The sequence below is a fragment of the Brevibacillus reuszeri genome (assembly GCF_002897295.1).
GTDB lineage: Bacteria > Bacillota > Bacilli > Brevibacillales > Brevibacillaceae > Brevibacillus > Brevibacillus reuszeri_A.
On sequence record NZ_BEXF01000005.1, the window covers coordinates 230,687 to 346,029 of the forward strand.

At 46.4% G+C, this 115,343-nt stretch carries 114 protein-coding genes and 2 tRNA genes (2 of these 116 running past the window's edge); 95 read left to right on the forward strand and 21 right to left on the reverse strand.

Annotation, left to right across the window (positions count from 1 at the left end):
- Nucleotides 1-1,009 carry the 3' end of a HelD family protein gene (locus tag C3B52_RS10760; RefSeq protein ID WP_103106079.1) on the forward strand. Its footprint begins 1,235 nt before the window's first position, so the window shows 1,009 of its 2,244 coding nt (coding positions 1,236-2,244); its start codon lies off the left edge, out of view; the stop codon is at nucleotides 1,007-1,009.
- A gap of 52 nt (nucleotides 1,010-1,061) precedes the next feature.
- On the opposite strand, the gene C3B52_RS10765 is transcribed toward C3B52_RS10760, so the two are convergent.
- Complete coding sequence (locus C3B52_RS10765) at nucleotides 1,062-1,364, reverse strand: HesB/IscA family protein (protein ID WP_103106080.1); 303 nt, start codon at nucleotides 1,362-1,364, stop codon at nucleotides 1,062-1,064.
- Nucleotides 1,365-1,479: 115 nt separating this feature from the next.
- Between C3B52_RS10765 and ltaE the strand changes: the two genes are divergently transcribed.
- Entirely contained in the window at nucleotides 1,480-2,517 is a 1,038-nt protein-coding gene (gene ltaE / locus C3B52_RS10770; protein ID WP_103106193.1) for a low-specificity L-threonine aldolase, read from the forward strand.
- A gap of 171 nt (nucleotides 2,518-2,688) precedes the next feature.
- Nucleotides 2,689-2,883, forward strand: a complete 195-nt coding sequence (locus C3B52_RS10775; protein ID WP_103106081.1) for a hypothetical protein — start codon at nucleotides 2,689-2,691, stop codon at nucleotides 2,881-2,883.
- A 21-nt stretch (nucleotides 2,884-2,904) separates the two neighbouring features.
- Here C3B52_RS10775 and C3B52_RS10780 read toward each other — a convergent pair whose 3' ends face one another.
- Entirely contained in the window at nucleotides 2,905-3,636 is a 732-nt protein-coding gene (locus tag C3B52_RS10780) for an alpha/beta hydrolase (RefSeq protein WP_103106082.1), read from the reverse strand.
- A 321-nt stretch (nucleotides 3,637-3,957) separates the two neighbouring features.
- On the opposite strand from C3B52_RS10780, the gene pdhA reads away from it, so the two are divergent.
- The 5 genes from pdhA to C3B52_RS10805 all read left to right on the forward strand — a co-directional run bounded on the left by pdhA (nucleotide 3,958) and on the right by C3B52_RS10805 (nucleotide 9,259).
- Complete coding sequence (gene pdhA / locus C3B52_RS10785; RefSeq protein ID WP_103106083.1) at nucleotides 3,958-5,043, forward strand: pyruvate dehydrogenase (acetyl-transferring) E1 component subunit alpha; 1,086 nt, start codon at nucleotides 3,958-3,960, stop codon at nucleotides 5,041-5,043.
- A 3-nt stretch (nucleotides 5,044-5,046) separates the two neighbouring features.
- Nucleotides 5,047-6,027 carry an alpha-ketoacid dehydrogenase subunit beta gene (locus C3B52_RS10790; protein WP_103106084.1) on the forward strand — a complete coding sequence of 327 codons (981 nt, stop codon included), beginning with the start codon at nucleotides 5,047-5,049 and terminating at the stop codon, nucleotides 6,025-6,027.
- Between the two features lie 109 nt (nucleotides 6,028-6,136).
- A complete protein-coding gene (locus C3B52_RS10795) occupies nucleotides 6,137-7,546 on the forward strand; it encodes a dihydrolipoamide acetyltransferase family protein (protein WP_103106085.1) in 1,410 nt (469 codons plus the stop codon).
- 6 nt (nucleotides 7,547-7,552) lie between these two features.
- A complete protein-coding gene (gene lpdA, locus C3B52_RS10800; RefSeq protein ID WP_103106086.1) occupies nucleotides 7,553-8,962 on the forward strand; it encodes a dihydrolipoyl dehydrogenase in 1,410 nt (469 codons plus the stop codon).
- A 135-nt stretch (nucleotides 8,963-9,097) separates the two neighbouring features.
- Complete coding sequence (locus C3B52_RS10805) at nucleotides 9,098-9,259, forward strand: aspartyl-phosphate phosphatase Spo0E family protein (protein ID WP_103106087.1); 162 nt, start codon at nucleotides 9,098-9,100, stop codon at nucleotides 9,257-9,259.
- A 65-nt stretch (nucleotides 9,260-9,324) separates the two neighbouring features.
- Here C3B52_RS10805 and C3B52_RS10810 read toward each other — a convergent pair whose 3' ends face one another.
- Nucleotides 9,325-10,050 carry a hypothetical protein gene (locus C3B52_RS10810; RefSeq protein ID WP_103106088.1) on the reverse strand — a complete coding sequence of 242 codons (726 nt, stop codon included), beginning with the start codon at nucleotides 10,048-10,050 and terminating at the stop codon, nucleotides 9,325-9,327.
- A gap of 137 nt (nucleotides 10,051-10,187) precedes the next feature.
- Nucleotides 10,188-10,337, reverse strand: a complete 150-nt coding sequence (locus C3B52_RS10815; RefSeq protein WP_103106089.1) for a small acid-soluble spore protein P — start codon at nucleotides 10,335-10,337, stop codon at nucleotides 10,188-10,190.
- A gap of 213 nt (nucleotides 10,338-10,550) precedes the next feature.
- Between C3B52_RS10815 and C3B52_RS10820 the strand changes: the two genes are divergently transcribed.
- Nucleotides 10,551-11,408, forward strand: coding sequence for a HEPN domain-containing protein (locus C3B52_RS10820; protein ID WP_103106090.1), 858 nt, complete (start codon nucleotides 10,551-10,553; stop codon nucleotides 11,406-11,408).
- Between the two features lie 33 nt (nucleotides 11,409-11,441).
- Complete coding sequence (locus tag C3B52_RS10825) at nucleotides 11,442-13,013, forward strand: ABC-F family ATP-binding cassette domain-containing protein (protein WP_103106091.1); 1,572 nt, start codon at nucleotides 11,442-11,444, stop codon at nucleotides 13,011-13,013.
- Between the two features lie 58 nt (nucleotides 13,014-13,071).
- Here C3B52_RS10825 and C3B52_RS10830 read toward each other — a convergent pair whose 3' ends face one another.
- Nucleotides 13,072-13,593 carry a DUF6886 family protein gene (locus tag C3B52_RS10830; protein ID WP_235615663.1) on the reverse strand — a complete coding sequence of 174 codons (522 nt, stop codon included), beginning with the start codon at nucleotides 13,591-13,593 and terminating at the stop codon, nucleotides 13,072-13,074.
- Nucleotides 13,594-13,616: 23 nt separating this feature from the next.
- Entirely contained in the window at nucleotides 13,617-14,672 is a 1,056-nt protein-coding gene (locus C3B52_RS10835; protein ID WP_103106092.1) for a phosphodiester glycosidase family protein, read from the reverse strand.
- A gap of 133 nt (nucleotides 14,673-14,805) precedes the next feature.
- Between C3B52_RS10835 and C3B52_RS36385 the strand changes: the two genes are divergently transcribed.
- From C3B52_RS36385 to C3B52_RS36390, 3 genes are all read left to right on the forward strand, one after another.
- The gene (locus C3B52_RS36385) at nucleotides 14,806-14,949 is read left to right on the forward strand and encodes a hypothetical protein (protein WP_162839533.1); all 144 of its coding nucleotides are present in this window, start codon (nucleotides 14,806-14,808) and stop codon (nucleotides 14,947-14,949) included.
- A 159-nt stretch (nucleotides 14,950-15,108) separates the two neighbouring features.
- Nucleotides 15,109-16,392 carry a DEAD/DEAH box helicase gene (locus tag C3B52_RS10840; protein ID WP_103106093.1) on the forward strand — a complete coding sequence of 428 codons (1,284 nt, stop codon included), beginning with the start codon at nucleotides 15,109-15,111 and terminating at the stop codon, nucleotides 16,390-16,392.
- A 38-nt stretch (nucleotides 16,393-16,430) separates the two neighbouring features.
- On the forward strand, nucleotides 16,431-16,586 hold the full coding sequence (locus C3B52_RS36390) for a hypothetical protein (RefSeq protein ID WP_164684745.1): 156 nt from the start codon (nucleotides 16,431-16,433) through the stop codon (nucleotides 16,584-16,586).
- Nucleotides 16,587-16,633: 47 nt separating this feature from the next.
- Here the strand turns inward: C3B52_RS36390 and C3B52_RS10845 are convergent, their stop codons facing one another.
- Nucleotides 16,634-17,491 carry a serine/threonine protein kinase gene (locus C3B52_RS10845; RefSeq protein WP_103106094.1) on the reverse strand — a complete coding sequence of 286 codons (858 nt, stop codon included), beginning with the start codon at nucleotides 17,489-17,491 and terminating at the stop codon, nucleotides 16,634-16,636.
- A 111-nt stretch (nucleotides 17,492-17,602) separates the two neighbouring features.
- Here C3B52_RS10845 and C3B52_RS10850 point away from each other — a divergent pair, with 111 nt between their 5' ends.
- The 13 genes from C3B52_RS10850 (at nucleotide 17,603) to C3B52_RS10910 (ending at nucleotide 30,301) form a co-directional block, all read left to right on the forward strand.
- Nucleotides 17,603-18,724, forward strand: a complete 1,122-nt coding sequence (locus tag C3B52_RS10850) for a DUF3900 domain-containing protein (protein WP_103106095.1) — start codon at nucleotides 17,603-17,605, stop codon at nucleotides 18,722-18,724.
- Between the two features lie 20 nt (nucleotides 18,725-18,744).
- A complete protein-coding gene (locus C3B52_RS10855; protein WP_103106096.1) occupies nucleotides 18,745-19,380 on the forward strand; it encodes a DUF1444 family protein in 636 nt (211 codons plus the stop codon).
- Between the two features lie 114 nt (nucleotides 19,381-19,494).
- Nucleotides 19,495-20,394 carry a hypothetical protein gene (locus C3B52_RS10860; protein WP_103106097.1) on the forward strand — a complete coding sequence of 300 codons (900 nt, stop codon included), beginning with the start codon at nucleotides 19,495-19,497 and terminating at the stop codon, nucleotides 20,392-20,394.
- Between the two features lie 197 nt (nucleotides 20,395-20,591).
- Nucleotides 20,592-21,143, forward strand: coding sequence for a GNAT family N-acetyltransferase (locus C3B52_RS10865; RefSeq protein WP_103106098.1), 552 nt, complete (start codon nucleotides 20,592-20,594; stop codon nucleotides 21,141-21,143).
- A gap of 221 nt (nucleotides 21,144-21,364) precedes the next feature.
- Entirely contained in the window at nucleotides 21,365-22,195 is an 831-nt protein-coding gene (locus C3B52_RS10870) for a transporter substrate-binding domain-containing protein (protein ID WP_103106099.1), read from the forward strand.
- Between the two features lie 31 nt (nucleotides 22,196-22,226).
- On the forward strand, nucleotides 22,227-23,015 hold the full coding sequence (locus C3B52_RS10875; RefSeq protein WP_103106100.1) for an amino acid ABC transporter permease: 789 nt from the start codon (nucleotides 22,227-22,229) through the stop codon (nucleotides 23,013-23,015).
- Entirely contained in the window at nucleotides 23,012-23,722 is a 711-nt protein-coding gene (locus C3B52_RS10880; protein ID WP_103106101.1) for an amino acid ABC transporter permease, read from the forward strand. The genes C3B52_RS10875 and C3B52_RS10880 overlap by 4 nt, the downstream gene beginning before the upstream one ends.
- Nucleotides 23,719-24,471: an amino acid ABC transporter ATP-binding protein gene (locus tag C3B52_RS10885; protein WP_103106102.1), complete on the forward strand. Its 753-nt coding sequence runs from the start codon at nucleotides 23,719-23,721 to the stop codon at nucleotides 24,469-24,471. The genes C3B52_RS10880 and C3B52_RS10885 overlap by 4 nt, the downstream gene beginning before the upstream one ends.
- Nucleotides 24,472-24,502: 31 nt before the next feature.
- The gene (locus C3B52_RS10890) at nucleotides 24,503-25,549 is read left to right on the forward strand and encodes an LLM class flavin-dependent oxidoreductase (protein WP_103106103.1); all 1,047 of its coding nucleotides are present in this window, start codon (nucleotides 24,503-24,505) and stop codon (nucleotides 25,547-25,549) included.
- Nucleotides 25,546-26,712 carry an amidohydrolase gene (locus C3B52_RS10895; RefSeq protein WP_103106195.1) on the forward strand — a complete coding sequence of 389 codons (1,167 nt, stop codon included), beginning with the start codon at nucleotides 25,546-25,548 and terminating at the stop codon, nucleotides 26,710-26,712. Before C3B52_RS10890 ends, C3B52_RS10895 begins: the two co-directional genes overlap by 4 nt.
- Before the next feature lie 22 nt (nucleotides 26,713-26,734).
- Nucleotides 26,735-27,877, forward strand: a complete 1,143-nt coding sequence (gene solA / locus C3B52_RS10900) for an N-methyl-L-tryptophan oxidase (protein ID WP_103106104.1) — start codon at nucleotides 26,735-26,737, stop codon at nucleotides 27,875-27,877.
- Between the two features lie 55 nt (nucleotides 27,878-27,932).
- The gene (locus C3B52_RS10905) at nucleotides 27,933-29,279 is read left to right on the forward strand and encodes an LLM class flavin-dependent oxidoreductase (protein WP_103106105.1); all 1,347 of its coding nucleotides are present in this window, start codon (nucleotides 27,933-27,935) and stop codon (nucleotides 29,277-29,279) included.
- 122 nt (nucleotides 29,280-29,401) lie between these two features.
- On the forward strand, nucleotides 29,402-30,301 hold the full coding sequence (locus tag C3B52_RS10910; protein WP_103106106.1) for an SDR family oxidoreductase: 900 nt from the start codon (nucleotides 29,402-29,404) through the stop codon (nucleotides 30,299-30,301).
- A 10-nt stretch (nucleotides 30,302-30,311) separates the two neighbouring features.
- Here C3B52_RS10910 and C3B52_RS10915 read toward each other — a convergent pair whose 3' ends face one another.
- The 3 genes from C3B52_RS10915 to C3B52_RS36395 all read right to left on the reverse strand — a co-directional run bounded on the left by C3B52_RS10915 (nucleotide 30,312) and on the right by C3B52_RS36395 (nucleotide 32,585).
- Nucleotides 30,312-31,286: a hypothetical protein gene (locus C3B52_RS10915; protein WP_103106107.1), complete on the reverse strand. Its 975-nt coding sequence runs from the start codon at nucleotides 31,284-31,286 to the stop codon at nucleotides 30,312-30,314.
- A 19-nt stretch (nucleotides 31,287-31,305) separates the two neighbouring features.
- Nucleotides 31,306-32,361 carry a DUF2515 family protein gene (locus C3B52_RS10920; protein ID WP_103106108.1) on the reverse strand — a complete coding sequence of 352 codons (1,056 nt, stop codon included), beginning with the start codon at nucleotides 32,359-32,361 and terminating at the stop codon, nucleotides 31,306-31,308.
- Between the two features lie 83 nt (nucleotides 32,362-32,444).
- A complete protein-coding gene (locus C3B52_RS36395) occupies nucleotides 32,445-32,585 on the reverse strand; it encodes a hypothetical protein (protein WP_162839535.1) in 141 nt (46 codons plus the stop codon).
- A 101-nt stretch (nucleotides 32,586-32,686) separates the two neighbouring features.
- Here C3B52_RS36395 and C3B52_RS10925 point away from each other — a divergent pair, with 101 nt between their 5' ends.
- Nucleotides 32,687-33,013 carry an iron-sulfur cluster biosynthesis family protein gene (locus C3B52_RS10925; RefSeq protein ID WP_103106109.1) on the forward strand — a complete coding sequence of 109 codons (327 nt, stop codon included), beginning with the start codon at nucleotides 32,687-32,689 and terminating at the stop codon, nucleotides 33,011-33,013.
- A 59-nt stretch (nucleotides 33,014-33,072) separates the two neighbouring features.
- Here the strand turns inward: C3B52_RS10925 and C3B52_RS10930 are convergent, their stop codons facing one another.
- A complete protein-coding gene (locus C3B52_RS10930; protein ID WP_103106110.1) occupies nucleotides 33,073-33,381 on the reverse strand; it encodes a YfhH family protein in 309 nt (102 codons plus the stop codon).
- Nucleotides 33,382-33,481: 100 nt separating this feature from the next.
- On the opposite strand from C3B52_RS10930, the gene C3B52_RS10935 reads away from it, so the two are divergent.
- Complete coding sequence (locus C3B52_RS10935) at nucleotides 33,482-34,246, forward strand: SDR family NAD(P)-dependent oxidoreductase (protein WP_103106111.1); 765 nt, start codon at nucleotides 33,482-33,484, stop codon at nucleotides 34,244-34,246.
- A gap of 288 nt (nucleotides 34,247-34,534) precedes the next feature.
- Here C3B52_RS10935 and C3B52_RS10940 read toward each other — a convergent pair whose 3' ends face one another.
- Both C3B52_RS10940 and C3B52_RS10945 read right to left on the reverse strand, forming a co-directional pair.
- Nucleotides 34,535-35,158: a cell wall hydrolase gene (locus tag C3B52_RS10940; RefSeq protein ID WP_103106112.1), complete on the reverse strand. Its 624-nt coding sequence runs from the start codon at nucleotides 35,156-35,158 to the stop codon at nucleotides 34,535-34,537.
- A 237-nt stretch (nucleotides 35,159-35,395) separates the two neighbouring features.
- A complete protein-coding gene (locus tag C3B52_RS10945; protein WP_103106113.1) occupies nucleotides 35,396-36,100 on the reverse strand; it encodes a peptidylprolyl isomerase in 705 nt (234 codons plus the stop codon).
- A gap of 334 nt (nucleotides 36,101-36,434) precedes the next feature.
- On the opposite strand from C3B52_RS10945, the gene C3B52_RS10950 reads away from it, so the two are divergent.
- The 9 genes from C3B52_RS10950 (at nucleotide 36,435) to C3B52_RS10985 (ending at nucleotide 45,618) form a co-directional block, all read left to right on the forward strand.
- Nucleotides 36,435-37,583 (forward strand): trans-sulfuration enzyme family protein, encoded by a 1,149-nt coding sequence (locus C3B52_RS10950; RefSeq protein ID WP_103106114.1) that lies wholly within the window; start codon nucleotides 36,435-36,437, stop codon nucleotides 37,581-37,583.
- A 150-nt stretch (nucleotides 37,584-37,733) separates the two neighbouring features.
- Nucleotides 37,734-38,297: an RNA polymerase sigma factor gene (locus tag C3B52_RS10955; protein WP_103106115.1), complete on the forward strand. Its 564-nt coding sequence runs from the start codon at nucleotides 37,734-37,736 to the stop codon at nucleotides 38,295-38,297.
- Entirely contained in the window at nucleotides 38,294-39,367 is a 1,074-nt protein-coding gene (locus C3B52_RS10960) for a PD40 domain-containing protein (RefSeq protein WP_103106116.1), read from the forward strand. The genes C3B52_RS10955 and C3B52_RS10960 overlap by 4 nt, the downstream gene beginning before the upstream one ends.
- A gap of 17 nt (nucleotides 39,368-39,384) precedes the next feature.
- Nucleotides 39,385-41,619, forward strand: coding sequence for a hypothetical protein (locus tag C3B52_RS10965; RefSeq protein WP_103106117.1), 2,235 nt, complete (start codon nucleotides 39,385-39,387; stop codon nucleotides 41,617-41,619).
- Nucleotides 41,613-42,542, forward strand: coding sequence for an ABC transporter ATP-binding protein (locus C3B52_RS10970; RefSeq protein WP_103106118.1), 930 nt, complete (start codon nucleotides 41,613-41,615; stop codon nucleotides 42,540-42,542). The genes C3B52_RS10965 and C3B52_RS10970 overlap by 7 nt, the downstream gene beginning before the upstream one ends.
- Nucleotides 42,542-43,408 carry an ABC transporter permease gene (locus tag C3B52_RS10975; RefSeq protein ID WP_103106119.1) on the forward strand — a complete coding sequence of 289 codons (867 nt, stop codon included), beginning with the start codon at nucleotides 42,542-42,544 and terminating at the stop codon, nucleotides 43,406-43,408. The genes C3B52_RS10970 and C3B52_RS10975 overlap by 1 nt, the downstream gene beginning before the upstream one ends.
- Before the next feature lie 30 nt (nucleotides 43,409-43,438).
- Nucleotides 43,439-43,609 (forward strand): hypothetical protein, encoded by a 171-nt coding sequence (locus tag C3B52_RS36400; RefSeq protein ID WP_164684734.1) that lies wholly within the window; start codon nucleotides 43,439-43,441, stop codon nucleotides 43,607-43,609.
- A 246-nt stretch (nucleotides 43,610-43,855) separates the two neighbouring features.
- A complete protein-coding gene (locus C3B52_RS10980) occupies nucleotides 43,856-45,229 on the forward strand; it encodes a PAS domain S-box protein (protein ID WP_235615664.1) in 1,374 nt (457 codons plus the stop codon).
- An 83-nt stretch (nucleotides 45,230-45,312) separates the two neighbouring features.
- On the forward strand, nucleotides 45,313-45,618 hold the full coding sequence (locus C3B52_RS10985) for a DUF1292 domain-containing protein (protein ID WP_103106120.1): 306 nt from the start codon (nucleotides 45,313-45,315) through the stop codon (nucleotides 45,616-45,618).
- 71 nt (nucleotides 45,619-45,689) lie between these two features.
- Here the strand turns inward: C3B52_RS10985 and C3B52_RS10990 are convergent, their stop codons facing one another.
- Nucleotides 45,690-46,067: a general stress protein gene (locus C3B52_RS10990; protein ID WP_049739216.1), complete on the reverse strand. Its 378-nt coding sequence runs from the start codon at nucleotides 46,065-46,067 to the stop codon at nucleotides 45,690-45,692.
- A gap of 506 nt (nucleotides 46,068-46,573) precedes the next feature.
- On the opposite strand from C3B52_RS10990, the gene C3B52_RS10995 reads away from it, so the two are divergent.
- The 10 genes from C3B52_RS10995 (at nucleotide 46,574) to C3B52_RS11040 (ending at nucleotide 59,934) form a co-directional block, all read left to right on the forward strand.
- Nucleotides 46,574-48,544, forward strand: coding sequence for a DNA gyrase/topoisomerase IV subunit B (locus C3B52_RS10995; protein ID WP_103106197.1), 1,971 nt, complete (start codon nucleotides 46,574-46,576; stop codon nucleotides 48,542-48,544).
- A gap of 2 nt (nucleotides 48,545-48,546) precedes the next feature.
- A complete protein-coding gene (gene parC / locus C3B52_RS11000; RefSeq protein ID WP_103106121.1) occupies nucleotides 48,547-51,081 on the forward strand; it encodes a DNA topoisomerase IV subunit A in 2,535 nt (844 codons plus the stop codon).
- 26 nt (nucleotides 51,082-51,107) lie between these two features.
- Nucleotides 51,108-51,434, forward strand: a complete 327-nt coding sequence (locus C3B52_RS11005; protein ID WP_103106122.1) for a hypothetical protein — start codon at nucleotides 51,108-51,110, stop codon at nucleotides 51,432-51,434.
- A 180-nt stretch (nucleotides 51,435-51,614) separates the two neighbouring features.
- Entirely contained in the window at nucleotides 51,615-52,277 is a 663-nt protein-coding gene (locus C3B52_RS11010; RefSeq protein WP_103106123.1) for a nitroreductase family protein, read from the forward strand.
- 58 nt (nucleotides 52,278-52,335) lie between these two features.
- Nucleotides 52,336-53,016: a metallophosphoesterase family protein gene (locus C3B52_RS11015; protein WP_103106124.1), complete on the forward strand. Its 681-nt coding sequence runs from the start codon at nucleotides 52,336-52,338 to the stop codon at nucleotides 53,014-53,016.
- A 59-nt stretch (nucleotides 53,017-53,075) separates the two neighbouring features.
- Nucleotides 53,076-53,279 (forward strand): hypothetical protein, encoded by a 204-nt coding sequence (locus C3B52_RS11020; protein WP_235615666.1) that lies wholly within the window; start codon nucleotides 53,076-53,078, stop codon nucleotides 53,277-53,279.
- Nucleotides 53,280-53,431: 152 nt separating this feature from the next.
- Nucleotides 53,432-53,884, forward strand: coding sequence for a MarR family transcriptional regulator (locus C3B52_RS11025; protein WP_235615667.1), 453 nt, complete (start codon nucleotides 53,432-53,434; stop codon nucleotides 53,882-53,884).
- Between the two features lie 79 nt (nucleotides 53,885-53,963).
- Entirely contained in the window at nucleotides 53,964-55,136 is a 1,173-nt protein-coding gene (locus C3B52_RS11030; protein ID WP_103106126.1) for an MFS transporter, read from the forward strand.
- A 91-nt stretch (nucleotides 55,137-55,227) separates the two neighbouring features.
- Nucleotides 55,228-57,606 carry an AAA family ATPase gene (locus tag C3B52_RS11035; protein WP_103106127.1) on the forward strand — a complete coding sequence of 793 codons (2,379 nt, stop codon included), beginning with the start codon at nucleotides 55,228-55,230 and terminating at the stop codon, nucleotides 57,604-57,606.
- Nucleotides 57,607-57,711: 105 nt separating this feature from the next.
- A complete protein-coding gene (locus tag C3B52_RS11040) occupies nucleotides 57,712-59,934 on the forward strand; it encodes a S8 family serine peptidase (RefSeq protein WP_235615668.1) in 2,223 nt (740 codons plus the stop codon).
- A gap of 46 nt (nucleotides 59,935-59,980) precedes the next feature.
- On the opposite strand, the gene C3B52_RS11045 is transcribed toward C3B52_RS11040, so the two are convergent.
- Nucleotides 59,981-61,633 (reverse strand): PucR family transcriptional regulator, encoded by a 1,653-nt coding sequence (locus C3B52_RS11045; RefSeq protein ID WP_103106129.1) that lies wholly within the window; start codon nucleotides 61,631-61,633, stop codon nucleotides 59,981-59,983.
- 173 nt (nucleotides 61,634-61,806) lie between these two features.
- Here C3B52_RS11045 and C3B52_RS11050 point away from each other — a divergent pair, with 173 nt between their 5' ends.
- From C3B52_RS11050 to C3B52_RS36405, 6 genes are all read left to right on the forward strand, one after another.
- Nucleotides 61,807-63,315 (forward strand): CoA-acylating methylmalonate-semialdehyde dehydrogenase, encoded by a 1,509-nt coding sequence (locus C3B52_RS11050; RefSeq protein ID WP_103106130.1) that lies wholly within the window; start codon nucleotides 61,807-61,809, stop codon nucleotides 63,313-63,315.
- Nucleotides 63,316-63,328: 13 nt separating this feature from the next.
- Nucleotides 63,329-64,693, forward strand: a complete 1,365-nt coding sequence (locus C3B52_RS11055; protein WP_103106131.1) for an aspartate aminotransferase family protein — start codon at nucleotides 63,329-63,331, stop codon at nucleotides 64,691-64,693.
- A gap of 241 nt (nucleotides 64,694-64,934) precedes the next feature.
- Entirely contained in the window at nucleotides 64,935-65,516 is a 582-nt protein-coding gene (locus C3B52_RS11060; RefSeq protein ID WP_103106132.1) for a TIGR00730 family Rossman fold protein, read from the forward strand.
- 177 nt (nucleotides 65,517-65,693) lie between these two features.
- The gene (locus C3B52_RS11065; RefSeq protein WP_103106133.1) at nucleotides 65,694-67,010 is read left to right on the forward strand and encodes a hypothetical protein; all 1,317 of its coding nucleotides are present in this window, start codon (nucleotides 65,694-65,696) and stop codon (nucleotides 67,008-67,010) included.
- Between the two features lie 253 nt (nucleotides 67,011-67,263).
- A complete protein-coding gene (locus tag C3B52_RS11070; protein WP_103106134.1) occupies nucleotides 67,264-68,520 on the forward strand; it encodes a hypothetical protein in 1,257 nt (418 codons plus the stop codon).
- A 25-nt stretch (nucleotides 68,521-68,545) separates the two neighbouring features.
- On the forward strand, nucleotides 68,546-68,719 hold the full coding sequence (locus C3B52_RS36405; RefSeq protein ID WP_164684746.1) for a hypothetical protein: 174 nt from the start codon (nucleotides 68,546-68,548) through the stop codon (nucleotides 68,717-68,719).
- 21 nt (nucleotides 68,720-68,740) lie between these two features.
- Here the strand turns inward: C3B52_RS36405 and C3B52_RS11075 are convergent, their stop codons facing one another.
- Both C3B52_RS11075 and C3B52_RS11080 read right to left on the reverse strand, forming a co-directional pair.
- A complete protein-coding gene (locus C3B52_RS11075; protein WP_103106135.1) occupies nucleotides 68,741-69,178 on the reverse strand; it encodes a hypothetical protein in 438 nt (145 codons plus the stop codon).
- A gap of 9 nt (nucleotides 69,179-69,187) precedes the next feature.
- A complete protein-coding gene (locus C3B52_RS11080) occupies nucleotides 69,188-69,700 on the reverse strand; it encodes a hypothetical protein (protein ID WP_103106136.1) in 513 nt (170 codons plus the stop codon).
- Nucleotides 69,701-69,888: 188 nt separating this feature from the next.
- On the opposite strand from C3B52_RS11080, the gene C3B52_RS11085 reads away from it, so the two are divergent.
- From C3B52_RS11085 to C3B52_RS11110, 6 genes are all read left to right on the forward strand, one after another.
- Nucleotides 69,889-71,235, forward strand: a complete 1,347-nt coding sequence (locus C3B52_RS11085; protein ID WP_103106137.1) for an NAD(P)-dependent oxidoreductase — start codon at nucleotides 69,889-69,891, stop codon at nucleotides 71,233-71,235.
- Between the two features lie 87 nt (nucleotides 71,236-71,322).
- Complete coding sequence (gene preA / locus C3B52_RS11090) at nucleotides 71,323-72,600, forward strand: NAD-dependent dihydropyrimidine dehydrogenase subunit PreA (protein WP_103106138.1); 1,278 nt, start codon at nucleotides 71,323-71,325, stop codon at nucleotides 72,598-72,600.
- 97 nt (nucleotides 72,601-72,697) lie between these two features.
- Nucleotides 72,698-74,083 carry a dihydropyrimidinase gene (gene hydA, locus C3B52_RS11095; protein WP_103106139.1) on the forward strand — a complete coding sequence of 462 codons (1,386 nt, stop codon included), beginning with the start codon at nucleotides 72,698-72,700 and terminating at the stop codon, nucleotides 74,081-74,083.
- Between the two features lie 36 nt (nucleotides 74,084-74,119).
- Nucleotides 74,120-75,010, forward strand: coding sequence for a nitrilase-related carbon-nitrogen hydrolase (locus C3B52_RS11100; protein ID WP_103106140.1), 891 nt, complete (start codon nucleotides 74,120-74,122; stop codon nucleotides 75,008-75,010).
- A 94-nt stretch (nucleotides 75,011-75,104) separates the two neighbouring features.
- Complete coding sequence (locus tag C3B52_RS11105) at nucleotides 75,105-75,629, forward strand: hypothetical protein (protein WP_103106141.1); 525 nt, start codon at nucleotides 75,105-75,107, stop codon at nucleotides 75,627-75,629.
- A gap of 104 nt (nucleotides 75,630-75,733) precedes the next feature.
- A complete protein-coding gene (locus C3B52_RS11110; RefSeq protein ID WP_103106142.1) occupies nucleotides 75,734-77,446 on the forward strand; it encodes a methyl-accepting chemotaxis protein in 1,713 nt (570 codons plus the stop codon).
- 64 nt (nucleotides 77,447-77,510) lie between these two features.
- Here the strand turns inward: C3B52_RS11110 and C3B52_RS11115 are convergent, their stop codons facing one another.
- Nucleotides 77,511-79,001, reverse strand: a complete 1,491-nt coding sequence (locus C3B52_RS11115; protein ID WP_103106143.1) for an NCS1 family nucleobase:cation symporter-1 — start codon at nucleotides 78,999-79,001, stop codon at nucleotides 77,511-77,513.
- 249 nt (nucleotides 79,002-79,250) lie between these two features.
- On the opposite strand from C3B52_RS11115, the gene C3B52_RS11120 reads away from it, so the two are divergent.
- The 10 genes from C3B52_RS11120 to C3B52_RS11160 all read left to right on the forward strand — a co-directional run bounded on the left by C3B52_RS11120 (nucleotide 79,251) and on the right by C3B52_RS11160 (nucleotide 86,249).
- Entirely contained in the window at nucleotides 79,251-79,841 is a 591-nt protein-coding gene (locus C3B52_RS11120; RefSeq protein WP_103106144.1) for a GNAT family N-acetyltransferase, read from the forward strand.
- A 96-nt stretch (nucleotides 79,842-79,937) separates the two neighbouring features.
- Nucleotides 79,938-80,351, forward strand: coding sequence for a DUF3054 domain-containing protein (locus C3B52_RS11125; RefSeq protein ID WP_103106145.1), 414 nt, complete (start codon nucleotides 79,938-79,940; stop codon nucleotides 80,349-80,351).
- A 65-nt stretch (nucleotides 80,352-80,416) separates the two neighbouring features.
- Nucleotides 80,417-80,548 (forward strand): hypothetical protein, encoded by a 132-nt coding sequence (locus C3B52_RS37765; RefSeq protein ID WP_268811882.1) that lies wholly within the window; start codon nucleotides 80,417-80,419, stop codon nucleotides 80,546-80,548.
- Between the two features lie 115 nt (nucleotides 80,549-80,663).
- Nucleotides 80,664-81,026, forward strand: coding sequence for a hypothetical protein (locus C3B52_RS11130; RefSeq protein ID WP_103106146.1), 363 nt, complete (start codon nucleotides 80,664-80,666; stop codon nucleotides 81,024-81,026).
- The gene (locus tag C3B52_RS11135) at nucleotides 81,010-81,639 is read left to right on the forward strand and encodes a thiamine phosphate synthase (RefSeq protein ID WP_103106147.1); all 630 of its coding nucleotides are present in this window, start codon (nucleotides 81,010-81,012) and stop codon (nucleotides 81,637-81,639) included. Before C3B52_RS11130 ends, C3B52_RS11135 begins: the two co-directional genes overlap by 17 nt.
- Nucleotides 81,636-82,298: a thiamine phosphate synthase gene (gene thiE, locus C3B52_RS11140; protein ID WP_103106148.1), complete on the forward strand. Its 663-nt coding sequence runs from the start codon at nucleotides 81,636-81,638 to the stop codon at nucleotides 82,296-82,298. Before C3B52_RS11135 ends, thiE begins: the two co-directional genes overlap by 4 nt.
- Before the next feature lie 81 nt (nucleotides 82,299-82,379).
- Nucleotides 82,380-83,288, forward strand: a complete 909-nt coding sequence (locus C3B52_RS11145) for a hypothetical protein (RefSeq protein ID WP_103106149.1) — start codon at nucleotides 82,380-82,382, stop codon at nucleotides 83,286-83,288.
- Nucleotides 83,289-83,364: 76 nt separating this feature from the next.
- Nucleotides 83,365-83,655, forward strand: coding sequence for an antibiotic biosynthesis monooxygenase family protein (locus tag C3B52_RS11150; protein ID WP_103106150.1), 291 nt, complete (start codon nucleotides 83,365-83,367; stop codon nucleotides 83,653-83,655).
- 699 nt (nucleotides 83,656-84,354) lie between these two features.
- A complete protein-coding gene (locus tag C3B52_RS11155) occupies nucleotides 84,355-85,554 on the forward strand; it encodes a two-component system sensor histidine kinase NtrB (protein WP_235615670.1) in 1,200 nt (399 codons plus the stop codon).
- A gap of 194 nt (nucleotides 85,555-85,748) precedes the next feature.
- Nucleotides 85,749-86,249 (forward strand): hypothetical protein, encoded by a 501-nt coding sequence (locus C3B52_RS11160; protein WP_201264868.1) that lies wholly within the window; start codon nucleotides 85,749-85,751, stop codon nucleotides 86,247-86,249.
- Nucleotides 86,250-86,279: 30 nt separating this feature from the next.
- On the opposite strand, the gene C3B52_RS11165 is transcribed toward C3B52_RS11160, so the two are convergent.
- Both C3B52_RS11165 and C3B52_RS11170 read right to left on the reverse strand, forming a co-directional pair.
- Nucleotides 86,280-86,966: a response regulator gene (locus C3B52_RS11165; protein WP_103106152.1), complete on the reverse strand. Its 687-nt coding sequence runs from the start codon at nucleotides 86,964-86,966 to the stop codon at nucleotides 86,280-86,282.
- Nucleotides 86,967-86,989: 23 nt separating this feature from the next.
- The gene (locus C3B52_RS11170) at nucleotides 86,990-88,159 is read right to left on the reverse strand and encodes a sensor histidine kinase (protein ID WP_103106199.1); all 1,170 of its coding nucleotides are present in this window, start codon (nucleotides 88,157-88,159) and stop codon (nucleotides 86,990-86,992) included.
- Nucleotides 88,160-88,373: 214 nt separating this feature from the next.
- On the opposite strand from C3B52_RS11170, the gene C3B52_RS11175 reads away from it, so the two are divergent.
- From C3B52_RS11175 to C3B52_RS11240, 14 genes are all read left to right on the forward strand, one after another.
- Nucleotides 88,374-88,760, forward strand: coding sequence for a MarR family winged helix-turn-helix transcriptional regulator (locus tag C3B52_RS11175; protein ID WP_103106153.1), 387 nt, complete (start codon nucleotides 88,374-88,376; stop codon nucleotides 88,758-88,760).
- Between the two features lie 188 nt (nucleotides 88,761-88,948).
- Nucleotides 88,949-92,086 (forward strand): efflux RND transporter permease subunit, encoded by a 3,138-nt coding sequence (locus tag C3B52_RS11180; protein WP_103106200.1) that lies wholly within the window; start codon nucleotides 88,949-88,951, stop codon nucleotides 92,084-92,086.
- A 30-nt stretch (nucleotides 92,087-92,116) separates the two neighbouring features.
- Nucleotides 92,117-93,346, forward strand: a complete 1,230-nt coding sequence (locus C3B52_RS11185) for an efflux RND transporter periplasmic adaptor subunit (protein ID WP_103106154.1) — start codon at nucleotides 92,117-92,119, stop codon at nucleotides 93,344-93,346.
- A 275-nt stretch (nucleotides 93,347-93,621) separates the two neighbouring features.
- Nucleotides 93,622-94,332 (forward strand): cytochrome c biogenesis CcdA family protein, encoded by a 711-nt coding sequence (locus tag C3B52_RS11190; protein WP_049739254.1) that lies wholly within the window; start codon nucleotides 93,622-93,624, stop codon nucleotides 94,330-94,332.
- Between the two features lie 23 nt (nucleotides 94,333-94,355).
- Entirely contained in the window at nucleotides 94,356-94,895 is a 540-nt protein-coding gene (locus C3B52_RS11195; RefSeq protein WP_103106155.1) for a TlpA family protein disulfide reductase, read from the forward strand.
- 166 nt (nucleotides 94,896-95,061) lie between these two features.
- Nucleotides 95,062-95,259 (forward strand): hypothetical protein, encoded by a 198-nt coding sequence (locus C3B52_RS11200; RefSeq protein ID WP_103106156.1) that lies wholly within the window; start codon nucleotides 95,062-95,064, stop codon nucleotides 95,257-95,259.
- Between the two features lie 169 nt (nucleotides 95,260-95,428).
- Nucleotides 95,429-96,472, forward strand: coding sequence for a phosphotransferase enzyme family protein (locus tag C3B52_RS11205; RefSeq protein ID WP_164684747.1), 1,044 nt, complete (start codon nucleotides 95,429-95,431; stop codon nucleotides 96,470-96,472).
- Nucleotides 96,473-96,551: 79 nt separating this feature from the next.
- Complete coding sequence (locus tag C3B52_RS11210; protein ID WP_103106158.1) at nucleotides 96,552-96,725, forward strand: YycC family protein; 174 nt, start codon at nucleotides 96,552-96,554, stop codon at nucleotides 96,723-96,725.
- A gap of 48 nt (nucleotides 96,726-96,773) precedes the next feature.
- Entirely contained in the window at nucleotides 96,774-97,340 is a 567-nt protein-coding gene (locus C3B52_RS11215) for a thioredoxin family protein (RefSeq protein WP_103106159.1), read from the forward strand.
- 81 nt (nucleotides 97,341-97,421) lie between these two features.
- A complete protein-coding gene (locus C3B52_RS11220; protein ID WP_103106160.1) occupies nucleotides 97,422-97,730 on the forward strand; it encodes a hypothetical protein in 309 nt (102 codons plus the stop codon).
- An 80-nt stretch (nucleotides 97,731-97,810) separates the two neighbouring features.
- A tRNA-Tyr gene (locus C3B52_RS11225) sits at nucleotides 97,811-97,895 on the forward strand.
- Between the two features lie 42 nt (nucleotides 97,896-97,937).
- A tRNA-Leu gene (locus C3B52_RS11230) sits at nucleotides 97,938-98,019 on the forward strand.
- Nucleotides 98,020-98,258: 239 nt separating this feature from the next.
- Nucleotides 98,259-99,221 carry an ABC transporter substrate-binding protein gene (locus C3B52_RS11235; protein ID WP_103106161.1) on the forward strand — a complete coding sequence of 321 codons (963 nt, stop codon included), beginning with the start codon at nucleotides 98,259-98,261 and terminating at the stop codon, nucleotides 99,219-99,221.
- 151 nt (nucleotides 99,222-99,372) lie between these two features.
- On the forward strand, nucleotides 99,373-101,037 hold the full coding sequence (locus C3B52_RS11240; RefSeq protein WP_103106162.1) for an AraC family transcriptional regulator: 1,665 nt from the start codon (nucleotides 99,373-99,375) through the stop codon (nucleotides 101,035-101,037).
- 165 nt (nucleotides 101,038-101,202) lie between these two features.
- On the opposite strand, the gene C3B52_RS11245 is transcribed toward C3B52_RS11240, so the two are convergent.
- On the reverse strand, nucleotides 101,203-101,841 hold the full coding sequence (locus C3B52_RS11245; RefSeq protein WP_103106163.1) for a Crp/Fnr family transcriptional regulator: 639 nt from the start codon (nucleotides 101,839-101,841) through the stop codon (nucleotides 101,203-101,205).
- A gap of 93 nt (nucleotides 101,842-101,934) precedes the next feature.
- Here C3B52_RS11245 and C3B52_RS11250 point away from each other — a divergent pair, with 93 nt between their 5' ends.
- The 12 genes from C3B52_RS11250 to C3B52_RS11305 all read left to right on the forward strand — a co-directional run.
- The gene (locus tag C3B52_RS11250) at nucleotides 101,935-102,888 is read left to right on the forward strand and encodes a nucleoside hydrolase (RefSeq protein ID WP_164684748.1); all 954 of its coding nucleotides are present in this window, start codon (nucleotides 101,935-101,937) and stop codon (nucleotides 102,886-102,888) included.
- Nucleotides 102,889-102,906: 18 nt separating this feature from the next.
- Complete coding sequence (locus C3B52_RS11255) at nucleotides 102,907-103,188, forward strand: PfkB family carbohydrate kinase (RefSeq protein ID WP_235615671.1); 282 nt, start codon at nucleotides 102,907-102,909, stop codon at nucleotides 103,186-103,188.
- Nucleotides 103,189-103,510: 322 nt separating this feature from the next.
- Nucleotides 103,511-104,080 (forward strand): hypothetical protein, encoded by a 570-nt coding sequence (locus C3B52_RS11260; protein WP_235615672.1) that lies wholly within the window; start codon nucleotides 103,511-103,513, stop codon nucleotides 104,078-104,080.
- Nucleotides 104,081-104,543: 463 nt separating this feature from the next.
- On the forward strand, nucleotides 104,544-105,104 hold the full coding sequence (locus C3B52_RS11270) for a hypothetical protein (protein WP_103106165.1): 561 nt from the start codon (nucleotides 104,544-104,546) through the stop codon (nucleotides 105,102-105,104).
- A 630-nt stretch (nucleotides 105,105-105,734) separates the two neighbouring features.
- Nucleotides 105,735-106,751, forward strand: coding sequence for an NAD-dependent epimerase/dehydratase family protein (locus C3B52_RS11275; RefSeq protein WP_103106166.1), 1,017 nt, complete (start codon nucleotides 105,735-105,737; stop codon nucleotides 106,749-106,751).
- A 1-nt stretch (nucleotide 106,752) separates the two neighbouring features.
- Nucleotides 106,753-107,832: a dihydrodipicolinate synthase family protein gene (locus tag C3B52_RS11280; protein WP_103106202.1), complete on the forward strand. Its 1,080-nt coding sequence runs from the start codon at nucleotides 106,753-106,755 to the stop codon at nucleotides 107,830-107,832.
- A 17-nt stretch (nucleotides 107,833-107,849) separates the two neighbouring features.
- Complete coding sequence (locus tag C3B52_RS11285; protein WP_164684750.1) at nucleotides 107,850-109,082, forward strand: Nramp family divalent metal transporter; 1,233 nt, start codon at nucleotides 107,850-107,852, stop codon at nucleotides 109,080-109,082.
- A 36-nt stretch (nucleotides 109,083-109,118) separates the two neighbouring features.
- Complete coding sequence (locus C3B52_RS11290; RefSeq protein WP_103106168.1) at nucleotides 109,119-110,432, forward strand: hypothetical protein; 1,314 nt, start codon at nucleotides 109,119-109,121, stop codon at nucleotides 110,430-110,432.
- Nucleotides 110,433-110,588 (forward strand): hypothetical protein, encoded by a 156-nt coding sequence (locus tag C3B52_RS36415; protein WP_164684735.1) that lies wholly within the window; start codon nucleotides 110,433-110,435, stop codon nucleotides 110,586-110,588.
- Between the two features lie 107 nt (nucleotides 110,589-110,695).
- Nucleotides 110,696-111,601: a Gfo/Idh/MocA family protein gene (locus C3B52_RS11295; protein WP_103106169.1), complete on the forward strand. Its 906-nt coding sequence runs from the start codon at nucleotides 110,696-110,698 to the stop codon at nucleotides 111,599-111,601.
- Between the two features lie 1,274 nt (nucleotides 111,602-112,875).
- On the forward strand, nucleotides 112,876-114,756 hold the full coding sequence (locus tag C3B52_RS11300; protein WP_164684751.1) for a serine hydrolase domain-containing protein: 1,881 nt from the start codon (nucleotides 112,876-112,878) through the stop codon (nucleotides 114,754-114,756).
- 310 nt (nucleotides 114,757-115,066) lie between these two features.
- A protein-coding gene (locus C3B52_RS11305; protein WP_164684752.1) for a TetR/AcrR family transcriptional regulator crosses the window boundary here: on the forward strand, nucleotides 115,067-115,343 show its 5' end (the start). It continues 317 nt past the right edge of the window; only the first 277 of its 594 coding nucleotides appear in the window; its start codon is at nucleotides 115,067-115,069; its stop codon lies beyond the right edge, outside the window.

Here is a 115,343-nt window from a genome sequence, read left to right on the forward strand (position 1 = left end):
GACTGGCCTGGCGAAATTCGAAAAAATGCTGGAGCAAATTTTAGATACATATTTGACTTCCTTTCCGCGTTTGGAGACCTTCGAAGCGTATCGGGAAATGATCAGTAATGAAGAATTGCTTCGCAAGCTGGTGCCGACAGAGATTAGTGATAACATCATACATGATATTGTGGAATCCTCAGAGGCTTTATTCTTCGAGGAGCGTATTGAAGCGGAGGACATCGCACCACTGCTCTACTTGCATCATTTGATCGAAGGAATGAACAAAGCAGAGCATTTTGATCATACAGTGGTAGACGAAGCCCAAGATTTGAGTGCGTTGGAGGTTGCCGTTATTGCACTCGCAACCAAACGACATTCGTTGACTATTGTGGGTGATATTGCTCAGGGAATTCATAGCTATCGCGGAATCCACGCTTGGGAAGAATTGACCCAAGGAATTTTCACGGAGCTAAAGCCTTCCTATTACACACTTTCCCAAAGCTACCGCTCGACGATTGAAATCATGAAGTGTGCCAATGAGGTATTGCGTCAAATTGAATTGCCAGAAACTGTTCTCGCAAAGCCAGTTCTGCGGCATGGAGAATTGCCGATCATGTTCACCCCTGCATCTCGGAGCGAGCTTCATAAAAATATCGCAAGTAGAGTAGAAGGATTTTCAACTGAGGGCTTCAAAACGATTGCAATCGTGACAAAAACGATTGGTGCTAGTAAGAAATTGTTTAAAAGCTTACAGGAAGCGATTCCGGAACTGACCTTGCTCAGTAGCAAAGACAATCAGTTTCCGGGCGGAGTCACTGTGATGCCGGCGTATTTGACCAAAGGCTTGCAGTTTGATGTCGTTTTTATTGTGGACGTGGATTTGTATCTGGATAACGAATGGGATGCGAAGCTGCTCTATGTAGCAATGACTCGTCCAGTCCACCGCTTGGTCATGAGCCATATGCAAGGTAACGAGCTGCCTTTGTTGCGAGAGTTGCCAAGCGAACTATATAAAAAAGAAGCATGACAGAAAACCCCCCCTGCTGATACAAGTCGCAGGGGGGGTCGCATTACACTTTTTAGTGATCACCAGTGTTTCCTTTGGAAGGGTTGGTGATTACGAAGCCTTCTTGTGGCAGAAACAGGTAATCGAGGATAATGCCATCGAGGAGAGGCTCATCCTTTTTCACGATTACATCGATGTCTTTGTCAGTGGAGATTACTTCGTCCTCATCAGTTGGCTTGTCCAAAGCCAGTCCATAATGAGCGTGATCGCCATGCGCATGTGTAATGTAAACGCGCAGTTTCAAATCTTTGTCTTCTTCTTGTTCCATAATGGTTGTTAATTGTTTCGCTGCATTGCGCGTAATTTTAACTTTCATGGGGCAAGTCTCCTAACGTATGTATGTGTCTCTCTCTCATATTAGCAAAGAGGGAAATACAGATGCAATGTTGAAAGTGTTTGATATCTGTATAGAAAAGGGGAGAAAGACGATCATGAAGATAGATTTACGCAGCGATACGGTGACCAAGCCTACCGAAGCGATGATAAGGGTGATGGCAGAAGCAGAAGTAGGCGACGATGTTTATCGAGAGGATCCAACCGTCAATCGCTTAGAGAATATAGCTGCAGAGCGTCTTGGCAAAGAGGCCGCCCTTTTCGTTACAAGCGGTACGCAAGGAAACCAGGTAGCTGTTCTCACGCATTGTGTGAATGGGGATGAAGTCATTCTGGAGGCAGACTCTCATCTTTTTTATTATGAAGGGGGAGCTATGTCAGCGCTCGCTGGGGTGCAGACACGAACCATTCCTGGTGTGCGCGGGACAATGCGTGCAAAAGACGTGGAGAAAGCGATTCGCGGCAAAAACATTCACTTCCCGCGAACGAAGCTGATTTGTTTGGAAAATACGCACAATCGCGCTGGCGGTGCTGTAAGTACTGTCGAGCAAATGAAAAGTATTTATGATGTAGCGCAAAAATACCAAATTCCGGTTCATCTGGATGGAGCAAGACTCTTTAATGCCGCTGTCGCACTCGGTGTAGATGTGACAGCGCTATGTAGCTATACAGACACTGTTCAGATTTGTCTGTCAAAAGGCTTGAGTGCTCCTGTTGGCTCTATCATTGCTGGAGACCGTGATTTTATTGAGGAAGCCAGATGGTGGAGGAAAAAACTCGGTGGCGGGCTGCGCCAAGTAGGCTATATTGCAGCTCCGGGTATTCTCGCTTTGACACAGATGACGGAGAGACTCGCTGAGGACCATGAAAGAGCGAGGCAACTTGCAGAAGGCCTTCGTAAGCTGTCACTACAAGTGGAGCCTGTCGAAACGAACATCGTTTTGGTACATACCGAGTCGATTCGCGAGTCGGCTGTCGACTTCCTGAAGCGTCTGGAGGGCAAAGGGGTACTAGCTGTTGACTTTGATGAATATGTGATTCGCTTTACAACACACCGGCATATTACGGAAGAGAACATCACGCGTGTGCTTGAAATCATGGAGGACCTTCTTGAAGCAGTTGCATCCCCTCGATGAGGGGTTTTAAGCGGAAAAGACTTTACATATACAACGATTGAACGTTTGACAAAATGCTGCCCCTGCCTCGCATTTTCATGAGGGAGGGGCTTTTGTGTGCAGTAGCGTGTGTAAATGCGAGCCTTCAAAGAGATACTATAGCTATCCAACCGAGGGGAAAAGAGGGATTAGATGATATCAGCAAAAGATCGCGAGCGAATTCAGAGCCAAATGAAGCGAGATGAGAGCAGAATCGTCAATATCGTATTGAATGATACACAGCAAGTAGCAGGTGAAATTGACAAAGCCACCCACCAAGGTATTTACATGGTGGATGGCCGTTACTATGGGTACGAAGACATAAAAGAAATCAACGGCTTGTATTAGCGCAAGTTACTGTATCTTCCCTTATAGGTAAGTAGGGAAAAAGTGTCGCAGCGCATCGGGTAATTCCTTTTGCCACAGTCCCCAGACGTGATTGCCCGGTTTTTCGGAGTACGACAAAACAACCTGCTTTGTGTGCAAGGCTTCTTTTGCTGTTCGATTCCAGTGAACGAAATCAAAGGTGCCCATGTGAGTTTCCACAGCTGTTTCATCGAGTCCGACAACCATCCACAGATGCAGCCAGTCCAATGTGGAGTGTCGCTCGATTTCATCCAGAGTGGTTTGAAAAAAGGCTCCTGATAATGCCAGTACGTTGGTAAATAACTCGGGGTTGTCCAAAGCAAGATGGAGAGCAACTGTACCGCCAAGAGAATCTCCAGCGAGAACGCGTGAAGCTGGATCGCGCCGGACAGGATAGCGCTCCTCTATAAAAGGGATGAGCTCTTGCGTGAAAAAGCGTTTGTATGCCGCATTTCTTGAGCCGGCAGGAGAGTATTCACTCGTACGTTTGCTTCTGTCAACAGATACCCCCACAATGATAAATGGTTCCATTCCTTCTTCCAAAATGAGTTGGTTTGCAATGGTCGCAATGCGGCCCATGGTGAAGAAGTCATTTCCGTCCTGACAGTAGACAACAGGATAGGAGAGGAGCTCGTTATAACCAGGTGGCAGGTATACTTTGACGGAGCGGGGAGTGTCCAGATGAATACTCGGTACTTCTTCTTTCATGATTGTCCTTTTTACATAATCAGACATCGGTTCCCGCCTCCTGATTTATTAAAAAACAAAACTAACCCTTGAAAAAAACTGATACAGCTTATATAGTAAATGATAACAGAGAGGAAATAAACCCTGTAATATCAATACTATAACACATTGAACAGACGTATGTCTGCAGTATAACAGGGTGGTGCAAGCGGCGCTGTAAGCCCTTTCTTGCACGATATAAATTTTCTTCTTCTAACCGGGTTCCTTCCGACACCTTTCGCGAATGCTGTTCACCCGAGCACCTGCTCAGTTGGACGATTAGCAAAGGCGGCTAAGGAAGCCCCTTATTCCAGTGACGAGGTGAATGTGATGAGCGTAACCACTGCTGTTGAACAAACAGAGAACAACACCCCGCTGCAAATTCTTGCACCGGATGGAACTGTTGTTCGTCCTGACTTGATGCCTAAGCTCTCCGATGATGAATTGCGCGATTTGATGCGTAAAATGGTATTTACCCGTGTTTGGGACCAACGTGCGATCAGCTTGAACCGCCAAGGTCGTTTGGGCTTCTACGCGCCAGTAGCTGGTCAAGAAGCAAGCATGATCGGTTCTGAAGCAGCTTTGTCCAAAGAAGATTTCATCCTGCCTAGCTACCGTGATATTCCACAAATGGTATGGCATGGATTCCCAATGCATAAAGCATTCTTGTACTCCCGTGGCCACATCGAGGGTGGAAAAATCCCTGAAGGTGTTAATGTTCTGATGCCACAAATCATCATTGCAGCACAATGTACACAAGCAACTGGTGTTGCAATGGGTTACAAGCTGCGTGGTGAAAAGCGCGTTGCGATCAACTACTTTGGTGACGGTGCGACCTCCCAAGGTGATTTCTACGAGGGTATGAACTTCGCAGGAGTTTACAAGCTCCCGGTTATCTTCTTCTCTCAAAACAACGGTTATGCGATTTCCTTGCCTTTCGAAAAGCAAACTGCTTCCGAAAACATCGCGATCAAAGCAACTGCAGCAGGTATTGCTAGCGAGCGCATTGATGGTATGGATATTATGGCTGTTTACTACGCTGTTCAAAAAGCAAAAGAACGCGGTGTGAACGGTGAAGGCGCAACCCTGATCGAAGCACTTACTTACCGTTATGGTCCTCATACAATGGCTGGTGACGATCCAACCCGTTACCGTACAGGTGAAGAGCAAAGCGAGTGGGAACTGCGCGATCCGTTGATCCGCTTCCGCAAGTTCCTCGAATCCAAAGGACTTTGGAACGAAAAAGACGAAGAAGCAGTTATTGAAGAAGCAAAAGCAGCTGTAGCAGACGCGATCAAAAAAGCGGATGAAACGCCGAAAATGAAAGTATCTGAGCTGATTGATGTAATGTTTGAGACACTGCCGCCTGCACTCGAAGAGCAAAAGGCAGAATTCCTGGCGAAGGAGTCGAAATAAGCCATGGCACAAATGACAATGGTTCAAGCCATTACGGATGCAATGCGCGTTGAACTCAAACGCGATGAAACCGTACTTGTCTTCGGTGAAGACGTAGGAAAAAACGGCGGTGTATTCCGTGCAACAGAAGGTCTGCAATCTGAGTTTGGCGAGCAACGCGTATTTGACACACCACTCGCTGAGTCTGGAATCGGCGGGTTGGCAGTAGGTCTTTCCGTAAATGGCTTCCGTCCGGTAGCAGAAATTCAGTTCTTTGGATTCGTATTCGAAACGTTCGATGCGATTGCATCCCAAGCTACTCGCATGCGTTACCGTTCCGGCGGCCGGTTCAGCAGCCCTGTTACTTTCCGCTCTCCATTCGGTGGCGGTGTGAAAACGCCTGAGCTGCATGCTGACTCCCTGGAAGGCTTGATGATGCAAACACCAGGTCTGAAAGTTGTTATTCCTTCCAACCCATATGATGCAAAAGGACTTCTGATTGCTGCGATCCGCGATAATGATCCAGTTGTTTTCCTGGAGCATATGAAGCTGTACCGCTCTTTCCGTCAAGAGGTTCCAGAGGGCGAGTACACCATCGAGCTGGGTAAAGCAAACGTAGTGAAAGAGGGTACAGATGCTACCATCATCACCTATGGTGCCATGGTTCATACCAGCCTGAAAGCTGCAGAAGAAATCGAGAAAGCTCGTGGAGCAAAGGTAGAAGTTATCGACCTGCGCACCATCAGCCCACTCGATATCGACACGATCGTTGCATCTGTGAAGAAAACAAACCGCGCAATTGTGGTTCAAGAAGCGCAAAGAACATCTGGTGTCGCTGCAGAAATCATTGCTCAAATCAACGAGCGTGCGATTCTTCACCTGGAAGCGCCAGTACTGCGTATCACAGCGCCAGACACCGTATATCCGTTTGCACAAGCAGAGGATGTTTGGCTGCCAGACGTGAAGCGCGTAATCGATGGTTTGACTCAGGTGCTGGATTTCTAATCAGAATTGGACATAATGGCGGAAAAGTTGAGAGCTTTCCGCCTTCTTTTGGGCAATTAGGAAAAATCAGGTTGAAAATACGGCGAAGTGTGTATAAGGAGGAGATACTGTGAGTCGTTTTACATTCAGACTCCCGGAGCTCGGTGAGGGTATCCATGAAGGCGAAATCGTCAAATGGCACGTAGCGCCAGGGGATTCCGTAGAAGAAGACCAAGTCATTATGGAAGTACAAAATGACAAAGCGGTAGTAGAAGTTCCATCGCCAGTAAAAGGGAAGGTTCTCGAACTGAAAGTTACCGAAGGAACTGTTTCCGTAGTAGGCGATCCTTTGATCGACTTTGATGTGGAAGGCGAAATTCCTAACCTGCCAGATCATGGACATGGCGATTCCCACGCGACAGAAGCGGCTCCTGCACCTGCAGTAGCTGACAAGATGGAACCAGGCTGCGATATTGGCTCCCAAGTGAGTGCAAACGCGAACCAAGCCTTGGAAACGCCAATGGCACAAGCGACTGCAACAGCTGTAGCGGCACCGATTGACCGCAAGCATGTACTCGCTACGCCTTCTGTTCGTAAATATGCACGTGAAAAAGGCGTTCAGCTGGCATCTGTACCAGGTACTGGCAAGTTGGGTCGCATCACACGTGAAGACGTAGATCGTTTTGTATCCGGTGGCGCAGTAGCAGTGTCGGCACCTGCAGCGGCTGCAGGAGCACCAGCAGAAGCAGCGGCTCCGGTAGTAGCGGAAGCATCTGCAACAACTGGTGTAGCGCAAGCGGCAGCAGCACCAACCGTTCACTACACTACACAAGCGGGCGAACTCGAAGAACGAGTTCCACTCAAAGGCATTCGCAAAGCAATCGCTAAAGCAATGGTGAAATCCGCTTACACAGCTCCACATGTAACTATCTTTGATGAAGTGGATGTAACTGCTCTTGTGGCTATGCGTAAAGAAGCTAAACCTCTGGCTGAAGAGCGCGGAGTGAAGCTGACTTACTTGCCAATGATCGTAAAAGCAGTTGTGGCAGGTCTGAAGAAGTTCCCTGAGCTGAACGCTTCCATCGATGATGAAAAACAAGAAATCATCTATAAAAAGTACTACAACATCGGTATCGCAGCTTCGACAGATGAAGGCTTGCTTGTACCAGTAGTAAAAGCAGCTGACAGCAAGTCGATCTTCCAAATCGCTGGTGAAATCAGCGAGCTGGCGAAGAAAGCACGCGACCGCAAAGCTAGCGCGGACGAGCTGAAAGGCTCTACCTTCAGCATTACAAACATCGGTTCTGCTGGCGGTATGTTCTTCACTCCAATCATTAACTATCCAGAGGTAGCTATTCTGGGTGTGGGTCGTATCAGCGAGAAACCAGTTGTGAAAAATGGAGAAATTGTGGTTGGCCAAATGCTGCATCTCTCTTTGAGCTTTGACCACCGTTTGGTTGATGGCGAACCAGCACAGCGTTTCGTCAACTACGTGAAGCAGCTTTTGGAAAACCCAACGCTGCTCGTCATGGAGGGGTAATCAGCTATGGTAGTAGGTGAATTTACTACAGAAGTAGATGTTCTCGTAATCGGTGCAGGTCCTGGTGGCTATGTAGCTGCTATTCGTGCCGCCCAAATGGGAAAAACCGTTGCTGTTGTAGAAAAAGCGGATATCGGCGGCGTATGCTTGAACGTAGGCTGCATCCCATCCAAAGCAATGATCCACGCTGCTCACACATACGAGCACACACAGCATACAGAGTCCATGGGTATCACAATGGAAAATGTAAAAGTGGATTTTGCCAAAGTACAAGAGTGGAAAAGCGGCATCGTGAAGCAATTGACCGGTGGCGTAGGCTCTCTGTTCAAAGGGCACAAAATCCAAGTCATCCCTGGTGAAGCACTGTTCGTTAGCGAAAACGAAGTTCGTGTATTCCACGGCTACGACGTTAACCGCTACCGTTTTGAGCATTGCATCATCGCGACAGGTTCCCGTCCAATTGAATTGCCTGCGTTCCCATTTGGCAAGCGCGTACTGTCCTCGACAGAAGCTCTGTCTTTGACTGAGCTGCCAAAAAGCCTCGTAGTAATCGGTGGCGGCTATATTGGGATCGAGCTGGGTACAGTGTTCGCCAAGTTTGGAACCAAGGTAACGATTTTGGAAGGCTCCGATCAAATCCTGCCTGGCTTTGAGCCTGATATGCCACGTCTGGTTGAGCGCAAGCTGAAAAAGCTGGGCGTTACCATCAATACGAAGGCACTTGCTCAAGGAATGGAAGAAACCGAAAATGGCGTAATCGTAAAAGCGGAGGTAAAAGGAGAGCAGCAGCAAATCGAGGCTGAATATGTACTCGTAACTGTTGGTCGCCGTCCTAATACCGATGAGCTCGGCGTGCGCGATATCGGCATGAACCTGACTGATCGCGGTCTGATTGTCGTTGATAAACAAGGCCGTACGAATATCCCGAACGTGTATGCGATTGGTGATATCGTAGCAGGTCCAGCACTTGCTCACAAAGCTTCCTACGAAGGTAAGGTAGCAGCGGAAGCAATTGCTGGTCACCCGGCAGAAGTTGACTATAAAGCAATTCCGGCGGTTGTCTTCTGCGATCCGGAAATTGCGAGCGTAGGTATCAACGAAAAAGAAGCAAAAGAAAAAGGCATTGACTATGTAGTAGGTCGCTTCCCATTTGCTGCAAATGGCCGCGCACTGTCCGTCAATGCTGGCGAAGGCTATGTGAAGCTGATCGCGGAAAAAGAAACGAATCTCGTATTGGGCGCACAAATCGTTGGTCCTGAAGCATCCAATATCATTGCAGAAATTGGTTTGGCGATCGAAATGGGTGCAACTCTTGAAGACATCGAGCTGACCATTCATGCGCATCCTACTTTGGGTGAGGTAACGATGGAGGCAGCTGAGCTTGCATTGGGTCGTCCGATCCATGTAATGAAGTAAAGGCTTGCAATCGCTCGGAAAAAACCTTGTACCTTTGACGGTGCAAGGTTTTTTTCTTCCACATCTTACCCTTTCCACCTGTTCTTATATAATGTAAAATAGTGGGAGACAAAAGTTGGGTGGGGGCCTGGCAGCATGGAAAATACGAGTAAGATGATTGATGACTTGCGCCAAAAGCTAGAGCGAGCAGCTAAAGATGCTGGTTACAATTTTCTTGACCCAGAAATTGTTCGAATCAGTCAACAATTGGATAAGTTAATCGTTGCACATATGATGCATGAAAAACGCCCTTCATAGGGCGTTTTATATTGGAGCTTTCGATATATAAGAATGGTTAAGACGACGTGATATTCGTCGGTCCTTTATGTAGAAAAACAGTACAGCAGATGTGCGCTTTTTCCTCTTTTGGTTAGGAGGGGCTCATGAGCAAAGTAATGGCTTGGATAGAGAACAAGCTGCTGGACCTCAACGCTTGCCCCCTTGGTCGGACAGAGGAGACGTTGAGCTTCTGTGTCATAGGTGATTTCGGGTGAGATCTTATTTAAAAATGGTAAGCATGCGGATAGATCTTCTAGCATCATGTGAATTTGTTCTGCTTCACGAACAAAAGAGGGGGCAATCGCCTCCCAGTTTGCCTCAAAAAATAGTTGCCAATACGAAGAAATAAATAGACTGAACCGCCCCTTCACATAATCAGCGTCCTCCTCTATATCAAAAACCACGTTGGGAATATCATGATGCTGATTCCACTCATGTAATAAAGGCTGCAAGCTGCGTATGAATTCATCCGTTGGAAGAGTAACGAAATATTCGTACTGATCGTCTACAGACATAACCCCTTTTGTAAAGACGGGATCAAAGGAATCAGGAATTCCAAAGCGGAAAATGGGAAGAAAGTATTCCCAATCGCTATTGAGCCTCGCTTCTTTGAACTGAACACGGATTTCCTGTGTCCAATCGACGAAGCGCGCAGGGGGAGCTGGCTGTGCGAGTGTATGTAGGCTGGCTGCCAACTCAAATAAAGGAGAAACACTGTAGCTAATCGTTTGGGAAAGAGGGCTGTTGCTTGGGAGTGGAATGCTGATCATTATCACTTAACCTCCATCAAGAATACTAAATTTATCATAGTTCATCCTTGTGGGACAATTCAATCTTTTGTTGTAAAAAAAAGGAAATACAAAAACCCGACTCCATTTAAAAGTCGGGTAATCCAATTTTTGATTCGTTAACCTTCTCTTGTTTTAATTGCGCGAGAGTGATTTTTTTGTTTCACTTTTTTAGAGCCAGGCTGAGGCTCGCCTGTTTGTTCAAGAGATTGTGCTTCATTATTGTAGATTTGATGAGGGTTTACATCCCGAATTTGATCTCTTTCCATCGTGATCAGCTCCTTCTGTTGTAGTTTGTTGCAAACGGATGATGACGAATCATAGGAATTGCTGGTATTCTATAGGGAAGCATGTCCGCGATTAGAAGGAATTGATGTGTTGTCAAAAGACGCAAATGGCACGATACTGTTTATATAACATAACTTTTATTATGTAAACAAAAAAGAGCTCTAGTGGAAGATCCATCTGAAAGGAGCGATACTATGCCACTGTTGATTGCACCTGTGTTCAATTCTACTACTCCTCATCCAGTTCAGATTGAACTTCCTAACTCCTATCATTTGGTTTCTGGTGTTCAAAAGCCTTATGAAATTGCATCTAAATTTTTGCGCCACGAGATGGATGAAAACAAGCGATTGTTTGATAAGCGTGTAGATCAGACGAGCTTGTTTCTTATAGCTGATCATCCTGATATGAGGGTGACCGATGATCGAGTTTGGATTGAGGAGATTGAGAACAAGCTTAATATATCCACCTTTAAGGGTACTTGTTCCATTCCTTATGTCATCACTGCCAATGGCAATCAGTTTGGAATTACGTATTTAAAGCGTTCCCTGGATGGCACCAAATATATGTTTGATGATTCTGCCCAAAATGTATTTCTTTCCCTGATTGAGCGCAAGCTTCCGGGACTGGCTTTTCGCCGCTACTCCCTCTCGTTGGAGAAGAAAAGCTATGAGGATCAATTGCTCGATCTATGGATCGGCCTAGAGTCACTCTTTGTTCCGGACGGGAAAAAAGGGGAAATCACATACAAACTGCGGGTTCGGATGGCATATTATTTCGGGGAGACCTTCGATCAGCGAGAAAAAATTGCACAGTTTATTAAAAAATCGTACAATCATCGCTCGGAGATTGTGCATAGTGGTAAAGTGTTTGGGGATTCACTTGCGGATGAAGTGAATATCCTTCGACTAATGGCTCGTGCCACTATTTTAAACGCTGCCATGGAGGGAATCAGCCTTCCGGATTTGCGTGTACGACTGGACCAGTTAATTATGACTGGGGAGAATTACAGTGATCATTTTTCTCCAGCATTTTTTGAAAGAATTATTTTGTAACCCCCGTAGAGGAAACAGATCAGGAGGAAGAACATGAGTGTTTTGATTGTGGAAAATTTGTCCCATGGATTTGGGGACCGTATTTTGTTTAAAGATGTATCATTCCGCTTGCAGCCAGGTGATCGCGTAGGTCTTGTCGGAGCAAATGGTACAGGAAAATCCACAATGATGGGGATTCTGACCGGACAAAACATGGCAGATAATGGACGCGTCGAGTGGATGCCAAAGATTCAGTATGGCTACCTCGATCAGCATACAAAGCTGCAAGCAGGCAAGACCATTCGTGACGTACTCAAGGACGCTTTTCTGCCGCTTTTGGAGCAGGAGCAAGAGCTGATGGTCATTGGTGAAAAAATGGCTGAAGCATCCCCAGAGGAGCTAGAAGAGCTGTTGGAGCGCATGGGGGAGATTCAGGACAAGCTGGAGACAAGCGGCTTTTACCTGATTGATGCCAAGGTGGATGAGATTGCAAACGCACTAGGTCTGAGTGCAATTGGCTTGGAGCGCGACGTTGCATCCCTGTCCGGTGGTCAGCGCACCAAAGTTTTACTTGCCAAGCTTCTCTTAGAGCAACCGACTGTTCTTTTGCTGGATGAGCCGACAAACTACCTGGACGAAGAGCATATCGTTTGGCTGAAAAATTACCTGAAGGATTATCCTTACTCCTTCATGCTGATTTCTCATGACACGTCCTTTATGAATGAGGTCGTAAACGTTATTTATCATCTTGAATTTACAAAACTAAACCGCTATACAGGGAACTATGAATCATTCCTCGCGCAGTCGGAAACCAAGCGTAGTCAGCATTTTGACGCATTTGAAAAGCAGCAGGAAGAGATTGCACGTATGGAAGATTTTATTGCCCGAAACAAGGCGCGTGCCTCAACCACAGGACGAGCGAAGAGCCGTCAAAAGCAATTGGAGAAAATCGAGCGTATCGACAAGCCAGAAACAGCAGCAAAGCCGACCTTTATTTTTAAGGAATCACGGGCAAGCAGTCGTTTTGTCGTCGAAGCAGATGATTTGGAGATCGGCTATTCCCATGCTTTGCTGCCAAAGCTGAGTGTTAAGCTGGAGCGCGGCGAAAAAGTAGCGATTGTCGGAATGAACGGGGTAGGAAAATCGACCTTGCTCAAAACCTTGCTCGGCGTTATCCCACCGCTAGGCGGAAAGCTGGACCGTGGAGATTTCCTGCATCCTGCTTACTTCGAACAGGAAGTAAAGGCAAAGCCAATCACGGCCTTGGACGAAGTATGGAACGAGTTTCCTGCGATGAATAACCATGAGGTTCGTGGAGCATTGGCTCGCTGTGGTTTAAAGAATGAGCATATTAACCGCAACATGAACGCACTCTCCGGGGGCGAGCAGGCAAAAGTACGCCTTTGTAAGCTGCTGCAACGAGAAAGCAACTGGCTTGTTTTTGACGAGCCGACGAACCACTTGGATGTGGTCGCCAAGGAAGAGCTGAAGCGTGCACTGAAGGAATTTAAAGGGACTGTCCTGTTAGTATGCCACGAACCGGAGTTCTATGAGGATTGGGTAACACAAACATGGGACGTAGAAAAATGGAGTCTGGAGCAAGCGAAGACCCCAATTAAATTGTAAGACAACGAAAAACAGGCACCCCACGATTTAGTGGAACTGCCTGTTTTTTCGTTTTGCGCTACAGGATGGCATTGCGCATGCGGATCATGGAAACGTGTAGACTGCTCGGAAGAAGAGCATCACGCAGAAGGGATAGCGACGGCGTCATGCGCAATTCAATATCCTCCTGACTGAGCCTGGCAAGCAAATCGCCAACCGGCTGTACAGCGATAGGCTCGACTGGATCATGCGAGAGGTAGTACCCAGCTCCGTGATCCAAACAGTAAAACGAGTCTGGGGGAAAGGAGTACTGATACAGGATTGCATCTCGTACCCGTGTATACCAGCGGTTCTCAATGGTAATGACCATTCTGGCAGTACCTAGGCCCAAAAAACGGTTGATGTCTTCTTCCGTAGATTCTGGCTTTTTGTAAAAAATAATTCGCGGACAATCTCTCGGCAAAAAATACATAGGTGCTTGCTGTTTATCAATCGCCCAGACCGCGGGAGAAAGTCCTGGATGAGACGGATGAGCGCGTGGTACAAACCGTGTAATGGTTGGATCTTCACTATAGTGGAATAATACTTCTATCGTAAACACATCCCGTCAAAATATTGTATTGATTATATGACCGCCCACGCGTTTGGCAAATAGCGCCCGCGATAGTAAGGACAAGAGGTTTTCGTAATCGCTTCACCATTGTGCAGCATCATGGAGCTGGACCCTCCGTCCATAGCCATGGCTGTAACGACTCCACGCTCTTCCAGAAGCTCAGCTAAATCGTTCATGCTTGCCCCGATAGAATGACTTGGCTGCCGTCCGTCTATCACGACAAATACGATCGTGCCATCTGCTTTTTGACCAATGGCTGTGCGCGGCTGAATTCCCCAGCTCTTGGCAGGTTTATCTACAAACAAATTTTTGCCGTTAACAATCAGCTGCGGGCGAAAGCTCATCGCATCGCGAACTCCCATTTTAACCAGTTGTTCAGCAGTGTAGCTACCCGTAATCAGTTTACCTTCGTACGTAATACCCAGAGCCGTCTCTCCACTTTTTGGGTTGTAGCCTTGCAAAATTTTTCCGTCATGAATGACAACGCCGTACGCCTTGGCTCCTCTTCCATAGCCATCTGGATCAGCAAAGCCACTGGCATTTACAATACCGATCGCATTCGATTTCTTGACGAACTCATCTAGCAGATCGCCGCGATCCTTTCGGTTGGTGAGCAATAGCTGGACCCGTTTGGGATCGCTAATATTCATGATCTTCCCTTTAAAATAATAGCTTCCCTTGGAGACATTGATTTCTTCGATTTCTACAAGCTCCTTTGGCTTTTCAGGTACCGTTACAGTGTTAGGCTTGCTTTCTGGCTCTTTGGTCTCTGTCGGTGTCTCGGAGTTGATCACTTCCGGATTACGGATTTGCTCCTTGAGGGCATTCAATTTTTCCTCTGGCAAGAAAGTATAAGGAGCCCAATAGTCGTGTTGGGTCGTGAGCAAGGTTCCAGCTGCCCATTCTCGTAATTCTTCTCCTGTTTTTGTACCGAAAAAAAAGATGATTCCCACAAGCGTGATGGTTGTGAATGAGAGGGCAGAAGCAAGCATGAGCCGTTTCAGCCAACGCATCGGGCGCTTTCTTTTTGACCGTTTCTGAGATTGTGTACGTGACAAGGTTTGCATAAAAACATTCACATCCATCTACGAAATGAAAAATTGTAATTATCCTATATGAAAGGACGAAGAACTGGGTAAAAAGTTTCAGGAAAATAATAAATGAGTACCGAGGTAAAAATAGTGGCAGGAGGTGAGCAGAATGCGTGAGTATGATGCTGCGTTTCAAAAAGAGGTAGAGGAGTACATGGAAAGCCCAAAAGGAACTCGAAATCAAACAACGAGCCGGGATCGCCAAGACCAGGGCGAAAAACAAGAGACACGTATGGATTCGAATAACGGGTAAAAACATCAGGCGAAGTCCCGCAGTGGGAGTTCGCCTTTTTCGTTACCGTTTTATACCAGTGATAACGGTTATCGACTGGCAGGCGTGCTCCCTCTGTTTTCTATACAGAAAATATGGTAAGCTTACCAGATGCACGATTTTCAAGCCAGGAGGGTTCTTGTGAGCACCACGTTTGCTGAATTACACATTAGCGCATCGCTACTCGATGTTTTGCGTGAACGAAAAATGGACAACCCAACGCCTGTTCAAGCGGATGCCATTCCCTTGATTCTCGAAGGCAGGGACGCATTGGTTGAATCTCCGACAGGAACAGGTAAGACGTTTGCCTATTTGCTGCCGTTACTAACTAAAATCGATATGGAAAAGAAGGATGTACAAGCAATTGTACTGGCTCCTACGCACGAATTGGTCGTTCAGATTGCCAGAGAAGCAGAAAGCCTGCTGCCGGCTTACGATACCGCTGTAGTCCCGCTCATTGGGGGAGCTGACGTGAAGCGGCAGGTGGAGAGACTGAAAAAGAAGCCGGTGCTAGTCGTAGCGACTCCTGGAAGACTGCTGGAGTTGATTGAACAACGCAAATTAAAAGTGCACGAGGTTAAAACAGTCGTCGTGGATGAAGCGGACCGGATGCTGGATGCGGGTTTCGGCAAGCCAGTTCAAGAGGTCATGAAAAAAACATTGCGAGATACACAGCGCTTGCTTTTCTCTGCGACTATTCCAGAGGACGTCATAAAAGCAGCCGGTGTTTTTACAAAGGAAGCAGCGGTTATCCGCTCTGCTGCACCAGAAGGAGCTGCGGGCGTCGCCCATATGTATCTGGTAACAGATCCTCGCAAAAAGGTCGATACGCTACGTCGTCTGTTACGACTGGTGAATGTGCGCTCTTCCATCGTATTTGTCAATCAAATCGAAAAAGTGGACGAGATCGTTTCCAAGCTCAACTATCACCATTTGCCGTGCAGACTGCTGCATCGTGACGCAACTAAGGAAGAGCGAGCACGTACCCTGCAACAGTTCCGTGAAGGTGTTTTTCCTGTGTTGATTACGACGGATGTTTCGGCGCGCGGTATTGATATTCCGGGTGTGGAGTGTATTGTGCATTATGACCCGGCTTCGGATGCGGATACGTATGTACATCGCAGCGGACGCACGGGCAGAATGGGACGTGCTGGACTTGTTTTCTCCATCATTAACCCACAGGAACGATTTATCATTCAAAAGTTCGCCAAGCAAACGGGCTTGGTGATAGCTGAAAAGTTTATGTCTCATGGAGCTTTAGAGGATCCTAAGCCCGTAAGAAATCCGGGGAAGGCTGGAAAGTCACAAGCCCCAAAAGCAGCTTCTGCGAAGTCTGCTGCACCGAAGTCTTCTTCCGCTCCGAAAGCGAAGTCTGCTTCCCCATCAAAACGTGTACATAAGAAAGGCGGCTTTGGAACAAAGTAGGACAAGAGGCACATTACTCTTGTCTGCGGGAGGTTTCCATGCGCAAAGATCGCTTGTATGAAGAGGATTTACTGGTGAATGGCACGGTCGGTGGTGAGGTTTTATCCAAGCATGAACGGCAGGTGCTTCGCAGGGAAGCAGGCGAGCTGAAGGAAAAGATCGAAGAGGCGAAGCAAGAACCAATCGCCGAGTAACGGGATATCCCACATGAAAAAAAGAGCAGTGCTAACGTAATGAGGTCTCATTGCGCATGCTCTGCTCTTTCTTCATGATTCGGGTTGTCGTACATGTATAACAATGCATCCAGCTCGAGCAGCCACTCGTGTACGTTTTCATATGGTTGATCCAGCTGTAGCAAGCGGCGTATCATCTGATGGAGGGCTGGTGATAGCGAGAGCTCTTCCTCCCAGCTGCGTTCAGGCTCGTTCTCATTTGCCGTATATCCGGAATAGAGCATGAATAAAAAGAAGTGTCCCAATGCGTACAGATCGCTGGAAGGAGCAACTTCCCGTTTTAGCTGCTTTTCTAGCGGGTAGGCGTCCAGGTCATCAGTGGCATAGGTCGGTTTATCTCCAACGAATCGAGCGAGCCCAAAATCAATCAGGTACGGTGTATTGTTTTGCCATATGACATTTGGAATCCGAACATCCCGGTGAATGAGTCCATAAGTGTGGAGATAAGCGACCAATTCACCAATTTGCCGCATCAATCTCATACAGATTCGCTCATCTACAACGATATGATGATCAAAAAGCAATTCTTCCAGGGTGGGTCCCTCAAAATAGGTCATCACCAAAAAGGAGTCTTTTTTATAGCGGAAAGAATCAAGCCACTTGGGAACCTGTGGATGGGAGAGTGTGGATAAGACCTGCTGCTCATACGCCTGCATGGCTTCTCCTTTTGCAGTCCCGCGCAGGCTCGGTTTTACTTGTTTTAGCACAACATGATTTCCTGTAGGGACGTGGGTGGCGAGGTAGGCAATCCCGTAACTCCCAATTCCAAGAACATTCACAATCTCATAATCGCCAATCTGTGATCCAGGACGATAGGGTCTATCGCGGATGGTATCGTCCCACCACGTTATCAATTGAGTCCACATATCCGCTTCCCTCCTGTATTCATCTTACCATGAAACATAAAAATGACTGACCGTTTTTATTTGAATTTGCTATAATCAGTTCGTTACATGTAGACAGGAGCGGAAGTGAAAATGAACTTTACGATTGACTGGCTATCCTTTTACTTGATTGAGCAGCCTGAGGAAGAGGATGGGATCAAAAAAGTACGCATGACTCGAAATTTAAGCCATGATGAATATCAAAGAAGTGAGCTCCGTGATTTTCTGGATGGGGAGTTCGCCCGGATCGCCAAGCGCAAGGTCGAAATGAACCCCAAAACGGAAGGAACGCCAACGAAATTGGGGCAATTTGTTTTGGAGCCCGGTCACCCGTTAGACTCGAATCCAAACTATGCTTTGTTGAATCGCCTTCTGACCGCTGAGACGGCAGGAGAGAGCAAGGAGCCTTGTCAGGAGCTGATCCAATCGTATTTGCGTACGTCACAGGTACGGGGTGGCGTGATGATTGTCGTTCGCACGAGACTGGAGCTTTTAGATGAACGGTATGTGTTTATTTTAAAATGTGATTTCGAACAAAAAACGGCTGTCATTACAGATGAGAAAAGTCTGATCTCCAATGTGCAGATGGCTATCAATGCGAAAAATATGAAGTCCCTTATGTACCCGTATATGATTGAGTCTGGAATGAATGACCCGTATCATGTAAAAATTCATCAGTTTTCCCACGCGAAGTATTTTGAAGAGTTTTTACGTTTTATCGATTACCCACAAACGGTGACACAGATTGTTTCGGAAGAAGTCATTTCGCTTGCTAGGCAGCACATTGAATACAACTATCCAGAAGAAACCGAGGAAAGACAAAGGGAAGAGGAAGCAATCGAACTGATCGCAGCGAGCCCAAAACGCGAATTGGCGGAAAAATGGGAGCATGAAACGGTCATGGAAGCAATGCATATCATTACAGACCGTCAACCAGAGGTAGAGCTTAAATTCAAGCTGGATCATATGCAAATACGGACGATGCTGGCTGATTATGGGACAAGCCTTCACATTGCCAAAGTAAACGGACGCTATCTCATTTTGCTGGAAGGTGAGCAGCTCCAATTCGAGCGAGGAGTGTCTCCTGTCGAATTCGTGAAACCAAAAGCGCTGGCAGATATCGTGAAAGAGATTGAAGCACGAAGTCATACGGTACAACAACCAGTGATGGCTACAGCTCAAGGAGATGATGAGGATCGGCCGCCGTGGGAGTAAAGCAGGAGGTGTAATCAAGGGTGAGTGAAAAAGAAACGAAGCAAGCTAGCAAACCGAGTCGACAAGAAGTATCCCTCGTTGGAGGAGAGCAGCAGGTTTTTCCAGTGCTGCGCCATGCCTCATTGGTGAAAAAAAATCCGGATCGTTGGGTAACTAGACCACATACAGCTGATACGGTTATTTTATACGCATTGGATTTGGGCGAAGGATATATCCTGCTTGAACACATTCATCTTACGTCTGCTGCCTGGACAGAAGAAAAGCTGCATCAGTGCGCCATGGACAATCTGCAAAAGCTGCCTTTTTCGGTGAAGACGCAAGAGGTAGCAGGCAATCACATTCATTTTATTAGTCCATCAGATGGTTATGCCGCAAGTCGGATTTTGCTTGATTCCGTCATTCGCAAATTTGACGAGAAGAAGCAAGGTGATGCACTCGGTGTGGCCATTCCGCATCAAGACGTGTTGGTGATTGCCGATATGGTCGGTGATTCCGGAGCAAATCTGTTGGCGCGATTGACCTATGACTTCGCCTCCAAAGGACAAGTACCAATCTGTGTCCTGCCCTTTTATTGGGAGGATGGGGAGCTGACGCCGTTTATCGTTGTGTCTCACGGTACAGAAACGGCTGTACAGAAAAAGCCGCCGACTGCTTGAATCGATCTATTTTGGAAGCACGAAGACTGCCAATTGCTATAGGCAGTCTTTTTTGATAAGATCCAGTTTATGGGATAAGTCATTTTTATTACCGGAAGCGTGAGGAGCGAAAACATGCGCAATTTTATGATCGGACAATATGGTTCTTTCGATGTCCAAAAGTATGAACGGGACTATCGACACTCATTTTACGGGATAGAAGCATGTTTGTTCGAGAAAGAGTCAGATATTTTGAAATTAAAAAACGAATCTCGTCTCAACAGCTTTCAGATCGGAGTTCACTTTCCTATGCGTGCAGGTGGTTCCAAGCTGCGAGACGCACTCTTTTTAGCTCAGGATGAGCTCGTTAGACAAGACGCTTATGACTACATTCAGAGGGAATTGGACTATTTAGCAGCAATCAAGCCTGCCTACATTTTATTTCATTACCCGAAGCCTGTTATTGTCGATGATCGCGTCAATTGGGAAAAATGGCGATTTTGCGATGCGGCCGAACATGTATTTGAGAGCCGCTATTCCTTTGCCGAGTTTACCGAAAAAAGTGAGCACTTGTTTGCCTGGCTTTCAGAAAAAGGCAAGGAATACGGCTTTACTCCGGTTCTCGAATTTGATGCCTTGAATTCGTACATATACGACACGGATTTTTTGGAAGGATTACTTAAGAAATATCCACGAATCAGGCTTTGCTTGGATACAGGACGTCTTTTTTTCCAAGAAAAGATTGATCCTTTTTTTCAAGCAGAGAAAGTCATTAAGAAATTTGCTGCTTATGCAAATAGCGTCCATCTCTGGAACATGAAGTATACCGACAAGGTCGAATACAATCATTATCCAGTATTACCCGAATGTTCCGTGGAGGATGGCTGGGCACCGATCGAAGCTTACTTGACATGGATGCTTCAGGAGAATCCACGCATCAAGATCATGTTTGAGCACCGTTCAGAGATGGTGAGTGAGGAGCAGCTGCAGCGATGCTATGAATGGGTAGATAAAATCGTAGGCAAAGCCCAATGACCCTATAATTTCAGGGGTTTTGGGCTTTTTTCATTTGGGCGCAATGTTTAATAGAATTTCTCTATTGGTGGATAGAAAATCTTTGTGCTTTTCTTTATTGACGATGAAGGTAGTCGATGATACAGTTAGGTACAATTCCGGGTTAATCACTCAGAATAATGAGTTTTGGTTATGATCATGATGGAGGTGAAAGTACCGTGGCTCAAACAGAGGCTTTACGAATTCGGGATGCAGTTGATTCGGACCGCGAAGCGATTCAAGCGGTTTCCTTAGGAGCCTACGTGCAATATGCCGAGGTGCTGCCCAAGGACAGGTGGGAAGCCTACCGGGATTCAATCCTTGATTCTGTATATGGTGAAGAGCCAGCAGCTCGTATCGTGGCTGAATGGAATCAAGAAATTGTTGGGAGTGTGCTCTTGTTCATTACCTCCGAAAAAGCTTATGATCGTCCACAACTAGGGATCAAGGGTCCGATCATCCGGTTGCTGTCAGTTTCACCCCATGCAAGGGGTAAGGGAATAGCGACTGCGCTGATCAAAGAGTGCGTACGCCGTGCGCAGCAGATGGGTGCTGAATACCTTCACTTGCACACATCCGATATGATGGCAGCCGCCGTAAAGCTTTACGAGCATCTCGGCTTCGAAAGGGCAGTGGACAAAGATATGATGAACGGCACCACACTAGTGAAGGGCTATCGAATAAACCTGCAAACGACCAACCTGCTGGAATCAGCAAATACGAGTAGGTAGTAGCTTTGTTTTACGCCAAACATATATGGAATAAGTCTATAGCAGTCGACCGGATCACCGGAGACGTTCAAGTTTCTTAATCGAGGGAAGGAATGATTGAGGGAAATTGAAGGTCTTTTTTTAATCCCCTAAACAATAGGGTAGGTTGTAGTGTGCCATGATGAAATAAAGCCGACTAAAAAGATGTAAATAATTAGATAAAATTAGGAGTGTTCGATTGTATGAAAAAAACTGGTGCTATTTCATCGCTTTTACTCGCTGTAGCCATTTTTGCTGTTGGCTGCGGATCGACAGAGAGTGCCAATCAGACGAGTACATCTAAGCCGCCAGAAGCTGGAGCTGTGGGAGTGAAGAAAATCATTGTTGGAACCGGCACCAAGTTTCCGAATGTTTGCTTTATCGACGAGAACGGAAAACTGACTGGCTATGACGTCGAGCTGGTAAGAGAAATTGACCAGCGTCTCCCGGACTATGAGTTTGAATTTCAGACGATGGAATTTGCCAATTTACTGCTCAGCCTGGAGACGAAGAAAATTGATTTTATCGCACATGAGATGGAGAAAAATCCGGAGCGTGAGCAAAAGTATTTGTTTAACAAAGAGCCGTATGTCATTTGGAAGACAAGGGTAGTCGTACCAAAGGAAAACGAAACGATCCAATCACTCGACGATTTAAAAGGTAAGAGGGCTTATACCACCGCAACGTCTGCTGCAGCGCAAATTTTAGAAAACTACAACAAAGAAAATAACAATGCCATCAATATTGTTTACTCCAATGGCAGTGCCAACGATGCTGTTAACCAACTGACCCAAGGGCGTGCGGACGCGACACTTGGCTCAGACTTTTCTCTTCCGCTTATTGATCCACAAGGAAAGCTAAAGACAGTTGGTGAGCCGCTGGTATCCTCTAACGTTCTGTTCATGTTTCGCAAAGACGAGCAGGAGGCGCAAGTGTTGTCAGACAAGATCGATGAAGTCATTAAACAGCTCAAGGACGATGGAACCTTAACCAAGCTGAGCAACCATTGGCTTGGCGGTGACTATACGCAATAAACAGAGTTTAACGAGAGGTGAGATCACGTAAATGGGCAAGGAATTCGAGATCACCTATGTATTTACGCTCTTTATCAAGCTTCTATCCGCGCTTGGCACTACTATGTTCATTGTCGTAGCTTCCATCCTGCTAGGAGTTATCGTCGGGTTTCTCATAGCCCTACCGAGGCTGTACAACATACCCGTGCTGCGTCATTGTTCACAAGTTTTCGTGTCATTCTTTCGAGGAACACCGGTATTAATCCAGCTTTTCCTCATTTATTATGGATTGCCTGAAGTATTGAAGCTGCTCTCCCTGGATGTATCGAGGGCACCAGTATTGATGTTTGTCATCTTCACGTACGCACTGCACAGCGGGGCATTCATCTCCGAAGCGATACGGGCAGCAGTTACCGCGGTTGACCGGGGGCAGGTGGAAGCGGCTTATGCTGTCGGCATGAACGGTTACCAGGCTTTTTCTCGCATTGTTTTACCTCAGGCGCTGGCTGTTTCTATTCCTGTCCTAGCCAATATTGTTATCGCCAATCTCAAGGATACATCGCTCGCCTTTTCGCTGGGGGTCATCGAATTGACAGGGAAGGCGCAAACGCTTGTAACAGCTACACAGCATTTTATTGAGACGTATATCGCCCTAGCTGGAATATATCTGTTGATCAGTATCGGTCTTGAAAAAATGTTTAACAAAATGGAACGTCGTCTACTCTCCCATGAACGGAGTGTTGTTCAAAAGGCAGAGGAGAGAGCTAGCAATAGCTTACTTTCATCCTATAAAGGATTCGTGACCAGGCTGAAGCTCGGAAAAGGGGGGAGTGGGGTATGAAGCTGGATGTATCCTTTTTGCTAGACGTATTTCCACTTTTACTATCAGCGCTCCCAACGACACTGGTGATAACGGCTGTTTCTGTAAGTGTAGGCTTTGTGATTGGGATCGTGATTGCTTCGATACGCATCTATCGAGTTCCCTTCCTTTACCCCATTGCCGTTTCCTATGTGACGTTTATCCGGGGTACGCCCATGCTAACCCATTTGTTTCTTATCTATTTTGGTCTCCCTCTACTCGTTGATGGTCTTGCTTCGTTTGTCGGTTTGAGCTTTCGTGCTGCTTCTATTCCTTTAATCTGGTTCGCTTTCATTTCGTTCTCCATTACGGCGGGGGCATACATGTCCGAGGTTGTGCGCTCGGGGCTTTTAGCAGTCAACCGAGGACAGACGGAAGCAGCCTATGCGATTGGGATGACTACTTGGCAGGCATTGAGACGGATTGTGTTTCCACAAGCATTTGCGACCAGCTTACCGAATTTGTCAAATTCTGTGATAGGCATGCTGCACGGCTCAACACTTGCTTTTACCGTTTCCGTTGTCGATATCAACGCGAAAGCACAAATCGTGGCCACAACCAATTGGAAATTTTTCGAAGCTTATATCGCTGCAGCTATCATTTTCTGGGGGTTAACGATCGCGATTGAGCGAATAACAGGACTCATCGAGAAGCGGATCAATCTGTATAACAGAGGAGGTGTCGCATGATCAAATTAACCGGAATTACAAAAAGCTTTGGACGCAATCAAGTCTTAAAAGGGATTGATTTGCATGTCAACAAAGGCGAGGTGGTAGTCATCCTCGGTCCGAGTGGCTCTGGCAAGACAACTTTGCTGCGATGCATCAACTACTTGGAGAGACCAAGCGACGGTCAGATTGTCATTGGCGACAGCATTGTTGATTGCAAGCGTGCTGGAAAGCAAGACATTCTACAGCTACGGCGAAAGAGCGCGATGGTATTTCAGCAATATAACTTGTTTAAGCATAAAACCGCATTGGAAAACGTGATGGAAGGCCTAGTGATCGTGCAAAAGCGACCAAAGGAAGAAGCACGAGAAAGGAGTGTAAGCGTGCTTGAGAAGGTGGGGCTTGGCAGCAAGCTCGATGCGTATCCCAGTGAATTATCTGGCGGTCAGCAGCAGCGAGTCGGGATTGCAAGAGCACTTGCTTTGGAGCCAGAGGTAATTCTATTCGACGAACCGACGTCGGCACTAGATCCTGAGCTGGTCGGCGAGGTTTTGGAAGTCATCCGTAAGATCGCCAAGGAAGGAATCACGATGATCGTCGTGACTCATGAAATGGGTTTTGCGCGTGACGTAGCCAATCACGTTGTGTTTATGGACGGTGGGGTCATCGTCGAAGAAGGTACCCCACTGGAAATATTCAGCTCGCCAAAGGAAGAGCGTACCAAACAGTTCTTGAAGCGGATTACACCAGAGTGGAGCTATACGATTTAACTTGCCTACTAAAGTGAGGAGCGTGAACGAGATGGGAATCAAGCTGAGCATTTTGGACCAAACCCCTATTTTTGCAGGAGAGACGCCAACCCAGGCATTTCACCATACAATCGAGCTGGCACAATTGGCAGAACGCCTAGGCTATCATCGTTTTTGGGTTTCCGAACACCATGATTCGGATCGAGTAGCAGGCAGCTCTCCAGAAGTATTAATTTCCTATTTGCTTGCCCATACGAATCAAATCCGGATCGGCTCCGGTGGAGTGATGCTCCAGCATTACAGCCCTTATAAAGTCGCGGAAAATTTTAATGTGCTAGCCGCACTTGCGCCGGGCCGTGTCGATCTTGGTATTGGTCGTGCCCCAGGCGGTTTGCCGCGCTCTACGCGTGCGCTTCAGCAAGGAATTACGGAGCCAGCAACGTTATCTGAAAAGCTAGTGGAGCTAGAGCAGTTCGTACACAATCAAGTAGGTGAAGAACATCCGCATGCAGGGATCGTAGCGGCACCTGTTGTGGATACACCTGCTGACATTTATGTTCTAGGGACGAGTGTTTCCAGTGCAGAAATCGCAGCCGAGTCTGGTTTACCATATGTGTTCGCCTTGTTCATTAATAGCGATGAACAGGTTGCCCGGGAGGCATTTACCGCATATTCGCGCAAATTTAAAACGAAAAATGGACGTGAGCCTCAGCCGATTTTGGCGTTATCTGTCATTGTCGCAGACTCGGATGAAGAGGCAGAATCGCTGGCAGAAGGCTATGAGCTTGTAAAAATCAAGCTAGCGAGCGGCAAGACGCTGACAGTGGGAACAAAAGAGCAAGCCGATGAATTTGCTCGGCAATCGAACGAGGAATATACAATCGAAACGCAGCAAGCCCAAATAACGCGAGGCACAAAAGAGTCAGTGAGAGCCAAACTGCGGGAGTTGCAGGAAAAATTTGCAGTCGACGAGCTGATCGTCGTTTCGACCAATATACAAAACTTTGAACAGAGAAAGCGTTCCTACGTTTTACTGAAGGAAGCTTTCACCGAGCTGGAAGGGAGAGAAGTGGAGTGGGAGCAAACCATCACGGGGTGATCGTAAATTTCCCAAACATCGAACAGCGATTAGTGGACATTCGCAGGCACCTGCACCAATATCCAGAGCTCTCCAACGAGGAGTACGAGACAACTGCTTTCATTCGAGAGCAGCTAGAGCAGGCGGGTATTCGGGTTTCATCGGACTATGCCTTGCCAACGGGCTTAATTGCCGAGGTGGGTGAACCGTATTATGCAGAGGGTCCTATCATCGCCCTGCGAGCCGACATCGACGCTTTGCCGATTCATGAGCAGACAGGGCTTCCCTACGCATCCAAGATTCCTGGGAGAATGCATGCTTGCGGACATGATTTTCATACAGCTGCAATACTTGGTGCAGCGTTTTTGTTAAAAGAACGGGAGCATGAGCTAAAAGGAACCGTCCGTTTTGTTTTCCAGCCTGCCGAGGAAAAAGCTGTAGGAGCGATTAAGGTGCTGCAAGCCGGTGCCTTAGAGGGAGTGCGAGCGATTTACGGATTTCATAACAAGCCCGAGCTGCCAACAGGTACGATCGGGATCAAAGCAGGAGCTCTCATGGCAGCAGCAGATGGCTTTGTCATTGAGCTGGAAGGTGTCGCTTCTCACGCTGCGGTACCTGATGCGAGTATAGATCCGATTGTAACCGCAGCTCACCTGGTTACGGCACTCCAATCAATCGTTAGTCGTAACATTAACCCTTTGGAGAGTGCTGTCATTAGTGTGACGAAAATAAACAGTGGGACTTCATGGAACGTCATACCCGGAAAAGCCGTTCTGGATGGAACACTTCGGACCTTTGACGAAGAAGTTCGGAGCAGGATCATAGAACGCTTCGAAGAGATCGTAAATGGCGTTGCGGCTGCCTTCAGAACAAAAGCAACCTTGCGATGGATACAAGGCCCGCCACCTGTTACGAACGATGGCGATTTGGCGGTAGCGGCAGAGAAGACAGCCAAGCGACTTGGCCTTACCGTGATAGAACCAAAGCCGTCACCAGCAGGAGAGGATTTTGCCTTTTATCAAAAGAAAGTGCCTGGGTTCTTTGCTTTTTTAGGGACTTCTGGTGCAAAAGAGTGGCATCATCCGGCATTTGATGTCGATGAGCGGGCGTTGCCGCTGAGTGCCTCCTTTTTTGCCGAGCTGGCAGCTTCAGAGCTAGACCGGTTTGCAGCATCACAGGAGTAAGGAGAGGGCTGAGCGTGAAAAAATGAGCCGAATATATGATGTTATTGTAGTTGGCGCGGGTTCGATGGGCATAAGCGCAGGGTATCAGCTCGCAAAAAGGGGCATATGCACACTTCTGATTGACTCGTTTGATCCACCTCACCAGCAGGGGAGCCATCACGGGGATACACGCCTGATTCGCCATGCATACAGCGGTGGTTCTACCTATATTACACTCGCTCTACAGGCCGATCAGTTGTGGCGGGAGCTGGAGGAGTTGTCACAAACACAGCTACTTGTTCGCTCTGGCGTCATTAATTTGGCAGACAACGTGCGCCAGTCCTTTCGTGACCGGATAAAGGATGCTACCCGACTGGGAGTAAAAGTCGAGCGGTTAGAAGCAGCTGAAATCACGAATCGATGGCCGGGCTTTCACTTGCCTGAATCGTTTGAAGGCATGTATGAGCCTGATGCTGGGTTCCTGTTAAGTGAAAAGTGCATCGCGGCTTACCGATCGCTAGCCCTCGCCGAAGGGGCCGAAATTTTAGTGCATACGCCAGTCGAGGAGATTGTTGTTCAGGACGCTGGCGTTTGCGTGAAAACGCATAGCGGACACTATTTTGCCAGTCAAGTGATTATTAGTGCAGGAGCATGGCTTCACACACTGGAGCCGTTTGTAGCTTTGCCGGTGAGGGCTGTTCGCAAAACGGTAGGCTGGTTTCGTGCGGAGCCGCGATTGTTTGATCAGGCTGTTTTTCCGGGCTTTACTCTTGCTACCGAGCATGGCGGCTATTACGGATTCCCAAGTATTCAAGGCACGGGGCTAAAAATCGGCAGACATGATGGGGGAGAGACGTGGCGACCAGGGGAAAAGCTTGAGCCATTTGGTGCACTTGCGGAGGATGAAATAGACCTGCGAAATACACTCGAAGAATACATGCCCCATGCAGCCGGTGGCCTTTTGAATGGAGGCGCCTGCAAATACGAGCTGACTCCTGATGAGAATTTTATTATCGACAGACATCCGAATTACACGAATGTACTTGTGGCAGGTGGCTTTTCGGGGCATGGTTTTAAATTTTCTAGTGCAGTTGGTGTGATTTTAGCTGATTTAATAGAAAATCGTAAGCCTGCTGTGGAGCTCGAGCCATTTTCGATTTCGCGTTTTGATGCTATTACCACGTAAACCAAACGAACTTAGCGGTAGCAAAAAGAGTAGCAGAACCGGAGGAGGAGAAATCGTGGGAAGTAAAAAACAACTCAAGCTAGGTGCCATGCTGCATGGGATTGGAGGGAACATTTCGGGATGGAGACACCCGGATGCTATTACAGATGCGAGTGTGAATTTCGAGTTATACAAGAAATGGACGCAAAAGGCAGAAGCAGGTAAATTTGATTTTGTTTTCATTGCTGATGGACTGTATATTACCGAAAAGTCGATCCCGCACTTTTTGAATCGGTTTGAGCCAATAACCATCTTGAGCGCACTCGCTGCAATTAGCTCTAAAATTGGCTTAGTCGGTACCGTGTCTACCTCTTACAGCGAGCCATTTACGATTGCTCGCCAGTTTGCTTCACTTGATTTGATCAGCGGTGGAAGAGCAGGCTGGAATGTAGTGACATCGCCACTCGAAGGCTCAGCGCTTAACTATGGCAAGACCGAGCAGGAGCATCCGTCTCATCCCGAGCGCTATAAAATCGCGAACGAGTACCTGGAGGTGACAACCGGGCTATGGGATTCATGGGAGGATGATGCATTCGTTCGCGACAAGGAAACGGGTGTATTTTTTGATCCTAAAAAAATGCATACGCTCAATCATAAAGGGAAGTATTTTTCTGTTAAAGGACCGCTCAATGTAGCCAGATCCAAACAAGGTCAGCCAGTCGTATTTCAAGCTGGTGCCTCCGAGGATGGGAAAGATTTTGCAGCAAAGGTAGCGAATGCGATCTTTACGGGGCAAGAAACGCTCGAGGAAGCCAAAGCTTATTATGATGACGTCAAAGGGCGCGCCAAAGCGTTGGGTCGTAACCCGGATGAAATCAGTATTTTGCCAGGCATAGGTCCGATTATCGGCAGCACGCAGGATGAGGCTGAGCGTAAATACACAGAGGCAGCAAGCTTGGTGTCCATTGATCGCGCTTTGGACTTTTTGGGCCGCTTCTATGAGCATCATGATTTTACGCAGTACCCGCTTGACGAGCCGTTTCCAGATTTGGGAGAGCTGGGGCGTAACAGCTTCCAAAGCTCGACGGACAGGATGAAAGCATGGGCGAAGGAAGAAGGCCTCACGCTGCGGCAAGTAGCTCTGCGAGTAGCGACACCGAAACCAACATTGCTCGGAACGCCAGAAAAGATAGCAGATACACTGCAGGAATGGTTTGAAGCAGGAGCAGCAGATGGATTCATCGTTGGGGCAGCCGTTCCTCGTGGCCTGGAGGAATTCGTCGACCAAGTCGTCCCTATTCTGCAAGAACGCGGACTCTTTCGCGATGAGTACGAGGCAGATACGTTGCGAGGCAATCTTGGTATTCCCATTCCTGAAAATAAGTTCGCAGCCCAAAAGAAAGCGGTATTAAAAGAAGGCTGAGTATCTGGTACCAAGCCAGCAAACCCCATCTGTCAATTGATGGGGTTTGTACTTTTTGCGGGAACCACTTGTGGGCTGGGCGAATACCATGTCGTTATCGATTGATTGTGGAGGGATTCATTTTGTATCCAAGATACCCGTATTACGGTTTTAAAACGAAATGTGAAGAAGTACCTATATCCTTTCCAGCACAGCATCAGGACCGTCAGCCGGGAATGGAGTATCTGATGGTCCCACGCCCGATTTATGACAACCCACAGTATATCGGCAGCGGGAAGCTGAGGGATAAAGTAGCGATTATTACGGGAGGAGATAGCGGGATCGGGCGGGCGGTGGCCGTGGCGTATGCCAAGGAGGGAGCAGATGTAGTAATCCCTTATCTCGATGAGCACGTTGATGCGGAAGAAACGAAGCAAATCGTCGAGAGCTATGGACGTAGCTGTTTGCTACTTCCTGGCGATTTGCGGGATGAGCTGTGGTGTCGAGAGGTCATACAGAGAACGGTTGCCTGTTATGGGAAGCTGGATGTGCTGGTGATCAATCAGGGTGTTCAGTTTCCGCAAGCAAGCATTCGCCAAATAAGCCGACAGCAGCTGGAGGACACCTTTCGTACCAACATCTACCCAAATTTCTTTTTAACGCAGGAGGCTCTCCTTCACTTGCAGCCCGGCAGCACAATTATTAGTACGACCTCGGTAACGGCATACGCTGGGCATTCTCTTCTCGTTGATTATTCCGCAACCAAAGGCGCGATTGTTTCATTCACACGCTCCTTGTCTCTGCAGCTTGTAAGCAGTGGTATCAGAGTCAATGCTGTGGCACCTGGTCCAATTTGGACACCCTTGCAGGTTTCTAGTTATTCAGCAGAATATATTACTACACTGGGTTCGGATACGCCTATGCGCCGTGCTGGTCAACCATTCGAATTGGCTCCAACCTACGTCTATTTAGCCTCTGATGACTCCAGTTATGTGACTGGCCAGGTGCTTCATGTAAACGGTGGAACGATGACGGAGACGTAGGCTCCTTCCACTACTGCTCATGATGAGTACCACCGATGACGTGACTTTCGAGGTGAAGCAGTAATTGCAAAAACCTACCTGACTCATGAATGAGCCAGTAAGGCTGTCTAGTGCCGTATATGTATAAATCTATGGCCGCCCTGAGCATACGGTTTACACGCACATGATCACCCATCAAGCGAGCGCATTCCCCCATTGCCATCCATGGATACAAGTCACCGGTTTGGAAGGTGTCAAAATGTGGAAACGCGGTTGTTATTCGTTGATAAAGCATGTGTGCAATCGCAGGATCTGCGACGTCATAAATAATCGGAAACGCTTGTGACGTTACGTCAGGATACCATTTTCGCCAGCCAGGATGTGTATAGTCATACATCGCATACGACCTGAAAAGCCTGCTATACATCTTCAGAATCCCCATTTTACAGGCATTGGCACGAATCTGGGCCTCATTAGCATTTCGATTATCTCCGAGACAGGTGAATAAAAAAGCAGCATCCTCCAAACCGCGCACGACTTCACAATTGTCCATTAAATACTTGACTCGGTAGGAGTGCTTTGCCCAAGTCAATCCGTCTTTTTGTTGGAGGCTGGTGATACCTTGCAGAAGTGTTACTAATTCTGTATGCTTGGTTGCCAGCCAGTTCGTCTTTCCAGTAGCTTTTATCCATTCCGCCACAAGGCTGAATAACGTTGCGTGGTAGCTGTCTTCACTGTCCGCTGTTCCTGTATCAATCTCGGTTTGTCCTTTCAAGCGGTAGTCGTTGACGAAGCCATCGTGATTCAGGTGCCGAAAGTACCATTCGATGTGGCTTTGTATCGGCTCCCATTCGTTCAACGGAATCAGAGCAAGCAAAGCCAAATTGGTGAAGTACGGATTAATCTGTTCACGCATAGGCGCCAGACGAAACGTGCCACTCGGAAGCCAGCAGGACAAGAGAAACATTTTTTCATGCTCAATCAGTGCGCTTTTCTCGCATGTCATTCTATACTCACAACCTTCCTCACGTTAAGGTTGTTACCCACTTAACTCCGTATTCCATCCACTGGAGAGTACGGGCATACGAATCATTGTCGATCGGAGACATATCAACGATCTCTTCACTCACCATACTATTCCATTTTTCATGACGATACCAGTCGACTCCATCGGCAGGTGCATGATCGAAATTCTCCCATACACTGTGCAAGGCGGGACTGTATAGCTTTGACGTGCCCTCTCGCAAATTTTGTCCATCTACTCTCAATTGATAGTCAGGATTGAACGACAGCTTGTTCTTGCGCGGAGTAAAGAGATGTGGCCAATAATCTGCTCGCGAGCCAGTATGAGGAATCCGCGTGGCAAAAGCAACAATTTTCTCCAAGCGTGAAGGATCGTCAAATAGAAGCTTGTAAAGTGTTTTGCCTAGCATGATCCGCTCAGTGACTTCTGGAAAATGCTCTACACTTAGCCCTGTCAAGCTGATTCGTCTGTCAGTCGGGTGTGCCTTATAAGGAAAAAGCACTTGGCTAAGAGAGAGAACAGATTGCGCGAAGAATGCAAAGGTAGAGAAGATGCGATTCAGTGTAAAAGGCTTTTGGACAACCCGCTGTTCGATGTATTGCTGCTCATTGACGATGAGGGCCCGAGTCAGTCTGGAGCTGTCTTGATTTGTTAAAAATTCCTTCCAGTAGCTGTGCATAAAAATCGATACACACAATGGACCAAGTAAGGATGTCAGGTCGGCACCTGTTCGTTTCATTTCCTTGTAAAGCAGCAGTTGTGGGTAAGCATCTTGAAAGATAAGCCAATTACTTCTTTCCAAAAACCAAAAAAATGGCTGGATCGCATGCTCGTCCATCAGCAGCGGGAGCCATTCCCCTTTTAAGTCTGTCATGTTCCAGCCACCATTGCGTGAGACGAGATGTGCGAGCAAAGCCCAATGAATTTCTTTATGCTCCAGATAAAATTCCAGATATGCCTGCGTACGCGTGACGTTATTGCGGTTGGCGAGGGCTGTCTGATGACGAATATGGGCGATTAGGTCTTGTTTGTGGAGGGTCATTGGCTCAATAGTCATGCTGTCGCTCCTTGCTTTTTCGATACAACAGGTTCCCGATTTCCGAAAAAAAAAGCAGGCCCGTAGGATGACCCGCTCTTGCTTCATCCAATCATTTCTAAAACGAGAAGTCGGACCATCAGTTTTTCTTTGGCCTCTTCCCATGTGTTCGCAAAAATGACTACATGCTCGGATTGAAACTCAGTTTCCGCGATGAAAATACCATCTTGTTCGTAAATGTTCATAGAAAATCGTCCTTTCTGATGCCTTTCAAGCATTGTATGCTATCATGATCAAGATGATGCATACCATTTGCTGAAATGATAAGCAGAAAGGGTGGAATTACGTGGAAATTACGGTAACACAAGAAGCGCTGCGGCAATTAAACGCTATGAATCACGCAAAAGATAAGGATACATTTATACGAATTAATGGTGAATTGGTTGGCGGATGCGGCATGACGGTGGATTATGCGTTGTGGTGGGATGAGAGGGGAGTTAATGATCTGGAGGTTGTTGTAGAGAAACATACGTTTTTGATCGATAAAGCGACGATCGAGTATATCGGTGCAGAGAAGCTGACCATCGATTACCGGCAGCAACAGGGATTCCGCCTTGTATCTCCGCATCAGATTGTAGCGTATGGACTGGCTTTAAAAGAGCGTTGGGGGTAAAAATATTGTATGAAAAAAGACCGGGCTTAAAATATGGCTCGGTCATTCTTTCTTCTCAACTAAAACCATGGTTCTAGCATCCCTATCGGAAAACCAGTCTGTTCGTCCGAATCGGGAAAACGGCCCCAGGCAAAAACGCCATTGAAGTAATCAATTGTAAATGGCTGATCATATTCAGGAACACTGTACTTTCCACCGATTCGGAACTCATCTGTTCCTACATAATACGATTTAGCCATAAAGTATTTTTGCTGAATAATGCCAAGCTGAGAATTGTCGCCAAGCTTCTTTTTTGCTTCAGCTTCCAGGCGCAAACGCTCCATTTCTTCTTGGAGCTCAGCTAGCGTCATTTGACTGTACAAGCGCACGGGATTGCCTCCTTTCCATACAGCTTTATTGTAGCAAAAGACAAGGGAAAACGCGATGGATATAGAATCACTAGAAAGGAAGGAAAGGGGAGAAGAACAGATGAGTCGTTTTGACTTGACCGGAAAAAAAGCCATTGTGACAGGAGCAGGAAGAGGGATAGGAAAAGCTGTCGCACTCGGCCTCGCCGAAGCAGGTGCTGAAATAGCAATCGTAGCACGTACAGAGGGAGATTTGCAGGAGGTCGTACAAGAAATTAGAGCAAAAGGCGGCATTGCGCACCCAATCCAGGCAGATCTGACTGCTTCAGGAGCTGCTGACCAAGTGGTTGCACAAACGCTTGAGGCTTTAGGCGGGCTACATATTCTTATAAACAATGCAGGGATGAACATACGCAAGAAAGCGCATGAAGTGAGCGAAGAAGAGTGGGATCGTGTCGTAGATCTAAACATGAAGGCAACGTTCTTTTTGAGCCAAGCTGCCGGTAAAATCATGTGTGAGCAGCGCTATGGACGGATTGTCAACATGGCATCAGTAGCAGGTCTGGTTGCTCTGCGTACAGGTGTGGCTTACGCATCCAGCAAGGCGGGTGTGATTCAAATGACGCGTGTACTCTCCCTGGAATGGAGCAAATTCGGGGTCAATGTGAATGCCATTGCACCATGGTATTTCCGTACGCCATTGACCGAAGAGCTATTGGCAAACGAAACGTTTTTGCAAGAGGTGCTAAGCCGCACGCCTAGCGGGCGTATTGGTGATGTGGATGACCTCGTTGGACCAGCTGTTTTCCTGGCTTCCGATGCAGCAGCGTACATAACGGGCCAAACGATAGCAGTCGACGGTGGCATGTCTGTTTACGGATTTTAACAGGTGAGAAAAAAAGGGCATCCCCAGCTGGGGATGCCTAAATATTTGGGGGCGATTGAGAAAAATATCGATCGGCCGTTCGCATCGTTGTTTTGCTCTCACCCAAAACAATGACGCAAGCCAAAAATCTAGCAACGCATACATCCGTGGATGAATACGTCTAAGAAGTCATTCAAGTTGAATATCGATCGTTTTCTCAATGCGTTGAAAAAGTGCTTACGCTATAAAAATAACAGTCAAAAGTAAATTACGGATAAAGTAAAAATAAAGTATTATTAAATTTTTGTTTTATCGAGCAAATGTGTGATTACCAATGACGACAGTTTTTTCCCTCGACCAGATCCAACGGGAAGTGGCTGTATTCGGATTGAAGAAGTACAAAGAACCATTCGTTGGGTCCTTTCCGTTTACCGCTTCCTGAACTGCTTTGCGTGTACTTGCGTTAGATGTGCGCGAGAGATGGCCGTCATTGAGAGGCGAAAATGCGTTGGGAGCGTAAATAACCTCTCGTACCGTATTTGGGAATTCAGAAGAAGCTACCCGATTCAATACAACAGCAGCAATGGCTACTTGTCCTTCATACGGTTCTCCCCGGCCTTCCGCATAAACGAGCCGGGCGAGCAGTTCCATATCCCTGTCCGACACTTTCACTTTTCCATTGCGAATAACTTTCGGTCGATCGTCTCGACTTGTCGAAATGGAATCGCGTTTTCCTACAGTGACGGGAGTAGTTGGTTTTGCTTGCTTCTTTGCTAGTTGTTCATTGGGCAATGAGGGGCCTATTGGAGCAGGTAAAGCTTGATTGAAGTGAGGAGCTGAAGCGCTTGTTGGAGTTACTAAGAGGCATAATAGCAGCAAACCAAAACTGTTAATAAAGAAGAAAAAGCGCAATCGCGCTTCACGTGTGATCACGTTGGGAACCACTCCTTTTCGCTTTTTGCTTTTTGATTGCGGAAGCGAATCGGGTCATCGACAAGTCTATCGAGATAATCAGAATGGTTCAAGAGGGAATTGGTTCCAAGGAACTATTTACAACGAATGTGAATTTATTAAGTGAGAATAAAAAGAAGCCAGATCAAACACTTTCTTCGTGGTTGATCTGGCTTTTCGATGCACCCGCGAGAAATCAGCAGTTACGTCCCTGCTGGTTTATTTCTCCGTGATTGTTACTGTATTGATTTTAATGGTTTGCTCTGGAACGCTGGTTTCACCTGTTTGTGGGTTGGCTTTTACCTTTGTTCCGGCGATTTTTTGTACGACATCCATACCGCCTACTACTTTTCCGAAGATCGTGTAATTTGGAGCGTTTTCCAGCCCTTCGACATCTTTACCTGATCCGATGAAAAATTGGCTGCCGTTTGTGTTTTTTCCTGCGTTAGCCATGGCCACAACACCAGTCTCATACTTATGACCGTTTTTCAATTCATCTTCAAACGTATACCCAGGACCGCCGATACCAGTGCCGAGTGGATCGCCTGTTTGAATCATGAAATCCTTGATCACGCGGTGGAACGTAATACCATCATAGAACTTGTCCTTCGCGAGGAAAACAAAATTGTTTACGGCGATAGGAGCGTCTTTGGCAAACAGATCAACCGTAATATCTCCCATAGTGGTAGAGATTTTTGCCTGATACGTTTTTGCTTTGTCGATCTGCATGGCTGGAGCTTTGTCATACTTCTTCGCGCCAGTTGGACCAGGCGGCTGCGCTGGTGTATTATCTGCTGGCTTTTGTGGTTGAGTCGGTTGTGCTTCAGGAGACTCAGGTGATGTAGGTGTGGTGGAGTTGCTACACCCCACAAGTAGGCTTATCGAAAGTAAAATCGAACTTATAGCTAGTAGCGTACGTTTCATTTTAATCATCCCTTCATATGCTCGTTTTACGCCCCACATCACATTATAATAAAATGATGCGTGTGGTCAAACTTTGGCAAGGAAGTGTAAAAGTTGTAGAACAGAACAAATCCTGAAAAGAAAGAAGCTGCTGGAGTATCGAAATAGGTATAAATTACTAGTGTAAAAGCGTTTTCGCAAGTTCAATCACATGGCTGTTTTTCCCATACTCATGATATGATGGAAGCAGGCGAGCATGGCGATTGTTCGAGCCGGTGATTAGGTTCACTCTTGTTTTTGAAATGGAAAAATTTGTGTGATTTTGCTACATACATGATCGTGAGGGGGACTATACATGAAAGAGCGATTTGAAACCAAAACGGTACATATTGGACATGAGCCATTACGTCAAGTCAAAGCCAAGTCAACCCCCATCTACCAAACCTCTGTTTTTGCCTTTGAAGGTCTGGAGGAAGTAGAGCAATTTTACACGGGTGAAGGCGAGTATCTGTATACGCGAAACGGAAACCCCAATCAAGCAGAGCTTTCTGATGCAATCGCCGCTCTCGAGCAGGCAGAGGCAGGAGTGAGTGCTTCCTCAGGCATGGGGGCAATCATGGCAGGGCTTTTGTCGGTCTTGGGACCAGGTGATCAGGTACTCGCATCCCATGAAATTTACGGCGGGACCTATGCGCTTTTGTCCAAGGAGCTTTCCCGATTTGGAATCGAGCTTACGTGTATCAACCTAAATGAAGAGTCATCACTTGCGGGTCACGTACGTCCTCAAACGAAGCTCTTTTTTCTGGAAACGATCACGAATCCTTTGCTAACAGTCGTTGACATGCCGTTCTGGATCGAGCAGGCAAAGCAGCATGGATTGACTGTGATGGTAGACAATACGTTTGCTACACCCTATTTGGTACAGCCATTTACCTTAGGAGCCCATCTAGTCGTTCACAGTGCTACAAAGTACATAGGAGGGCATAGTGATGTCACATCAGGGGTATTGGTTGGGGAACGTGAACGGATTGCACGGGCGCGGGAAATTGTCGTAAACTATGGCACCTCGCTGAGTCCCTTTGAAGCCTGGTTGACAGCGCGTGGACTCAAGACACTCGCCGTACGAATGGAACGTCAATGTGACAATGCGAGCGAAGTCGCTTCTTTTCTGCAAGAGCATCCTGCGATCAAGCGGGTCTATTACCCAAGCAAAGAATCTACTGCGTTTTTTCATCGACAAAAACAAGGGGCGATGGTCTCTTTCACATTAGCTGACGAAAACAAAATTTACGATTTTTATCGCGCGCTGGACTGGATCAAATTTGCTCCGTCACTTGCTGGAGTAGAGACGAGTGTATCCCACCCTGTTACGACCTCGCATCGCGCTTTTACAGAAGAGCAGCGACAAGCAACGGGAATTACGATGGGCCTAGTTCGTTTATCTGTTGGGATTGAAGCTTCCGAAGACATCATTCGAGAGCTGAGCTACGCCTTACAAAAATAATTCAAAAAAATTACCCTAAATTCTGTTACTTTCTTCCGAGTCCAAACGTAATACGAAGTTAGAGTAGAAATACTATGTCTGAACGATTTGCACGACTTTTCACGATGAGTGGTGCTTCTTGAAGACTGGAAGAAACCGAGGAAACCGTACATGGGGATGGCAATGAACCGCTCCGCGCAACCATCGGTCCAATCGAATGAGGGTTATTACGAATCTCGTCCGTTTACTGAACTGTATGACGAATATTTTGATCGGGTTAACCGTTATTTGCGTTGCCGCGTTCAAAATTCATGGGACGCAGACGATTTGACGACGGTGGTTTTTTTAAAAGCGCTGGAAAAATTTGAACAATATAGCAGAACCAGTCCGTTTGCTTCCTGGATTTTCCGTATAGCACATAATGCCTATGTGGATTTCATGCGGAAAAACAGGGAGATCCCAGTAGATCAGGAGGAATTTCTGGGGGCAGAACCGGATGATACCTGGCAGCCGGAGCGGCAGGCATTAACGAATGAGGAAATTCGTTTGCTTCGTGACCGGCTCGACTTGTTGTCGCAGGATCAAAAAGACGTGTTAATGCTCCGCTATTTTGCCGATCTCAAAATCAGTCAGGTGGCGGAAGTCCTGGACAAAACAGAATCAAGTATAAAAATGATCTCATACCGTGGCTTGCAAAAACTGCAGAAAATGTACGAAAGGGGGGACTCCGAGTGAGAGAGGAGAATCAAAACCCCCGGGGTTATGACGAGGATCAGACAGTTCCTATGCTCCTAACCCATTTAAAACAGTTGCGGCGTTCCGTTCCTGTCAATTATCAATTGAAATCGGAATTGAAGAAGCAATTGTTGCAACGGATGAGAGAGCTAGAGGTTCAAAAGAAAAAATTACCGGATGTAACCGTGTCAAAACGTAGAAGGAAGCTCATGCAAGCTGGCGTTGTTTCTTTGGTAGTAGCGCTTGCTTTTGGCAGCTATGCATGGTGGACAAAAGATGCGATTTCTGTGAGTGAACCAAAGCTTCTCTCCCTACCCGTTCAATCAAGCGCGGAACAAGTAGATATGGACCCGGCAGGTACTCAAATTGCATACATTTCCCAATCGTCTGTACTGCGTACCCTTCCTATAAATAGTGATCAAAAGCCACTTTCAGTCAAATTGCCGCCAACAGAGGGTAAATACTTATCTGTCTCTTGGGGGAATCATGGAACACAGATCGCGGTTGTCGAACAACAAGATCAGTTATCCAGGCTTTGGATCGTTGATTTGCCTACTACCTACAGTATGGGAAGCAGCCGACTGTTAAAAGAAGAAGAGGGCGTTTTATACCAGGCTCCTAGCTGGTCGCAAAATGATGATTCGATCGCGTATTCCCGTACGAAAAATGACGTTCAGGAGATTTGGGTTAGCAGCACGGTTTCGTTCCAGGAGTGGAAAATCGCTGAAGGCTCACAGCCTGAATGGTCACCAGACGGTCGTTTTCTTGCGTTTGTGGATGAAGGGGAAATCCGAATCATGGAAATGAGGACGGGTAAAATAACGATTCTGGGTAAAGGTGAATGGCCTTCCTGGAGCGGAGATACACGGTTGACCTATACAAACAGCGAAGGAAAGCTAGTCGAAAGCGTAGTTGATGTACAACCTGTCGCGACAAGTGAAGTCACCTTGTTTAATAAATCTCCCGATAGGCTGATTCGGGCTAACTGGTCAGCAAAAGGCAAGCAATTGCTGCTCATATCGCATGAAGAGCAACCAAAAGCGCTGGTTATCTCACTGGCGTCACGATAACGAGCGGAGGAACAAACATGAGATGGAAATGGATGTTGGTCCTCCTGATGGTTTGGTTGGGCGTTTCAGTCCAGCCGGTAAAAGCGGAGGGCAACATAGAGGTAGAAGTAAACGTACCATTGAGCGGAATCATTAAGTATGACTCATGGATGCGTCTGGAAGTTAACGTGACGAGCAAGGAAGAGGCGTTTCATGGATTTGTTGAGCTGTCAAAAGGGAGGGCCAAGAAAAATTCTTACCAGCCAGCCCTGCGTCAGCCTATCATGATTGAAAAAGGACAGAGTAAGAAAATATATTTTGACATGCCTGTTCAAGTCATGCTTGATGAGTGGAATATTTTGCTGACAAAAAATGGGCAGGTCGTCCAAAGTGAGAAGCTGCGACTCCCTTACCCAAAAGACGGACGAACAGTTGGGGTCGTGCACGAAGGCGGCAATGCATTTCATTTTCTCGCCATTAACCAGTCCCAATTCAATATGTCCAGACCGATGACTGTGCAAAATTTGGCGCCAGAGATGCTGCCAGATCAAGCTTGGATTTATCGTAATCTAGATGTGCTGGCACTCGGGGGGAAGCAAGCTGCTCTCTTAAATGATCAACAGGTCGTGGCAATCAAGGAATGGGTGCAAATGGGCGGGATTGTCATTTTGTCAGCAGGACCCGGACAAGATGGTATTATTCAAAAATTTGCAGATGTCTTTTCGGTAGCCCCTGGAGTTGGAGGTACGATTGTGCTATCCGAAGGCTTACGTCCTTATACGGGTGACAAGCTTGCTCCTGCTGGCTCCATTCCGGTCTATAACAAGGATGTCCCCTTGTTTTCATCGCAAAAGGTAGGAAAGGGCATGATGCTGTTTGTCAATTATGATGTGACAGCAGAGCCGATGGCTTCCTGGCAGCATAATTTGCAGCTGTGGCAAAGTGTGCTGCAAAAGCATGGGGCGCAAGAATTATTGGAACAAAATACTTACATGGATCAAATGACTCGTCCTTTTCTTGAATTAAGCCGCATGATTCCAGATGTACAGACCCCTTCTCCGACGTGGATGGTAGTTTTGTGGGGGGGTTATGTGTTTTTGATCGCCCCACTGACTTATTTTGTGTTGAAACGAGTTGGACGTAGGGCATGGGCTTGGGGTGTGATTCCTGGCCTTGCCGTTCTTATTTCAGTTGGTATTTTTGCGATCGGAAAGCCACTTGTGGTGAAAACAAGTGCTAGTAACGCCATTTCTGAAATTAGCATTTTGGACGAACATACAGCACAGACAAGAACGGCGGCTACCTTTTTGACAGTAGATCAGGATCAGTTTGATGTAGAGGTAAAAGCACCGATCATCGCGCTTCCGTTAACACTTGGCCGCAATGATTACGAACCAGAGGGGCAGGCAGAAAAAGATCAATTTCTGGCCTATCGAAACCTTCCTTACCTCACACCCAAGCAAGCAATCGGTTATGGCATTGTGCGCGATATCGGGGAATTCGAGAGCGATTTGAAGGTAAATCGGGATCGTTTGCAGGGACGCATCAAGAATAATACGAAATTCGCCTATGACAATACTTTTATTGAGATTGGATTACAGCGTATACCAATCGGCGCAATGAAAAAGGGAGAAGAGAAGCAGATCGACAGTCTTCTCGAGCCACTTCTCATGCCGAGACAAGAGAAGCAAGTCGTGCCATTAACAATCGAAGAACAGCATAACAGGCTGAAGGACATCGTAATGACCTATGGACAAGGGAATCAAGTGCGAATCGTCGCGACAAGCGATGAAGAGCTGCCTCTCTTAACGATGCGTGAACCACATCGCGCCCATTACTGGAACGTCGTCAATCAAGCCGTATATTTAAAACCGAATGATCAGGGAATCGTTACGTACCCGTACGGTTTACTGGGTGTATACATCAATGAAACCGTAGGGGAGTATGACTCCAGTGGACCAAACCTATGGCAATTGGGTAAAGGAAGTATTACCTTTGAGCTAAAAGCAGGCAATGCGCAAATGGAAATGGAAAGGCTGATTGTTCCTCTGGATCACAGTCCTTTCCGACCGTTCAAAATCGAGTACTTCCACCAAAAGAGTGGAAGATGGCTGCCAGTGGAAAGGGCATCCAGACTGGTGCTGGAGAAGGATTTGGAAGACGTGCTGACACCACAGCAATCCCTGCTGCTACGCTTTTCCAACGATGGAACAACGCGCTTGTCAATGCCTACGCCGTTTTTCCAAGTAGAGGGGAGTGAGCGGAAATGGTGATTGAAACCGTTCATTTAAGCAAGCAATATGGAAATCTACAAGCTTTGACCGATTTAAATCTCTCCATTGATGAGGGTAAGGTGTTTGGCTTCATTGGCCCCAACGGAGCGGGAAAATCCACGACAATGCTCATCCTGTCAACCTTGCTGGAGCAAACGGATGGTGACGCGTATGTGTGTGGATACAACGTACGTAAAGACCCGGTGAGTGTCCGTCAGTCACTTGGCTATATGCCGGATTTCTTCGGTGTGTATGATAACTTGACAGCCGTGGAATATTTGGAGTTTTATGCGGGGGCGTTCAAGATTCCTGCGCCAAAGCGAAGAGCGCTAGTAGCTGATTTGCTGGAGCTGGTCAATCTCTCTCATAAAGCGGATGCGTTTGTTGACTCACTCTCTCGAGGGATGCAGCAACGCTTAGGGCTCGCACGTTGCCTTGTGCATGATCCAGCTGTACTGATTCTGGATGAGCCTGCGTCGGGGTTAGATCCGCGTGCACGGATCGAGCTGCGGGAGATTATCAAACAGCTTCGCGAAATGGGCAAGACGATTTTGATCAGCTCGCACATCCTTCCAGAGCTGGCAGAGCTGTGTGACGATATCGGCGTGATTGAGCAAGGGAGACTGATCGCTTGTGGATCTGTTCACGAAGTAAGCAATCGTGACAGGGAAATGAGCATTATGCAATTACGGGCTTTGCACAATCAAAATACGGCAGCCTTGATCCTTAGCAACCATTCGTCTGTATCCAATCTGGAGGAGTACATGGGCGGATTACGGTTTTACTTCACTGGATCGGAGCAGCAAAAAGCAGATTTACTGCAGGAATTGATCGAAGCCCGGGTAGCCGTCGTTTATTTTGGCGATGCCAAGGCGAATTTAGAAGATGTTTTCCTGTCTATTACGGAAGGGGTAGGTGGCTGATGAATAGCTTCTTTTTTAACCCCATTCTGGTAAAAGAGATGAGAGAGCGATTTCGCTCCAAGAAAACGGTTTGCATTCTGGCTATTTATTTGCTGATTATGGGAGGAATTCCAATCGGGTTCTTGCTCATGGACCCGATGAAGGCAGCTGCACTAGGGGAGAACCGCAACCTGTTTCTCTTGTCCGCAGGCATTCACTATGCGATGGTTTGCTTCGTCGCTCCTGCACTGACGGCTGGTGCAATCAGTGGGGAACGGGAGCGGCAAACACTCCAAATTTTATTGACGACTCAGCTTTCCACGCGCACGATCATATTAAGCAAGCTGATTACATCACTGGCGTTTTCCTGTTTGCTTCTGGTCGCCACCATGCCATTGTATAGTATCGTAATGCTCTACGGCAGCGTTTCACCAGAGCAAATGGCTAAGCTCATTCTTTTTTTGGCCATCAATGTTTTATTTTTAGGTTCACTTGGTCTGTTTTGTTCGACATGGATCAAACGCACCTCTGTCAGTACAATCACGTCCTATGGAATTGCCTTTTTCTTTGTCGTTGGAACGGGACTGCTCTTTTTCTTCATCGGTGAATCGTTGCAGCAAGCATATCCTGAGCAGTTCCCCGATGATGGCGTGTGGAAATTATCCCAGCTCCAAATGCTGGCGGGTATTAATCCAGTGATTGTATTGTTTGGGATTCTAGGTGAATCCATTGCTCACTCTGATCAGATTACATTTTCACCATGGCTCTTCTTTTCGTGTTTTTACTTGTCGCTGACAGTGATTTTCGTTTTTTGGAGTGCCTATTTGTTAAAACCGATTCGTCGGACATGGTGGAGTTGGAAGAAACGACCTGTTCGTGTAAAATGAAAAACGTTGAAGGAGAAGGGAGGGTTTTACGTGAGTGAACAAGAAGTACAAATTATTGATTTTGAAGAAATGCTGCGGTTTATTGAAAGCCGTCTAGCATCTGCCGGGATGCTCGTGAAACGAGAAGCAATTATCACGATTCTTCAAGCAGAAGAAGCGTTTTTGATGGAAAAAGGCGTTCTGCAAGAGTACAGCGAGTAAACAGCGAACAACCTGCCAGATTGGTAGGTTGTTTTTTTGTGCGGCAAAAGACCCACCAGCCTTTTTATCCAGTAGCTATGCAGCTATCACTCGGTTTTCACCAAATGGTACCAGTTAAAAAGAGGAAAAACTTGGTTTGTGGTGAATTCTTTGAGCCATATCCTGTGGATCAAAACGAGGTGCATAATTTTGCAAACGCAAGAAAGTGATAGGAAAGTCCCGGGAACAAACGACCTTCACAGAGCAGTGGAAAATGGACATAACCATATCTTTAGACTGGCTCGAGATCATACCGGTGAATTTGTGATTACGTTATCAGAAGGAACATTGGCGATAGAGTTCGGATTGACAACTGAGCAGATAAGCGGAAAAAAGCTCACTGACAATCTATTTAGCCGTGCAGATATTCAGGTGTTGCCATATTATGAAAGAGCTTTTATGGGCAACGTCGTTGAATTTGAAACAAAAATCCGGGAGCGGACTTTTTTAACGACTCTTTCTCCGATCAGCAAGGATGGAAAAGTTATTGAGGTGATCGGTTCGTCTACCGAAATTACCGAGCGCATAAAGATGGAGCAGCAATTGCAAGAAACCGAAGAACTGTATCGAAGTCTGGTAGAAGATACGCTTGTTGGTGTGTATATTGCCTATGTAGAGCATCCGGGTTTTGTATACGTCAATCCACGTCTTGCTGAAATCTTTGGTTACAGCCAGGAAGAGCTGGTACAAATGACGGCAGCAGATCTGGTCATACCCGAGGAACGAACAATCATTCGTGCTAATCAGGATCGGCGGTTGAATGGCGATCGTTCCAGTATCCGCTATCAATTCCGTGGGCTGCGCAAAAACCAAAGCATCGTTGAGGTCGAAGTATTGCAAAAGACAAGCATGTATAAAGGGAGGGCAGCTGTCATCGGAATTCTGCAGGATGTGACCGAACGCAAGCAAGCGGAAGAGATTGTTCGCAAGTCGGAGATGCTCTCCATAGTGGGCCAGATGGCAGCTGGAGTCGCTCACGAGATACGCAATCCGTTGACCTCGCTGAAAGGCTTCCTGCAGCTACTTCAGAGGCAAACCCATGACAATAAAGAGTATTACGGGATCATGCTTTCCGAGCTCAACCGCATCGAGTTCATCATTAGTGAATTTTTGGTTCTGGCTAAACCACAGGTCATCATTCATCGCAAACACGAAATACAGCAGCTACTCGAGCATATTGTCATGCTGGGAGAAACTCATGCCATTATGTTCAACGTCGAGATCAAGACGCAGTATGAGAAAAATATACCGCCTGTCCCATGTGAGGAGAATCAGTTAAAGCAAGTTTTTCTGAATTTACTGAAAAACGCGATTGAGGCGATGCCGACAGGCGGTAAGGTCACGGTCACTGCCAAAATGGACGGCAGCATGCTGCTTGTTGCCTTTGCAGATGAAGGCTGTGGAATACCGGAGGATCGTTTGGGAAAACTAGGTGAGCCCTTTTTTACAACAAAAGAAAAGGGCACCGGGCTGGGACTCATGGTCAGCTACAAAATCATTGCTGCACATGAAGGCACGATCCGTGTCAGAAGTGAAAAGGGGGTAGGCACGACATTCGAGGTAAGAATACCCGTGGGATAGTATTCATTCGCCTGTTTGCTTCTACCGGAAAAAAACGGTATGATGGAATTGAGAGCCAATAACCGCATAAGGACGTGAACACATTGACAGAAGAAAATAAAGACCTTGAATTGGGCGATATCATTACGCTGGATGATGAAAATGGTGAACCGTTGGGTGACTTTGAAGTGATTGCACTGTTTGACCTGAACGGTAAAGAATATATTGCCTTGACCGAAGCAATCGAAGATGAAGAAAGCGAAGAGGAATTGGACGAAGAAGTAGATATCTTCGTATTCCAAGTCGACGGTGGAGAAATGGTTCCACTCGAAGAGGACGAAGAAAGCACTGTTTATGCGAAGCTGAACGAGGTTTTGGAAGGCATCGAACTGATTAAAGAAGATAACTAATTCGTTTATAAAACAAAAGCCACTGCAGGCTCACTGGAAATTGTGACCATGCAGTGGCTTTTTGTATCCATTTAGTCGTTCATTTTGATGATGTTGTCTTTGAGGTCGCGGACAACAAGCAGGCACGTATAATCCGTCTCTTGCAATTCTCTGACCAAAGAGGAGCATTCGTCCTTGGTCAGACCCAGCTTTTCAAGACGAGTGCGCAGCTCCTCACCGCCATTGTCAAAAAAATGGGCTTTGCTGTCGATGTCTCCGACCGCGCTTTCAAAATGAGTACTGAATTTATAAAAATTGTTCCGTTGATTGGAGTGGTTTTTATCGGGGTTCCATTTTAAAACCCAGATATCATCCTTGTGGTATCCAGAAGAATTCAATGCTTGAATATCGGAGACCAACTCCTGATCGTAGCGGTGGAACTTCACAAACGGCTTGGTAGCACTAATCAAGTTGATTTCCCCCTTTTTCGCCTCTGAAGACGATGCCTTACTAGGATGCCCTGTGAATCTGGACAGATGATTGGAAAAACTTGTGCTTTCTCTTTGACCTTTCTTTGCCAGAAATGCTACACTATGAACTGGTAGTGGTATGAAACGATTCCCAAAAAACACTTGTGCCCAGACGACCGTTTCGTTTTTGGCTTCTTGATCCCTGTGGAGAATGCTTGTACCGTATAGACGAACACTGACGTCTGTTGACCGAGAATTTATCAAAGCAATCGGCCATCTCGCTAGGGGCGAGGTGGCTTTTTTAGCCCATTTTGCTATGATCGTTGAATACTATAGGAACCATACGGTACAATAGCGATTAAGTGTTCGCTTTTTTATACCTTCGCCAATTTCGCTTGCGTGAAAATATACGGAGTATAAGAATAGTGGAGGCTTCGGCTTTTGCACGTGGCGATCAGCCAGTTTTTTCTAAGGAAGTTGCTTTTACAGTAGAGGGGAGAGCGCGATTGAAGGAAACAGATACACTACATACATTAACGTACACGGAAGAAGATATTCAGGTCCTGGAAGGCTTGATTGCCGTTCGCAAACGTCCAGGAATGTACATAGGCTCCACCGGCAGCAGAGGCCTTCATCATCTTTTGTGGGAGATTGTGGACAACGCAAAGGATGAAGCGCTGGCAGGTGTAAACGATAGCATCATTGTTACGCTCTACAAGGATGGCAGCGTAAGTGTGGAAGACCACGGGCGCGGGATTCCGACTGGTATGCACAAAACAGGAAGACCTGTTCCCGAAGTAATTTTTACGACTCTGCATGCCGGCGGTAAATTTGGCGGCGGAGGTTATAAAAAAAGTGGTGGGTTGCACGGAGTAGGCTCCAGTGTGGTTGTGGCATTGTCCAAATGGCTCGAGGTAGAAATTCACCGCGAGGGCAAAATTCACAAGCAAAAATTCGAATATATCGTAGACGAAAAGGGCGTTGAGCATGTAGGCAAGCCCGTAACCGATCTCGAAATTACCGGAAATACCAAACGGACGGGGACGACTGTACGTTTTTTACCTGACGAAGCGGTTTTTGGAAACGCTCGCTTTGACTACGAGACGATTCGTGATCGCTTCCGTGAAACAGCCTTTTTGTTGAAAAAGCTGAAAATGGTATTGATTGATGAGCGCGGCCCTGAGAAAAAACGGGAAGAGTTTTACTTTGAGGATGGACTGAAATCGTATGTGTCCTATCTGAACGAAGGAAAAAACACACTCCATCCGATTGTTTACTTTGAGGGCGAAAAAGACAACGTCTATGTCGAACTTGCCTTCCAGTACAACGACGGCTATACTGAAACGCTTGTCTCCTACGTCAACTCGATTGTCACTACAGACGGAGGAACGCATGTTACGGGCTTCCGCAATGGTACAACCCGTATATTTAACGAATTTGCTCGGAAAAAAGGGTACTTGAAGGATAAAGACCCGAACCTGACGGGAAATGATTTGCGCGAAGGCTTCCTTGGCGTGTTGTCTTTGCAAATGGCTGATGTCCAGTTTGAATCCCAAACAAAGGATAAGCTGGGCAACGAAGAAGCGCGGGCCATTGTGGAACAGATCGTTTCAGAAAAACTCGGTTTTTTCCTGGAGGAAAACCCAGAGACAGGCAAGCTTCTGATCGACAAGGCGCTTCGCTCTGCTGAAATTCGCGAAGAGCTCCGCAAACAGCGTGAAGCTTTGCGTGGTGATAAAAAAGGGAAGACGGCGAAGAAGCGCAAGTCTATTTCCGAAAAGTTCACCCCGCCGCAATACAAGGACTCCAAGCGCAATGAGTTGTTCCTGGTCGAGGGTGACTCCGCTGGTGGTTCAGCCAAGCAGGCGCGTAATTCCGAGTTTCAGGCTCTGTTCAGCTTGCGTGGCAAACCGCTGAATACAGAAAAAGCAAAGCTGTCCGAGGTGCTGGCCAACGAGGAGTTCAGAACGATTCTCGAAGTGCTGGAAACCGATATCGGCGAAGAATTTTCCATCGAAAACTGTGCGTTTGACAAAGTTATTATCATGTCCGATGCGGACGTGGATGGCTCACACATCCAAACCTTGCTGTTGACATTTTTCTTCCGCTACATGAGGCCCATGATTGCAGCGGGTCATTTATATATCGCCCAGCCACCGCTTTATCAGGTGAAAAAGCAGAGCAAGGGCAAGCAGACAGAAGCAATCTATTGCTGGTCAGACTATGAGCTGGAGCAAGCCTTGAAAAAGGTTGGACGCGGTGCAGAGGTACAACGTTATAAAGGCTTGGGTGAGATGAACGCCGATCAGCTCTGGGAGACGACAATGGACCCTGAGACTCGCAAGCTAATCAAGGTCGAACTGGAAGATCTGGCTCACTGCGAAAAACTCGTTACTGTATTGATGGGCGACAAGGTTCCTCCAAGACGCGAGTGGATTGAAAGCCACGTCACCTTTGAAATGGGGGAGGATGAATAAGCATGTTGTCCAATCAGATTATTAAACAGAGCTTCGCTGAGATCATGGGCAAGCGTTTCGGGGATTATGCCAATCTGGTCATCCTCTCCCGTGCGATTCCGGATGCGCGTGATGGTCTCAAGCCTGTACAACGCCGTATTCTTTATGCGATGTACCAGGAAGGCAATACGAATGACAAGCCATACCGCAAATCAGCCAAGACAGTTGGTTACGTAATGGGTACATACCATCCACACGGAGACTCCGCCATTTATGAAACGATGGTTCGGATGGCACAGTGGTGGAAGATGCGTCAGGTGCTCATTCAAGGTCACGGAAACTTTGGTAGCTTGGATGCAGACCCACCAGCTGCCATGCGTTATACAGAGTCACGCTTGTCTGCGTTGTCCAATGAGCTTTTACGCGATATTGAAAAAGAAACGGTCACCTTTATTCCGAACTACGATAATTCAGCCATGCAGCCAGCAGTTCTGCCAGCACGCTTTCCGAATTTGCTCGTGAACGGTGCTGCCGGGATTGCGGTTGGTTTTGCCACGGATATTCCAACGCACAATTTAGGAGAAGTCATCGACGCTGCTGTAGCACAGATGAAGAATCCGAATATTACCCTGGACGAGCTGATGCAGCATGTAAAAGGACCTGATTTTCCAACAGGAGCGATTGTCCAAGGGGTATCTGGCATCCGCAAGGCATTTGAAACGGGGCGCGGACAATTCATCATTCGCGGGAAAACGCATGTCGAAGAACCAAAAGGTGCGAAAGTAAAGAAAATCGTGATCTCCGAAATTCCTTACGAGGTAGTCAAATCCAAGCTTGTGGCACAGATTGATGAGCTGGTGATGGAGCGCAAAATTGAGGGGGCTCTCGCTGTACGGGATGAAACTGGACGGAAAGAAGCCGAGCTCAAAAAGGTGCGCATCGTGGTCGATATTCGCAAGGAAGCCGATGAAAAGGCGATTCTCAATTACTTGTACAAAAATACCGATCTGCAAATCTATTACAACTACAATATGAACGTGATTCACGAGGGGACCATCCGCCAGATGGGACTCAAGGCTCTGCTTGCTGCGTACATTGATCACCAAAAGGAAGTTGTTACGAATCGATCCCAGTACGATCTGAACAAAAAGCAGAATCGGGAGCATATCGTCCAAGGGTTGATCCGTGCGAAATCAATCCTCAGAGAAATTGTAGATACGATTATGGATTCGGAGGATCGCGCTGACGCCAAGCGAAACATCATGGAGAAGTACGGCTTTACGGATGCACAGGCTGATGCAATCCTGAATATCCAGCTGGCATCTTTGACCCGTTTGGATATTGTCAAGCTGGAAAAGGAATTGGCGACGCTGGCAAAAGAAATCGAGGAGCTCAAGGCGATTCTGGGAAGCGAGAAAAAGCTGATCCAGGTCATTACTGGTGAGCTGAACGAGATCAAGAAAAAATATGCCGAGGAGCGCCTGACGGAAATTCAGGGGGAGATCGAGGAAATCAAGATCGATATCGCGATGCAAATTAATGCGGAAGATTGCATCGTGACTCTTACCAATGAAGGGTACGTCAAGCGGACAAGTCCTCGTTCGTTCAAATCAGTGGGCGGCACGCTTGAGACCTGTGGGGTTAAGGAGGGGGATCGTGTACGTCACTTCGTAGAAACCAATACGTCCCATACTGCCCTCTTCTTTACACAGGATGGAAAGTATTTCGCTACACTCGTTAATGCTTTCCCAGATGATAAGTGGAAGGACATTGGCTCTGCTCTCGTCAACGTGATTCCTCTGGAGAAGCAGCAGCGTATCGTTGGATTTACCATCGTCGAGAGCTTCAAGCAGGAGCTGTATGTGTATCACGTCAGCAAAAGCGGTCTGGTCAAAAAGACAGCACTTGCCGAATATGAAACGAATCGTTCGAGTGCCCTGGTCGCTGCCAAGCTGAAATCGGATGGAGACGAGTTCGTCCATGTGTTTGTCGCAAATGAGACAGGCGGTATTCTCGGGGCAACAAAAGATGGCATGGGCATCCGCTTTATGCGCAGTGAAGTTAGCACAACAGGCCGTGCCTCTAGCGGGGTGAAAGCAATTACACTGGCTGCAGGCGATGAAGTCATTACGATGCTGCCGATCGAAGAAGACGATAGCCGGGCATTCAGCTTGGTAACAACAGATGGTGTCTTGAAACGAACAGCGATTACTGATATTCCTCTACAGGGCCGTGCAGGCAAAGGTGTGACATTGATCCGGAAAAGAAAGAGCAATCCGCACCAGCTGCTTGCGATCAGCATCGAAGAAACGATGTATGCATGGACTGAGCAAAATGAATGGAGTCTGATCGATACGAGCCAAGTCATCGTGAATGAACAGGGCGGCATTGGTCGAACAGTAGTCGAAGGCGGCTTGAAAGCTATCGCATTTGAAACCGTTTTGCCTACGGAAGAATCAAAAGATGACGGTCCTGGAAAAGCATCGGGAGAGGGAGCATCCCATGGAGGCTCATCACAGAAAACGCCAGACTCACAAGGTACTCTTTTTGATGAGTAAACTGGCTGAGAAGGAATGATGTGTAGATGGCAACTACGTTCGAGTCTTTTATTTCGCCTCTGAGCTGGCAACAGGTATCTTTGTTGCTTGATACTGTACAGTATTTTGAAGAAGCGCCCAAGCTGCTCTCACTTCCGCAGGAGGAGGGAGCAAGCGTTGCCGTTCCAATCACCGCCGAGACGCTGACCGCCATGCTCAGCTGTCTTGATGAGCAAGATGCCTTTACCCGTAAATCGTTTGATCTTAGCTGGGAAGAAGGCGAACAGTCCGGGCACGGTACGCTAGTAGTCAAAATGCCTACAGGCGATACGATAAGACAGCCAGCAGACTGGTCATTGTTTTCAGCCGTATAAATAATGAGAATGGATCGCTCCAGGAAGTAAGGTGCTCTCAATTAGAGAACCTGCTTTTCTGGGGCGATTTTTTTGCATAAGTACAAAGAAAGTTGATCGACAAAACGAAATCGTGTTACAGTTTGGACAAACCATTTTTTTAAAACAGAATTTAGATAGGCATGTGGAGGATGAGGAAAAATGGAACAGCTTACGACACAAAAAGCAGCTTTTCTCGACGTAATCACTGATCGTCGCTCGGTTCGTCATTATGATCCAAGTGTCAAAATTTCGCGGGATGAGATTGCCGAGATGCTGAAAGAAGCGACTTTGGCGCCTTCCAGCTCCAATCTGCAGCCATGGAGATTTTTGGTGATTGATGATCAGGAATTGAAAGAGAAGCTGCTTCCGATCGCATTCAACCAGCAGCAAGTTGTGGATGCCTCTGCTGTGATCGCGATCCTTGGAGATTATGAAGGATACAAAGTGGCTGAAACCATTTACAGCAAAGCGGTGGATGCAGGTTATATGAACGAGGAAGTGAAGAGCACTCTTATCCAAAACATTAACTCACGCTACAGCAATAGAGAGCGTGAAGTGATTAAGCAAATCGCCTTGGTTGATGGTGGGTTGGTTGCGATGCAATTTATGCTTGTTGCCAAGGCTAGGGGATATGACACAGTGCCGATGGGGGGATATAATCCAGCCAAATTCAAAGAAGCATTCAATATCTCAGATCGCTATGAAACCATTATGCTTATTGCGCTAGGAAAAGCAGCTCAGCCAGGGCATCCTACTGTGCGATTGAATGTAGAGGACATTACTTTTTGGAATGAAATGCCTGCCCCTGCATCTGGAAAGTAACATAACAGACAGCGATCGATGAGACTGCGCATATATCGAACGGAAAGAAGGATAGATGATGAAACGGATACTGGCAATCAGCGATATTCACGGCGAGCTCGAAAAGCTGGAGTCGCTGCTGCTGAAGGCAGAGTATAAACCCGACGAGGACCAACTGATTCTGCTTGGGGATTATGTAGATCGCGGCCCCGATTCCAAAGGGGTAGTGGAAAAAGTAAAGCAGCTTAAGGATAACGGAGCGATTGTGCTGATGGGCAATCACGACCATATGATGGTGAAATCTTTTGAGCAAGACCCTGTGTTTATCGAGCGCTGGTTTCGGAATGGCGCAGGGCAGACCCTCGCAAGCTATGATCACATGGCAGCGAAAACAGAGTCGGGTGCCCCCGAATCCTTAGAGAAAACAGAAAAAATAGCAGAGCATGTGGCTTTTTTAGCAGACCTGCCATGCTATTACGAAACAGAGGATTACATATTTGTTCACGGAGGTGTGCATCCGACGACCGTGCTTGCCGAAACAGACCCTTACTTGCTCATGTGGATTCGGGAAGAATTTCATAAAGGCTATTGCGGAGAAAAAACGGTCGTATTCGGGCATACTCCAACCGATAATTTGCACGGGAAGCATGATGTTTACTTTGGTGATAACAAAATTATCGGGATCGATGGCGGAGCGGTCTTTGGCGGTCGTCTGAACTGCCTGGAGCTGCCTAGTCAAAAAGTCTATTCGGTTGAATAACTGCTTTATGGATGAAGGGGAACGGCTTGGGTCACACTACAGTGGGAGGTGTGACCACTGTGGAACGAAACATGAATGTGAACGGTAGGGAATACAATTTTGCCACTACGTACGATGGTGACTCGCAATATAATGTACAAGTACGGAGCGGCAATAAAGTGGTGACGATGTTCAAGATTTCTGCTGAGTCTGAGAGCGAAGTCTTTGATGCTGCGATCGCCCATTTTTCTGCTGATATTGAGATGGGTAACCTAAATGTTTGAGATAAGAAACGCAGCCTGATCAAAATGGGGCTGCGCTTTCTTTTGTTTACACATTTGCTATCATGTGCTAATGTATTATTGTTTCCGTGGACACAAAAGGGGTGAGATAAGATTTGGACCTCAAAAATAAAGTTTGGAACCAATGGGTGACCATGCTACATAAGCAGGAGGAGCGAAGCAAGCACCGTGAGGCAATCCTGCTTGCCCAAATCAAAAAGAGCCTGCCTGACTATGACCATGCAGGGGATATGTCGATCACGGAGCTGCATGTCATCCAAGCCATTGGGAATCACGACGCCATGAATGTAACATCGATTGCTCATCAGATCGGTGTAACGAAGAGTGCCATTTCCAAAATAACAGCAAGACTGATCAAAAAGGAATTGATCGAGCGTTATCAGCTCGAGGACAATCAAAAAGAGGTCTTTTTCCGGCTGACCAAAGGGGGAGAAACTGTCCATCACTTTCATGAGCACTACCATTACCGATTAGAACAGCACATGTTCAAATTTTTGGAGCGCTACAGTGAAAAAGAGCTGGCTTTTTTGGAAGAAGTGATGGTTGCGGCAACGATTGAAATGGATAAAAATTGGGCGGATGTGTAAGAGAGGGCATTGCCCATTTTTTTACACTAATTGTTTCCTTGGACACAAAAAGTAACAGCAAGGGAGAGAGAAACCGTACATGAGTGCAAAAAAAGTACTATTCCTGCTAGGAGTCACCATTCTCCTGGGCACTTTTGCCCAAAATTTGTTTATGCCGATTTTGCCAGTTATGCAAGAAGAATTCCACACTAGTAGCTACCTCATCAACTGGACAGTCTCTATTTTCACGGTTATGCTCGCTGTCATGCAAATTGTGTATGGACCTTTTATTGACCTGTGGGGACGAAAAAAAGTGTTGATACCTGCTCTTGTGCTGTATACGCTGGCCTCGTTCGGATGCTATATGGTTGATTCGATCTATTCACTTTTGTTTTTCCGGGCCGTGCAGGGGATTGGATTTGCAGCCATCCCGCTTGTGGCAGCTACCGTCATCGGTGATCTCTTTTCTGGACCGAAACGTGCTGAAGCAATGGGTACGTACCAAATGCTGCTCGGTATTGGCCCTGCGATCGGTCCACTCCTCGGAGGATGGATCGGGGGAGCAGGTGGTCATTCTGCTGTTTTTCTGTTTCTGGCAATAAGCGCCTTGTTTTTACTAATAGCCAACACGACATGGTTGCCCGAAACAAAAAAAGAGCAGTCTACTTCTAACGGTTTTAGTTTCCGCTTGTTTGGCCATGTCTTGAAGCAACCAATTGGGGCTTCTGTCATCCTGCTAGGCTTTACGCAGATGTTTACGTATTACGCTTTTTTATTGTATTTGCCGGTTCGATTAACAGATCACTACCAACTGAGTGCAGAACAAATCGGTCTTGTCTTTTTGCTTGTTTCCGCCACATTCATTATTAGCAGCAAGGCTTCAGGAAAAGTGCAAAAGCGAGTGGGTACACGCAGAGCCTTACTTTTGACTGCCAGCTCCCATGCCGTAGCGACTTTCTTGTTTATGGCCTTGGCAGATACTTCACTAGTACTACTCGTGTTATCCAGTGCGTGCTTCAGCTATACGCTTGGAATTGGTATGCCTGTGCACACGACGCTGTTATCTGAGGCTTTTGAAAAAGAGAGAGGGACAGCCATCGGGGTGTACAACTTCATTCGCTATGGGGGAATGGCTGCTGGTCCCGTCATAGGAGCGGCTTTGTTTGGATGGGGAGGAACATGGCTTGAATTTGGTGTGGCGGGTGTTGCGATTGCCGGAGCGGTATTGTTTGCAGGTAAAAAGGTCAGAACTTTGCAGGCTGCTTGCCAATGATTCCGCGTAAAAGCGTGCTCTTTTGCTTTTCATGTTCCGCTAAATATGCTACAACTGGATTGAACGAACGGAGCGGGAGGAGCATGCGCAGATGCATCAACAGCATGAACGGGATGTACTTGAAGTGATCGCAGACTGGAAAAGCAATCCGTCAGGCGGGCAAAAGATAACGGAAGGGGCATGTCTCACCATGCTCCAGCAAATCGAAGAGCGGCGAAAAATCAATCCAGATCTGGCTTTGGATCGTGCGGAAGCAGTCGTTTTAACCAAGCTGGCTGCACTTCGCCTGATGAAAAAGGGCGGGGAGAATCTGGCTACTGAATGGATCAAACGCGCCTTGCAGCTTGCCCCAAATGACGATCAGGCTTTGAACATACAAATACAGCTCTATTTTACGAAGCTGCGGGAATCAATACGAAGAGAGGCGTACCCAGCGATTCGAGAGACGGACAACGTAGTTACGCGCAGACGGAAAGCAGAAGTATTGCTTGACATGGCTACGGACGAGCTCAAGGCAGTGGCAAACTGGCGTCTTCTAGCCAAAGACGCGAGCGATATTGCACAGACGCTGTCTCAGGTGGAATGGACGACGAAAGCAAACGATTTGGAACAGCTCTATACGAAGCGTGAGCAGCTGCTGCACGAGTTGCTGGAGCGTGTAGAAGCATACTCTGCTTCACTGTCAGGTGTATTTTTCTCGATAGAAATGCTGTCACAGCTGCAGGAGACCATCCGAGCGCTAACAGAACTGCAATCACGTCAAGAACAGCTTTTGTCGGAAAAAGTGACCAACCAGACGGATGAGGCGATTGCCGGTGAGCTTGGTGCATTAGAAAAACTGGAGCAACTAATAGGGTTGGAAGAAATTAAGCACCGTGTAAGGCAGCTTGCGCAATTTTTGCAGTACCGACAATTACGAGAAGAAAAAGGCTGGCACATGCAAGACCAGCTGCCATTGCATTTGGTTTTGATGGGCAACCCTGGTACAGGAAAAACCACATTAGCTCGTTACATCGCCGGCTTGTATCACGAATTAGGCTTGCTTTCCACGGGACAATTGGTTGAGGTTGATCGATCTCATCTAGTCGGAGCCTATGTCGGTCAGACGGAGCAGAGAGTGATGGATGCAGTCAAGCAGGCAGACGGAGGCGTGTTGTTTATCGATGAAGCGTATAGCCTGAAGCGACCCGACAGCTCGGGGAGCGATTACGGGCAAGTTGCTATCGATACGCTCGTTGCAGCTATGACAAGCGGGGAATACGCGGGCCGCTTTGTCGTGATGCTGGCGGGCTATCCAGAGGAAATGCGTCATTTTTTATTTGCCAATCCGGGCCTTTACAGCCGTTTTCCGCAAACAGGACATTTTCTTTTACCGAATTATACGACAGACGAGCTCATCCAAATCGCTGACGAGGTGGCAACCCGGAATGACTTCGCATTAACAGATGCCGCGAAAAAAGCACTAAGACAACGCATTGAAAAGGCACAGGTCGATAATACGTTCGGCAATGCGAGAACTGTTACCAATCTTGTCCTCGATTCGATTTTTGCCAAAGGACGAGCAACGGCTGGTAAAGAGCTGCAATGGGAGGATTTTACGCTTCTGCTTCCAGAAGACGTAACGGAAGAACAGACAAGCAAGAATAGCCAATCTGCATTGGATCAGCTGCATAGCTTGATCGGACTTGCAGAGGTCAAGGCAGAGCTGCGAAAAATTGCTGCATTCGTTGCTGTCGCCAAGGAGCGCAGCATTCGTGGAATGCCAACGAGCCCGATTGAGCTGCACGCTGTCTTCACAGGCAACCCGGGTACGGGAAAGACAACGGTAGCTCAGCTGTATGCGCAGATTTTGAAAGAAATCGGATACTTGAAGAGAGGACATCTCGTAACAGCAAGCCGAGCAGATTTGGTGGCGGGCTACGTCGGTCAGACCGCGGCTCTTACGCGCAGAAAAGTGAGAGAAGCGCTAGGCGGAGTACTTTTTATTGACGAAGCGTATGCGTTATTAGGCGGGGGTGAGAATGATTTCGGCCAAGAAGCGATCCATACGCTTGTAGAGGAAATGACGCGGCACGAAGAGAATCTCGTCATCGTCTTGGCCGGTTATCCAACCGAAATGAATCAGCTGTTGGCAAGCAATCCAGGACTACTATCCCGTTTTAAAAAATACGTCCACTTTCCAGACTACTCCGTGGATGAATTGGTATTGATGCTGCGGCAGGCAGCGTATTCCTCCGGCTATTCTCTCGCCGATTCGACTGTAGATCAAATACGGGAAAAGCTATTGGAGATAACGAGCAAGCACAGGGTAGATGGGAACGGCCGTTTCAGTAACAATCTGTTGCAAGAAGCGATTCAAAATCAGGCGCTACGGCTCATGACCCTCCCTAAAGACGAATGGAGCCAAGAAAGGTTGAGCGAGCTTATCTGGGAAGACTTTTCAACACTGCTAGACGTTGGCGAAATTTAATTATGTCCCACCCTTTCTCCTAAAATGGTAGCATCATGCCTTGGGAGAAAGGGTGTTTTTGTATTGCTTAGAAATGGGATCAAAACTGTAACCATAATATTTATTATGTTAACTATTCTTTTGGATTTCTCCCTTTCTTCTTCTGCCAAGCATACTGGCGAGCGTACGGGATCGATTCGGATAGAGGCAAAAAAAGAGCTTGCGATTGACTTGGATTCCTCAATCAAAAGTAGGTCAGAGCTAGTGATTATCCAGTTTACAGGGCCAATTCAGGATAATTGGATCGAAGAAGTGGAGGAATGCGGGGCATTGCTTGGGGATTATATTCCGGACTATGCATTCATCGCCAAGCTCACTGATCAAAAAATAAGGAAGCAAATCGAACAGCTGGCTTACGTGGAGGGCGTAGTTTCGTTTCAGCCAGTGACAAAGGTAGCTCCTACTTTGCGCTCAGCCCTGGGGAAAAATCGAAACGTGGATATAGCTGTCATCGGCTTTGATCAGCAAGTGAATATGCAGCGTACAGTTGCCGATTTGGTTCCCAAAGAGGAGATTGAAGCGATCCAGACCATGGAGGACGCTAGCCACATCACGATTGCTACGATGAATGCGCAGAGCTTAGAAGAGGTGATTTTGTCAGAGGATGTGATCGCGGTAATCCCTGTGCCAGAAAACAAGCTGCATAATGATATAGCAGCAGCACTGACGAGTTCTGATGCGCTTTTATCAACAGGGTATAGTGGCAAAGGACAAATTATTGGAGTCGCAGATACAGGGCTAGATACCGGAGAGGAAACGAATATCCATCCTGATTTTCAAGGCCAAATCAAAAGCTTGTACGCAAGGGGAAGAAGAGGGGATGCGAGTGATCGTCACGGACATGGGACGCATATAGCAGGGACACTAGTGGGGACTGGAGACGCTTCAGGTGGCGCATATAAAGGGCTGGCACCAGATGCCCAATTAGTGTTTCATTCCATGCAGGATCGATATGGGGCCCTACTTATTGATGTAGAAACTTTTTTGTCCCAGTCATACAAGGATGGCGCACGTATTCATTCGGACTCATGGGGGGCTGATGACGAAGGGGAGTATAGTCTGACCTCTTTTTTATTTGACCGTTTTTTATGGGAGCATCCTGATATGACTGCGCTCATTGCGGCTGGAAATACAGGATATGGTGGCTTTCAAACAGTGGGAAGCCCCGCGACTGCCAAAAATGCAATTGCTGTAGGAGCAACAGAGAGTGACCGACCTGATTTGGGAGATTGGTCAGACGAGCCCGATCACATCTGGCACTACAGCAGCAGTGGTTTGACGGCGGATGGAAGATTGAAACCGGAGATCGTTGCTCCTGGCACCGCCATTCTTTCCGCACGCTCATCTCTAGCACCAAACAAAAACTATGATCGTCGCTATGATGAGTATTATGCGTACATGAGTGGGACAAGCATGGCAACGCCTGTCGCTGCGGCAGGGATCGCACAAATCCGACAGTTTTTAAACGAGCAGGGACACAAAAACCCGAGCAGCGCCCTGCTCAAGTCCATGCTGCTTACAGGCGCAGATGATTTGGGGGAGGACATGAGGCTCCAGGGCTTCGGACGAGTCAATTTGCTTCAGGCTATCGAAACGGACTATATGGACGAAAAGAAGGGACTACGAACAAAAGAAATGCGGACCTATGCCGTAAAAGTCACTGATACAACGAAGCCGTTCGTAATTACTATGGCCTGGACCGATTACCCAGCGTCACTCGTGGCAAATCGAGCTTTGGTAAATGATCTGAATCTGCAGGTAATAACCCCGGACGGGGAGAAGCGCAATGGGAATGACTTTTTTGAAGCGCCCTATGACGATGAGGTGGACAATCTGAACAACGTCGAGCAGGTTTGGATCGGTAAGCCCGAGTCAGGAATCTATCACGTCACGGTGGAGGGGTACAATATTCCAAAAGGTCCACAAGCATTTGCTTTGGCTACAACCGGAAAATGGGTGCCAGTCGAAAATGATGTTCCCGAAGAAGATGGCTCTGATAAAGACGTAATCAAAGGGCAGCTTAGCAAAAAACAGAAATTTGTGGACTATTTTATCCGTGTGTCCAAGCCTGGAAAGCTAAAAGCATCCGTGGAATGGGAAGGGGAAGCAGACATCGACCTGTACGTCTATGATCATCGGAAAAAAGTAATCGCCTCGGCAAAAAGAACGGACAATCCTGAAACGGTATCGCTAAAGCTTGCAAAAGCAGGCTCTTATCAGATTCGCGTACGACTGGATGAAGGTGAGGAAGCACAATATCGGCTCCGTCTTTCCTATCCGGGAAAATAAAAAAAGAGGGCAAAGCCTTTGCACAGCATAGTGCCAAGGATTGCCCTTATTTGCTATTGCTCCCCATAAGTGTGCTTTCTTTATTCAACCAATCCAGTGCGCGCAAAGCAATCTCGATGCACAGTCGACGGTTTGGCGTCGCATAATCCTCCCCAAGACACTCAGAGATTTTCTCCAGTCGATGATACAGTGTCTGGCGGTGAATAAATAGCTTTTCTGCTGCCTCTTGCTTGGAGAGGTTGGTGTTCAAATAAACGCGCAAGGTGTGCACGAGCTGCGAGCCATGCTCCTCGTCATGGGAGATGAGCGGGCCCAGGTAATCGTGGATAAAGCTTTTTAGTACAGGCTCATATGGCACATGAAAAAGGAGGCGAAATAGTCCGAGATCAGAAAAAAACGGGCTCGGCGATTCATGATGGAAAGCCAGTGCCTGCTCCGCCTCCGCCAGATGCTTGCCTGCTTCAGACAGTCGTTTGCCGACCCTTCCGACTCCAAAAGAAACCTGCGTTTCAACTCCCATGATGGAAGTAGTGATTCGGGTAATTTCCTTCATTGCTTTTTCCAGGAGTCTGCGGGTATCGGGTACAGAGCTTTTTTCAAGCAGCAAAAAATAAAAGCGATTGCCGATGCACCGAATGAAGGTCCGAAAGCCCAGTCTAGTCAAAAGCGAACGAAAAACGGCTGTCAAATCATGAGGTGGCAAGGAATCGGAATAGTTGGACTGTTTTTGCTCAAAAGACATCAGCATGGTGTGGTAGGTAGGCACCTTGGAGGTTCCTGACAGGCCGAGCAGAGAGCGGATTTGCTCCTCCGGCATGGGCCGATTGGCAATCAAATCGTCGAACAAGCGCTGCTCGGTGGCGCGTGCTTGCTCTTCTACGAACATTTTGCGCATCAAAATCTGCGCCATGGCACTGACTGTATTATCGAGTGTGAGCTGCAAATACTCGTCCACATTTCGCTCATACAAAACCATTCCGACATAAGCGAGCAAATGCCCCATCGCAATAACGGGCTGATAAAAAATCCGTTTTGTATCGGTCAGGTCCAAAAAAAGAGCATCGGCGCTTGTTGCGGCGTCTGCGGGAAAATGTGTGCGCATCAGCTCTGCCAGCTCTGTCTGTACGGAATGAGGTGGAGTAGGGACAAACTGGGGAGCCGAACCCGGGGTATAAATAAATACTTGTGTTTGGACGGCCGCCTGAAAATGCTGCAAAAGCTTTGGGATGCCCTGTGCTTGCAAGCTTAGTTGCTGAAGGCTGCGAGAATATGCCTCAAGGTCACGCAGTGCCTGCATCTGGCGATTGATCAGATGCTCATGCAGGTCTTGTGTAATATCAACAAAGCGAACAGTCTGATGAAAAACGATCAAGGGGAATTCGTGGTGATTGGCCATATCAAGCATATCGTCCGGAATCCCGGAAAAATAAGTGCCCAGCTCCAAGCAAAGCCCTGCTGCCTTCCTGCGTATGAGCTCCGACAAATAAGCGAGCCGCTTCTCACGTGCCTCACCAAATCCGAGTCCGGTAGAGAGGATCAGCTCTCCTCCATTTAAGAATTGTCCTGTATCCGCAGATTCGAGCACATGCACCCAGCGGACGGGGCGTGATAATCCACGATGTCCAGCGACGACCTCGGAATGCTGGAACAAAGGGCGCTTGATTGCTTCGGAGATCGTTAAACGCCAGTCGCTGCTCATCAGGTTCCTCCTTTCTTGCTATGAGTGATGAAATGAATATGGCGAACTCGTATAACAATTGACACTCTGTATGATGAATCCTACCGAATGTTTAGCGCTTTGTCTAGTGATGACAGGCTTTGTTTTTGGATAAAATAGAATTGTCAATCAATTGATCGTGAGGAGTTGAAAGGATGAACACAGCAACTGTTGGAAATCCATTGAAAAACTATATTGGTGGACAATGGGTAGAATCGCAAACGAACCGGTATGAGGATGTTCCGAATCCTGCTACAGGTGAGCTGTTGTCGCGAGTACCTCTGTCCACAAAAGAAGATGTGGAGCTAGCTGTTCAGGCGGCAAAAGCAGCGTTTGTCGGGTGGAGTGCTACACCGGTTGTAGATCGTGCCCGTATCATGTTCCGTTTCCAAAGCTTGCTTTTGAAGCACCAGGATGAGCTGGCACACATGATTACATTGGAAAACGGAAAAAACCTTCCTGAGGCTCAAGCGGAGATGCTGCGCAGTATCGAAATGGTTGAGTTTGCATGTGGGATGCCTACGCTTTTGATGGGCGAAAACCTACCCAACATCGCAGGCAGCATCGACAGTCAAACGATTCGCTTCCCGCTTGGAGTCGTTGCAGGGATTACGCCGTTTAACTTCCCGGCGATGGTGCCTATGTGGATGTTCCCAATTGCGATTGCTGCAGGAAATACCTTTGTCCTGAAGCCATCGGAGCGCACGCCACTTTCCTCTATCCGTATTGCGGAACTGTTAAAAGAAGCCGGCTTGCCTGACGGAGTATTCAATGTCGTGAATGGTGCGCACGATGTCGTCAATGGTCTGTTAGAACACCGGGACGTAAAAGCGATATCGTTTGTAGGCTCGCAGCCGGTTGCCGAGTATGTGTACAAGACTGCCGCGGCGAACGGAAAACGTGTGCAAGCTTTGGCTGGAGCGAAAAATCATCACCTGGTCATGCCAGATGCTGATTTGAGACGTGCGGCCAAGACGATCACCAGCTCTGCTTTTGGCTGCGCAGGCGAGCGGTGCATGGCAGCAAGTGCGGTAGTCGCAGTTGATGAAATTGCCGATGAGCTCGTGCAGTATTTGATCGAGGAGTCCAGTGCACTCGCGATGGGGAACGGACTGGAGGAAGGGATCGATTTGGGACCTGTCATCCGCGAATCCCATCTGTCCAAGGTACATGATTACATCGAAAAAGGAGTAGCAGCAGGAGCAGCTCTTGTTCGGGATGGTCGTGAAGATGCTAAAGACAAGCCAAATGGTTACTTCCTCGGCCCAACTATTTTTGACAAGGCTGATGCAGAAATGGTGATTGTACGTGATGAGATCTTCGCTCCTGTTTTAAGTGTGATGCGTGTCAAGGATTTTGAGGACGGCCTGGATACGATCAGCCAATCTCGCTTCGGCAATGGTGCGGTTATCTATACCAACAACGGAAAATGGGGCAGAGAGTTTGTACAGCGGGTAGAAGCGGGCATGGTTGGAGTGAATGTGGGAGTGCCAGCACCAATGGGCTTCTTCGCCTTCTCTGGCTGGAAGGAATCGTTCTATGGTGACTTGCATGCCAACGGAAAAGACGGCGTGCTCTTCTTCACTAAGAAAAAGACAGTTACATCCAGATGGTTTGATGACGGAGATACAAGCATTGGCTCGCAACGAATCTTTGTAAAATAAGGGGGAGCTCAGGATGGAACAAGATCAACTGACACAATCTTATGACAAGGAAAGCTTGCTAGACACTGACAGGTCTCATATGTGGCATCACATGTCGCCTTACAATCCAAACCCGATGATTGTTACAGAAGCCAGTGGCTCCTGGATTACCGACATTGATGGTAATCGGTATCTCGATGGCATGTCAGGTCTGTGGTGTGTAAACATCGGCTACGGGAGGCAGGAGCTGGCAGACGCTGCGTACGAGCAGCTCAAGCAATTGGCGTATTTCCCACTGACACAAAGCCACGTGCCTGCAATTAAGCTGTCGGAAAAGGTCAGTGAATGGCTGGGCGAAGAGTATCGCGTCTTCTTTTCGAATAGCGGCTCTGAAGCCAATGAGGTTGCTTTTAAAATTGCGCGCCAATACCACCATCAGAACGGAGAGCCAGGACGCTACAAATTCATCTCCAGGCATCGTGCGTACCACGGGAATACGATGGGCGCTCTCGCTGCTACGGGTCAATCCATCCGGAAAGAAAAATACGAGCCGCTAGCGCCAGGCTTCCTGCATGTACCACCACCGTATTGCTATCGCTGTCCAGTAGGGAAGTCCTATGGAAAATGCAGTATGGAGTGCGCACAATTCTTTGATCAAGTAATCAACTGGGAAGGCGAAAAGACAGTGGCTGCAGTCATCATGGAGCCTACGATTACAGGTGGCGGCGTGATTGTTCCGGCACCGGAATATATGCCAAAGGTAAGAGAGATTTGCGACAAATATGGCGTGTTGATGATCGTAGACGAAGTCATTTGCGGCTTCGGACGCTCCGGCAAAAAATTCGGGCATCAAAATTTTGGCGTCAAACCAGATATCGTAACAATGGCAAAAGGAATTACTAGTGCGTATTTGCCGCTGTCTGCTACAGCTGTGCGTGCCGATATTGCAGACAAATTTAATGAACAGGGTAACAATCTCCACTTCCGCCATGTGAACACATTCGGAGGCAATCCGGCAGCCTGTGCGCTGGCTCTAAAAAATCTGGAGCTCATGGAAGAGGAGCAGCTGGTTGAGCGCTCCGAGCAGCTGGGAGAAGAGCTGCGTGCCAAGCTCGCATTTTTAGCAGATCATCCTTATGTGGGCGACATCCGCAGCTTTGGATTTTTGATGGGAATTGAAATGGTAGAAGACCGTAAGACTAAAGAACCTGCTGCTCCTGCAAAATTGACTCAAGTGATTGCCGAGTGCAAAAAGCGTGGCTTGATCATTGGACGCAACGGTGATACCATCCCTAGCTTCAACAACGTCCTCACTCTTTCGCCGCCATTTACAACGACAAGTGATGACATTGACTTTATCGCCCATGTCATGAAAGAAGCATTTGATACATTGGAGTAGAAACAAACGATTCCGATAAGAAAGTTACAAAAAAATAATATTTGCAGCCGCTACCGACTCGATTCAGGAGTAAAATCCAGCGAGGTAGCGGCTTTTCACGTTTGGAAATGACTTTCTACAAATAGAACCAGGAAGAATCAAGAGTTTCTGCCGCTTTTGGATTTTTGTATAATAGGACCATATGCAAAGCATGGCAATTGTGAAAAAGCCATTCGACTTCATCGAATCTTGGGAGGATAACATGAAACGTATCTGTGTATTTGCAGGATCAAATCCAGGTGTGAATCCAGCCTTTGAGCAGGTGGCACAAGAGCTGGGACGTGAGCTCGTCGCACGTGACCTTGATTTGGTGTATGGTGGGTCCAACATGGGATTGATGGGACGAGTAGCCAATTCGGTATTAGCAGGTAGAGGAAAAGCGATCGGCGTAATGCCAACCGGTTTGTTCCGTGGGGAGATTGTCCATACAGGACTGACAGATTTACATGAAGTGAACACGATGCATGAGCGAAAAGCCATGATGAACGATTTATCGGACGGTTTCATTGCGCTGCCAGGTGGATATGGCACATTTGAAGAAATATTTGAAGTGATAAGCTGGGGGCAGATCGGCATCCATAGCAAACCGATTGGTCTGTTGAATGTCGCAGGCTACTACACACCACTCATGGAGATGGTGAATCATGCCACTCTAGCAGGGTTTATCCCGAACATGCAAGGAGAATTGATCATTTGCGAAAGCGATCCTGTGGTGCTATTGGATCGTATGCGTGAGTACACACCACCTGTTAAAGTCAATAAATGGTCCGAGCTGGACAAGTAAGCAAAAAAGAAAGCAGTTCATTCTGGATTCCAGAGAACTGCTTATTCTTTTTATGATTTTGTTTGAATCCTTGACACCAACTATAAGTAAGTGCTATTGTATAGCAATATTCCCTAGTAAATAAATAGGAATAATATTAATATTGCATAGCTTCATACATAAGAGGGGGAACCAAGGATGAATAAGTCAACAAAATGGGTTCAGCTTGCCGTATCGGCGACTTTGCTAACAGCGCTCGTATTCCCGGCAGTGGCAGGAGCAGCTGGCCAACCAGTGGCTGTACTATCTCCGGCAACGGCACAAGCTGAATGGAATAGCTATGTAAAACAACAGTACGGCATTACGTTTGCCAAAACAGTGACCCGTGATGAATTCGCGAAGGCATTGGCAAAGGTTGGTGCATCTACTGCTAGTATAGCGGAGAAAGAAGCCGCAGCCAAATCTTTCTTGCCAGAAGCCAAAGCAGGCACAACCAAGCTCGTAGCTTGGGAAGCGATCAGTGCAGCTGTCAAAGCCGCTGAGTTAAAAGAGCTGGCTTATACGTATAAAGAAGAGAAGGTAGCTACCTCCCTGAAAAAGGCTGGTCTGACGTATAAAAAAGACGGAGTGTTGACGCTTCAAGCAGCACAGGAGCTAGCTGCTGCTATTGATACGGGACTGGTGAACCCTGCGACGTTAGCGAATGTGAAAGCTGATGGAGAGGTTACAGCAGATTTGGCTATCCAGCTGCTCGGCAAGGTGGCAGAATTCCACGGAAAGTATAAGAACTATCTGGGTACGATCTCTGAAGACAGCATTTACGGAAAACTGGCACAAGCATGGAATGAATCCCAGCTTATCAAGGCTGGAGCTTTGCAAGACCTCGTAGATAAAGGCTTAAAGCAAAATTTGATCACCGGCTACAATTTGAAAGACGCTACGTTTGATCCGCATTTTGACCCAGAGCGTACCATTACCTATGGTCATAGTGACATTGTTCATGCGATCCAGCTGATTGGTCTATTAAAGAGCGAGGGTATCGACGCCAAAGTGCAGTTTGAACCAAAAACATCTGCATTCATTTACTTGAAAGAGTGGGGCGAGCCTCTCCAAACAGATGATTATCAGGTTGTTCAAATCGACAACGGCAACTTCATCGCTTATGCAAAAGAATACGATCTCAGCTTTGAGTTTGCGACTGTTGAAGAGAAAAAACGTTTCCAGCCTCTTGTTTTGCAATATGCGAAAAAAGATGATGAGGATATGACTGGTCTCCTAAAAGGCTCCTGGTGGCAACCGCTCTATCATTCCCGGACAGAGCTTGCCGATTATCCTGTCATTACGAACAACGTACTGAAGCAAGGACGTTTTGTTGTACAGTCCTTTTCATTGAATGATCAATCTGCAAAAGTGATCGAAGGCTTCAAAAAGCTCGATAGTAAAGTGGAAGTCGAATCATACAAGTTTTGGGTGGATCAACCATTCTATAACTACCTGATCGGTGAGTATAAGTAATGAATCGTTGATACCTAGTTAAACTCTGCGCCTCTACTACCTATTCTATGGAATTCCTTTGAGGGATACATGGATGGGAGTCGGGGTGCTTTTTTATTCACGAGCTCGGGGAGGATACTAAAGGTAGGGGATTTTGGAAAATCGTTGAAAATGCGTGTCGGTTTTAATAGAGAATTCTGGTATAATTTAGGTATAAGTCAGTAATTGCTATGACAGCCAATCATGATTGGCATTAAGCATGGGAGGGAAAACAGTGTCGAAGAAGCACCTGATCCTTCTGCTTACCTGCTTCTGTTTCGCTACAGAGGCTTCTGCAGAAAGTTTGACAACGACCACACCAGCTACACAGCTTTCCATACCTGGAGCCGCAGCGCAGACTGCACAGGTTCTTTCTCAAGGACTTTTAGTTGAAACCTTTTTGACAAACAACTGGAAAAAAGACAACCTCTCAAAGCTGCTTGGAAATTCGCTCTCCAGCTTTGATGATTACGAGGCGTATGCAGCAGGAATCAAAATCAGGTGGGACGAGAACAACAAAGCCTACGGTATTCTAGTAAACGCCACCTACCATGGGGAAATTGTCAAAGGACTGACGACCAAGACATCCAAGAAAGACGTCACGAAGCTGCTCGGGAGTCCTCAGTTCGTAGATCAATCAAATGAGCTGGTAGGCTATCAATATGATGGGTATTACTTGTTTGTTACGTTCACACAGGAAAAAATCAAAGGGATCTCTATCTATCGCCGGGACCAAACAAGTGATACGGCTGCGCTGATTGAAATGGCAAAAAATTTGCAAGCGTACGGGGAAAAGCTCTCGTCTCCTTCGACTGCGAATACCTTCTCGATTTTTGGTGTATGGGGGGCACCCGATTTTACCCATCATTTGCACGGAATCGGAACATTCGCATGGGAGTATCCATCGCTTGGTATCGCATATGATGGATTAGAGGCCGATGCGACCTTGACCATTTACAATAATTTCTCAGCCAAACAACAGCTATCTGCCATCAAAAATGCGAAAAACGTCGTCTTTTCCAAAGAGGACTCCCTATTATTGGAAGAACAGAACCGATTGTTTTGGGAAAAAGTCATGATCCAGACAGCCAAAGATCAGGGAATTTCTTCTCCTGACAAACAAACGATTGCCTTGATTGATTCAGACGGGTTGTACAGTTCGGCGAATATTCGTTTTTACCGAGCTGACTACACACCGCTCTCCCAGTTGTATCCCGGGTACTTTGTTGATGAGGTCACTTGGCTGGATAATAACTGGGTTTTGTACACCACGATGGAAGGCAGCGGCGTTTTTAATAAGGCAACGAACGAGCATATCGTAATCCTTTCCCCGAAAAAGATACCTGAGGGCTTGACTGATTTTTATGACGTCAACGCCGTGAGAGTAGATGTAAAAAGCAAAACGATCTGGTTTGACATGTCCTCTGAGAAGCAGAAACCATACAAGCTTACCTATCAAATTAGCGGGAATCAAATCAAGTTTTCTAAATAACTTGCATTCCTAGGAGGCGTTTTGAATGGAGTTCTTGGAAGCGTTGGAGGGACTCGGAAGTGCAATCAAAAAAGGTGCTTCACTTACCATGCGAGTGCTTGCGAGTTCCGGAGAATTAATAGTCACCTTCTTTGAATACCTTTGGACGCGCAAGGAAAACAATCGGTTACGCAAGCCAAAAACGCCCGTTGGACCGTAAAGTAAGACAAGGATCGTGCTATTATCTGTCTGTCTGCTTGGATAACGGAGAGACATTTTCCTTTTCCTCATCTTTTTCAGCCAGATAGGACCGCATTCCTCTGATAAACATTTCGCGAATGACCTCCTGCTGTGTTTTGCTGCTGACAAGAGAACGAATTTGCTCCAGCTCTGCCACTAGCTCTGAATCCAGATGCAGATTGACGGTCTTCCCCTTACTGCGTGGATGCACTTCACAATGGTGGGGGCATTTGCGCAGATGGCCCTCGATGACAGCTATTTGATCGAGGGGGTCCGCGTGTGGAAGATACAAGCAAGGTGCCTCCAAAATAATATGGGTCAGTTCTTCGCTAAAACGAATAGTGAGGGGCTGGCCTTTTTTTTTGTGAAAGTCCCGAATCTGACGCGATATCTCCTGATTGTGCACCGTATTCTCCAAGGTAATCGTTGCGAGTTCCATATGGCCTCCTTAGGGGCGTGCCAAGTCTTCTTCGGCAATCGAGGAGAGGATTTCTCCAGTATCTTCCAGCTGAATCTGGTAGGTGAAGTGCTCGTCATGGCGTTCGATTGCAGTTACCAAGCCCCAGGTATTCCTTTCTTCTAGCCGAATCATTACGCGATCGAGCACGTCAAATAGCGGCAACAGAAGTCCTTTCTCATATAGAAAGCGAAAGACGATTTCACGAGGGTACAGGAATCGCTTGTTGCCCTGTTTGTTTTCGAGAAGCGGAAAAGTATCTCGCTCGTCGACGACCTCACCTAGATGGCCTTGATCCGCCCAGCGTTTTATCGTGGCCATACTGCCGGCTCTTCCATTGCGTGCTTCTAAAAGCTCCAGTATTTCTCGCGATGAGAGATACGCTGTTCGCCGCTCGCATTGGCTACGATACGCATGCTGTTCAGCTTCTAGCTGGGCAAGCTGCGCTTTTGCTTCCATCACTTGGTTTTTTAGCCGCTCTATTTCTTTTTCGTAATCCCTCATACGCTCTCCTTCCCCTATACCTGCTTTCCTCCAGCTTATTCGTCAGTGAAATCAATCATTCCATGACAGAAGTAATGATTTCGTCCAGTCAGTAGCGAAAATGGAAATGAAACAATCATAAAATGACAAAACGCCACATTGATTAATAGCAAGCTAGTTTTTAGATCAGGTAAGGAGGGTGTTAAGAGATGGGCATCTCCAAAGAATTACAGAAAAATTTTACGGAAGTTGTACCCGCCTTAAAGCCAAAGGAAGCCATCGATGAAGCAAATCGGTGCCTGTATTGCTATGATGCGCCCTGTATCAAGGCGTGCCCGACTTCCATTGACATTCCTTCTTTTATTCAGAAGATTGCGACAGGAAATCTGTTTGGTTCGGCCCGTACCATTATGGATTCCAACCCTGTAGGGGCAAGCTGCGCACGTGTCTGTCCGACGGAAGAGCTGTGTGAGGGCGCCTGTGTACTGAATCATGCTTCCAAACCGATTATGATCGGACTGCTCCAGCGTCATGCAACCGATTGGGCGATCAAGAACAAGGCTGCTCTTTTCCAAAAAGGGGACGACAACGGAAAGCGTGTAGCAATTATTGGAGCGGGGCCAGCGGGCTTGTCAGCCGCTCGGGAGCTGGCGCGACTGGGTTATCAAGTCACTATTTTTGAAGCGAAGGAAAAAGCGGGGGGGCTCAATACGTACGGTATCGTATCCTTTAGACTTCCGCAGGAGATTTCACTTTGGGAAGTCGAGCAAATCGAAGCATTGGGTGTCGAGATTCGAACCAATACACGTATTGGCGTAGATGTACAGCCAGAGGAGCTGCTAGACGGATACGATTCCGTTTTACTTGCAGCCGGAATGGGGAATGTGCCGAATTTGCATATTGCGGGCGAAGATCTCAGCGGCGTTCTCGATGCCATTACCTTAGTCGAGGATACAAAGACGAAGCCTCTGACAGATGAGATGATCGGTAAAAAAGTAGTTGTCATCGGGGCAGGAAATACGGCAATCGATGCGGCGACCTGTTCGAAGCGAATGGGGGCAGACAATGTCCAGATTTTATATCGACGTACTGAGCATGAAATGTCCTGTTATCAGTTTGAATACGAGTTTGCCAAGCAGGATGGGGTAGAATTCCGCTGGTTAGTCGCTCCAACTCGTATTATCGGTGAGAACGGTCAGGTTACGGGACTCGAATTGGTGCGCATGGAACTAGGAGAGCCAGATGAAAAAGGACGAAAGCGTCCGGTAGCGATACCAGGCAGCGAGTTTGTCATTGATGTCGATTTCGTGGTCAAGGCAATCGGTCAAACCCGCCATCAGGCTATGATCGATTCCTTTGGGATTTCCCATAAAAATGGAGTCGTGCTGGTAGAGGATGGTACGTATCGCACTAGCCATGCCAAAGTATTTGCTGCGGGCGATGTCATTTTTGGGGGCGGTAAGACAGATGCGATGGTGGTCGATGCAGCAAACCATGGAAAACGAGCGGCGCACGCTATTCATCGTGCACTCAGTGATCAGAAGCAGCCGGTTTAAAAGTAGAGAGGGAAGCCTCTGGCGTAGACGCCTGCACCAGAGAGTACGGCGATAAAACAATCGCTACAAAGATGGAGGAGTCCTATCATGGCTGATCTTAGTATAAATCTGGCGGGTATTAAATCCCCCAATCCTTTTTGGCTAGCTTCTGCGCCTCCAACCAATTCCGGTTATCAGGTACAGCGTGCATTTGAGGCAGGCTGGGGTGGAGCTGTATGGAAAACCCTGGGCGAGCCGATTATCAATGTCACGTCGCGTTTTGCAGGATTAACCTATGGCGGTCAGCGCGTTTTCGGATTTAACAATATCGAGCTGATTACGGATAAACCACTAGAAGTCAATCTCAAAGAAATGGACGAAACCAAAAAGCGCTTCCCCAAGCATACACTGATTGCTTCCCTGATGGTCGAGCACAAGCAAGAAGCCTGGCACGAAATTGTAAAAAAAGTAGAGGCAATCGGTGTAGATGGCCTAGAGCTTAATTTTGGCTGTCCGCACGGGATGGCAGAACGCGGAATGGGTTCAGCAGTAGGACAGCATCCTGATCTCATCCGTCAGCAGGTGGAATGGGTAAAAGAAGTGGCGCAAACCCCTGTGATCGTCAAGCTCACGCCTAACATTACCGATATTCGTTTTACGGCACGCGCAGCTAGGCAGGGCGGCGCTGATGCGATCAGTATGATTAATACGATCAACAGCTTGATGGGAGTGGATTTAGACAAGTGGCTGCCGATCCCGCACGTGGATGGAAAAGGTGCTCACGGTGGTTACTGTGGACCCGCGGTTAAACCGATTGCCTTGAACATGGTAGCCGAGTGCGCTCGTGATCCACAGATCGGCATCCCTATTTCCGGTATTGGTGGTATATCCAATTGGCGGGATACAGTGGAGTTTTTACTCATGGGTGCGTCAGGCGTACAAGTATGTACAGCAGCGATGCACCACGGGTTTCGGATCGTGGAGGACATGATTGATGGACTTTCCAACTATCTGGATGCAAGAGGAATCGCTTCCGTCATGGATATCGTCGGGAAAGCAGTACCGACCTATTCCGATTGGGGACATCTCAATCTGAATTACAAGGTAGTCGCAAGAATTAACGAGGAAACCTGTATTAATTGCAACAAATGCCATATCGCATGTGAAGACACCTCCCATCAATGTATTGATATCGTAAGTGATGCTGCTACAGGTAAAGAACGTCTAGTTGTGAGAGAAGAAGACTGTGTAGGCTGCAATCTCTGCTCTATTGTTTGTCCTGTAGAAGGGACGATTGATATGGTAGAAATCCCGAATGATTTACAGCCGCTGAGCTGGAACCAAAGACAGGCTGCACTGGCTGCTGGGGGAACCTGCGAGACATAAAGAAGGGAATCTTTTAGGCGCAACGTGCATAGCGTGTACTAGGGAAGGGCACGTCTTTTACGTGCCTGTTCTATCGATGGAAGGGGAGGTAGCAGGCATGAAAAAATGGATTCGTAATGGCACCATTGTGACTGCGTCCGAGGCGTATCAGGCGGACATTCTGATTGAAGGGGAGAAGGTAGTCGCGATTGGCTCTAACCTGGATACGGTAGGTGCAGAGGTGATTGACGCAACAGGCTGCTACCTCCTCCCTGGTGGAATTGATCCGCATACTCATCTTGATATGCCGTTCGGTGGGACCGTCACCTCAGACAACTTTTTTACAGGGACGAAGGCTGCGGCATTTGGCGGTACGACGAGTGTCGTTGACTTCTGCCTAACGAATAAAGGGGAGTCGCTGCATTCGGCGATCTCGACCTGGCATGAAAAGGCTCGTGGAAAAGCTGTCGTGGACTACGGGTTTCATCTGATGATTTCAGATGCAAACGATCAGGTTCTCGAAGAGCTGCAATCCGTTATTGTCTCCGAAGGAATCACTTCGTTGAAGGTGTTCATGGCATATAAAAACGTTTTGATGGCAGATGACGAAACCCTATTTAAAACACTCATTCGCGCCAAAGAGCTAGGGGCACTGGTTCAGGTTCACGCTGAAAATGGTGACGTCATTGATTATTTAACGAAAGAAGCGCTGGCAGAAGGAAACACTGACCCCGTTTATCACGCACATACACGTCCTCCAGAAGCGGAGGGTGAAGCAACTGGTCGGGCGATTGCCTTGACTGCCTTGGCAGATGCTCAGCTGTATGTGGTTCATGTGTCGTGTGCGGATGCGGTGAGACGTATTGCCGAAGCACGTGAAAAAGGCTGGAACATTTACGGGGAAACATGCCCACAGTATCTTGTTCTGGATATTACCGATTTAGAAAAGCCGGATTTTGAAGGTGCCAAATACGTGTGGTCGCCACCGCTGCGGGAAAAGTGGAATCAGGATGTGCTATGGAGCGCGTTGAAAAATGGTATTCTGCAAACCGTTGGGTCTGATCACTGCCCATTCAATTTCTCTGGACAAAAGGAATTGGGACGAGGGGATTTTACGAAAATACCGAATGGCGGGCCGATTATTGAAGATCGGATGACGCTCCTTTTCTCAGAAGGGGTGCGAAAGGGCAAAATCAGTCTCAATCAATTTGTGGATATTACATCGACGAAAGTAGCCAAACTGTTTGGGATGTTCCCGCAAAAAGGAACGATTGCAGTAGGCTCTGATGCGGATATCGTATTGTTTGATCCGACAGTCCAGCGCACGATATCGGTGGAGACGCACCATATGAACGTAGATTACAACCCGTTCGAAGGCAAGGAAGTGTATGGCGAGGTGGTATCGGTGCTGTCTCGTGGCGCTTTTGTCATCCGCAATAAGCAATTTGTAGGGCAGGCGGGTGCTGGACGGTATGTCAAACGATCTACATTTGCCAAGCCATAGAAGTGAGAGTGACAAGAAAAAGAGGGGGGAGCGGAAATGGGAAGCAAGGTCAGTATCGGATTAATCCAAGCGAAAAACGATGTGAATGGAGACGAACCGGTTCATCTCCACAAAGAGAAAGCGATCGAGAAGCATGTCAGGATGGTTCGAGAAGCAGCAGCTAAGGGCGCCCAGATCATATGCCTGCAAGAAATCTTTTACGGACCGTACTTCTGCTCCGAACAAAATACAAAATGGTATGAATCCGCTGAAGAAGTGCCTAACGGTCCAACTGTACAGCTTTTTTCTGCACTCGCTCGCGAATTAGGGACAGTTTTGATTTTGCCTGTCTACGAACGTGTAGGAATTGGGACTTACTACAATACTGCGGCTGTCATCGATGCAGATGGGACGTATTTAGGGAAGTACCGCAAGCAGCATATCCCGCATGTCGGGGTTGGCAATAACGGATGCGGTTTTTGGGAGAAGTATTACTTCAAGCCTGGAAACCTGGGCTACCCAGTATTTGATACGGCCTTTGCAAAGGTAGGCGTTTATATCTGCTACGATCGTCATTTCCCAGAAGGAGCACGCTTGCTCGGCCTAGGTGGTGCGGAAATCGTGTTTAACCCTTCGGCGACGGTAGCCGGGTTATCGGAATATTTGTGGAAGCTTGAGCAGCCGGCACATGCCGTGGCCAATGGCTATTATGTTGCAGCCATCAATCGGGTAGGATTCGAGGCACCTTGGAACATGGGAGAATTTTACGGACAGTCGTATCTCGTAGACCCCCGAGGACAATTTGTGGCGGTAGGCAGTAGAGATCAGGATGAGGTCATTATTGCGGAAATGGATCGAGACCGCATCCACGAAGTGAGAGACACGTGGCAGTTTTATCGCGATCGTCGACCAGAGACTTACGATGACATGGTAAAGCTATTGCCGTAAGAAAAGGGAGAGGGAGGTGCTAGCCAGGCATCTTCCTCCTTTTGTCATGAGCAGGCAGTCTCCTATATCAATTGCACATAAGGGGAGTACAGGGATGAGGCAAATGGTTTATCGAGGTGTCGAATATGGGGAAGCCGTACGTGTCGTGCAGGCGCAGCGGTACGAAAGAGAGGAGCGCCGCCTTTTTCAGAATGGTGCCAGAGCCAAAGCCGTTTTCGGATCAGGGGTGTATCTGGTGAGCAATCCAGAGATTGCAGCGCAGTATGCTATTTGTCATGCAGAGACAATGTGGGATAAAGCAGCGATACTCCGTCAGGAAATCCTTTTGCCGGGACTTTTTTGCTTGGACGAGCGTTATGGAGAAAACGAACTGCGTACTGACGCTCTGCGCACTCGGCATACGGAGCAATATTTGAAGGATCGATCCCAGTCCATGGATAATCAGGAGTGGTTGGAGTGGACTGGAGATGAGGTGCGGTTATACCTCATTGCCTGTGGATACCGGGGGATTCGCTACCGAATCAGCCCGGACCTTACGTACTATATTTGCTATGAACCTGATGTGCAAATTAGCCAAATTTCTATTTTGTCAGTGTTAGATGTAAGTGAAATAACCTAAGACTATCGACTTGGTTCATAATGTTTGGTAAGATTAGACAATATTCGAGCTTTTTCAACCATATTCAACCATTTACCATCGAACAGGAGGATTGCCAAACTAACATGAGTCTTTTTCGCAATTTAAGTACCCGAGCAAAAATGTTTTGCTTAATTAGCTTGATGGCTGTTTTCTTGATTGGTGTGGCCTTGACGGGCTTTTATCACGTGAAAGTCTCTGGTGATCGCATTCAATCCATGTATCAGGAGCAGCTGCTGCCAGTTAAGTGGATTAACGACTGGCGTCAAGAAATTCGTGCGATTGATGGATTGATTTACAAAATGATTTTGGATCCGTCTCCGGCGATTGTCGCAGAGTATGAGGCGGAGTTGGAAGAGCGGATTGCATCTGCTGACAAAACATTCGAACAACTGAAACAGGCACATCTTGATGAAAAGGAAAAGGAAAGTGTCCAAATTTTACAAGAGCTGCTTGATCAGTATCGAACCGACCAAACAGAAGTAGTCAAGCTCATTGAAGCTCAGCAAGCAGATCAGGCTTATGCTTATTACAAGTCAACAGACAAGACATTGAACTGGATCAATCAGGAACAGCTGCAATGGGCTACATACAAGGCCGAGCAGGCCGAGCAGATTCGCCTGGAAAACGAAAATGATTCTAAAGCAGGTATTACGCTCCTCATCATTGTAGGTGCTGCATCTGTGGTGGTGGCGGCGTTCCTCGGCTTTATGATTGCTCGGTTGATTTCAGAGCCACTACGTGTTGTACAAAAGAGAATGGAAGAGCTCGCTCAAGGAAATTTGGCTGTAGAGCCAGTTACCTATGTGACTCGCGATGAGGTTGGTAGACTTGGCGTTGCGTTCAATGAGCTGGTCAGCAATTTCCGATCCTTGATTGAACAAGTAAAAGTCGCTGGTGAACAAGTGGCAGCGTCTTCTGAGGAATTGTCTGCAAGCGCTGAGCAATCTGCTCATGCAACTGAGCAGGCAATTGGAAGTGTACAGCAAATCGCCTCAGCGTCCGAGATACAGTCTCAGCGTACCCAAGAGAGTGTGCGTGTAATGGAAGAGATGTCTATCGCGATTGGTCGCATTGCGGACACATCGAGCGCGGTTACGGAAGTTTCTGCCAAGGCAGCACAAGATGCAGAGCAAGGAAATGTGCAGATTCAGCAAGCTGTTACCCAAATGGATACTCTCTCTACCTCGGTGAACCATGCGGCAGACCTGGTGCAGCAATTAGGTGTTCGTTCGGAAGCAATCGGACAAATCGTAGACGTTATTACCGGAATTGCCTCGCAAACGAATCTACTGGCACTTAATGCAGCGATTGAGGCTGCTCGTGCAGGTGAGCACGGTAGAGGGTTCGCGGTGGTGGCAGATGAAGTGCGCAAGCTGGCTGAGCAGTCCGAGGAATCGGCTCGCGAAATCGCGCGTTTGATTGGGGAAATCCAGACAGAAACGACGCAAGTAGTTGACGTCATGATGGCTGGAACCGAAGAGGCGAAAAAAGGTGCCGTCGTCGTTCAAGAAGCGGGACAAACCTTCCAGCGAATAGTGGCAAGCTCACAGGACGTAGCAGATCAAATTCAGGAAGTATCTGCAGCGACAGAAGAAATGTCTGCGAGCGTCCAGCAAGTAGCTTCAGCGATGGACGAAATGAATCGACTTGCAGAAGAAGCTTCTGTGCATACACAAGGCGTATCTGCAGGGGCAAAGGAGCAGCTGGCTTCCATGCAGGAAATTGCTCATTCTAGCAATAATTTGAATCAGCTCTCCCATGAGCTGCAAGAATCAATTAGCCAATTCAAATGGTAGGCATGATGGAAAAAAGACTGACAGTCCCACAAACGGATTGTCAGTCTTTTTTGTACTAGAACTATTAAGAGGCACGAGACGTACTTGTACGCTCAGTTACTTGCTCGTAGTCTTTTGCGCTCATAATGGTTGCATCGCCTTTCATCATCCAGGTATAAACCGCAAGAGAAATCAACAAGCCGATCGTCCAGGCGTTATCCCAAATGATTTCTAAACCAGGGATTAATTTGCTGATGAATGGAATGGCAATCCCGATGAGCATGGCCCAGATTGCCCTTGTATTAAATCCGGTTTTGTATGAATAAATACCATTCGTTTTATAAAGCTCGGTTAAATGAATGCGTCTTTTCCGAACGAGCCAGTAGTCTGCGATCGCAATGCCGTCGATCGGACCTAGCAATGCGCCATACGTCCCTAGCCACAGGAAAATATAGTTACCAAAGTTTTCGAGGATATACCAAGGCTGCATCAGCAAGGAAACTACCCCTGCAATTATGGCACCAGCTTCATAGGAGAGACGGCGGGGTGCAAGGTTTTCTACGGCTCTTGCAGGAGCGACGATATTCGCTGCTACGTTCGTGGTTAAGGTCGCAAGGATGATACCGATCGTTCCCAGGAAGATGGCAAAGGGAGAGAACTTCGCCAAAACAGCTGCAGGATCCCACAGGGCTTCTCCGTAAATCACGACGGTAGCGGAGGCAACTGCTACCCCGATGAAGGAAAAGCCTCCCATAGTGGTTGGCAGAGAAGCCGATTGTCCAACGATCTGAGCCTTCTGACTCTTAGCATAGCGGCAAAAGTCGGGAATGTTTAGAGCCATGGTCGCCCAGAATGCGATTGCTCCTGTCAATGCCGGGAAGAATACTTTAAGAAATTCCCCAGTGGTAGTGAATTTGGAAGGAGCGGAAAGCATCGGACCCCATCCACCGGCTTTCGTCAGTGCCCAAACGAGGAGTGCAAGGCTCATGATGATCAAGATAGGTGCTGCCCAGGCTTCCATTTTTCTGATCGCTTCTGGCCCACGATAAGCGACGAACACATTCAGCAACCAAAAGCCGAAGAAGGCGATCCACAGATGGCCGGGAACACTTGCCCAGTTTGTCATCGACATGAGTAGAGTGTCAATCGCAGCTCCGCCAAACCAACAGTTGATGCCGAACCAGCCGGCACCAATCAATCCACGAGCGACTGCAGGAATGTGCGCTCCTTTTGAACCAAACCAGAGCCGTGCAAATACAGGATAAGGAATCCCAAACTTCGTTCCAGCGTGTGAGTTGAGGAGAATGGGGATAAGGACAATACAGTTCCCGAGAATGATCGTCAAAATGGCTTGCCACCAGTTCATTCCGAGTGAAATCAAACCTGCTGCCATCGCATAGGTCGGCAAACAGATCGACATACCGATCCAAAGACTGGCGAAATTGTACGAAGTCCAGGTATGTTCAGCGGTAGTTGTGGGACGCAATCCTTCATTATAGAGCGGACTGTCTTTGATGAGGCTTTCGCCTTCATTTGTAAGGGTAACGATCCCGTTTGATTCCGTCTGCGTTTTCATTACGATCCCTCCTTTTCGTTCCGTATGTGTCTCGCATCCGGACAACTGCCCCGGTTTGTCTCGAATACAAGTTGTAACATTATATTGGGGGAGATAAGACCTAATTCCTCAATTTTGACAAAATTGCGACAAGCTTTTAACGGAGGAAGAAGTAGCTTGACAGACATCTCTTCGCCCCGTATCATAGAAAAAATTTCTGGGAGCTGTACTGGCTATACCTTTTGCCAGAACAGTAGAGGAGAGATGATCATGTTGCAAATCGCACCTGTTACATTGGCAGGCAAGCTCGTTCGTCTGGAGCCCATGAGTCCTGAGCATATCGATGGTTTATGGGAAGCCGGGAAGTTTGAGCAAATCTGGAGTTATATGTCCATCATGATGAATACGCCAGAGGATACGCGTTTATTTGTTGAACAGGCTTTGCAAAATCAACGGGAAGGGACAGAGCTTCCCTTTGTCATCATCAGCCAGGAATCGGGGAAAATTATTGGAAGCACGAGATTTTTAGGCATTTCTCGCAAGGATCGTGGATTGGAAATTGGTTTTACCTGGCTGACGCCATCCGTGTGGAAAACAGCTGTAAATACAGAGTGCAAATGGCTATTGCTTTGTCACTGCTTCGAAGATCTGGGATGTATTCGTGTGCAGCTCAAAACGGATTCGCGCAATCTCAACTCTCAACGAGCGATCAAGCGTATTGGCGGAGTTTATGAAGGTGTATTGCGAAATCATATGGTCATGCGAGATGGATACATTCGTGATTCTGTTTACTTTAGCTTCATAGACAAAGAATGGCAGGCTGCAAAGGAAAAGCTGCAATTGTTGCTGTTTGGTGAATAAACGGCTCAAATGATTGTAGGTTGAAAGGCTGGATGTGTACAATAGGGAAGAACTACGTAAGACCTATTTCTGAAAGCAAGGAAAAGAGGATTATGTATGAGACTGCGTATCTCGCCGGCTGGCTATGTGCTGTTTACCGGGGATCTGGTCGCCTTCCTGTTATTCGTTTACTACGGAAAGTTGGCCCATCATTTGCCTGTTACATTTATCGGGATGCTGGAAACGCTGGCTCCCTTTTTGATCGGATGGCTTATCGCGATGCTTTTATTTAGAAGCTACATCCCACGTGCGTACGAAAGTGCAGGTCGCCTGTTACTTTCCACGCTATTGACCTGGACAGTAGCGGCACCTATTGGACTCGTCCTGCGTTCTTGGTGGACAGGTGTTCCGATCACACTGTTATTTACCGCGGTTACTTACTTCATCACTCTCGCTTTTTTATTGGGGTGGCGTGTACCGTTTGCGATCGTCTTCGCACTGAAAAAGCGTAGCAGTCGCACCGTAATGTAAACCCGCAAAATAAAGAGTAAAGTGCCGGCAGTTGGTTACGCTATCCTGAGAGGGAGGTGGACCAAATGGGCAAAAATAACAACAGTAAGGATCTCGGGAAAAATCGTGGGAAAACGCTCGATCAGGGTGACCAGAATACGAACCTGCGACAATCCAATCACAATGATCGCAATGAAGGAACAAGCAAAAGCCGCTGATTTTTCAGCGGTTTTCTTTTTTTCGTTTAGTCGCGATTCCATGAGGAAAAACGGCGACGAAGAGATGGTTGTGATATAATAGGTTTTGTTTTTTAAGCGAGTGGAGGGGAAAAGCGTGACGGAACCGATGCAAGATGTACAGCCGGTGACCTTGTCGTCACAGGCATTTTTAATATTGTGCCGTCTGTATGATGGATGTTACGACGAACTCAAGCAGAACGAACAGCTGAGCGAAATCGTCGAGTCGATCGCCGATATGCTTCTGGCTGGTGTAGAAACATTGGAAAAGCAAGAGGCGAAGCCCAAGAATATTACATTTCCATTGACCATGCAGCAAGCCTTTTTCTTGCGCAGATTAGTGGTGGAGCTATTAGCACATGCACCTCAGGGTGGAGAGGACAGAACAGCGGAGTGGTTGCAGGAATGCTTGACAGCCCTATCCGGAGGCGGTGTTTCATCGAATGCTCCGCTCTCCTGAATTGCATGTGATCACCAATGGTCGCCAAACACTCGAACAAGTATTGGCTTTGGCTGAAGCTGCCTTTTCCGGAGGGATGAGCTATTTACATATTCGTGAAAAGCAGCGGACAGCAAGAGAGTGCATGGATTGGGTTAAAGCGCTTTCCTCTGTCCTGCCACTTGAATGTATCATTGTCAATGATCGTGTGGATGTGGCAGCAGCTAGTCAGTGTCGGGGCGCACACCTCGCCTATCACAGTCTTGCACCGCAGGAGGCCCGAAACGTCTTAAAAGAACAGCAATGGATTGGCAGGTCTGTGCATTCCATCTCCGAAGCCGAGCAAGCTGTAAGCGATGGTGCAGACTATTTGCTTTACGGACATATTTTTCCAAGCGGCTCCAAGCCCGGTGTGCCTCCGAGAGGAACAGTAGAGCTTGCACAATTAACAGCATGTATGTCTATACCGGTTATTGGGCTTGGAGGAATTACACCAGAGCGGACTCATAAGGTTTTGGAGGCTGGGTGTGCTGGTATTGCTGTCTTGTCTGGTATTACGGATGCTGCGGATGTCAAGCAAGCGACATTGGCGTATCGCGGGGCACTCAATCGTTGGGAGATGAGAGAAGGATGAGAAACAGGGATTTGTTACGAGAAAAAATGGGAGTATATTTCGTGATCGGGTCTCAGGATTGCGATTTTTCCGTTGAGCGTACCGTAGAAATAGTACGTGAAGCATTGAAAGGCGGAGTGGGTACACTCCAGTTACGAGACAAAGGAAGCAAGCTTACGGCAGAAGAACGATTCGAGCTCGGACGTCAAATGCAAGCGTTGTGCCGCGAGTACAGTGCGTTATTCTTCGTAAATGATGATGTGGAAATGGCTGTTCGCCTTGGTGCAGATGGTATCCATGTCGGCCAGGACGATATGCACCTGCGTGATGTCAGAGAAATCGTTGGGCCAGATATGTACATTGGTGTGTCGACCGCAACCGTAGAGGAGGCAGTAAACGCTCAAAGGGATGGCACTGACTGCATCGGTGTAGGGGCTATGTTTGCCACTTCATCAAAAGCAGATGCTGGGGAGCCTATTGGACCAGCGGCGATCACCACGATTCGTGAGGCGGTCGGTAATAAACTGCCAATCGTAGGAATCGGCGGTATCACGCAAGAAAACGCCGTCCTCGTGATGAAAGCAGGAGCAGATGGAGTAGCAGTTATCAGCGCCATTAGCAGAGCGGAATCTCCAAAAGATGCGGCTGAATCCCTGCAGCAGATTGTACGATCTGTTTAGCACGGACAAGATAAAAAATACATATGGTAGTTTAATAAAACACTACCCTCGGATGATTTGGCGACAAAGGAGGTGGAGCCGATGAAAAATCGGATTTACCGAATCGGATATGAATGGGTTAGTAAACGTGAATTGCTAGAACGTCTTTTAATGAAGGAATGCGTATTGATCGAGCACAAACGGTTGCATCCAGCACCTGATGATCAAGATACGGAAGTCCCGCCAGAAGAAGAAGAGCATGCTGTACTCATTCGCAGTCAGCGCCGGCCTGGTGAATGGGTCACCTTTAACGGGTTGTACGAGATTCGTTCACGCGAGCCAATTCCGTGGATTGACTCTCCTCTGGAATACCACCAATTTGGCACTGAGCTCATTCCGGGAAATATTCGGAGGGAAAAGGCACCGCAGGGGCGAATTCCTGCACGGACGAAGCTGCAAATTGCAGCAGTCAGACAGGATACGGTCTTCGTCACTGTCCCCGGCCATCCTTCGCGCCGATATGAAATGTCTTTGGCCCATGCACGTTTTGCCAAGGACTATCCGACAGAATTGGAAATGACGCTTCAAGTTTACGCTTTTCCTCCCAGACATGATATTTTTGTTGACTGGTTGTTAAAAGAAGGGCGTAAAACGGGAATCATTACTCGCCCGAATCAGGAGCGCGTGGAAAAATCAGCTTTTCAAGTCTGGGACGATCTGCGAAAAGAGTACGGTATCAGTGTAAGTGCCGCGCTACTTGCAATTAAGCAAGCTCTGATCGTGCTGGATCGAGCGGGCGTAGAAACGGACTTCCCATATCCAGTTCAGGAGCGGTCTGATTTATCGCTGTTTAGCGATGCAGAGCGAGATGCGTTCTACTCCTTTCAATCGGTGAAATGTGCGATGGCTGCTGTAGCAGCACTGCTGACAACCGATCCCAAGGATCCTCTGCAAGACATGCTTCTCATGGATATAATGCTCGAACAGCAAAGGAACCGCAGACGTGATTAATGCGTCTGTGGTTTTTGGTTTTCTCTCCAAAAGTTGTATAATGAATAGGTAAAACTTTGGAGGGGACGTGACAAGAATGTACGTATCAATGAACAGACTAACAGTACCTGCAGATTATCAATCACACTTGGAGCGCGCGTTTGGAGGAGGCGGCGAGAGAATGAAGGAAGTGCCTGGTTTCCTGGAGTTCCTTTTCCTCGCACCAACGGAAGGCGATGAGTACATCGTTTTTACCAAGTGGACAGACGAAGAGGCGTTCAAAGCTTGGACCGAGAGTGAAGCGTTCAAGCGTGCACACGCAGGAACGAACCAAAACAGCCCTGTAAAATCTGACCTGCGCAACTATGCTGTAAAAGCTCATTCCTAAGAAGTAAGCACTTGTCCTTATGTGGGGCAGGTGCTTTTATATACAATCGTACTAACACTTCTCAAGTTTTTACCAATCATTGAAGAATAAACATTTTTTAACATTTAGTTGGCCAGTCATGATATGATTAGAGAAGTGACGTAAGCGCTTACGGATGCGTAAAAAATTTCATCTCCGTTTCATTCACATTCTTTATGTATTCCAACGAAACAATGCAACTCCAACTCATTTTTCTTACATGAAGGGCATGATCTTCTGTTGGTCTCGTCCGATCCGCTTTACTTCTTGATGTATTTACGTCCATAATAGAAGCAATACGATTACATACTTGGAAGAAAAAGCCTTATTGAAGCAAGATGAAAAAGGAGCCAGAGTGATTTGAAAAATCGAATACGAATGTATCTTACTCATTTGGCGTCTCCGCTAGCAATAGAAACGTTTTCTTGTCTTTCTGATGATTCGGATATCTCTGAATCCATTCTGGAGAAACGTGAAAATACTGAGGCGCTACTCGTACAACTCATTCACAGATTGGCTGACATAGTGGAAACAGAGGATATCTCCTCTTTGGACCAAGAATATAGGAATTTTTCTCATAGCTGCTTCTCTGGTGATGTCCGGCTGCCGTGTGTATTGAAAAGTATTCGGACTTTACGGGATATTATTGTTAAAAACTTAAACAGGGATCATTCCAAATTAGTGAAGTCAGATCTGGAACAAAAAGAGTTTTTGTTAACGCAGTTGATTGTTTATAGAGCTGCTGATCATTTGATGAAGCGTGTCGAACAAGACTTTCTTCAGGTGGCACAAAAGAAAGCCAATGAGAACACTGCGAGGGTATCGTGGGATGACGAGAATAGTCATGTAGTAGCAGAACAAGAGCTCGGTCACCTCGTGCTGCAATCAAGCGACATCGCGGTATTGATGATCAATCGAGACATGACCGTTATTGAAGCAAATTCCGCTCTTGTCAAGCTGCTCGGTGTAGAGCGCGAGCAGGTGATCGGTAAAAATATTGATACAGCTTTTCGCCCGCATGACAGTGAACGATTTATTCAGTGGGTGGTGGAAAAGGGGCAGTCTGGACATTATGTAGCTGAGTACAACGGAAAGTGGACAACGGTAAGTACAAGTCCCATTGTCTATAAGGGCGAGCTATGGGGTGCGATTGCTGTACTGCGCAATGTGACAGAGAGCAAGCGTTACGAAGAGGAGCTAAGTAAACGAGAAGCGTTGGCTGCGGTTGGACAATTGGCAGCGGGTATGGCTCATGAGATTCGGAATCCGTTGACTTCTATAAAAGGATTCATTCAGTTAATCAGAGAGCAAGGCACGACAAGTCGAAATGATTCTTATTTTTCTGTCATTTTAACTGAAATTGAAAGAATAGACGGTCTTCTAAACGATGTTCTCGTTTTAGCCAGATACAGAGACGACAACATTGTCTCCGAGCGTTTTTTAGTGATGGACGAGTTGTACGGAGTTCTGCGTTTATTGGAGCCCGAGGCAAATCGACGAGGAATCAACTTGGAGCTGAAGATCGCCCAAGGAGAGTGGTTCGTATTCGGGCATCGCTCTCGTATAAAGCAAGCGATTTTAAATATATTGAAAAACTCGTTTGAAGCATTGCTTACCCAAGGAAATCTGGTAGTGGTTTCTGTATTTTCCTCCATTAATGAAGTTGTGATTACCGTTGAGGATAACGGTCCTGGACTCTCCGAAATTAGTAAGCAAAACCTGTTTGTCCCTTTTTATACGACCAAGCAAGAAGGAACAGGGCTCGGATTGTCAACGACACAAAGGATCATCGTTGATCATGGCGGAGAAATTTTTGCAGACAACTCGCCAAAATTGCAGGGAGCACGGTTTGAAATTCGGTTACCGCTCGCCCGGCCTTGATGGGGATCAAAAGCATAGAGTGGATAAGTCTAAAGACGGAGCTTGAGGCCGTCTTTTCTTGTGTGTTTGCTAGGAGAATGGTCCTGAAGGAGAAAAAGTTGCAAGTCTTTCGGATCAATCTTTTTGTAACTTCTTGTCAAAGAGTGTCGTGCAGTGGAATAATTTACAAAAAGGCTGAACGGGAGTTGACATCATTGATCCGCTTGCTAAAGAAAGGAGAAAAGGAGTGGTGGTTTTGGGAGGCCTGGTATGAAGAAAAGGAAGCGCTGTACGCGGTTCATGTTGGAACAGTTGGGGTAAAAGGCGGCCAATATTCTGTTCTGACAGATCAGGCAGCAGAGAACAATCTTCAAGCCTTACAAGAATGGATCAATGAGATGAAGGCAGAGGGGTACGTTGGGGTTACAACGGAAGACCTGCAGCCTTTACACGTCCAATTTTTCCATCTGGATGCGGAGGACGTAGAAACTCGATATTTGATCGAGCAAATCCTGGACGAATGTTTGGGGATGACTGGCAATGGGCATTGCGATGGAGGAGATGACAGCAGGGGAGGACTCGTTTTCATTTGTCGGGTACTTCAAATCGATCAAGCTGTGGTCGACGTCAGACAAGCCCTCCGAGAAACATCATTCTTTGAAGGAGTGAGTTTGTTTACTTTTCACTCAGACAATTCTTGTATTATACTAACATAGTGCATATTGATCAGGAGTGTAATAATCAGACTATTTTACCAATTGATGCCTCAAAGCTTTGGCTACCGCTTGCGTGCGATCTTCGACTCCCATTTTTTGCAAAATGCGATGAACATGGGTTTTTACGGTTCCTTCAGAAATGAACAGGTTTTGTGCAATCTGGTCGTTTCGGTACCCGTAAGCGATTTGTTGCAAGACATCGAGTTCACGCTCGGTCAAGTCGTCCAATAATACAGGGGGATTGCTGCTTGGATCGGGTACGACCGTTCGCTGAGCTTGCAGAGCTTCTGCCAAGGCTTTGGCGGCTGTCACAGTGTGAAAAAGCGCCTCGCCCTGATAAGCACGACGAATCAGATCGAGCATTTCTTGGGAGTCTGCATCTTTTAGCATATAGCCAACTGCACCGGCACGGATTCCGTCAACTACGTAATTATGATTGTCAAATGTCGTAAGGATCAGGACTTTTATACTCGGGTGAAGCCGCATGATTTCACGCGTAGCATCAATTCCCGATTTATTTGGCATTTGTACGTCCATTAACACAACGTCCGGAGAGAGGACCCCGACCAGCTTGATTGCCTCATCTCCGTCGGATGCTTCCCCGATTACCTCCATATCCGGCTGCATTTGTATTACATAACCGAGCCCTTGGCGAATCATGGTCTGGTCATCGACGAGGACCACACGAATGTTCTTGGGTTTCGTTGTTTCTGTCATGATCGCATGCTCCTTTCTTCACGTTAAGATTGTTCTAAGGGAATAATGACATCTAGTTGAAATCCGTGCGGCTCACGGACAAAGTAGGCGAGACTTCCGTTCAATTGACGAATACGCTCCGAGATACCGTTTAATCCAAAGCCCGGCTTGATGGTGGTATTCGCAGTAATATTTCCGTCATCCCGAATGGAGAGAAACAAGGATTGATTCCGCTTCTCGATGACCACCTGAATCTCTTTGGCATTGGAATGGCGCAAGGAATTTGTAACCGCTTCCTGTAAAATCCGGTAAAAGGTAATCGTCAGCTCTTGCGATAAATGAATTTCTTGGTCTGACGAAATGAGCTCCATTCTGATACCCGTATGCTTCTCGGCTTGGGACAAAAGGGCACGAAGCGGAGTCAAGCCGATCGAGGTTTTATCCATGGCAAGCGTATGCACGGAAGAGCGAATCTCCTCCAGGCTTTGCTTGGCAACACCCAGCATATTGCGCACTGCCTCTTGTGCATCCACAGGACCATCCTGAAGCATGTACTTCAAGGCGTGGAGCTGAACAATGAGCGAAGTGAGACTATGCCCCAAGGCATCATGGATATCCCGCGCGATTCTTGTACGTTCTTCCAAGACCGCCACTTGAAGCGTATGCAGGGTAGCCTCCTGCAGCTGACCATGCGCTTCTTGCAGCTCTTTATGCGTTTTTTGCAGTTCTTCAAGATGCGTTTGATTCGTTTTGTAAGCTTCATTCTGTATGCGATATCCCCTGGCGCCGATGTAGCAACCGACAAAGGTAAGGATGAAGGGGATAACGTGTGTGATTTTTAACAGTTCGTCGAAATACAAAAGTAAGGTAGTAGTAGCACAAAAAAAGATAGCATACGCCAAGGAACGTCGACCATCAATATGAAACCCGATAAAAACAGCGAGTGGAAGTATCATACCGTAGCCATCCCCACCCGACCAAAGCCCTTTAGCAATAGATAATGAGCCTAGGAGGACTGTCACTAGCTCAAATTGGTAAGGCTTCCATTTCCTTTTCGACATCCAAAAGACGACAATATATAAAAAGCATAGTAAAATTGTAGTAGAAAATTGCAAAGGAGTTTCGCGCATAAACGCATCTGGTAGTAATGCTAACACAATCAGCACAGAAAACCAGATGATCAGTAAACGTTTTTGAATGGCTTTTACGCTCATTTTCAGCAAAGAAATAGCCTTCTTTCTCCAGCAGTTGTTCGCTTAGTTTCATTTTAGCATGGGGTGTCGTCTATCTCTAGATAGATGATGCCCTTGTTGAAATCATCCAGCTGATAGACTTTTCCTCCTGCTCCTATAGGTAAAATAAAGTAGGTAAATGAGCGAACTGTAAGGATGAGTCTGTGGTCATGTGTGAATGCAAGGGGAGGCTTTCATGAGAGAACTGATTCAGCTGGCTAAGCTTCAGAGGGAAGCGAGTGCCTTGTTTTCACTGCTTTCAAAGAAGGTTTTGGACACAGGAGATGTTACCTGGCAGCAGGTTCTGATCTTGGAGCATATTGTAGATGGTCCAAAAACGATGGGTGACATAAGCAAGGCTGTCGATCTTTCATACAGTACAACTTCTGGGTTGATCAACAGGCTGGAGCAGGAAGGACTGGTACGCAGGTTCCGGGATCAAACGGATCGCAGAATAGTGTGGGTTTCGTTGACCGAGCGAATATTTGACCAGGAGGGGATGGAGTTAGATGATCCTAAGGCAATCTCATCTCTTCAAGCTTTACATGAGTCGTTTGCACCAAAGAGAGAATTAACAAGCTGATTCATTCAAACAGCAACGGCTTTGTCTTGCTTTTGATTAACAGATAAAGCCAAGTTTGAAGAAAACCTCTATCGAGGCTTCCTCAAGAAGGAGCGACGGCGTTTAGCAAAAGAGTTGTCATGCGCTCCAGAATTTATAAGCTTCGTGCTTATAAATTCTTATACGTTCAAAAAGAAGAGGTGAGTGGATTGAACTTTTCAGAACTATCGATTAAACGGCCAGTTACAATGATCATGCTGACTCTGGCAATGATTATTTTTGGCTTTGTTTCTCTCCCTCGCTTGGCGATCGATTTGATGCCGGAATTGAATTTCCCGGTAGCCGTTGTGGTTACATCCGTTGACGGCGGATCTCCGAGTGAAGTAGAAAAACTGGTTACGAAACCGATTGAGAATGCCCTAGGTACCGTATCTGATCTGGACAGCATTTCTTCGGTGTCCATTGAAGGTGCTTCTCAAGTTATCCTCATGTTTAATTGGGGAACGGATTTGGACCAAGCAACACTTAATATTCGCGAAAAAGTAGACCAGGTTCGCGGTGCATTGCCTGATTCTGCTAGGGCGCCGCGCGTTCTGCGTATTGACCCGAACAGCCAACCAATCATTCAGTTTGCTGTAACCGGGGATCAGGATATCAACCGATTAAAAGAGTTGACTGAGGATCTGATTCAATCCCGTTTGGAGCGCATTGATGGCGTTGCCGCTGCTTCAATCAGTGGTGGACAGGATCGAGTAGTAAATATCGTGGTCGACCCAGCCAAGCTGGCAGCATACGGTCTATCGCTTGATCAGCTGCAGCAGGCATTGTCCGCGAGTAACCTTTCTGGTTCAGCAGGGGCTGTCAGAGAAGGGGATGAAAAGCTTAATATCCGTGTACAAGGGGAATTTGCAAATGTAGACCAAATCGCTTTGACCCCGATTAACGTAGGTGGCAATTCCATTCGACTCAGCGATGTAGCAGAGGTGCAGGACACACGCGAGGAAATTACCCAGCTCAGCTATGTAAACGGAAAGCCTAGCTTGGGAATTTCCATTACGAAAGCTTCTGGCGGAAATACAATCGAAGTTGCCGATGGCGTGAAAAAAGAGCTGGAGAAGATCAAGAAAGATCTGCCAGATAATATGCAGATTACAACCACGCTCGATACTTCGACCTATATCAAAGATTCGATCTATACAACTGCTGAACATGCCCTGTTGGGTGGTTTAGTCGGTGTAATCTTGCTGTTCTTCTTCCTCGGAAGCTTGCAATCCATGCTGATTGCGATCATCGTTTTGCCGGTTTCGATCATTGCTACATTCCTTTTGATGTACATGACGGGACAAACGATCAACCTGATTTCCCTTTCAGGTTTGACGTTGGGGTTAGGTTCATTGATTGACTTCGCCGTTGTAATGCTGGAGAACATTTTCCGCCAGCGCGAGCAAGGCAAAGGCATGATGGAAGCAGCATTGGTCGGTTCAAAAGAAGTTGGTACGGCGGTTATGGCGTCAGCGCTTGCGCAAATTTGCGTATTCTTGCCGATTGCTTTGACAGAAGGTATTGCTTCCGAGCTGTTTGGACCTTTGGCGTTGACGGTAGTTTACTCCCATATCGCAGCGCTCGTATTCTCGATCTTGCTTGTACCGATGCTCAGCTCACGCATTTTGAAAAAGGTACCGAATCATTCCAACCATGAAAATTACAGAGGAATCAACCCGGTTACTTGGTTCAACATCGGATTCGGCAAAGTGGAAAAGGGTTATCACAGACTGCTGAAATGGGCGTTGGGTCATCGTAAAACCGTCATGAGTTCGGCGATCATCATGATGATTGGTTCGTTGATGCTTATCCCAATGATTGGTGCGGAGTTTATTCCGAGCATGGACCAAGGACAAGTTAGCGTCTCTATTAAAATGCCGAATGGTACTGTCCTCGCGGAAACCGAGAAGGTCGCGAAGCAGGTAGAGGACATCGTAAACACCGTTCCTGAAAAAGATATTGTTTCTACCTCAATTGGTAGCAATGGTTCTCCGATCGCGAGTACCTTGTCCTCCAATCAAGCAAACATTACGCTGATATTGGTGGATGTGACCAAACGGACGCGTTCTTCCGATGAGATCGTAATGGACTTGCAAAATCAATTGAAGCCAATCGCAGGACCAGAAATTAAAGTTAGCGCCGCTCAAGGGATGTCGACAGGATCTCCAATCGAAATGACTGTTCGCGGAGATGACCTGGATGTACTCAAAGACATCAGTAGCATCATTAAAGGTGAAGTAGAAAGCGTACCGGGAACCAGCAATGTTTCGACCAGCATGGAGGAATCCAGACAGGAATTCGAAGTGAAGGTAAATGCTGAGAAAGCAGGTCTGTACGGCTTGTCTACAGGACAAATTCTCTCCAGTGTACGTACTTCTTTCCAAGGTCAAACGGTAACGAAGTACCGCACAGGTGACGATGAGATTGACATTAAACTCAAACTGCCTGAAAATTATCAGGAAGATATCAATTACTTGAACAACTTGCGTATTTCTGCACCTGGTGGAGCCCAGATTGCTCTAAGCTCTGTCGCGACCATTAGTAGAGTAGATGTTCCGCTGACGATCAATCGTTCGAACCTGACGCGCGAAGTGAAAGTGACGAGCGATCTGGCAGGACGCGATCTTAATTCCGTATCCAAGGATATTCAAGCCAAAATCGATAAACTAAACCTTCCAGACGGATATAAGGTTCAATTTGGAGGACAAAGTGAGGATATGGCCGAGTCATTTGGTAGTCTTGGTCTAGCTATTATCCTCTCGGTAGTTTTGCTTTACATGGTAATGGCTGCACAGTTTGAATCTCTCTACAGTCCATTTATCATTATGTTCTCGGTTCCACCTACCATCACGGGCGTACTCCTGGGACTGCTTGTGACTGGAACGACAATCAGCGTATCGGTGTTTATCGGGTACATTCTATTGATTGGTCTGGTTGTGAATAACGCGATCGTACTGATCGACTATGTAAACCAATTACGTGCAAAAGGCTGGGAGCTGCACGACGCGATTCTTCACGCCGGACCGATTCGTCTGCGTCCGATTTTGATGACGACACTCACTACGATTCTGGCGATTGGACCACTTGCGTTTGCAGGCGGTTCTGGTACAGAAACACAGGCGCCAATGGCTGTTACCGTTATTTTCGGTTTGAGCTTTGCTACTTTGATTACGTTGGTACTGGTTCCAGTAGTGGCTTCGTGGTTTGATGACATGGGCAAGAAGTCTCGTTTGAGAAAGCAAAAAAGGAAAGAGAAAAAAGCAGAGAAAAAAGCAAAGAAAATCGCTCCCGCTTTGGAATCGTAAGACGTTTGTGGGATGAGGAGGGACAGTTTTATGAACATAAGTAAAAAACCCGTCATTTTGGCGTTACTCGCCATTACATTGGTGGCAGGGTGCTCCAACCCGCAAGCGGCAACCCCGCCTACGGAAAATGTGGAGACCGTTACACCTGTACAGGTAGAGACAGTAAAAACAGGGGCTGTGAGCTCAGAAGCTGGAATCAGCGCCAAGCTGGCTCCGAGCGAAGAGGTTCAAGTTTCACCAAAAATGGGTGGAAAGATCACGTCACTGCCTGTAAAGCTTGGACAACATGTGGAGAAAGGGCAGCTGCTGTTTAAGCTGGATGAAACCGAACTGCAAAATACAGTAAGGCAGGCTGAAGCTGCATTACGTGTAGCCCAAGCAAGCCTTAACCAAACGGGCAGCAGCTCTGATCAAGGGCTGGTTCAGGCGAAAAATAGTCTGAAACAGGCGGAGACTGCATTGGCAGATGCCAAGGTTAATCAGCAGCGGATGCAACAGCTGTTTAACCAGGGAGCTATTTCTGCTCAACAAATGGAGCAAGCAAACTCCCAGCTCACGACCGCTCAAACCTCTTATGAGAATGCCCAGCAGTCTTTGCAAGCTGCTCAGCAAAAAACAGGCCTGCAAGTATCTGAGGCTTCTGTAAACCAATCGGCTGTAAGCTTGGCAAACGCACGCGAGCAGTTGGCAAATGCAACGGTAACAGCTCCAATCAGTGGCTTTGTTTCCAGCGTGTCTGGTGCAGTTGGACAAATGTCCGGGCAACAACCTGTTGTGGTGATTGTGAATACCAATCCACTTTTAGTAAAAGCCAACTTGTCGGAAGCTGATATTACAAAGGTGAAGGTTGGTACAGTCGTAAAGGTGAATGTACAGTCTACAGATAAAACGATCGAAGCAAAAGTAACGGCTGTCAGTCCCGTTATGGATTCCCAGTTAAAAGCGTACCCGATCGAAATTACGATTCCGAACCCATCTAACGAACTGAAGTCCGATATGGTAGTCAATGTAACATTCCCATCGACGACTTCAGAATCAAGCAATGCGCTTGTTATTTCACGCAAAGCTGTCTTTGATCGCGATGGAAAACGTTACGTCTTTAAGCTGGAGGGAGAGATTGCCAAGCTGACAGAAGTAACAACCGGTAAATCTTCTAGTGATTCGATTGAAATTACGAGTGGACTCTCCGCAGGGGATCAGATCGTAGTAAAAGGTCAAACACTCTTGCAGGATGGAAGCAAAACCAGTATCCAAAAGTAGGCAAATTGGTCACTTCGAATATAGGAAAAGAGGCGGGGATTCTTTCCGCCTCTTTTTTGTGCTCTTATGCACGCCAAGCCGCTGTTACATTACAAAAAAAGGCATTTGCTGTGTCATGTAAAAGCAGAAAGTACCAGCAAAAAAGTAACATAATAATTATTACGTAAACTCAATTGTCACGGATTTAAGACAAAGTGTCGGTGCTACTTTTGAAGTAGGGCAAGTTTCGATACAATAAGGAATATAGTGGATGAAACAATACGTCGGAGGTAATTATGACTGGAAACCTTTCCGTTTTTCTGGCCTTTGCAGCAGGCTTTCTCTCGTTTATCTCCCCTTGCTGCCTGCCGTTGTACCCCTCGTTCTTGTCCTATATCACTGGGGTAACCGTGGATGAAGTGAAGAAGGGAAGAGCTGTCTTCCAGAAACAGGCTCTCTTACATACGTTGTTTTTTATTGTAGGATTTTCCATTATCTTCATTGCATTAGGATTATCGACCTCTTGGATCGGCAGCTTGTTCGTCAATCAAAAGGACCTCATTCGCCAGTTAGGGGGAATTTTGCTGGTGATTATCGGTCTGGTTATGCTGCAAGTTTTTAAAATGGACTGGATGATGCGTTCGTTCAAGGTCGATTTAAAATCGCGCCCATTAGGGTATACTGGGTCCATATTGGTTGGAATGACCTATGCAGCAGGCTGGACGCCATGTGTTGGTCCCATTCTTTCCGGCATCATCGTCATGGGTGTGACAGATCCATCTCGTGCATTAACCTATACACTTGCGTACACACTAGGCTTTGCTATCCCGTTTTTCGTAATGACGTTTTTCATCAGCAAGATCAGTGCGATCGTCAAGTATTCTGACCAGTTCATGAAGGTTGGCGGAGGGATCATGATTTTGTTTGGCGTACTCTTGTACACAGACAAACTGACTGATATCACCCGCGTGTTAATTCAATTATTTGGTGGCTTTACAGGATTTTGAGCAAGTAAAGCAGAGGTGACGACATGAAAAAACTGTTGCTGGCAGCGCTGGTGGCTGTGGGTGTCGGATATGCTGTCTGGGACCATCCACAGGAATCGGCAGCAGTCGTAGCAGAAGTACAAAAGCCTGAGGTAGGATTTTTGGCTCCTCATTTTACGCTGACTGGTTTAGATAATCAAACCTACAAAGTCGAGGGAAAACGCAATAAGCCTGTGATCCTAAACTTCTGGGCTTCGTGGTGTGGTCCGTGCCGTATGGAGGCACCTGATTTACAGAAGATCTATGAAAAGTACGGCGGACAGGTCGATTTGTATGGGGTTAATGTGACGAGTAACGATAGTCCTGAAGCTGCCACGGCTTTTGTACAGTCGTATAAGCTCACATTTCCAATCCCGATGGATGTGGCAGGAACGGTGTCAAACCGATATTTGATCCAGGCATTTCCTACCACTTATTTAATTGACACAAATGGTGTCGTTCGCAAAAAAATCATCGGAATGATTGATGCATCCACGTTAGAATTGGAAATTCGTAAGCTGCTGATGGAAAAGCCAGCTTCCTAAATGTGAAGAAGTCACCGGACAAGAGTTTCTGGGTGGCTTTTTTCTTTGTCTACTTGTTCTCCCACGCCCATTTTCCGCTAGATCCCGGGTTTTGTATGTTTGCCTAAAGAGTAGGGTTATTCTCCTTCATAGACTGGAGTGAACCAGGGCAAAGGGAGGGAAACGGATGGCCAAGTCGAAAAAAGTGAAGAAGAAAAATACAAAACAGCATCCGAATCAACAAAATTTAAAAATCGTAACATCATCTACTTGTCAGGTATGCAAGCAACAATGTGCGCGAGGGTTGGCGTATCTGGAGCAAATGTCCCAGCCCGGTAAAATCGGATTCGGTGTTCCTTGTATCCTCACGAAGAAACAGACATAGCTTTGTTATCGGGAACCAGTTGACAGCCCGACATTGAGGATAATCTCTCTGACCAGGGGATAGAGAGATTATTCATTTTTGTCCTTCTTGGGAGAATCGTAGAAAGGATTGAAGCGGGTAAGGTGGAATAGTGATTAGGGAAGAGGAAGGAGAGAGGAGGCAAAGCATTTTGGACAAGCTAAAAGCGGCCCTACGCGAGGCTTACGGTTTTCATGCCCAACAAGTGGAACGGATCGCTTACGGATTATGGGAAGAAAGCTTTTCCGTTTGGACGAGGGAGAAACGGTACTACGTAAAACGTTTTTATGCAAAATGGCGGCTGCAAACGCGCTATCCGGACATGCTGAAAGGTCTGGCGTTAAGCCAAGAGCTACGTCAAAAAGGTTTTCCTGCACCGGCACTGATACTTACTATAGATAATGATTGGCTAGCAAATGTAGATGGAGAAACGTATCAGGTCAATGAATGGGTGGACGGCTGCTGTTATCATCCCGGGGAGCTACAGGAAGATGAGGCGCGGGCAATGGGAGGTCTTTTGGCAAGGTTTCACTGTCAATTTGAAAGAGCTGAGCCGTCTGCTAAAATGTTGCCATATGTTACTCCTGCGGTAGCTATACATACTTGTGAGGAGTTGCGGCTTCGCTACGAGAGTGCAAAAGGTGCCTTTCCTTCCTATGTGCGCTCCCTGTTAGCACAACAAATCCTTTTATTGAAATCATTGCCTTCAAACTTTACCGAGAACTTGCCTACTGCAACTCTATCTGGTCCATGCTTTCATTCGTTTTGGGTAGAGCAAGTTATTTTTCAGCCAAACGGTCAAATCGCTGCACTCGTAGATTGGACAGATGGAGCAGGGAAGCCGGGCTTGTGGGCACAGGATATTGTGACTGGCATCCATTTATCGGCACTCAATGAGACTGCGATCATCGCATTTTGTTCAGGCTATCAAAATGCGAATCGATTGCCTAAGAATGAATGGAAAGCGGTTTTCACCATGCTATGCTACGGGCATGTAGCCTCTACGAATTTTTTGGACAGCTGGCTGGTGAAGCATAACCGCCGGATGGAGCATTGGGAGAAGATCGCAAAAGAATGGACCTGCATAGTCCCACAGCGTTTTATTCGTTGGAGAGAACTCGAAGAAAAGGTACTTGATGCGCTTTTTGTCCAAGTAGATGACCAAGCTGCAAACGTCCAATACACAAGTAAATAAAAAGACTGCTCTATGGCAGGTTTATCGGCCATGTATTATACTGGAGAGACGGAAATTTGAATGAGAAAGGAGCCAACTCATGCGCCCATTACAAATTTCACCAGATACGGCTGTTAAGCTGGCAGAAGCTCTCAACGTTCCTTTGGAGCGTCTCATGCATATGCCACAGCATATTCTCCTGCAAAAAATGATGGAGCTTGCCAAACAGGAGCAAGAAACAGCTCAAGGGGATTCATCAGACAAGCAAGAATAAAACGCGGGGAGTAACCGTAGATACTATACATACATAGGAGGTTGGCTTATGTCAACGAATGTGGCTCACAAACTTCGAACCGGATTAAAACCACAAGCTTTTGTGGAAGGCATGACGAAAAATCAGGAAGCATACCAAAAATGGTCAGAAGCGTTTACGTGGACAAACGAAGCGGATCGGGAATTTTTCGCTTCTCTCGCTCATCGGGATGACCTACGCTGCTTGATTCTGGCTGCTGATTGGTGCGGTGATGTTATACGTAATCTGCCAGTTGTGCTGCATGCATTAAAAGATACTGAGATGCCTGTCGAGATTTTTGTCATGGAAGATCATTTGGACTTGATGGACGAATTTTTGACGATGGGCGGTCGGGCGATCCCTGTTGTCATTTTTGCTGATACAGGTGGACACGTACTTGCCAAATGGGGACCACGTCCAAAGCACGTACAAGAGGTGATGATTGCTTTCAAGCAGCAAAACCCTGATCGCAATGCACCTGATTATGAAGAAAAAATCAAAGTAGCACGCGCTGAAATGCTCGAACAATACGACGAAGGCACTGGCTACCAAGCTGTCATTGTAAGTGAGCTACGCGAATTACTTTCCTCGATCTAAATTTTTTAAAAAGTGGGCGGAGCTGAGTCTCCGTCCGTTTTGTTGTACTGACCACAAGTTATGAAGGAAAGGTTGAGAAACATGCATTACTATGGAAACGAAACGATTATGTCCTTGGAGCAAGTACTGCGATTAAAAGCATCGGAAGTTCGCATATTAGAGTGGGTACGAACGTATGAGTTTTTGGAAAACAGCTATGGTATTGATGAATCTGTACCTTACTTTTTGGAGATAAAATGCGAGTCGGAGGAAGTGCGGATTAGAAAAAACCGCATACTGGATTTTCCAGAGTTCTCCTGTGAGGAAGAGCGGTGTTTTCCCGATGTTGAGCAAGCAATTAGTGTCTTTCATGAATGGGCACAGGAAATTTTGAATAAACGGATTTCGTAGATTCTATTGACGCAATAAGCCAATCATGATAAATTAAAAGACGTCGCTTCTCACAGTTTGCGACTTTACATGATTAGCTTGGGGAGATAGTGAAGTGGCTAAACACGGCAGACTGTAAATCTGCTCCCTCCGGGTTCGGCGGTTCGAATCCGTCTCTCCCCACCATTGACTTTCTATGAAAATTGTGCTAGACTAGTTTTACAAAATGCCGGTGTGGCGGAATGGCAGACGCGCGCGACTCAAAATCGTGAGGGAAACCGTGGGGGTTCAAGTCCCTTCACCGGCACCATATTGTTAAGTAAAGCTCATTAGAGATACTCTCTATTGAGCTTTTTTGTATTTTCAAGAATTTTTAGCTGTATTCGAGTAACGTTATGATCTGACCACCCCTTCTGGCAATTGACATTTATCCAAATAAATCGTTGCGTTTTTTTCATTGTTTCCCCTTTTTCGCACAAGCTATAATAATGCGAGTAATGATAATTGTTTTCAATTAAGACGAGAAGGGAAAGGAAAGGGGCAACAAGTGTGAAGAAACATCGTGGAAAGCAAAGGATACTATGGGTAGGGAGTTTCCTCCTGTTGTTGATAATATCGGCATGCAGTACTTCTAATGCTACTAGCAACGTGTCTGATAAACAGAAAGAGGAGAGCGAGAAAACAGTTCAATATAAAACAATTACAGGTGAACAAGTCGAAATACCTGCAGATCCAAAACGAGTGGTTTATATCGGTCAGACAATTGGTGATTTCTTGGCGATGGGTATTCCAGTTGTTGGTAATAACCTCCCCAAGGATACTCCTAGCTACTATGAAGGTAAATTTGAAGGAATCGTTGATGTTGGAAATCCTGGTGACTTAGAGACGATTCTGACATTAAAACCCGATCTTATTATTAATGGTTATTACAAGGCAGAAGCAGAACATAATGAGGCGTTGTCGAAAATTGCTACTACGATCCCCTACAACCCAGCTCTTCCTTATACAGAACGTGTAAAGGAGATGGGAAATATCTTTGGCAAACAGAAAGAGGCAGCTCAATTGATTGCTAAGTTTGAAGCACAGTCGCAAGAAATGTTTGATAAGCTTCAATTGGCAGAAGGGGAGACAGCAACAGTGTTCTACCAGTTAGGTAAAACACTTTATGTGATGGGCGATCGTAGCTTTGGTGCCATTATTTATGGAGAGAACGGCTTTGCCGTCCCACCAGCTGTACAGAAGAGTATTATTGATGTAGAAGGCGTTTCTTTCGTTACGATTTCAGAAGAGGTGCTTTCAAAGTTTGCTGGTGATCATTTGTTTGTACTTGTACAAGATGATGATGAAAGTAAAACAGCAGCTGACCGACTGCTACAAAGTCCGATATGGGGAACTCTGCCCGCAGTGAAAAAAGGAAATGTTTACTTTATATCTAATGAATGGAATACAGATAATCTGTTAGCTTTGGAGCAATTGTTTAAAGAGCTTCCACAATGGATGAAACGGCCGTAAGAAATTATATCTGCTCATTACGTTCTTTAGCCCGTTCTTTCCCCCTAAAACGTCAACTCGAAACATGAAAGCTGAGCTATATTTGAGAGCATGTCATTATATGTTATAGTGATGATAATGAGAATCGTTTTTAATGGTTGGAGAGTTGCTTATGAATCTAGCATCCCTACATATTAGGCTAAAGCACTATGATAGGTTACAAGCTGACCAGATGACGCCAGCGATTAGTTTTAATGGGGGAATAAATGAAAATGAAGCGAATTTATGCACATTAGTAATAGCACTCAGTCCTGGTGTACGGCTGTATATAAATGAAATTGCATTCGATCTGCGTCAAGGGAGCTGCATTCTAGTTTTACCTGTACAAAGCTACAATTTGGAATCAAGCAAAGGGGAGGTGGAGCTTGCACGCTTTACCTTTGAAGCCTTTGAAGTAGAGGGGATGTCCATGAATCCGGTTGCTCATCCACCCTTGCTTTGTGGCTATCCCTATCATCTGTTGTTTTCTCGAGTGAAGCAAGTATTAGGAAATGAAGCAGAGAGGAGGAATCAGTTTTCCTCCTCTCTTTCCGCATCAGAAATGGCTATGATGCAAGGTAGGCTTCAGCTTATTCTAGGTATGATGGCTCTATTAGATGAGCAAGCTTCCTATTTGCAGAACGAAGAAAAGATCAAAATGATCCAACATACGGTACATTATATGGAACAGCATTATGATGAAGACTTGACAGTGGAGCAACTAGCTAATATGGTCGGAATGGTCAGATGGCAATTTAGTCAGCAGTTTAAAGCATTGACTGGCCAAAAGCCAACTGATTATTTGGTACATTTACGAATAAAGCACGCAAAGACACTTCTTTGCAATTCCACTGAGCCATTAAGAAAAATATCTCGACAAATTGGATTCAAGGATGAATACTATTTCAGTCGATGCTTCCGTAAATTAACTGGAAACACTCCGCGTGAATATGCCAATATCCATCTACATAATCAGCAAAGAACAGTTATCGATTCACTTGGCAGAAAGGTTCATGTTCCTAAAAATGCAAAGCGTATTGTGACGGATGGCAAATATACACTTGGAGAACTATTAGTCCTAGGCATATCTCCTATAGGAGCGGCTATCTCTATGAAAGAGAATGTGATTTATCACAATAAGTTACGTAATATTCATAATATCGGGCACTGGGCAGATCCTGATAAAATAGCACAGCTGCAGCCCGAGTTTGTATTGCTTAGCTATTATCATCCTGCCCATGATTTACAAGTACTAGATGCGATCGCTCCTACAGTTGTACTGGACAATAAGTTTAGACTTTTTGAGCGCTTACGGTATATTGCCAAACTATTTGAACGTAGTAAAGAGGCGGAGAAGTGGATCACTACATATGAGGACAAAGTAAGACTAGTACGTAGACAATTAGCAGATGATTATACTACTGGGGAAACGGCTACAGTTTATCTTAAGTTAGGTACAAAATTTTATATAATGGGTCAAAATGGGTTTGCTGCCTCCTTGTATGAATCACTTGGCTTTCGTCCATCTGCCCAAGTGAAGCACCTAATCGAGCAAGGGCAAGCATGGATAGAAATTCAGCAGTATCAATTGAATCACTATGCTGGGGATCGCAACTTCATCTTGGCATCTCGCTCAGAATTACAAACAGTTGCTCAGTGTCCACAGATTGCAGCTATAGCCAAGTTGACTCCTGGTAAAATTCATTTTATGGATGCTATATGGAATTATGATGATCCCATCACACGTGGACGGTTGTTAGAGGTGTTGCCGTATATTTTTAGGAGGAAAATGATGTAATCAGGATTGTACATTGCATCATAACCTACTATTTGAACAAGATTCGTGGTACCTGCGATCATTTGGGTCGTAGTCTATTTTAATGGGAATTAATCGAATCGGGGTAAGTTCAACTCTTATTAACGAGGAGATTCGACCGTGGCCAAGTGAAAACAAATCATAAAATTATCTTAGTAAGAAATTTTCAAGGGATTTTTCTATCTCTTCAATTGAATTTATAGAAAATTTTTTATCAGTGTAACTTATAAGGCCCTCATTTATGCACTGAGCTATTGAACGATTTAAACTTCTAATGGGTGCGCAGACCTCACTTGATAAAATTTGCTTTGTAAGGTTATCTAAATCACCAATTTGATAATGATTATGTATACTTAATAAGATACGATCCTTAACTGTTAGAAGTGATAATTTTGCCGCAGTATCTGAGCTTAAAATTAATTTTGAGGCAAGTTGTTTAATTATGTAAAAATTAAAATTAAAATCGATTTTCATCCATTCATAAACCATTGTTTTATGGATAGCTATCGTTTCACAATTTTTTTTTGCAATAACACCGAGTGTATAAATTTTTTCATTAAAAATTTCTATCTCCCCAAAACAACTATATGAATGATAAACATATAAGGAAAGCATCGTTCCCTCATAACTTTGTCTATAAACTTCTGCTATACCTGTGGTTAAAATATAAAGATAATCATTTTGTTCATGCGGGTGAATAATAAGGCTACCTTTCTTGTGTCTTCTATAAATAAATTCTTTCTTAATATGCGCTGGGGCATCATCCACAATATCTTTAAAATTCATATTTTCACCTTCTTTTTTCCTTTGGTCATTTGACCTATTTTCATTATAAATTGAATTATATAATAAGGCCAAATAAGAATGGGAGGTCTTGTTATGAGGAAATTAATTATTGATACAGATACTGGAAGTGATGATGCTGTAGCGTTAATTATGGCATTAAAATCAGCTAATTTTAAAGTGGAAGCTATAACAACCGTTTGTGGCAATGTCCCACTTGAATTGGCAACTAAAAATGCACTAATGACAATCGAAGTTGCTAATGGACAAAAACCGCCTCTTTATGTAGGAGCAGCCAAACCACTTATGCGTGATTTAGTTACAGCTGTTAATGTTCATGGTGAAGACGGAATGGGAGATTGTAATTTAATTCATCCTACTATTTTGCCAGAAACCAAGCATGCAGTTGATGCTATCCTTGACATAATTGAAAATAATCCTGGAGAAATCGAAATTGTAACCATCGGTCCAGTTACAAATATCGCCCTTGCTATTTTAAAAGCACCCGAAACAATGAAGAAGGTAAAACATATTTACACCATGGGTACTTCTGGCTTTGGCCCCGGAAACACTACACCGGTTGCTGAATTTAATGTATATGTAGATGCAGAAGCATATCATATTATGCTCAACTCAGGTATACCAACTACCATCGTTGGATTTGATGTATGTTTAGGCGAAGCAGCTTTGAATAAGGACGATTTGGATGTATTACTATCAAGTGGTAAAGAAGAAGCTGTGTTCTCAGTTAAATGTAACCGTTCCTTGCTTGAATATAATTTACAAAGAAGTAATGAACATATTGTTGATTTACCAGATGCCGTAGCAATGGGTGTTGTATTATGGGATGATATCGTTCTTGAAGACAAGCTATGTTACTGCTATGTGTGTACTCAAGAAGCTGCTGCCTATGGTCAAGTGATAATAAATGACGGTAGTAAACTTGCCATTTCTGATGGATTTGCAGGTCACACTCCTAATGCAAGAGTCTGTAAGAGCATTGACAATCAGTTATTCAAGAAACGGCTATTAGAATTATTGGTAAGTTAAACATTATGGGGTTTTAGGATGAAATTTTTAAATTTCGGGTCATTAAATATTGATAAAGTTTATACAGTTCCTCGCTTTGTTACAGGAGGAGAAACGTTATCTTCGCTCAGCTATGATGAGTATCCAGGTGGAAAAGGATTAAACCAATCAATAGCCCTTGCAAAATCTGGTGCGCAAGTTTTTCATGCAGGTAAAATTGGCAAAGATGGTCTGTTTCTAAAACAAGCATTAGCATTAGAAGGAATTAGTGTTGAGGGAATATATTTAGCTTCCAATAGCGCTCGACCGATGCGGAAATAAAGGTGCAACTTGTCATTGATCGCCTTTCCCGACTGTTGAAAGCGTATCGGCGTGATTTCGTTTGGCTCGGTTGTTTAATGAAAAAAGGTAAGCGACATCACCAACCTACGTAGTGAGCCGATAGTGCTCAAATGATTATCAAAGAATGTTTAAAAGATATTGCTATCGGTGTTCCATGGGCCAGAAAGGGAACTGTTGGGATAATGCTCCAATGGAGAGCTTTTGGGCAAAGCCATATGATGTCTGAAGAGATTGTGACACAATCAAAAAAATAAAAAAGAGTGTGAAATATGAAAAAATATTATTGGTTTGTATCATGATCATGTTGATGCTAGCATCGGCTTGTGGAAATGTTGAAATGACATCAAATCCAAATACATCTAGTGAGCCTAAACCTGAAACGGATGAGTCTATTATTCCAAAAAACACATCCGAATATTGTACTGTAGAACGTATAAATTTGGATAGTGAAACTGAAAAATATATCTATGGAACTTGGAAAGTTGAGAAGCTTTTAGGATTTGCAAATTCATATAATGATGCTTCTGAATATCCAACAGGGCAAAAATTTATTGGTGATGAAATTATAATCAAAAAAGACTTTTTTTCATCAAAAGGACTTAAAAACTATAAGAAATATCAATATGAACTAAAAAATCCATTGTATGAGATTACAGCGGCATGCTATAACTCTCTCTCTTTTTATAGATTATATAAAATAGATATCCCAGACTTAAATGAAAATGATGTAGTAAAAGCAATAGTTATAAATGACCCTTCTACAGAACGTAGTATACCTGCAGGTTTAAGTTTTTTTGTTGTTAATAACGATAGGCTTATCTTGTTATCAGAGGCAACCATTTTTGAGCTTAAAAAATTACTGATTAAATGAATTAAGGTTATGTAACAAGTTCTGTTCTAATAGAATAGAAATTATCCAGGAGGATATCCTATAAGCGATTCTGAAAATGCCTGTGAATATAATTTTTTAAACAAGAAAGGTCAGCTTTTAGGCTGACCTTTCTTGTTTATGTCGTAAAACGATTAAACTATAGAGTTGCTTCTTCATTTCTTCTTGCCTTTAAATTTTTATCATATGAAAATGCTTTGCTGACTAATTTTGAACAAGTATCACTTTGAGCTTTAAAGAAATAAAAAGAATGGGCAACTCTACATTGAATACTGTAAAGTCACCCATTCTGACTAGTTAAGTTAATTCCATTTTGTTGGCGGGACCTATCTTCAAAAAATTAGCAGAATGAATTTGTTGGATCAGTTATCATAATATGCTATAATTTGGAAATTGGGTAAAGTAAACCATCTCCATTTTTGGTTTTTTAAAGGAGTTAATGATTATGGTTAAATCTAAATCTAATAAACAAATGCTAATGCTATATTCACTGCTATTATCCGTAAGTTTAGAAATTGTTGGTTGTAGTGATACCCAATCCCAAAGGGAAGATAGTCAGATTCAGGAAAAGCAGGATCAAAAAAAGGTACAGATAGATGAACAAGCCAAAGACGTAGATCCAAATAGCGATGAGAATTCAAAAGATTTAGATCCAATAGTGAAAAAGCTAGCAATAGCTCAATCAGTTGCTCAAGTGCAAGAAATGTTCGGGGAAAAATACGAGCTTGTAAACGATGCAGATACAAATACAGTTATTTGGAGATTCGATTTTTCCCAGAATACTGATTATAAATTTCCGAATGAGAAGAAATGGTTACAAAATATGAATGTAGATGTTGCTGATCTTGACGGTTTAAGAAAAGGAGTTATTGATTCCCAATTGTTCATAAAATTTGATGATGAGGATAAGGTTAGTTCATTTAGTTACTATTTCAAGGGGATTGATAATGATATTAAAGTAAGGCATATGTTTGAAGATGGTACTATTAAGGAAGAAAGAATTTAAAAGTTAGACCCTGGAGATTTATTTCTTTAGGGTCTATTTAAGCGTGACGATGGAAAATCAGTAAAAATAGTGATGTCATCCAAGACAGAGACAGTTGGTCATCATCACTCAAAACTCTTCCTCAAACAATAAGGAAGGAACCACCTGTCGAGGATAAGATAAGAAGTAAACTCCTATCCCCGTTTGCAAATAAGCGAGATATGGAAACGGCACATGTTTGAACCTGTAGAAAATGAACCATCGATCAGTCCGGAGCATGCTCATGGTCGCCTTATAAGGGCCGGTCTGGTCATTTCGCAATCGAGCGGACTGGGTAATATATTCAGTCGCAGCAGCAATTTGGGTGAATTAAGAAGTTGGAGAAAAGATTGGTTCCGTAGAATCGCATTCTTTTGGTGAAATAGCCCAAGCTTCGTCAGGGGCTTTTTTTTATTCATTCATTCAATCAAACAAGCATAACCTGACTGTGCCCAAATCCGCATAGAAGACAGTACCACATCCCAAAAGAGCTTTTATCCACCCCTCCGATTTAAAGACAGTTAAAAGACTTGTCTCTTAGTAGTGTGACAACATAAAATAGCGACATAAAGTTTCGAATAGTTTGTTTATTTCGAATAAGGAGGAATTGGTGTGAGAACAATACAAGAGCTTGACCAAAAAATGATTCACCCTTCAGATCAATTGATACAGTGCATGGCGGGGATGGACGGTGATCTGATGATTTTAGGTGTTGGTGGAAAGATGGGACCAAGCCTGGCGAAGCTGGCCCAAAAGGCAATTGAAAAGGCTGGTGTAGAGAAAAAGGTGATAGGAGTTTCGCGTTTCTCTGCGGGTTCCCTACAATCTGAACTGCAAGAAGCGGGAATCGAGACGATCGCCGTAGATTTGTTGAACGATCAAGAATTACAATCTCTGCCTTCTGTGAAAAATGTCATCTTCATGGCTGGACAAAAATTTGGAACAACCGGCAATGAGTCGCTTACCTGGGCGATGAATACATATTTGCCGGGAAGAGTGGCAGAAAAGTTCCGCGAGTCGCGGATAGTCTCCTTTTCAACAGGGAATATTTATCCACTGTCACCTGTACTCCAAGGAGGTTCATCTGAAGATGCGACGGTGGGGCCTGTAGGTGAATATGCACAATCATGCCTGGGGCGGGAGCGAATTTTTAGCTACTTTTCCCAAAAATACGATATCCCGATGCTTCACTTTCGCTTGAACTACGCAATTGATATGAAATACGGTGTTCTGCTAGAAATCGCCAAGGCCGTATATGAGCGTCGTTCTCTCGATTTGAGAATGGGGCAAGTAAACGTAATTTGGCAGGGAGATGCCAATGAAATGGCCATTCGCTCCTTAGAGCTATGTAGTACACCTCCGCAGCTCTTGAACGTTACAGGTCCCGAAACAACTTCTGTACGCTGGCTGGCTGAGCAATTTGCTTCGCGCTTTCACGTAGAGCCTGTTTTCGTAAATCATGAGCAAGATACGGCCTTGCTGAGCAACGCATCCAAAGCCCACCAGCTGCTTGGTTACCCGCGCGTTTCTCTTGGTCAGATGATCGATTGGACAGCAGAATGGGTAACTGCGGGAGGAGAGACAAGTAATAAGCCTACGCACTTCCAGGAGAGAAAGGGTGAATTTTAAGATGGCAAGAGAACTAAAGACAGCTCTCCACAAAAAGCTCATGGAAGGAGTCGTCATTCCGGCACATCCGCTGGCCCTGGATCAAACAGGGCGCTTGGATGAAGCACGGCAGAGAGCCTTGACCCGTTATTATGTCGCGTCAGGAGCTGGCGGGATTGCGGTTGGAGTGCATACGACACAGTTTGAGATTCGGGAAAAAGAGATCAATTTGCTAGAACCGGTGTTGCGCCTCGCCGCCGATGAGATTGGGCAATTGGGCAAGGCCGATTCCTTTTTGAAAGTAGCGGGTATTTGCGGACCGACAGCACAAGCCATAGCTGAGGCTGAAGTAGCGGCAAAGCTGGGCTACGATTTGGGCCTTGTCAGTATGGGAGGGCTTCATGATTATTCCGAAGCAGAGCTGTTAAAAAGAATAGAAGAAATTGCGAAAATCATCCCGATCTTTGGATTTTACCTGCAGCCCTCCGTGGGGGGAAGAATCCTCAGCTATTCCTTTTGGAAAGAGTTCGCTGAAATTCCTGGTGTGATGGCAATCAAAATGGCGCCGTTTAATCGATACCAGACACTTGATGTCGTACGAGCTGTATGCAGCTCCACTCGTTCTGACCAGATCGCTCTTTATACAGGAAATGATGACAATATCGTCGCGGATTTACTCACCACGTACCGTTTTCAGATCGACGGGAAAACGGTCGAGAAAAGCATCGTAGGCGGCTTGCTCGGTCATTGGGCTGTATGGACAAAGAGTGCGGTCGACCTTTTGGAGCGTGTGAAGCGGGCAAAACAAACAGAAAGAGGTATTCTCGAGTTGCTGCAAGAAGGGCAGGCGATTACGGATGCCAATGCTGCCTTTTTCGACCCGGCTCACGACTTTGCTGGCTGTATTCCTGGCATTCACGAGGTCCTTAGACGGCAAGGATTGCTGGCAGGACGTTGGTGCCTCAATCCGGATGAAGAGCTGTCCGCGGGGCAGATGGAGGAAATCGACCGTGTCTATCGTGATTACCCAGCATTGAACGACGATGCATTTGTGGATGAGCATTTGGCTAGCTGGCTTTCTGTAAAACCTACATCGGTTTAAGAAAGGGGATCTTTTGTGTGGAACAATTGCAATCGAATGTCCAAAAGCACAAGAAGGCAACATCGTTGGTGAAATCACTCGGTCCGGCTATCATTACGGCTGCCTTGGTAGTCGGACCAGGGAGTGTCACCTTGACCTCCAAAATCGGCGCTATGTATGGGTACAGCTTATTATGGGTCATTGTTGTTTCGGTCCTCTTTATGATGTGCTTTACCGAGATGAGTGCAAGAATCGGAATGGCAACGAATCAGTCCCTTTTGACAACCATTCGGGTAAAATGGGGGAGAGCGGCATCCATTATTATGGGATTGGGATGCTTTTTGGTAACCTCGACGTTTCAGGGAGCGAATGTCATCGGTGCGGGTGTGGCGCTCTCGAGCTTGGCAGGAGGATCACCCAAAGTCTGGGGCATTCTCTTCACACTATTAGGAATCGCCATCTTATTTTATCGGAACTTTTATAAAATACTGGAAAAACTGATGCTAGTGTTGGTAGGAATCATGCTCTTCTCATTCTTGTGTACTGTAGTGGTTATCAGACCTAGCTTCAGCGGTATTTTCTCGGGTCTGGTTCCGCAAATTCCCGATGGATCGGCGATTCTCATCATCGGGTTGGTTGCAACAACATTTACGGTGGTCGGTGCTTTGTACCAGTCGTATCTCGTTCAGGAAAAAGGATGGACATCCATCCATGCAAAAGAGGGCTCGCGTGAAAGTTATACGGGTATTATTTTGCTGGGAATCATCTCTGCTTTAATCATGATCAGTGCTGCAGCTGTACTACAGCCTCAAGGAATCCAGGTGAATGCAGCGACCGATATGGGAAAGGCACTGGAGCCGTTGTTTGGTAACTGGGCGATGATCGTCTTTATGATTGGCTTATGGGGTGCTGCCTTTTCCTCTCTCACAGGAAACGCAGCAATTGGCGGGGTCATGCTCGCAGATGCGTTTGGCTTCGGCAGCAAGCTGGAGAGCAACGTCGTTCGCTACTTTATTATGGCAGTGATGGTTCTCGGGGGAGTCGTTGCCCTCGTCTTTGGCAAAATTCCTGTCCAGCTCATCATGATCACGCAACCGATCACAATCGTCGTAGTCCCGCTGATTGGCTTGGCATTATTTTTACTTGCTAACGATAAAAAAATCATGGGTGACTTGAAAAATACACCAATCAAAAACGGAATTACGATCTTGGCTTTGCTGTTCCTGGTCGTTCTAGCCGTGAAAACAGTCAACGACCTTTTCTTTTCATAGATAGTAGAACAAGCAGGCGAGGAGAAGGGGAGAACGATGCAAAATACAATCAAAATCGGTGTCATCGGACCTACCATCATAGTGGAAAAAATCAGAGAAGCACTCAAATCATTCCCTAACTTCAAACCTGTATTTCGAGCGTCCAATGAAATTTTGGACGCTTCTGCCTTTGCCCAGGAACTGATGGACCAAGTTGAGGTCCTGCTCTTTTCCGGCTATTACCCGTACAAAATAGCAAAAGAGAAAGTCGACTTTACGGTCCCTGTTCACTACATTCCTTTGACAGGGACGGGACTCTTTCGTTCATTGTTTCGCTTGTACCATCATCGCAAAATGCAGCGACTTAGCGTCGACTCCTTCCTGAGTCAAGGGGTTAATCAAGTACTGCAGGAGGTAGGTGAGCCGTTTACAGTCATCCATTACTATGAGGGCATTCCCTTTCAAATCGAGGAAATGGTTGCTTTTCATCGGGAAAAGTACGAGCAGGGAGTAAGCGACGGGGCGCTTACCGGGGTTAAAAAAGTAGCAGACGAGCTGACCCGGCTGAACATTCCCAATGACTGGGTAGTACCGACCGTTCAGGATATCACTGTATCTCTGGAGCGTGCTCTTCTCTCCACGGAAAAGCGGCGAAACAAGGACTCTCAAATTGTTTTTGGGATCATCCAGATTGATGACTATCGTGAGCTGGTGGAAAAAAGTACCTCAGAGCATGGTGTACAGCGACTGAAGCTAGAGATTCAGCGCATGTTTTTGGATTACGTCGGCTGTTTAGAGGGGCATTTGACCAGTCTGGGTGGCGATGAGTATTTATTCGTGACGACCAGGGGGATTTTTGAACGCGAAACCCGAGGCTACAAAACAATCCCAATCTTATTGGAAGCAAAAAAGACGTTAGGGGTTTCACTCAGTATTGGAGTTGGCTTTGGACAGTCGGCTAATGAAGCGGGAACGCATGCGCGGCTAGCACTGAGGCAGTCGAAAGAATTCGGGGGAGACATCTGTTTTATCGTACGTGAAGACAAAAGCGTAATTGGGCCCGTCGAAATGTCTCATCCCATGATTTACGAGCTTTCGATCACAGACGAAACGATTTTGGCGAGAGCCGAGAAGGCAGGGATGACTGCCTCCTATATGAGCAAGCTCATGGCCCAGGTGACCCGTCTGGGAAAAATCGAGTATACCGCGCAGGAACTAGCAACAATCCTGGGCGTAACGATCCGCAGCTCTCATCGGATTTTGTTACAGTGGCTAGATGCCGAGCTGGTGGAGATCGTCGGGATCGAGAAAATTTCGGTGAAGGGCAGGCCAAGGCAGATATATCGGCTCAGTTTTGTGGATAAGTCTTAAATGAATATGGCTTGGGTCAATACTCCAGTGAATTACGATACAGATGCCTCTATCTACCAGCCTTATTTGAATGGAATTCCCGTTCTGATCTACGGGCTGGGAGAATGTTATATCGCGTTAGCTCTGATTTACCTAGGCGAGACTGAGACGGAATAGCGGATCATCGAAAAAACAGGTTTGAAGAAGAGGGGAAGGCTTTCCTTCAAGCCTGCAACTTTTTTGGGTGAGCAGTGGACTGGTAGTAAAAGGAGGAGAAGAATGGTATGGGAAACGAGCTGCGAATTGGCATGGTAGGGTTGGATACGTCGCATTGTGAGATGTTTACCGAGCTTTTGCACGATCATCTGCATCCATATCACGTCGCTGGTGGAAAAATTGTTGCGGCGTATCCTGGCGGTTCGCCCGACTTCGAATTAAGCGCTTCTCGGGTGGGGGGAATCACGAGCACCTTGTGTGATCAATATGGGATAAACATCGTTGCATCCATAGAAGCAGTTGCACAGCAGTCTGATGCAATACTGCTCACAACGGTAGATGGGCGTATTCATTTGGAGCAGTTTGCTTTGCTCGCTCCTTTTGGCAAACCGGTGTTTATCGACAAACCGTTCGCGACGTCTTACCTGGATGCACTCAAACTGATAGAAATTGCGCAGATTCACCAGGTGCCTCTCATGAGCTGCTCTTCCCTACGTTTCGCAGAAGGCATCGTGAATGCGATCATGAAGAGCGGCGAAGATCCGATTACCGGTGCTTATTGCTACGGACCTATGCCACTGGAGTCAGCCCTGCCTGGCTTGTTTTGGTACGGAATTCATTCGGTGGAGATGCTTTTCACGATACTCGGCCATGAATGCCTAAGTGTAACGGCAGTAAAAAATGATGAGTTCGAGGTCATCACAGGGCAATGGGCGGATGGGCGAACGGGAGTGATCCGGGGCGATCGTACGTGGAACAAAACATTTGGGGCACTCCTCCATCACCGGGAGCATGCTTCTTTTGTCGATGTGCAAGCAACTCCCAAGCCTTACTACGCTAGTTTGCTAGAGCATATTCTCGCATTCTTTAAAACGGGGGTATCACCGGTTCCGCTAGATGAGACATTAGCGATCATGCGATTTCTTGAGGCTGCCAATGAAAGCAGACTGAGAGGCGGTACAGTCCGATTGTAAGAAAGGAGAGGATTCTGATTCCAGTCCATATCTTCAGCTGTGAGGTTATCCCAAAAGGGCCAGACTGGATCGCTCAAGTGAAATGAGATATTATTCGAATTATAGCCTACTTAGATGGCAGGAAGACTCGACAGTTTTACAACGATAGTGTCTGGTGGAAGTTACCAGAAAAATTAAAAAAACGGACTGTCATCTAGGTGGCAGTCCATACTGCTATTGAAAGAATGTGTAGACATGAGTAATTCGTTTGACGGCAATATCCGTAAGATCTGAGGAAGTCGAACAGAGCGGGATGGGAACTTCTCAACCGGTCCTCCACAGCATTGACAGAACAGCAGTCGCTTCTTTTGATGCTTTTATATATTTATCATCAAGCGATTGATAAATAGTTGGTCAAGTGTACCCTTTACCTACAAGCTCTACCCGCTCCAATTGGCTATCAATCATGCCATGAATCCAGTTTGCCACTCCACCGCAAAACCCTCCCTCGACATCAGTAAATACTTCCAATATATCACAGGATTAGCGAGATAGAGGATTTATTGGTGTCAGGAAACGGTAAAGTGGAGCCCCCTTTTTTCTATTTGAAAGTGTAAGTGGGCTTTTACATGGTTGATTGTTCTATTAAAACATTGCATCCAAAACTGATTCCTATTGTACCTTGTTCTTAGAACCTCGGTTATTGCTGACATTAAATAAAACAAAAACGGCCACCACTGACCTCAAAATTAAATCCATGGGTTAACCTGGCTTTAAATAAAGACAAGGTGTGCTTCTTCAGGCACTACAAAGGAGTTACATGTCCAGGAAGTGACAATTACCCCCGCTATCGAAAATCCAGAGAAACGGAGGATGATTCCTTATTTCGTGTCGGGAAACAAATCATTAAATCATATTTGGAAGGGATCTACTTTCCTCTACATGCAACCATATGGGATGGATATACCTCCAAGCTCCCTATTTTAAGCGACAAGATTTCGCATAGACAATTGAATTGGAGAAGAAGATCCTGTGTTGAAAAAGGTATTATTTTTCTTTCTAAACTAGTCCTTATAATCCCATCTACTTCAAGTACTGAAGAAGTGAAAAATCAAAGCCAATATCTGACAAAAGATGAATTGGAACAAATCATTTCCAATAAGAAACAAGATTTATCAACTGTAGATGCGGTCCATACAGCGTCTATACAAGTAAGCAGCAGAAACGTTCGACGTAGATATTAAGACATCAATATACTTATGTGAAAGAGGGATTGTATGGGAGTTGGATTTCGTATGGAGAAAGAGTTTTCTTTGCACATGCAACGCTATTTACAGGAAAAAGTGTCTGCCAGTGGAACCGCTGCCAGTGTAGCGATTATAGGCGGAAACCGTGCTGCCGCAGCGGCGGTTGGAAGAAACCCCGATGACAATGCGCCTGTCACCATAAACGATCGATTTGGGGTCGCCTCTGTTTCCAAGGTGTATTGCGCCTTGGCGGTACTGAAGCTTGTGGAACAGGGGAAGCTGGCTCTGGATACTCCAGTTGTGGAATATTTGCCTCGTTTCACCATGCGGGATCTCCGGCATCGCAGCATCACACTGCGGATGTGCCTAAATCACTCGTCGGGCTTGCCGGGGTCTTGCGCCAGAAATGATATTACCGCCCAGTGGCTTTTTTCCAATTGCTATGACGAGAGATATGACTATTTTTCTAAAGCCTCCCTCAAGGCAGACCCCGGAGCCTTTTCCACCTATTGCAATGATGGGTTTAGCTTGGCGGAGATGGCGGTTGCGGCAGTTTCGGGCAGAGAATACATGGATTTTATCAGGGAATATATAACCACCCCGGCGGGAGCAGGCTCCACAGGCGACGGGAACCCTGCTAACGGATTGAAACAAGCGATCCATATTAAGAACTGCCCCGCGGAATATGTTACGGCGATAGGATCCGGGGGAATCGTAACCAACCTTCTCGACTGCGCCAGAGTGGGTCACCTGTTCTTGGATGCCTGTGGTATCCTGGCGGATGAGAGCATCCGGGAGATTGTAAGGCCGCAGGGTATGCTCCTTGCGGAGGATCAGGGACTGGGCTGGGACACGGTGAATTTTTTACATAAGGAGTTTGATTTTGGGCCCGGCGCACTGGGCAAGAGAGGCGGGACTTTTCAATATGCCGCTTATCTTCTGGTAAGCAAGGAATATGGATTCTCAGCAGCGATTTCCATCACGTCAGATACACAGCTGGATCCCCTGGACATTCTCTGTGAATTATGCGCTCAGTATATTGAGAATCGGCAAAATCGAACGGTACGCCGGATTCCGCCGCTGAAGCCGACTACGGTTTCTTCGAACGAAGTCCACCTGAAGAGGTTTCAAGGCGTTTATATGACGGCAAGCGCCATCTATCGGGTGGCTATGGGCGGGGATTTCATCACGGTCGAACAGTATGGTCGCAGTTCCGGGTGGATGCCCTATGTGGAAAAAGCGGCGTGCTTTGGTGATGGGTGTGTATGTGACGACGGGGTGCTGCGCTTCCGGGAGCAGGGGGGCAGGCGCTACCTACTGATCGAGACGGCCTCAGAGACCATGGTGATTGGGCAGAAAGTTGATTTGGAAGAGACTCCCAGCCTCCATGAGAAGTGGAGGAACAGAACGGGGAAAACATATCTGGCATGCAACATGCATCCTGGCGATTACCAGCCTGCAGGAGGACTGATCATCGAGCAATTCGAAGGGAGCGGCATTCTGCTGTTTCATTGCAGCCCTTACTATACCGTACCGGTCATAACCCGAAATGACAATGAGACAGGACACATTTTGGATGCTCCCGGATACCCTGGCTCCCACAACACCTTCGCGCCTTTTGCATTTGAAAGGGATGGCAGGGAGCTGATTTACAGCGGCGGGTTTGAGTATGTGGATTCGGATACCCTTGTATTTCTGAAGAATGGACGCATTGTATCTGACAAGCCATGCAGTAATCTGGTCTACAAAATTGCAGCGGGGAAAAAACTCCAGATCGCCAAATCCTGGTCTGTGCGTGTCATGATGCTGAAAAATGATTTGAGCATCCATTATGATGAGCTTTTTCATCAGGATATGCCCCTTACCTGTGACGGATATATCGTGTTTGCGGGTGTTGAACCGTTGGACATTTCCGTCAAGCTAGAATAAGGAGAAGAAGTTGAATCCGGCGCTTCGAAATCGGAGCTGTCAATTCTGTCAAGAAGCAACAACAATCGATCGTTGAATATGGTTCGCATCGTGGTTTCTTCAGAGACCACTGTCCGCCTGCCATTGGAAAACGATTCATTGTTGTTGCTTTTTTTATTCGATTTTTATGAAAAGCTCGCCCCGAATGCAAAAAGGACGATTATAAGTCGACCTGATATTTGTTGATTAATTTTCATAATTATTCTACAATATGATAAATTCACAATCTATAGATATTAAAATTATCATTTTAGAATGGAGTCATGAAAAAATGCCTAAGAAAAATTTCGAACTACTTTCGGATGAAAAAAAAGAAGCAATCTTTTTATTGGCAAAGGATTTGTTCAGCGAGTATTCGTTCGATGAAATCTCGATGGAGATACTCACCGATAAGCTTTCATTGCCTGCTGCAACATTCTATCGTTATTTCAAAGACAAAGAAGATCTGTTTATCACGTTTCTGAACTGGTACGGCGACTATGACGAACTGTCAGAAGACTTCATCCGCAATCCAAAAGAAGAGAAAGGCGAAAGATCCCTAGCGGACC

Excerpts from the sequence above, each read along its gene's own strand:
- C3B52_RS11030 (WP_103106126.1), top strand. The coding sequence starts at position 53,964 with ATGAGTGCAAAAAAAGTACTATTCCTGCTAGGAGTCACCATTCTCCTG.
- C3B52_RS36395 (WP_162839535.1), bottom strand. The coding sequence starts at position 32,585 with ATGAACATTTACGAACAAGATGGTATTTTCATCGCGGAAACTGAGTTT.
- C3B52_RS11100 (WP_103106140.1), top strand. The coding sequence starts at position 74,120 with ATGGGAAGCAAGGTCAGTATCGGATTAATCCAAGCGAAAAACGATGTG.
- parC (WP_103106121.1), top strand. The coding sequence starts at position 48,547 with ATGTTGTCCAATCAGATTATTAAACAGAGCTTCGCTGAGATCATGGGC.
- C3B52_RS10835 (WP_103106092.1), bottom strand. The coding sequence starts at position 14,672 with ATGCAAACCTTGTCACGTACACAATCTCAGAAACGGTCAAAAAGAAAG.
- C3B52_RS11215 (WP_103106159.1), top strand. The coding sequence starts at position 96,774 with ATGTCAACGAATGTGGCTCACAAACTTCGAACCGGATTAAAACCACAA.
- C3B52_RS11075 (WP_103106135.1), bottom strand. The coding sequence starts at position 69,178 with ATGGAACTCGCAACGATTACCTTGGAGAATACGGTGCACAATCAGGAG.
- C3B52_RS11080 (WP_103106136.1), bottom strand. The coding sequence starts at position 69,700 with ATGAGGGATTACGAAAAAGAAATAGAGCGGCTAAAAAACCAAGTGATG.
- C3B52_RS10820 (WP_103106090.1), top strand. The coding sequence starts at position 10,551 with ATGCCACTGTTGATTGCACCTGTGTTCAATTCTACTACTCCTCATCCA.
- C3B52_RS11125 (WP_103106145.1), top strand. The coding sequence starts at position 79,938 with ATGAGACTGCGTATCTCGCCGGCTGGCTATGTGCTGTTTACCGGGGAT.
- C3B52_RS11270 (WP_103106165.1), top strand. The coding sequence starts at position 104,544 with ATGGTTAAATCTAAATCTAATAAACAAATGCTAATGCTATATTCACTG.
- C3B52_RS11055 (WP_103106131.1), top strand. The coding sequence starts at position 63,329 with ATGGAACAAGATCAACTGACACAATCTTATGACAAGGAAAGCTTGCTA.
- preA (WP_103106138.1), top strand. The coding sequence starts at position 71,323 with ATGGCTGATCTTAGTATAAATCTGGCGGGTATTAAATCCCCCAATCCT.
- C3B52_RS36385 (WP_162839533.1), top strand. The coding sequence starts at position 14,806 with ATGCGTGAGTATGATGCTGCGTTTCAAAAAGAGGTAGAGGAGTACATG.
- C3B52_RS11115 (WP_103106143.1), bottom strand. The coding sequence starts at position 79,001 with ATGAAAACGCAGACGGAATCAAACGGGATCGTTACCCTTACAAATGAA.
- C3B52_RS10955 (WP_103106115.1), top strand. The coding sequence starts at position 37,734 with ATGGGGATGGCAATGAACCGCTCCGCGCAACCATCGGTCCAATCGAAT.
- C3B52_RS11050 (WP_103106130.1), top strand. The coding sequence starts at position 61,807 with ATGAACACAGCAACTGTTGGAAATCCATTGAAAAACTATATTGGTGGA.
- C3B52_RS11200 (WP_103106156.1), top strand. The coding sequence starts at position 95,062 with ATGGCCAAGTCGAAAAAAGTGAAGAAGAAAAATACAAAACAGCATCCG.
- C3B52_RS10765 (WP_103106080.1), bottom strand. The coding sequence starts at position 1,364 with ATGAAAGTTAAAATTACGCGCAATGCAGCGAAACAATTAACAACCATT.
- C3B52_RS10825 (WP_103106091.1), top strand. The coding sequence starts at position 11,442 with ATGAGTGTTTTGATTGTGGAAAATTTGTCCCATGGATTTGGGGACCGT.
- C3B52_RS11145 (WP_103106149.1), top strand. The coding sequence starts at position 82,380 with ATGAAAAATCGGATTTACCGAATCGGATATGAATGGGTTAGTAAACGT.
- C3B52_RS10805 (WP_103106087.1), top strand. The coding sequence starts at position 9,098 with ATGGAAAATACGAGTAAGATGATTGATGACTTGCGCCAAAAGCTAGAG.
- C3B52_RS11025 (WP_235615667.1), top strand. The coding sequence starts at position 53,432 with ATGCTACATAAGCAGGAGGAGCGAAGCAAGCACCGTGAGGCAATCCTG.
- hydA (WP_103106139.1), top strand. The coding sequence starts at position 72,698 with ATGAAAAAATGGATTCGTAATGGCACCATTGTGACTGCGTCCGAGGCG.
- C3B52_RS11110 (WP_103106142.1), top strand. The coding sequence starts at position 75,734 with ATGAGTCTTTTTCGCAATTTAAGTACCCGAGCAAAAATGTTTTGCTTA.
- C3B52_RS10950 (WP_103106114.1), top strand. The coding sequence starts at position 36,435 with ATGAAAGAGCGATTTGAAACCAAAACGGTACATATTGGACATGAGCCA.
- C3B52_RS10875 (WP_103106100.1), top strand. The coding sequence starts at position 22,227 with ATGGGCAAGGAATTCGAGATCACCTATGTATTTACGCTCTTTATCAAG.
- thiE (WP_103106148.1), top strand. The coding sequence starts at position 81,636 with ATGAGAAACAGGGATTTGTTACGAGAAAAAATGGGAGTATATTTCGTG.
- C3B52_RS10965 (WP_103106117.1), top strand. The coding sequence starts at position 39,385 with ATGAGATGGAAATGGATGTTGGTCCTCCTGATGGTTTGGTTGGGCGTT.
- C3B52_RS11255 (WP_235615671.1), top strand. The coding sequence starts at position 102,907 with ATGAAATTTTTAAATTTCGGGTCATTAAATATTGATAAAGTTTATACA.
- C3B52_RS10860 (WP_103106097.1), top strand. The coding sequence starts at position 19,495 with ATGCGCAATTTTATGATCGGACAATATGGTTCTTTCGATGTCCAAAAG.
- C3B52_RS11210 (WP_103106158.1), top strand. The coding sequence starts at position 96,552 with ATGCGCCCATTACAAATTTCACCAGATACGGCTGTTAAGCTGGCAGAA.
- C3B52_RS10935 (WP_103106111.1), top strand. The coding sequence starts at position 33,482 with ATGAGTCGTTTTGACTTGACCGGAAAAAAAGCCATTGTGACAGGAGCA.
- C3B52_RS10845 (WP_103106094.1), bottom strand. The coding sequence starts at position 17,491 with ATGTGGACTCAATTGATAACGTGGTGGGACGATACCATCCGCGATAGA.
- C3B52_RS11300 (WP_164684751.1), top strand. The coding sequence starts at position 112,876 with ATGGAGAAAGAGTTTTCTTTGCACATGCAACGCTATTTACAGGAAAAA.
- C3B52_RS10880 (WP_103106101.1), top strand. The coding sequence starts at position 23,012 with ATGAAGCTGGATGTATCCTTTTTGCTAGACGTATTTCCACTTTTACTA.
- C3B52_RS11085 (WP_103106137.1), top strand. The coding sequence starts at position 69,889 with ATGGGCATCTCCAAAGAATTACAGAAAAATTTTACGGAAGTTGTACCC.
- C3B52_RS11175 (WP_103106153.1), top strand. The coding sequence starts at position 88,374 with ATGAGAGAACTGATTCAGCTGGCTAAGCTTCAGAGGGAAGCGAGTGCC.
- C3B52_RS11015 (WP_103106124.1), top strand. The coding sequence starts at position 52,336 with ATGAAACGGATACTGGCAATCAGCGATATTCACGGCGAGCTCGAAAAG.
- C3B52_RS11295 (WP_103106169.1), top strand. The coding sequence starts at position 110,696 with ATGGGAAACGAGCTGCGAATTGGCATGGTAGGGTTGGATACGTCGCAT.
- lpdA (WP_103106086.1), top strand. The coding sequence starts at position 7,553 with ATGGTAGTAGGTGAATTTACTACAGAAGTAGATGTTCTCGTAATCGGT.
- C3B52_RS11135 (WP_103106147.1), top strand. The coding sequence starts at position 81,010 with ATGCTCCGCTCTCCTGAATTGCATGTGATCACCAATGGTCGCCAAACA.
- C3B52_RS11035 (WP_103106127.1), top strand. The coding sequence starts at position 55,228 with ATGCATCAACAGCATGAACGGGATGTACTTGAAGTGATCGCAGACTGG.
- C3B52_RS10915 (WP_103106107.1), bottom strand. The coding sequence starts at position 31,286 with ATGACATGCGAGAAAAGCGCACTGATTGAGCATGAAAAAATGTTTCTC.
- C3B52_RS11280 (WP_103106202.1), top strand. The coding sequence starts at position 106,753 with ATGGCAAGAGAACTAAAGACAGCTCTCCACAAAAAGCTCATGGAAGGA.
- C3B52_RS11290 (WP_103106168.1), top strand. The coding sequence starts at position 109,119 with ATGCAAAATACAATCAAAATCGGTGTCATCGGACCTACCATCATAGTG.
- C3B52_RS10870 (WP_103106099.1), top strand. The coding sequence starts at position 21,365 with ATGAAAAAAACTGGTGCTATTTCATCGCTTTTACTCGCTGTAGCCATT.
- C3B52_RS11240 (WP_103106162.1), top strand. The coding sequence starts at position 99,373 with ATGAATCTAGCATCCCTACATATTAGGCTAAAGCACTATGATAGGTTA.
- C3B52_RS10920 (WP_103106108.1), bottom strand. The coding sequence starts at position 32,361 with ATGACTATTGAGCCAATGACCCTCCACAAACAAGACCTAATCGCCCAT.
- C3B52_RS37765 (WP_268811882.1), top strand. The coding sequence starts at position 80,417 with ATGGGCAAAAATAACAACAGTAAGGATCTCGGGAAAAATCGTGGGAAA.
- C3B52_RS11245 (WP_103106163.1), bottom strand. The coding sequence starts at position 101,841 with ATGAATTTTAAAGATATTGTGGATGATGCCCCAGCGCATATTAAGAAA.
- C3B52_RS36405 (WP_164684746.1), top strand. The coding sequence starts at position 68,546 with ATGGAGTTCTTGGAAGCGTTGGAGGGACTCGGAAGTGCAATCAAAAAA.
- C3B52_RS10945 (WP_103106113.1), bottom strand. The coding sequence starts at position 36,100 with ATGAAACGTACGCTACTAGCTATAAGTTCGATTTTACTTTCGATAAGC.
- C3B52_RS10885 (WP_103106102.1), top strand. The coding sequence starts at position 23,719 with ATGATCAAATTAACCGGAATTACAAAAAGCTTTGGACGCAATCAAGTC.
- C3B52_RS11010 (WP_103106123.1), top strand. The coding sequence starts at position 51,615 with ATGGAACAGCTTACGACACAAAAAGCAGCTTTTCTCGACGTAATCACT.
- C3B52_RS11150 (WP_103106150.1), top strand. The coding sequence starts at position 83,365 with ATGTACGTATCAATGAACAGACTAACAGTACCTGCAGATTATCAATCA.
- solA (WP_103106104.1), top strand. The coding sequence starts at position 26,735 with ATGAGCCGAATATATGATGTTATTGTAGTTGGCGCGGGTTCGATGGGC.
- C3B52_RS11260 (WP_235615672.1), top strand. The coding sequence starts at position 103,511 with ATGTTGATGCTAGCATCGGCTTGTGGAAATGTTGAAATGACATCAAAT.
- C3B52_RS10975 (WP_103106119.1), top strand. The coding sequence starts at position 42,542 with ATGAATAGCTTCTTTTTTAACCCCATTCTGGTAAAAGAGATGAGAGAG.
- C3B52_RS11195 (WP_103106155.1), top strand. The coding sequence starts at position 94,356 with ATGAAAAAACTGTTGCTGGCAGCGCTGGTGGCTGTGGGTGTCGGATAT.
- C3B52_RS11045 (WP_103106129.1), bottom strand. The coding sequence starts at position 61,633 with ATGAGCAGCGACTGGCGTTTAACGATCTCCGAAGCAATCAAGCGCCCT.
- C3B52_RS10850 (WP_103106095.1), top strand. The coding sequence starts at position 17,603 with ATGAACTTTACGATTGACTGGCTATCCTTTTACTTGATTGAGCAGCCT.
- C3B52_RS10810 (WP_103106088.1), bottom strand. The coding sequence starts at position 10,050 with ATGATCAGCATTCCACTCCCAAGCAACAGCCCTCTTTCCCAAACGATT.
- pdhA (WP_103106083.1), top strand. The coding sequence starts at position 3,958 with ATGAGCGTAACCACTGCTGTTGAACAAACAGAGAACAACACCCCGCTG.
- C3B52_RS36415 (WP_164684735.1), top strand. The coding sequence starts at position 110,433 with ATGAATATGGCTTGGGTCAATACTCCAGTGAATTACGATACAGATGCC.
- C3B52_RS11185 (WP_103106154.1), top strand. The coding sequence starts at position 92,117 with ATGAACATAAGTAAAAAACCCGTCATTTTGGCGTTACTCGCCATTACA.
- C3B52_RS11250 (WP_164684748.1), top strand. The coding sequence starts at position 101,935 with ATGAGGAAATTAATTATTGATACAGATACTGGAAGTGATGATGCTGTA.
- C3B52_RS10970 (WP_103106118.1), top strand. The coding sequence starts at position 41,613 with ATGGTGATTGAAACCGTTCATTTAAGCAAGCAATATGGAAATCTACAA.
- ltaE (WP_103106193.1), top strand. The coding sequence starts at position 1,480 with ATGAAGATAGATTTACGCAGCGATACGGTGACCAAGCCTACCGAAGCG.
- C3B52_RS10775 (WP_103106081.1), top strand. The coding sequence starts at position 2,689 with ATGATATCAGCAAAAGATCGCGAGCGAATTCAGAGCCAAATGAAGCGA.
- C3B52_RS11165 (WP_103106152.1), bottom strand. The coding sequence starts at position 86,966 with ATGACAGAAACAACGAAACCCAAGAACATTCGTGTGGTCCTCGTCGAT.
- C3B52_RS36390 (WP_164684745.1), top strand. The coding sequence starts at position 16,431 with ATGCGCAAAGATCGCTTGTATGAAGAGGATTTACTGGTGAATGGCACG.
- C3B52_RS11105 (WP_103106141.1), top strand. The coding sequence starts at position 75,105 with ATGAGGCAAATGGTTTATCGAGGTGTCGAATATGGGGAAGCCGTACGT.
- C3B52_RS10815 (WP_103106089.1), bottom strand. The coding sequence starts at position 10,337 with ATGGAAAGAGATCAAATTCGGGATGTAAACCCTCATCAAATCTACAAT.
- C3B52_RS11065 (WP_103106133.1), top strand. The coding sequence starts at position 65,694 with ATGAATAAGTCAACAAAATGGGTTCAGCTTGCCGTATCGGCGACTTTG.
- C3B52_RS11005 (WP_103106122.1), top strand. The coding sequence starts at position 51,108 with ATGGCAACTACGTTCGAGTCTTTTATTTCGCCTCTGAGCTGGCAACAG.
- C3B52_RS11170 (WP_103106199.1), bottom strand. The coding sequence starts at position 88,159 with ATGAGCGTAAAAGCCATTCAAAAACGTTTACTGATCATCTGGTTTTCT.
- C3B52_RS11190 (WP_049739254.1), top strand. The coding sequence starts at position 93,622 with ATGACTGGAAACCTTTCCGTTTTTCTGGCCTTTGCAGCAGGCTTTCTC.
- C3B52_RS11120 (WP_103106144.1), top strand. The coding sequence starts at position 79,251 with ATGTTGCAAATCGCACCTGTTACATTGGCAGGCAAGCTCGTTCGTCTG.
- C3B52_RS10890 (WP_103106103.1), top strand. The coding sequence starts at position 24,503 with ATGGGAATCAAGCTGAGCATTTTGGACCAAACCCCTATTTTTGCAGGA.
- C3B52_RS11040 (WP_235615668.1), top strand. The coding sequence starts at position 57,712 with ATGTTAACTATTCTTTTGGATTTCTCCCTTTCTTCTTCTGCCAAGCAT.
- C3B52_RS11060 (WP_103106132.1), top strand. The coding sequence starts at position 64,935 with ATGAAACGTATCTGTGTATTTGCAGGATCAAATCCAGGTGTGAATCCA.
- C3B52_RS11220 (WP_103106160.1), top strand. The coding sequence starts at position 97,422 with ATGCATTACTATGGAAACGAAACGATTATGTCCTTGGAGCAAGTACTG.
- C3B52_RS10790 (WP_103106084.1), top strand. The coding sequence starts at position 5,047 with ATGGCACAAATGACAATGGTTCAAGCCATTACGGATGCAATGCGCGTT.
- C3B52_RS10780 (WP_103106082.1), bottom strand. The coding sequence starts at position 3,636 with ATGTCTGATTATGTAAAAAGGACAATCATGAAAGAAGAAGTACCGAGT.